This window comes from Pectobacterium wasabiae CFBP 3304 (assembly GCF_001742185.1).
Lineage (GTDB): Bacteria > Pseudomonadota > Gammaproteobacteria > Enterobacterales > Enterobacteriaceae > Pectobacterium > Pectobacterium wasabiae.
The window spans coordinates 1,266,051-1,381,393 of sequence record NZ_CP015750.1; the positions used below are offsets into that span (position 1 = coordinate 1,266,051).

Sequence of the window (115,343 nt, forward strand, 5' to 3'; positions counted from 1 at the left end):
TCCACCACAGGCGCAAAAGCGCCATCACATGATCGATACGCAACGCGCCGCAGTGCGCCATGTTGCTGCGCAGCACGTCGATAAACGGTTGATAACCCCGAAGCTGCATCATGGTGGGGTTCATCGGCGCCAGTTGCCAGTTTTGTCCTTGCGGCCCGAGCGGATCGGGCGGTGCGCCGATAGAAGCATCGAGACAATAGAGCTGTCGTTCGTCCCAGGTTTCAGCACCGCCCCGTGCGACCCCAACGGCCAAATCACGATACAAACCTAACGGTAAACCAAGCTGTTTGCTGTGCGCGTAGCAGTCTGCTAATTGCTCATGCGCCACCCATTGCAACCAACTGTAGAACGTAATCTCATCGCTGTTTTCACGGCGAAAGGCTTTTACAGTCTCACTGTGTACATCATGATAACTGGCAGGCCATTGATGCCAGTCCGCATAATTCTCGCCCTGTTTTTTCAGGTAGGTCTGCAACGCATCAAACGTCGCCTGAAGTTGGAGGCTCTGCCCACCGCTGACGACAAACTGACGAAATGCACTAATGCGCGGGTCCAGCGCGCTACGGGTCGTAAAATAGCGAAACGCCAGCCGCAGAGCCGCTAACTTAAGCTGCGTCACCGGCTCATAATCAACCCAGCGCCCCGCCCGCAGCGCTGCGATCGCGCTTTGTGTCTCCTCACGGTGCCACCACACCTGCGCTTCCCCGCTCTGCTGGAAATCATCAATCCGATTCACATCGATATAAATAATGTTCAGCCAGTGGCGGGACGACGGACTATAAGGGCTCGCCGCCTCTGCCAACGCCGGGTACAGCGAATGCAGTGGGTTCAGCCCCACAAAGGCGCCACCGCGGCGGGCAATCTGTTCTATCAGTTGGCGCAGATCGCCAAAATCCCCGACGCCCCAATTGTTCTGCGAACGCAAGGTGTAAAGCTGTACGGTCACACCCCACCAGCGTTTTCCCTGCTGTAAAGCTTCGGGTTCATAGCAGCGATGCGGGGCAACAATAATCCGGCAGCTCCAGCGCTGGTCGGCTTGCGTCAGCGTCAGGTAATGGTAGCCCAGCGGCAGCACGCCCGGCAGAGCCAGCGTTGAACCACCGGTTATCTGCCCTTGAATTTGACCGCCGTTTTCATACATCAGCGTCCAGAAGAATTCACCGTGACCAGCAAGCTCGATGACCGCATCTCGGCCTTGCAAGAAGACACGAACAGGCGGCAGGGGCGCATTACCGCTATCAGAAACGTCCATCATTGCCTGAATCCGGTTTCTGACTGCGGCCGCAACAATGTGCTTTTTGCCATAGGCATCGGTATAGCTTTCCGCGATGCCGGTCTGCTGGCTTGCCAGTTTATCCACCTTGAACATCCTCTCCTTTTCCTAATGATCCGCTTGCCAAATACGCGTCTGGTAATCATGAATCGCCCTGTCCGAACTAAACATCCCCATTCTGGCGGTATTCAGCACACAGCGACGCGTCCATTCATCCGGCTCACGATAAAGCGCATCAACACGCTGCTGCACCTCACAATACGGTGCAAAATCGGCCATTAACATATAGGGATCGCCCAGCTTCAGCAGGCTATCCAGCAGTGGGGCAAACGCATTTTTATCCCCCCGGCTGAATGCACCACTCGCTAACTCATTCAGTATTTCGCGTAACAAAGGCGTTGTAGCAAGGTAGTCCGACGGCGCATAGCCCTGAGTCTGTAGGGCTTTTACCTGTTCTACGGTATGCCCGAAAATGAACAGATTGTCCTCGCCGACCTGCTGCGCCATTTCTACATTTGCCCCATCTAACGTGCCAACGGTCAACGCGCCATTCAGCGCCAGCTTCATATTGCCAGTGCCAGACGCCTCTTTACCTGCCGTCGAAATCTGCTCAGAAACATCAGCAGCAGGGATCATCCGCTCAGCCAGCGAGACACGGTAGTCCGCCGGAAAGATGACCTTTAGGCGATCGCTAACGCGGCGATCCTGATTAATGACCGTAGCGACCCGGTTAATGGCATAAATGATATTTTTTGCTAAGACATAACCCGGTGCCGCTTTGGCACCGAACAAAAAGACGTGCGGCACTATATCCAGATGCGGATTGTCACGCAATTGACGATATAGCGCGAGAATATGAAGTAGATTCAAATGCTGACGTTTGTATTCATGCAATCGCTTAATTTGCACGTCAAACAGCGCCAGTGGATCGACCACGATGTCGTACTGCTGGCGGAGATAGCTCGCCAGTTGCGTTTTATTATCGGCCTTGATTTGTCGATAACGCTCACGAAAGCCAGCATCGTCAGCGTAGGGCTCCAGCCCTTGCAGCGCGGGTAAATTATTCACCCATGGCGTATTTAGCGTGTCATCAATCAATGCAGACAGCGCCGGGTTACATTGCTTCAGCCAGCGGCGCGGCGTTATGCCGTTGGTGACATTGTGGAATTTGGTCGGCCACAGTTGATGGTATTCGGGGAACAGATCTTTCACCACCAGTTCCGAATGCAGTGCCGCCACGCCATTGACGGCAAAGCAGCTCACGACGCACAGGTTTGCCATACGGATCTGGCGCTGGTGGCGGATGGCAAGCTTCGCCCACATCTGCCGATCGCCAGGCCATTCTTGCTCGACCTGCACCTTAAACTGCGCATCAATTTGCCGGACAATCGACAGATGACGAGGCAGCAAGCGGCCAAACAACCGTTCGTCCCAGCGCTCAAGCGCTTCCGGCATCAGTGTATGATTGGTGTAAGCAAAGGTGCGTCCGGTTATCGACCAGGCGTCGTCCCAGGATAGCTGGTGTTCATCGAGCAGCAGGCGCATCAACTCAGGGATCGCCAGCGTCGGGTGGGTATCATTAAGTTGGATGACTTCATAATCCGGCAGCGCAGACAGCGCGCGCCCCGCGCTAAGATGACGGCGTAAAATGTCAGCCACCGAACAGGCGCAGTGGAAATACTGCTGCATTAGACGCAGGCGCTTGCCCGCCGCATGATTATCGTTCGGGTACAGCACGCTGGTCAGGCTGGCGGCGGAAATACCCGCCTGCGCCGCGCGCAAATAGTGACCCTCATTGAATAAGGTTAAATCAAACGGATCGCGATGCGTCGCACGCCACAAACGTAGCGGCTGCGCGGCCCCGTTTTGATAACCCATCACCGGCAGATCACAGGCTTCGCCTCTGAAAACCGTATCCGGCAGCCAGCGCAGGCTACCATCGGTCTGGGGTTGCAGACGCCCGCCAAACCCAACCTCTACCGCCAGCTCAGTACGTGGTAAAAGCCACGGATAGGTATCACGCTGCCAGTCATCGGCCGTTTCCTGTTGCTGCTCTTGTGCAAAATGCTGACGGAACAGGCCATACTGGTAGTTGAGGCCGTAGCCCGTTGCAGGCTGCCCCACTGTTGCCATCGAATCCAGAAAGCAGGATGCCAGCCGGCCTAATCCACCGTTGCCTAAACCCGGATCGATTTCCTGCTCCAGCACATCGCTCAGGCTAAGCCCTTGATCTGCCAGTACGTCGGCTACGGCGTCATACCATCCCAGATTCAGCAGGTTGTTGCCTGTCAAACGACCGGGCAGAAACTCCATCGACAGGTAGTTCACATGGCGCTGAGGCGTATTAGCCGTGGAAGAGCTTGGCGCTGCGGGATGCATCAGCAGTTGTTCCGCTAGCGCGAGGCTGACGGCACGCCAGCACTGCACCAGTGTCATCGCCTTCAAGGAAGCGACGCCACCGAGCCGCTGTTGGCGAAGCAGCGCGGCGGCAAACTGTGCTGCATCAAAGGCGATAGCAAAATGATTGGAGGAAGCAGGCTGCGTCAAAGTCTCTGACGTTTTCGCAGCCACTGAACGTTTTGAAGAACCTGACTTTTGTGAAGAACCAGACTGATTTGAAGAATCTGACATCGTGCCTCCTCCTTTGTCCATCATGGAAAAGGCACATCGGGCTCAACACAACTCCAACTGTACCTTATGTTGTTCAATAATTTTCAGTACGCTGGGTGGGGGTGACTGATCGGTAAAAAGATAGTCGATCAAATCCATGTTACCCAAATTCACCATCGCATTACGGCCAAACTTGGAATGATCCGTCACCAACATCACGCAGCGAGAATTTTCAATAATCGCCCGTTTTGTGCGCACCTCATGGTAATCAAACTCCAGTAATGACCCATCCATGTCAATACCGCTGATGCCCAAAATGCCAAAATCCAGACGGAACTGAGAGATAAAATCCAGCGTCGCCTCACCCATAATGCCGCCATCGCGGGTGCGAACTTCGCCACCAGCCAAAATCAGGCGAAAATCCTCTTTTGCCGTTAGCAGCGTTGCCACGTTCAGGTTGTTGGTGACCACGCGCAGATCTTTATGCTGCATCAGCGCATAAGCCACCGCCTCAGGCGTGGTGCCGATATCGATAAACAAGGTCGCACCGTCTGGAATCTGGCTCGCCACCCGACGGGCAATACGAGCCTTTTCATCCGACCACATCATTTTACGATCGTGATAAGCCGTGTTCACCGAGCTGGATGGCAATGCCGCGCCACCGTGGTGGCGATGGATTTTATTTTGCTCAGCCAGATCGTTCAAATCGCGACGAATGGTCTGCGGGCTCACCGCAAAATGATCCACCAGTTCTTCAGTACTGACATACCCCTGCCGACGCACCAGTTCAATAATGGCGTCATGCCGTTGTGTCTGCTTCACATTTATCCCCTAAGACGCCCCGATTTACCGGGGGTTTGTTTTATTATACGTGTCCCAAAAGGCCATCAATAGCCCAACAATCAGCCCTGCCACATGCGCCGCATTCGCGATCGACATGCCTAAAATATCGAAATATCCGGCGACCAGCCACAGTAACGCAAAGACCATCAGGCTGCGCGGCATAGCCAAATAACCGTCGGGCTCTCTTTCCCCTCGCAGCCAGACGTAGCCCATCAGGGCATAGACCACGCCAGACAGGCCACCAAAATAGGTGCCGCTAAACCAGGACTGCGCCCAGCCGCTGACCAGCGCGGAGACCAGCGTAATGACCAGCAGCTTGCCGGTCCCCAACACTTTTTCAACCGGTCCACCCAGATACCACCACCACATCAGATTGAACAAAATATGCAGCAGGGAAAAGTGCAACAAAGCATGACTGAACCAGCGCCACAGTTGTGCCTGCTGTCCTTCTGCCGGAAAGGCTAGCCACACCATCACGCTCTCATAGCCTGAAATCTGCATCAGGATGAACACCGCAATCGTCACGACCATCACCGATAACGTCAGCGGTCCTGCCTTTTGCTTCAGCGTTTGCAGGAAAGAATAGCGTTGGTATTGAATGCCGGTGTCCATCGATCCCGTTTGCCAACTGGCCGCCAGATAGCGCGGATTGGTCGGGTCGCGCAGAAAAATTTCCAGCGCTTCCTGAACCTTGCTCAGTTGGGTTTCATCTTCTAGCCACAGCTCAGCTTCATGTCCTTGAGGGCGCATGTCCAGATGAACCTGCTGAGTACGCATGTAATCGACAAATGCCTGAGCCAGACGCGGGTTGGAGAGAGCAATAACGCGGATTGGCATTGTTGTGTATCCGTTAGCGAATAGATTTACCTAAAAATATCATATTGCTTCGCAGGCTGGGGGGGAAAAAGTAAAAACCCCCTTCTTAACCGATAACATTCTGCTAACTTCCGTTTACTTCCGTTTCACCGATCATCCTATGACAGTAGTCACTTTTTAGCCGCAGACTCTCCTTTAGGCTCATAACCAACAACTGAGGTAAGCATGTTTCTAGAAGAAAGACGTAATCAGATTCTGGCCTATCTGGCCAAACATGAACGCGCCAGTGTCGATTATCTGGCAACGGCCTTTGCCGTTAGCAAAGAAACTATCCGCAGTGACTTGAATGAACTGGCACGGTTGCACCTGATTCAGCGCTGCTACGGCGGAGCCATTATCGTGCGACGTCTTCTACAGTCCGAATTAATCGCCCCGTCTGGCGAGAATTTCGAAGTACTGCTGAAGCGGTTAGAAAAACAGAACAGACATCAAACTAGCAAACAGAAAGGAAATTCGATGAACGGCAAGGTGTGTATTTTAGGATCGTTCAATGTTGATATCGTCGCCAAGGTGATGCGTTTTCCCAAGGGCGGTGAATCCATCATGGCTCAGGGCAGCGCGATCGGCCCTGGGGGTAAAGGCGCTAACCAGGCAATGGCTGCCAGTCGGGCAGGTGCACAGGTCTATTTCATCGCTAAAGTGGGTACCGACCAATTTAGCCAATTTGCCTACGATCATTTTACGGCATCAGACATTCACTCGTTCAAGCTGTACCAGTCAGATAGCGAACCCACGGGTAATGCGATCATTTACGTCTCGCAGCAAAACGGCGAAAACATGATCGCCATCCACCCCGGTGCTAACCAAACCATTACCGATGACGAAGTCGCCGCCATCGCGTCAGAACTCACGACCTCAGACGTACTGCTGGTGCAGTTAGAGAATAACTTTTCCGCAACGCTGAACGCGATCAAGCTGGCTCATACGCTGGGCAAGAAGGTGATTCTTAACCCCGCGCCCTACTCCAGCGAGATCCTGCCCTATCTGGATTATCTCGACGTCATCACGCCTAACGAGACGGAAGCCTCGCTTCTATCCGGCATTGATATTCACGATGTTGATGATGCCAAAGAAGCGGCGCTGAAAATCGCTGCTCTGGGGGCCAAACGCGTGATTATCACCATGGGCTCCCGCGGCGCACTGCTGTTGGACGGCAAGCAATTCCAGCATATTCCCGCCTTTCCGGCACTCGGTATCGATACAACCGGTGCAGGAGATGCGTTCAACGGCGCATTTGCCGCCGCGCTCGCTAACGGACAGAACATGGCGCAGGCCGCCACTTATGCCTCGGCCTTTGCTTCCCTTGCCGTTGAGCGTGAAGGGGCCTCTAACATGCCTGAACATCAACAAGTTATTGCACGTTTATCGCAACGCTAACGCGGAAAATCGCCCGCAACCGCTGTTTTTTGGAGAATAAAGAAATGAAAACAATTGATGGTATCGTCCCTGTCATGCTGACCCCGTTCACCGAACAGAACGACGTCGATTATCCCGGTCTGGCGAAGCTCATTGACTGGTACATAGACAAAAACGTCGATGCACTGTTCGCCGTATGTCAGTCTAGCGAAATGCAGTTTCTCTCGTTAGAAGAGCGTGTGGCCGTGGCGCGCTTTGTGGTGGAACACGTGCAAGGCCGTATACCGGTGATTGCTTCCGGCCATATCAGCGACGATCTCAATGCACAGGTTGAAGAGCTTTCTGCAATGGCGGAAACCGGCATCGACGCACTGGTGCTTGTCACTAACCATCTCGATCCACAGAAAGCGGGCAGCGATACCTTCTTTGCCAATCTGAATCATCTGTTGGACGCCCTGCCGAAGACACTGCCACTTGGCCTCTATGAATGCCCAGCGCCTTATCGTCGGCTATTGAGTGATGAAGAGCTGACTTATTGCGCCAATACAGGCCGTTTTGTGGTGCTAAAAGACGTCAGTTGTGACCTGGCTACCGTCACCCGCCGTGTAGGTTTAGTGCAGGGAACACCGCTCAATATCATTAACGCCAATGCCGCTATCGCGTTCCCCGCGATGAAAGCGGGCTCACGCGGCTTTAGCGGTGTATTCACCAATTTCCATCCTGAACTCTATGTCTGGTTATATCACCATCATCAAGAAAACCCCGAGCTGGCAGAAGAACTGGCTGACTTCCTGTCGCTGGCTGCCGTGACCGAAACCTTGGGCTACCCGAAAAATGCCAAGGTTTACCATCAGCGCCTCGGCACCTTTACCAGCATTCAATGTCGCGTCAATAAAGATGACGTACTGGAGAAATATTGGGGATTAACCGTCATCCTCGATCAAATTCGACACGGAACAGAGCACTACCAGAAAAAAATTACACGATAAAAATAAGCGTCTACGGGTAACGGGAATAAATGATTCGTCTCGTTACCCTATATAAAAAATCGCATTCACAGGGGAATATTTCATCATGATTATTTGCGATCAGCGCGATTGGGCGCAGGAAAAGCATGCCCTGCACCCTATTATCCAAAAAGGGATTGATTATATTAATCAAACTGATTTCGCCAGATTAACACCAGGGAAATACGATATTATCCCAGGCAAGATGTTTTGCCTGTTGCAAGAAACTTCTACGGTGCCTGCTGCACAAATGCGTGCAGAATCACACTTCAATTTTGTCGATATTCAATACCTCATTTCCGGGGAGGAGAGCATTGGCGTGGCGCGTGGGGCCAAAGAGCATACGGTTATCGAGAATAAAGCAGCACAAAACGATATCGTATTTTATACCGACACACAAAACGAATCCTTTATTCATCTGTTACCCGGCATGTTTGCCGTATTTTATCCCGAAGATTTACATCGCCCTTGTTGTCAAACGCATGGCGAATCTTTTATCCGCAAAGCGGTAATCAAGATTCACCTCAGCCTGTTTACGGAAAATAAATAAAATGAAACAGACAACTGCCTCATCTACACCTGCCGCTGTAACGCAACCTTCGCAGAAAATATCTCGTCTGCGTTGGAATATTATTTTCATATTACTGATTGCTGCCGTGGTGAATTATCTTGACCGCGCCAATCTCAGTATCGCCAACACCACCATTTCAAAAGAGTTTGGCTTCAGTTCCACACAGATGGGACTCCTGCTCTCCGCATTCTTATGGCCTTATGCCATCGCTAACCTGCCTGCTGGCTGGCTAGTCGACAAATTTGGTCCGAAAAAAATGTTCTCCTGGGCTCTCGGCCTCTGGTCTGGCTTCACTATTCTGGCCGGGTTCGTCAATGGCTACGCCATGTTTTATGGCCTGCGTATGTTACTCGGGGTGTCTGAATCTCCGTTCTTTACCTCCGGGATTAAAATCACCCACCGTTGGTTCCCAAGCAATGAACGCGGCCTACCCACTGCCATCATCAACACTGGTTCGCAAATCGCCAACGCAGTTGCGCCACCGATTTTGACCATTCTGTTGTTAACCATGGGCTGGCGTGGCATGTTTATCGCCATTGGGCTGGCTGGCATTCCGCTCCTGCTGGTCTGGATGAAGCTCTACCGTAACCCGACGCCACAGGAAGAAGTTGAAATCCATGGCCCTGTCGAAGCCACGGAAACGCAAAAACCAGACACGCCAAAAGCAAGCTGGGGCTCTCTGTTCAAGCACAAGACGACCTGGTTCATGATCCTGGGCAATTTCTCCATCATGTTTACCATTTGGGTCTATCTCACCTGGCTGCCAAGTTATCTGGAACGTTCTCTTGGATTCAGCTTGATGAAAACAGGTTGGGTCGCATCTATTCCATTTATGGCCGGTATTTTGGGCGTGCTGTGCGGTGGGATAATTTCTGATCGTCTGATTCGTCGCGGCACCAACACCATTACCGCGCGCAAGATCCCCATTGTATGCGGCGCCGCTCTCGCTGCGTGTTGCGTAGCTCCCGTGCCGTTCGTCACTGATACAACATTGTGTATCGCGCTGCTTTCTCTGGGATATTTCTTTTCTCAGATGCCTTCTGGCGTGATCTGGACGCTCGCGACCGATATCGCCCCGAAAGCACAGGTTGCCTCCCTTGGTGCCATCCAGAACTTCGGCGGTTTCCTCGGCGCGGCCAGTGCCCCCATCGTCACAGGTATCATTCTGGATATGACGGGCGCGTTTACCAACGTGTTTATCTTCGGTGCCAGCTTACTTATGCTAGGTGCTATCAGCTACGGCGTATTTGTCAAAAAACCGTTACCGGCTGAACAATAATGGTTCACCTGCTGCGCCTTCAAACGCAGCAGGTTTCCACTGTCACACTGGCGGTAACACATCCTGCGGGTAACGATGCTGCCAGGCTTCAAAGCCACCATCAATGCTGTACACCGAATCAAATCCCAGGCTAATCAGGTACTGTGCGGCATTGCGGCTGCTAATGCCGTGGTAGCAAATCACCATGACCGGCGCATCGAAGTCAGCATCGCGCACAAAGTCAGACAGGCTCTCGTTCGTCAGGTGCGTTGCGCCAGGAACGTGGGCAACGGCAAAACTCTGTGGATCGCGAATATCAACGACAACGCCCCCTTCCTGCCAGCGGGAATGGGCTTGCTCAATACTAATAGCTTCAAATTGTTCCATCGAAAGTGACAACCTTGTTAATAATTGACAGGATGTTAGTAACAACTGGCGTCATTGTAACCCGCCTTTGGCGGCATAAAACCTATATGATTATAAGGTTATTAAGAAAAACAGGGCTTCGCGTAATACTGGACCGACCGCTGAGAGATAGCTATTACACAATAGAAGCCAGCGAGAACGCGACAGAAGCCTGCCAACGAGAGTTTCTGGTTCAGGACCCCGATAGTTATCTCTTGCGCTTCAGCCAATATATCGAACAGCCGTAGCTCCCTGCTGGGCTATACCGTCAAAGTAGCCTCAAAACCTCCCGAATATCCCTTATTTTAATGTGACAATTATCATCATATTGTTAGCTTCATCACGCATAAATGTTTTTATTTGGTTAACCATTGGCTGATTTGTTTGTTTTCGATTATTATAATGCTCGAAAACGAACATTTTGATTTATTCGAAGGTGGAGGAAGAAACGTGGAAACCAAAGATCTCATCGTTATCGGCGGCGGAATTAACGGTGCAGGCATCGCCGCAGATGCGGCTGGGCGGGGTTTATCAGTCCTGTTGTTGGAAGCACAGGATCTTGCCTGTGCCACGTCCTCCGCCAGCTCCAAGCTGATTCACGGTGGCCTGCGTTACCTTGAGCACTATGAGTTTCGTTTGGTCAGCGAAGCGCTGTCTGAGCGTGAAACGCTGCTGAAAATGGCCCCGCACATTATTTTCCCGATGCGCTTTCGTTTGCCCCATCAGCCGCACCTGCGTCCAGCCTGGATGATTCGCATCGGCCTGTTCATGTATGACAACATTGGCAAACGCGTCAGCCTGCCTGCCAGTAAGGGACTGAAATTCGGTGCAGATTCCGTTCTTAAACCTGAACTGAAGCAAGGCTTTGAATATTCGGACTGCTGGGTGGACGATGCACGTCTGGTGGTGTTAAACGCGCAAGAAGTGACAAAACGCGGCGGAGAAGTCCGTACTCGTACCAAAGTGACCCGCGCTCGCCGTGAGCAAGGCGTGTGGATTGTCGATGCGGTTGATTCACTGACCGGCGAAACCTTCACCTGGCGCGCCAAAGGCCTAGTGAACGCGACCGGCCCGTGGGTGAAAGAGTTCTTTGATGACGGCCTAAAACTGAAATCGCCTTACGGCATCCGTTTGATCAAAGGCAGCCACATCGTGGTGCCAAAAGTCCACAACCAGCCGCAGGCGTATATTCTGCAAAACAAAGATCACCGTATTGTGTTCGTGATCCCGTGGCAGGATGACTACTCGATCATCGGCACCACCGACGTGGAATACAAAGGCAATCCACACGATGTGAAGATCGATGACAACGAAGTCGGTTACCTGCTGGATGTGTATAACGATCATTTCAAACAGCAGCTCACGCGTGACGATATCGTCTGGACGTATTCCGGCGTGCGTCCGCTGTGTGATGACGAATCCGATTCTCCACAGGCGATTACGCGTGATTACACCCTGTCAGTGGATGATGATAACGGTCAGGCTCCACTGCTTTCCGTGTTTGGCGGCAAGCTGACGACGTACCGTAAGCTGGCAGAACACGCGCTGGACAAGTTACACAAGTATTATCCGCAGGCAGGAAAGGCCTGGACGAAAGGTGCGGTACTGCCGGGTGGTGATATTGCTGGTACGCGTGATGACTACGCCGCCGCACTGCGTCGTCGCTTCAATCTGCCTGAATCACTGACGCGCCGTTACAGCCGTACCTACGGTTCAAACAGTGAACTGATCCTGGCAAACGTGAAAAACCTCAGCGATCTGGGTGAAGATTTCGGTCATGACCTGTATGAGGTAGAACTGCGCTATCTGGTTGAGAAAGAGTGGGCTGTCACGCTGGACGACGTCATCTGGCGTCGTACCAAACTGGGCATGCGCTTTGATGACGCGCAGAAACAGCGCATCAGCGACTGGTTAGCCAGCCACCACGAACAGCAGATGGCAAAAGCGGGTTAACTAGCGGTTACCGCAAGCGCTTTTTACTGCAAACACAAAAACGTCGTAGGTTTTTACCTACGGCGTTTTTTATATCATTAACACACAATCACCATAGTATTGGTTTGATAATCCAGATACCTTCAGCACACTCGCCGATAGTACCGTCAGACGAGACATAACCCATGTTGGCAGCAGTCCAACGGCATAACCAACTCCCGCGTAGCTTGACGTTGTATGGATATATCGGGATGATACAGTACAAACATGGGTTTTAATGTTATGAATAATACAATTAAGGATGATGATGAGCAGGAATACATGTTTAAAATCGGATAATAATGGAGTGAGAATAAACAAATCATCTATTATTAAAATTTTTTTATTACCCACCTTTTTTTGGTGTTTTTTATCATTTTTATATGTTTTATTTTTCGGCGAACGATATAGTGAGACGAATTTTTTTAATAGCTGGGATTTTTTAGCTTGGATTATTTTTTCCGGTTACATCATCTTTATTGGGGTTGTATCTATTTGTTTACATTTCATAATTAAAAAATATTTCATCGGCGCGATGGCGATTATTATATTTATCATGGTAACTATAGATTTTGATTACGTGATTTCATCTTTACTGTTTATTATTATGCTCACCATTCCCATTTTTGGCTCGTTGACGTTGAGATATCTGCATAAAAAACACGCGCATCATGCGCAGACTAACAATCAGGGCAATGAACATTAATGCCGATCATTAGAAAACCTTGAAATAGTTATATTACATCGAACTCAACCAATTAGATTTCTCATCTGTAATTTGTAGACATGGAGTCGTTAAAAAATGAAAAAAATATTATTACTTATCGGAATATTACTAGGCATGGGAGGAACATGGCTATACCAGTGGATGAAGCCATCTTCTGACGATCCCTATTTCTTTCTAAATCCCAAACCAAATTACATTGGAGATAAAACTTACCCAATAGAAAAAGATATAGACTTATCTAAAAAAGGAGGGGCTTTCGATTTCATCTTTTGGGATACCCCTCAGCAAAAGCCAAAGATTTTATATTTATTTCCATTATCATCACCATCGCCGCACATATTATTAAAAGTAAAGAATTCAGACGCCACAAATGGAAACAGTAGTATTATTTATACATTTAAAGAAAATAAAGACCCAGTAGTTAATTTTGAATTGTATAAAATAAAAAACGATCTTACTGAAGAATTAATTGAGAAAAAGATAATTAGTAATCTCGAACCTTATACAATTAATAATGAATATTTATTTTTTTATATAACGGATCAAATAAAACAGTATGGGCAGTACCGGATTCACATTGACATACTAAATGACAATAAGAAGTTGAACGGAAATCATTTAACTTCTTCTATTTATATAGAGCAAAGATTTTTAAAATAAAAGGATTTTATATGAAGCCAGAAAATAAAACAGAAGAGCTGCTTGAATATATTTCAAAAAAAGATAATCTAACAGTAGAACAAAAAAAGCAAGATATTAAACAGTTTGCATACCCTGATAAAAGTGTGAATTATAATGCTGGCCAAGCTTGCGCCACATGCCCGCCCCCCCATGCCAGAAAAGAGTTTGTAGATGAGCTTATTAATTCTTTAGAACCCAGATATGCAGTTACTATATATACAGCTTACCCAGGAACACCACTAAACGATGACTATGGAAATCCAGAATTTGATAAAACTACTGAGGAAAGAATAATTTCAGTAGCTGGCCATATGTGGTTTAAACTATCAATAATCTCTGATAATAATCCAAAACCAGACTCTTATGGATTTGCCCCCATAAAATCAGGTATAATAGGAAATGGATTTGTTACTAAAAAAGATAATATTCACTATGAAAATCCTTATTACAGTAGAAAAATAGAGGTAAAAAAAGACCAATACGAAAAATTAAAAGAATTTGGAGACACCGCATTTAACAAATCTAATAAATACTTCAACCTCTACTACAATGGAGCAACAAATAGCTGTATCGATTTCACATGGCAAGCATTACGCCATGCAGGGTTAATTCCAACAAGTACATCGAATGATTTTAGTCGTTATAATCAAAAAAAGAAAAAAACAGGTAAATTTGATGGCGATCTTAAAGTAATTAATAACATTCCACATATAAAGTCTATTCCCGCACCATTTCCTAATAGCGAATTAAATTCTGAGGAATATAACGAAATACCAAATAGAGCAATATTTCAAAAGTTTTTGTCTCGAAATGATGGCGATAAAAACAATGAAAATATAGGAATAGCAAGTAGACAACATAACGATGCAATCAATAGTGTTTGATATCGTTGCGGGTTCATCAACGGTTAAAGCTGATGGTTTGCCGTTGGCTCGTTAGAGCGATCCTCTGATTCCTCACGGTCATAGTAGGAGCATCAGCGATGGCTCATCCAGTGTGTTCATTAATGGCAAACCCGCGGCTCGTTTTGGAGATGAAGTAAGCTGTGGTGGCGTGTTGATTGGTGGGGGAAGCGTGAATATCGGCTGATACACTCTAAATACACAGATCTCCCTCAGCCTTAGTAAACAGGCGTTCATTGAACGCCTGTTTATTTTAAGAATTAGCCATCAATGGCAGAGCCCTTCTCTCATCACAGCCGTATCGGTTTAATATTCCAGATATCTGCTGCATATTCACCGATAGTACGGTCAGACGAGAAATAACCCATGCTGGCAATATTCTGAACGGCACAGCGCGCCCATTCATCCTTGTTCTGATACAACTCGTCAACCCGATCTTGCGTATCCACATAGCTGCGATAGTCTGCCAGGAGCTGGTAGTAATCGCCAAAATTAACCAGCGAATCAAACAGATCGCTGTAACGGCGGCTATCATCAGGGCTAAAAGCCCCTGTGGTGATTTGCGTTAGCACACGGCGTAGCTCTTCGTCCTGATCGTAATATTGCCGTGGGTTATAGCCGTTCTGCCGTAGCGCTTCAACCTGATCGGCCGTGTTGCCGAAGATAAACATATTCTCTTCGCCAATATGCTCCAGCATTTCGACATTTGCCCCATCCAGCGTGCCGATCGTCAGCGCGCCGTTCAGGGCAAACTTCATGTTGCTGGTCCCAGACGCTTCCGTTCCCGCCAGCGAGATCTGCTCAGAGAGATCCGCTGCCGGAATGATCAACTGCGCCAGACTCACGCTGTAGTTCGGAATGAATACGACCTTCAACCGATCGTGCAGTGCCGGATCGTTGTTGATCACCTTCGCGACATCGTTGATCAGGTTAATAATGTGCTTCGCCATGTAATAGGCCGATGCTGCCTTGCCCGCAAAAATGGCAACGCGCGGAACACGCGCGACGCCGGGATCGTCCTTAATGCGGTTATAGAGCGTGATGATGTGCAACACATTCAACAGTTGCCGTTTGTATTCATGAATACGCTTAATCTGCACATCAAACAGTGACTCAGGGTTAACCACAATATTTAGGTTTTCCGCCATGTAGGTCGCTAAACGTACTTTATTCTTGAGCTTCACCTTGCGGATTTTCTGCACAAACGCCGGATAATCGATGTGTTGTTTCAATTCGCTCAACTGGCTCAGATCGGTACGCCAGGTCTGCCCGATGGTGTCATCCAACAGTTTGGAGAGCGACGGGTTAGCCAGCGCCAGCCAGCGTCGTGGCGTTACGCCATTGGTTTTATTACAGAAGCGATTGGGGAAGAGTCGGGCGAAGTCGGCAAACAGGGACTGCACCATCAGATCCGAATGCAGCTCCGATACGCCGTTCACTTTATGGCTGGCGATCACCGCCAGCCACGCCATCCGTATTTTACGTCCGTTGTTTTCATCAATGATGGAAACCCGCGCCAGCAGCTCGTTGTCATCGGGAACTTCTTTCTGCACGTACTCCAGAAAATGTTCGTTAATTTCGAAAATCAGTTGCAGGTGGCGCGGCAGGATTTTACCCAGCATATCAACCGGCCAGGTTTCCAGCGCTTCCTGCATCAGCGTGTGGTTGGTGTAGGAGAAGACCTTCCTCACTACCGTCCACGCCTCGATCCACTTGAATTTATGCTCATCAATCAGCAAACGCATCAGCTCAGGGATCGCCAGTACCGGATGCGTATCATTCAGGTGGATGGCGAATTTTTCCGCCAGATTGGCATAGGTCTTATGCATCATCCAATGGCGGCTGAGGATGTCCTGCACCGTCGCGGAAACCAGAAAGTATTCCTGACGCAGGCGCAGCTCGCGGCCTGAATAGGTCGAATCATCGGGATACAGCACGCGCGACACGTTTTCCGAGTGGTTTTTATCTTCCACCGCCGCAAAATAGTCGCCCTGATTGAATTTACCCAGATTGATTTCGTTACTGGCCTGCGCACCCCACAGACGCAAGGTATTGGTGGCATCGGTATCGAAACCGGGAATGATTTGGTCGTAGGCGCACGCGATAACCTCTTCCGTTTCCAGCCAGCGTAACTTGCTGCCTTCCTGCTGGATACGTCCCCCAAACCGCACTTTGTAACGTGTGCTATGGCGCGGAAATTCCCACGCGTTGCCGTATTCCAACCAGTAGTCCGGCGATTCCGCCTGCTTGCCGTTAACGATATTCTGTTTGAACATGCCGTATTCGTAGCGAATACCGTAGCCACGCCCCGGCAGCGCCATCGTCGCCAGCGAATCCAGGAAACAGGCAGCCAGACGCCCCAGGCCACCGTTCCCTAAACCAGGGTCATTTTCTTCCTGTAGCAGATCGTCCAGTTCCAGCCCCATACCATCCAGCGCCGCTTTCAGATCTTCATACAACCCCATCGCCAGCAGCGCGTTCGACAGCGTTCGCCCCAGCAAAAATTCCATCGACAGGTAATACACCTGCCGCACATCCTGCGAAAGCTGCGCGCGATTCGAGCGCAGCCAGCGTTCTACCATCCGGTCGCGCACAGCCAACAGCGTGGCATTTAGCCAGTCATGTTTATTCGCAATCGAGGGATCTTTCCCTACGGTAAACATGAGCTTATAAGCAATAGAGTGTTTCAGCGCTTCCACACTGATCGTTGGTGAAGTATAGATAAACGGAGAGTTCATAATATTCATTCCCAAGTGAGTGTTACCATACCCTGTCGTTTTCAGATTGCATGCGGATGACGCGCCGCAGGAAAACTAGTGGGTATACAAGCGTTGATATAGCGCACCATAAGCCTGAGCAGAAACCTGCCAACCAAAATCCATCGCCATCGCCTGACGCTGCACATAGCGCCATAGCGTAGGTCGGGACCACAACACAAACACACGACGGATCGCGCGGGATAGCGATCCCACGCTGCAATCGTTAAAGACAAACCCGCTTGCCAGACCATCCGCCAGATTCTCCAACGAACAGTCAGATACCGTATCTGCCAGCCCGCCGGTTCGGCGCACCAGCGGCAACGTGCCATACTTCAAGCCGTAGAGCTGTGTTAACCCGCAAGGCTCAAATCGGCTGGGCACCATGATGACATCCGCGCCACCAATGATGCGGTGCGAGAAGGCTTCGTGATAGCCAATCTGTACGCCAACCTGACCGTGATATTCGGCGGCGGCAGCCAGAAAACCTTCCTGTAAATCAGCATCCCCTGCGCCCAACACCACCAGTTGTCCACCTTGCTCTAGCAGATCCGGTATCGCGCTTAACGCGATGTCGAGTCCTTTCTGGCTGGTCAGCCGGCTAACGATGGCGAAAACCGGCGCCTTGTCGTCGACCTTCAACCCCATCGCCGTTTGCAGATGTCGCTTGTTTTCCGCTTTGTTCGCCAGCGCCTCACGGCTGTAGTGGCTGGTGAGCAAAGGATCATGCGCCGGATTCCAAATCGTTTCGTCTACGCCATTGAGAATGCCGGACAGCCGCCCCTCTTCTTCACGCATCTGCAATAAGCCTTCCATACCGTAGCCATAGGCTGGCAGCGTAATCTCATGCGCGTAGGTTGGGCTTACGGTCGTAATGTGGTCAGCGTAGAACAAACCGGCCTTGAGGTAAGAAATCTGGCCGTAAAACTCCAGCCCGTAGACCTGAAAGAAGTCGCTCGGCAAGTGGAGATTCGCCATATGCCGGGCATCAAACAGACCCTGATAGGCAAGATTGTGAACGGTAAAGACCGATTTCGCCGGACGGTTACGTGCGGCCAGATAGGCGCAGGTCAACCCCGCGTGCCAGTCATGAGCATGCACAATATCGGGCCGCCAATAGTGATCCAGCCCGCACGCCATTTCACACCCCATCCACCCCAGCAGCGCAAACCGCAGATAGTTGTCAGCATACGCATAAAGCGCCGGATCGTGATAAGGGCTGCCCGCGCGTTCATACAGCTCAGGCACATCAATCAGATAAATACCGACGCCGTTAAAATGGCCGAACAGTAAGGTGACATGTCCGGCAAACGTATCCAGCTCACGCACAACCTGTATATCGACGATCCCTTTTTTCAAATCGGGGAAGGCCGGCAGGATAACGCGGGCATCCATCCCCGCCGCAATTTGCGCGCCGGGCAACGCACCTGCCACATCCGCAAGACCGCCGGTTTTCAATAGTGGAAACAGCTCTGAACAAACATGTAAGACCCGCATTATGACTCCCATTTTGTGCCGATGGCGTTTACAGCTTTTCCAACATCGATCGCGTAACCAGAACGATCCCTTCTTCCGACCGATAAAAACGGCGGCTATCCTCTTCCGCATTTTCACCAATCACCATGCCTTCCGGCAGGTGGCAGGCACGGTCAATCACGCAACGGCGTAAACGACAGGAGCGTCCCACGTTGACATCCGGTAGGATCACCGTCGAATCGATACTGCAAAATGAATTGACCCGCACGCGCGGGAACAACACCGAATGCGTGACAACCGAACCGGAAACGATGCAGCCCCCCGATACCAGCGAGTTCATTGTCATGCCATGGCTGCCGGAGCGATCCTGAACAAATTTGGCTGGCGGCAGCGATTCAATAGCGGAACGAATTGGCCAGTGCCGATCGTACACATCCAGCTCTGGCGTCACTGACGCCAGATCGAGATTGGCGCGCCAGTAAGCTTCCAGCGTGCCGACATCCCGCCAATACTGGTGTTCATCTTCACCCGACGTGACGCATGACAAGGTAAAAGGGTGAGCCCAGGCCAGACGCTGCGAGACAATCTTCGGGATCAAATCCTGACCAAAGTCGTGGGCAGAGTCCGACGCGTTGCGATCCGCTTCGAGTAATTGATAAAGATAGTCCGCATTAAAAACATAGATCCCCATGCTCGCGAGCGCCATATCCGGGTTATCCGGCATTGGCGTCGGGTTATCTGGTTTTTCGGCAAAATCGAGGATGCGATGCTGTTTGTCCACGCTCATGACGCCAAAGGCATTGGCTTCTTCCAGCGGCACGGGCAGGCAGGCGACCGTACATTCCGCCCCCTTCTCCACGTGGTCAATCAGCATACGTGAGTAGTCCATCTTGTAGATGTGATCGCCCGCGAGGATCACCACATACTCCGCACGGTAGCGCCGAATAATGTCGAGATTCTGACAGACGGCATCCGCCGTTCCCCGATACCAGTGATCGGTAGAATGGCGTTGCTGTGCGGGGAGTAAATCCACAAACTCGTTCATTTCCGCATTCAAAAACGACCAGCCGCGCTGAATGTGTTGCACCAGCGTATGCGACTGATATTGCGTAATCACGCCAATGCGGCGTATGCCAGAGTTCAGGCAGTTAGAGAGCGCGAAATCAATAATGCGAAATTTACCGCCAAAATGGACGGCAGGCTTGGCACGCAATGCCGTCAGCCCTTTCAGTCGCGTTCCACGACCTCCTGCCAAAATTAATGCCACGGATTTCAGAGGGAGCTGTCTTGCCAACATCAGAGGGTCATGCTTGTCGTTGTTCACCATGGCTATCTCCTGATTATTCTTTTAATGGCTTGCGCTTAGGCGGTCTGTTTTATCAAGACGCATACCGCCTGCGCTTGTCCGTGCCACGTTCCGCCCTCAGGCGGGTTCGTCTCATCAAACGGCGGTGAAACCTGCCAGTGGCCTTCTGGCAAAATGAACGTTCCGGCATGCAGGCTGGCGTTGACCAGCACAAGCCAATGACCGGAAAGCAAAATCTGTAGCTGATGCTCCCCCTGCTCCCACTGCGACGGCGTCAAAGGCTGTCCTTCTCTGTTCAGCCACTGCACCGCGCCGTCCCCTTCTTGCCACCACGTTTCCTGCTGCAATGCCGGGATCGTGCGACGCAGTTGGATCAACCCGGCGACAAATTCACGCAAAGTGCGATCCGAGTTTTCCCAGTACAGCCAGGTCAATTCATTGTCCTGACAGTAGGCGTTGTTGTTGCCCTGCTGGCTGTGCCCCAGTTCATCGCCCGCCAGTAACATTGGTGTGCCCTGCGACAGAATCAGCGTCGTCAGCAGCGCCTTCTGGCTAGCGAGTCGACGTTGACGGATGTCGCCATCGGCTTCTAACCCTTCCGTGCCGTGGTTATTGCTGAAGTTACTGTTTGTGCCGTCACGGTTACCTTCACCGTTAGCATCGTTGTGCTTGTGGTTGAAACTCACCAGATCGCGCAGCGTAAAGCCGTCATGAGCCGTTAGCTTATTGATAGAGGCGTAAGGTAGGCGGTCGCGCTGCTGGAAGATGTCGCTGGAAGCAGCAAAACGGCGGGCAAATGCACCGAGAGAAATGTCACCATGCAGCCAAAAGCGCCGCATATCATCACGATAGCGGTCGCTCCACTCGGCGAACGGCGTCGGGAACTGACCCAACTGATAGCCGCCATGCCCGATATCCCACGGTTCGGCGATCAGCTTGCAGCCCTGTAAGCGGCTATCGTTTTTCATGGCAGACAGCAGCGGCGCGGCAGCAGTAAAATCGGGAGTACGCCCCAGCACCGTTGCCAGATCAAAACGAAAACCGTCAACATGGCAGACCTCGCGCCAGAAACGCAGGCAGTCCATCACCCAGTCGATCACCGTCGGATGATTCAGGCGCAGCACATTGCCGCAGCCGGTCCAGTTATGGTATTCGCCGCTTTCGCTCAACCAGTAATAACTACGGTTGTCGATGCCGCGCTGGCACAGCGTGGGCCCTTCAACGTCCAATTCGGCGCTGTGGTTGAACACCACATCCAGAATGACTTCGATCCCCGCGTGATGCAGCGCTTTCACCGCATCGCGAAATTCATTCAGCGCATCATCGCCAGCAGCCAGACTGTTATCCACCGCAAAGGGCAGTAACACGTTATAGCCCCAGTAGTTACGCAGCCCCAATTGCTGAAGCCGAGGCTCATCGGCATGTTGCTGCACGGGAAGTAATTCCAGCGTTGTGATACCCAATGACGTCAGATAATCAATCATCACTGGATGACCCAACGCCGCATAGCTACCGCGAATATCTTCGGGAATATCGGGGTGCAACTGCGTCAGCCCGCGAACGTGCGCCTCATAAATTACCGTCTGGCTCCAAGGTGTTTGCGGATACTGGTCACCCTGCCAGTCATAATCCTCTGCCGTCACTACGCACTTCGCCATGATCTCCGCACTGTCGCGTTCATCCCGCTGGTCAATTCCGCCTTGCAGGCAAGCGTCGTCCACCACCCAACCGTCAAGCTGGCGGGCGCACGGGTCTAACAACAGCTTATGCGGATTGAAGCGTAACCCCTGTGACGGATCGAATGGCCCATCGATCCGAAAACCGTAGCGTAAGCCCGGCTGTGCAGCGGGAAGATAGCCATGCCAGATATCACCGCTGCGTGCGGTCAGTGCGAGCCGCTGTTCCTGCTGACGTTCGTCGAACACACAGAGCTCAACCCGCTCGGCATCCGCCGAAAACAGCGCGAAATTCACGCCCTGTCCATCAAAACTGGCACCCAGCGGCGTCGGCTTGCCCGTCTGCAATTTCGCCATTTACACCTCCTTCACCAGATACAGCGTGGCAAGCGGCGGAATGGTCAGGACGAGGGAGTGCTGGCGCTGATGACTGCCCCACTCCTCGCTGTAAATCGTCCCAACGTTGCCCTGATCGCTACCGTTATAGTGAACAGAATCGGTGTTGATGACCTCACGCCAGCCGCCGGGCTGGTTGATGCCAATCCGATAGCCGTAACGAGGTACAGGCGTAAAATTGCTAACCACCAGCACTTCATTGCCTTGTTCATCGCGCCGGACAAAGGCAAAGACCGAGTTTTCCCTGTCGTCCACCACCAGCCATTCAAAGCCCTGCGGCTGAAAATCCAGTTGATACAGCGACGGCTGCTGACGATAGTAATGGTTGAGATCGCGCACCAGCGACTGCACGCCGCGATGCCACCCTTCCGGTTCATCCAGCAGATGCCAGTCCAGACTGGCGTCGTGGTTCCACTCACGCCCTTGCGCAAATTCACCGCCCATAAACAGCAGCTTTTTGCCGGGATAGGCCCACATAAAGCCGTAATAGGCGCGTAAATTGGCAAATTTTTGCCAGACATCACCGGGCATACGATCCAGTAGTGAGCGCTTGCCGTGCACCACTTCATCGTGAGACAGCGGCAGCACAAAGTTCTCGCTATAGGCGTACAGCATGCCGAATGTCAGCAAATCGTGATGGTATTGACGGTGAACCGGATCGAGCTGCATATAGGCCAGCGTGTCGTGCATCCAGCCCATATTCCACTTGTAGTGAAACCCTAAGCCGTTACAGTCAGGCGGCAGCGTGACGCCTGGATAATCGGTGGACTCTTCAGCGAGTGTGATGGCTGCAGGCGCGGCATGACCCAGCATGTGGTTGGTGTAACGCAGGAACGCAATCGCTTCGAGGTTCTCTTTACCACCGTAATGGTTAGGCACCCATTCGCCTTCGCTGCGGCTGTAGTCGCGGTAAATCATCGAAGCCACCGCATCCACCCGCAGCCCGTCGATACCATAGCGTTCCATCCAGAACAGCGCATTACCCGCCAGATAATTACGTACCTCATGGCGGCCATAGTTGTAAATTAGCGTGTTCCAATCCTGATGATAGCCTTCGCGCGGATCGGCGTATTCATACAGCGCGGTGCCATCAAACTGTGCCAGACCGTATTCGTCACCGGGAAAGTGCCCCGGCACCCAGTCCAGTAAGACGTTGATGCCCGCACTATGGAGCGCATCAACAAACGCTCTGAACTCCTGCGCGGTGCCGAAACGGCGCGTTGGTGCATACAGTCCTAACGGCTGATAGCCCCAACTGCCATCGAACGGATGTTCGTTAATCGGCATCAATTCGACGTGCGTGAAGCCCATGTACTGCACATAATCAATCAGTTGGTTCGCCAACTCCTGATAGCTCAACCAGAAATTGTTATCCGTATGCCGCCGCCAGGAACCGAGGTGGACTTCATAAATGGAGATAGGAGAGCGCAGGCTATTCGCCTCGCGACGAGCCTCATTGGTCGGGACTTTCTCAGGTAGCGGCGTAATCAGCGATGCGGTATCCGGGCGCATCTGCGCTTCAAACGCGTAAGGATCGGCCTTCAGTCGGACGCTACCGTGGCTGTCGATCATTTCATATTTGTAGAGCTGCCCCGCTTTCACATCGGGCAGAAACAGTTCCCAAATGCCGTTTTCCCTGCGTAGCCGCATCGGGTGGCGGCGACCATCCCAAAAGTTGAATTCTCCCACCACCGAAACGCGCTGCGCATTGGGTGCCCAGACGGCAAAGCGCGTGCCTTCTACCCCATCCAACGTTTCCAGATGTGCGCCTAACCGCTCGTAAGGTCGCAGGTGGGTGCCTTCGGCCAACAGCCAAATGTCCATATCCTGCAACAGCGGGCCAAAACGGTAGGGATCTTCCATTACCCAAGTTTCTTCTCGCCAGGTCACAGCCAATTGATAGTGAAAAGCATGTTTCCGGCGCGGCACCAGACCACAAAAAAAACCGCGCTCATCTATACGTTCCAGCTCGACAATTTTTCGCCCGTTGCTGGCATCCACAACCCACGCTGCCTGCGCATCCGGCAACAATGCGCGAACTTCAAGACCTTCGGAGGAATGATGCATGCCTAACAGCGAAAATGGATCGGCATAATGCCCGGAAATAAGTGAATTAATCGCATCAGAAAACGCTGACATGGTATTCATCCTTTGATTAACCATTTGAATTAAATAAATAAGCGATATAAAACGTTACGTGGCGCTTATATTTTTCCCAAACTTTATTTTCGATAAAACTCAATAAAAATAATGAGTTATTAGCTTGCTAACGAATAACGGCGACATGTAAAAATAATGAATACTATGAAAGGGTTCTCGCGCTACGTCCCCTCATTTAGCGTAGTCAAAGAACGGAGAAATATCTGAGAACTGATGAGATTTTTCCGTTTATATTTATACGAATAAGTTATGACACAGGACTATTAGCATCTTTTGTTTAAAGATCGATTCGCCCGCTAGCAAAAAGCAGTACAATTCGGTGGATTGTGTACGTTGAAGATGTTGTATGACGAGACCCTGCCCATGGTTAGCCAGATTGATCTAATTCTTTCCCTGTTACAGCAGATGTGTGTTTATCTGGTAATCGCTTATTTACTCAGTAAAACACCGCTGTTTATCCCGCTGATGCAGGTCACCATTCGCCTGCCGCACAAGCTGGTCTGCTATCTGGTTTTTTCCGTGTTTTGCATTATGGGAACCTATTTCGGGCTGCATATAGACGATTCCATTGCCAATACTCGCGCGACGGGCGCGGTGCTCGGCGGGATGCTGGGCGGCCCTTCGGTGGGTTTTCTTGTCGGGTTAACTGGCGGATTACACCGCTATTCGATGGGTGGCATGACCGCGCTAGCCTGTATGCTGTCAACCATTGCCGAAGGTCTGCTCGGCGGACTGCTGCATCGCTATCTGGCACGCCGTAATCGTATCGATTTACTCTTTAAGCCACTCGTCGTCGGCCTGACCGCACTGGTTGCGGAGATACTGCAAATGGCGATTATCCTGCTGGTCGCCCGTCCATTTGATAACGCCGCCGAACTGGTGAGGGACATTGCGCTACCGATGATGATCACCAATACCATCGGTTCCGCCATGTTCATGCGTATCCTGCTCGACAGGCGCGCCATTTTTGAAAAATACACCTCCGCGTTTTCTGCCAAGGCGCTGCAAATCGCCGCCCGCGCCGAAGGCGCGTTGCGTCAGGGGTTCAACCCACAAAACAGTATGCGCGTTGCCCGTATTTTATATGAAGAGCTGGGTGTCGGTGCCGTGGCGATTACCGATCGCGACAAACTGCTGGCGTTCATCGGGCTGGGCGATGACCACCACAACGTCGGCGCACCCATTACGTCATCGCATACGCGCCGGGCAATAGACAACAATCAGGTGGTGTATGCCGACGGCAACGAGGTGTCTTATACCTGCTCGATTTCATCGCACTGCAAACTGGGCTCCACGTTGGTGATCCCACTTCGTGGCGAAGATCAGCGCGTTGTCGGCACGATCAAGCTTTATGAACCTAAAAATAAGCTATTTTCCAGCATTAACCGCACATTGGGAGAAGGGATCGCCCACCTGCTTTCCGCACAGATTCTGACAGGCCGCTTTGAACAGCAGAAACAACTGCTGGCACAGTCAGAAATCAAGCTACTGCATGCGCAGGTCAACCCGCATTTTCTGTTCAACGCACTGAATACGCTGTCCGCCGTGATACGACGCAACCCTGACCATGCTCGTCAGTTGGTACTTTCTCTGTCGACGTTTTTCCGTAAAAACCTTAAGCGCAGTAACGATGAAGTGTCGCTCAATGACGAGCTAGAGCACGTTAATGCCTACCTGGAAATCGAAAAAGCACGCTTTGCCGATCACCTGACAGTAGACATTTCGCTGCCGGAAGCGCTGCGTGAAGCGCGATTGCCCGCATTTTCCCTGCAACCGATTGTCGAAAATGCGATTAAGCACGGTATCTCACAGATGATTGAAAGCGGGCACATCCACATCAGCGGACGCCTGCATGCCAATACGCTGGAACTGTCAGTAGAAGATAACGCGGGCACCTATCAGCCCCGCAGCGGTGGCGATGGGCTAGGCATGAATTTGGTCGACCGTCGTATTAAAGCGCGCTACGGCAACCGCTATGGCATCACGGTGGTCAGCGAGGCGGATAAATTCACTCGGGTCGAAGTACGCGTCCCGCTGATCTCACCCCGTCAGGCATTGAGGCAGCTCGATAGCGTGACGTGACGGATTAAGATGATTGGCTCATCGTGCTCTGGAATGAAAGCATACGTTGGTGGATGGTTTTTCATAAGCCATCAATCTCTGCAGTATTTGACTGATGTTTCTACCGCAGCCTCACTTGCCTATGTAGAATGATTGAGCGTCAGGCACTAAATTGCATAAATATCATAATAATAGTTGTAAAAACCATCAGTAAATCTCAAAAGACCCTGATCGGAACAGACTGAATTGATGAGTTCTCTACTGGCAAAAAGGATTCTGTCCGACAGAGCAAAGTGAATTTAATATTACATAAGGAATATGTTATGGCAGATACAGCGCTTTATGCCGCCTTGGAACAAGCAGTGCCCGGATTTTCGGCACAAAACACGGCTATACCAGATCTTGATGAGTCGCATGGCGACTATAAACAAATGCAGTGGCTGGATGATTTTTTAGGGGAAAACTTTATTTGTTATATTGAATGGAAAGAATTTGATCCTCGGGATCTGGGTACTCTCGTACCTATCAAGCAGTCTGGGGTCTCCTTATCTGTGGACAGTTTGTTTGACGATGAGGGTTGCCCGGTCGGGGACATCGATCCCGAAGAGATCTTTTATGACGCACCGGGCTTTTTCCTACCAGTGTTACAGCAGCAGCTACAACAGGTCGAATTGCAATTGCTTGAAGTCGGATTAATTCAGGACGGAGGTGTTTATTTACATGAAAACTCACGCCTTATCTGCACCACGACGAATAAAGAGAAAGTGGAGCAACTGAATCAGTGTCTGCAACAAAGGGGTCTGGTGCTTTGCTGAAAGTGTTAGCGGCAAACCCGTAGTCCAGACATCAATGAAAGCAACCAAGAATAGCCAGCGTTGTCTACGCCATCTCTTCTTCGCTGTTGGTATTCATCCGTTTATGTTCTCGATGTAACCTGAGTATGAAACTGGCGCAACACCAACCGATGTCGCGCCAGAAAAGCAGGAGAATTACAGCAGGATGCGCAGCATACGGCGCAGCGGTTCAGCGGCTCCCCACAGCAACTGATCGCCGACCGTAAAGGCGGACAGATATTCCGGCCCCATGTTCAGCTTACGCAGACGACCCACTGGCGTGGAGAGCGTGCCCGTTACCGCAGCAGGGGTCAACTCACGCATAGTGATGTCACGATCGTTCGGCACCACTTTCACCCAGTCATTATGGGTAGCCAGCAGTTGTTCAATTTCCGGCAGCGCCACGTCTTTCTTCAATTTGATGGTGAACGCCTGGCTGTGGCAGCGCAGTGCGCCGACGCGCACGCAGAGGCCGTCAACTGGAATCACGCTGCTGGTGCTCAGAATCTTGTTAGTTTCCGCCTGACCTTTCCACTCTTCACGACTCTGGCCGTTATCCAGTTGTTTGTCGATCCACGGAATCAAGCTGCCTGCCAACGGCACACCGAAGTTATCAGTCGGCAGCGAGCCGCTACGGGTCAGCGCTGTGACTTTACGTTCGATATCCAGAATCGCAGAAGCCGGATCCTGTAACTCTTTCGCGACTTCACCGTGCAACGCACCCATCTGGGCCAGCAGCTCACGCATGTGACGCGCACCGCCGCCAGAGGCTGCCTGATACGTCGCAGCAGAAACCCACTCCACCAGATTGTTAGCAAACAGACCGCCCAATGACATCAGCATCAGGCTGACGGTACAGTTACCGCCAGCAAAGGTTTTGATGCCTTTATCCAGACCCTGTTGAATCACCCCGTGGTTAACCGGATCCAGAATAATAATCGCGTCATCTTTCATACGCAGTGAAGATGCAGCATCGATCCAATACCCCTGCCAGCCACTTTCACGCAGCTTTGGGTACACTTCATTGGTATAATCGCCGCCCTGACAGGTAATGATGATGTCCAGCGCACGCAATGCTTCGATACTATAAGCATCCTGCAACACGCCTTGATGACCGCCCAGTGCGGGTGCGGGTTCACCGTGCTGAGACGTTGAAAAGAATACCGGGTGAATCACATCAAAGTCGCGTTCTTCCACCATGCGCTGCATGAGAACCGAGCCGACCATACCGCGCCAGCCAATAAAACCAACATTTTTCATGGTAACTGTCCTGCTTTGGGGGTAATAAAAAGAATTCCGGCTAACGTCGATTACGCGTAGTTATTGCTGATTCAGTGATCTGCCGCAGAGGTTGCGCGTGCCGTGCCGTAAACCTGTAAATTATCGTGTCATTCAACCTTACAAAATGTACATAAAGTCGCAAGTGAATTTATTCGATAGTACGGCATTTTTCAGCAGTCATTCTAATATCATCAACCTGACTCACGATAAGAACCGCGGCCAATACATAATATCGCCGCCACGGTCAGGTAATAGGAGCAACAACTAACATGACAGAAATGATCTCCGCAACGGTGCTGCTGTTGCTCATTATGGACCCACTCGGTAACCTGCCGATTTTCATGTCCGTACTCAAGCATCTCGACCCTAAACGCCGACGTGTGGTGCTGATCCGCGAAATGCTGATTGCACTTGGGCTGATGCTGATTTTCCTGTTCGCCGGTGAACACATTCTGGCGTTCCTGAATCTGCGTACCGAAACGGTATCCATTTCCGGCGGTATCGTGCTGTTCCTTATCGCGATTCGGATGATTTTTCCCTCGCAGGAAGGCAACAGTAGCGGTCTGCCAGCCGGAGAAGAACCGTTTCTGGTGCCGATGGCGATTCCACTGGTCGCAGGGCCGTCGATCCTCGCAGCGCTGATGCTGCTTTCCCACCAGTATCCGGATCAGTTACCCCACCTGACGCTGGCATTGTTTATCGCCTGGACGATCTCCTTCGTCATCCTGCTGATGTCAGATTTGTTCTTGCGTTTGCTGGGTGAGAAAGGCGTGAGTGCGCTGGAGAAATTGATGGGGCTGATCCTAGTCATGCTGTCAACGCAGATGTTCCTCGACGGTATACGTGCTTACATGAAGCTATAAAAATGGGGCTCAAATAACTGAAGCCTACGATCTTTTCCTGCAACGCAGTTGGCACCTAAGCGGGATTACGCAAATAGCGGCTTACCGTCATTTTGGTAATCCCAATGCGGCCAGCAACATCCTGAATAACGGGTATTATCTTCTTCATCATCGATTAAAAGCGCTTGAAAAACAGTGTCCTAAATCTAGTAAAAAAAGGGTAAGGAAAGGCGAAGGGGAATAATTTAAGCGTTCCCAAAAGTACGAGATGGCTTTTAATTATCCATGTTGATAATGATGCTTGAGCTTATTTTAACGCTGCCTGTCCATTGCCCCAATGCCTAAATATTCAGCACCTTATTAATTAACATTAATATTTACTCTTTTTTATACTCTATTTAATAGATTGTCAGAATATTGCTGTCTGATATCTGAATATCAAAAAATGACAGGTGATGTTATAGCACTTAACTATTATTTCTCTGTCATTAAACCTTGGCCTGAAGAAGGAAATATTTTATGAATATTAAACAGAAAATAAACGCAATGACGCTGGAAGAGAAAATCGGACAAAAGCTCATGCTGGACTTTCGCTACTGGGATCCAACGGGAAAAAGCAATCAGGACATGACAGTTCCCGATGAAACGGTAGGCAAATTAATCACGGATCACCATATTGGTGGCGTGATCCTGTTTGCCAACAATCTGAAAGATAAGCAGCAAATTAAAAAGCTGACAGCTTGGTATGCCGCGATGGAAGTCGGTGGTGGCGTCCGATTATTCATTAGCACAGATAACGAAGGGGGCAACGTTTTCCGCCTACCGCGCGGCGATTACACATCATTTCCCGGCAACATGGCGTTATCTGCAGCGATTGAAGGGGGTTCCGATATACAGATTGCCAGCGAACAGGGTCGTCTGATGGCACAAGACATGCTTGTTATGCATATCAATACCAACTTTGCACCGGTCGTTGATGTCAACACTAACCCTTTCAACCCAGTCATTAACGTGCGTGCTTTCAGCGACGACGCGGACACCGTTTATCGTGTGGCGGAAAAAATGACGGCAGGCATGAAAGATCAAGGATTGATCACCGCTTACAAGCATTTTCCGGGGCACGGCAGTACCTCCACGGATTCTCATACTGGCCTACCTCGTGTCGACCGCTCACGAAAAAGCGCCTTTGCCATCGATATCATGCCTTATAAGCGGGCTATTGATAACCAGACAGTACCGGATATGGTCATGACGGCCCATATTCAGTATCCGGCACTGGATAACTCTCAGGTCACTACACGTAACGGTGAGAAAATTACGGTGCCTGCGACCATGTCACATGCGATCCAGACTGATATCCTGCGCGGTGAGTTGGGCTATGCTGGAGTGACGATTTCAGATGCACTGGATATGGGCGCGATTGCCGATCATTTCAGTCAGGAAGAAGCCGTCCGACAGGTGTTTACCGCTGGCGTGGATATAGCCCTGATGCCCATCAGCATTTCATCTCCTGATCAGATCAAACGCTTGCCAGACTTGATCCAGCACATTGTGGACACGGTGAAGAAAGGGAACATCAGAGAAACCGAGATTGATGCGTCGGTAGAGCGCATCTTAACCCTCAAAGCACGGTATCACCTTTTATGTGAGAAAAAACAAACTGTCGCTGACGACTCTTCTACACGGGGATGCGCGGTAGAAAAACACATTGCCGATCGTTCCATAACTGTGGTGATCAACCAGCAATCACTGCTGCCATTAAGAGACAAAACTCTGCGCTATTTTATCCTGACCCCTTGGGGAGAGCAGGCCAAAGGCATTGCAACCGTGATGACACAGGAGGGATACCTAAATGTGGTTGCTGCGAAGGAAACGGAACTGACCGATGCCCAAGTCAGAGATCACATTTCCAACTGTGACGTATTTCTTCTCGGGACGCTGTCAACCCGCTTTACGCCAGTTGAGCAGGATGGCACTGCCACCGCAAAAGCAGAAGACGGTGTCGCTAATAACCCATACCCGAACTGGTTACGACATGCTGCCGATCTGGGGAAAAAACGCATTCACCTTTCACTACGTGCACCGTATGACATTATCAACTACGCTGGCGACGTTAACGCTGCTGTGGCGACGTATTCCTATTACGGGTATGACAATGGCAGCTGGCGTGGCCACTCGATGATATCTTTGGCGGAGGTGCTGACAGGTAAGCGCGCGCCACAGGGGAAACTCCCAGTCAATATCTGGAAAAACTACGATGTGGAGACGGATACCGGTACGGTGGCGTTTTCTAGAGGGTTTGGGCTGAGCTGGTAATGTGGCTGAAATAAGCCCGCGTCCTTTCTACGCGGGCTTATTAACGTCCTCGCCATCGTTATACTGGCGGCAAATCAAACAGCAGAATTTCGCTATCTTCGCTGGCGTGTACGGAAATAGCCGCTTCGTCCCAGACCGCAAATGCATCGCTGGTTTCCGCTTTTTGGCCGTTAATCTCTACACTGCCGCGCACCACTTGAACCCAAATGCGACGATCGGCCTGAATCTGATACACCGATTGTTCCTGCGCTTTCAGCGCCCAGCGCCACAGCGTCATGTCCTGAAAGACTTTCAGCGAGCCTTCACGCGCATCCGGGGACAGCACCAGTTGACGCCCCTGAAGCACATCAAAGCGCTTCTGCTCGTAGCGTGGCGTCAGTCCGGTTTTTTCCGGGATAATCCAGATCTGGTACAGATGCAGTTGTTCGTCCTTGCTGGCATTGTATTCAGAATGACGAATGCCCGTTCCTGCGCTCATAATCTGGAATTCACCCGCTGGCACCTGCTCTTTATTTCCCATGCTGTCCTGATGCTCAACCGCGCCGGACAAGACATAGGTCAGAATTTCCATATCTTTATGCGGGTGCGTGCCGAAACCCTGACCGCCTTCAATAAAGTCTTCGTTAATCACGCGCAGTGCTGAGAATCCCATGAAATCAGGATCGTAATAATCGGCAAATGAGAACGTGTGCCAACTGTCGAGCCAGCCGTGATTAGCATGTCCGCGATCTTGCGCTTGACGTAAATAGATCATGTTCTTTCCTCCTGCGTTTCTGATAAGGAAAGTGTAACGGGCGGTGATAAATAAGATAGCGCAAAAAACTCACCGCTCTGTTCGAAAAATCAGAACGGGATGAAGGGCTGGAGGGAAATGGCAAAAAAAAAGCCAGCACCCGAGCTGGCTAAATAATACTGGAAGCAATGTGAGCAATGTCGTGCCTTCACAGGGAAACCGGACCGTCATCAACACCATTAACACAGGCACATGACACCGCTCCCCCGGAACGCACAGCAATAATAATCATTATCATTCGCACTTGTAAAGTGCTTTTTGCGATAAATTCTTATTCTCAATACGGACCACAGAACAGCGCGTTTGGCTTAATACCGATCGTTTAAACACCGAGATACACGGAGCGAGGAATCCTTACGGGAACCTCATCCCCGTGTTCCTCCTAAAATGAGGATTACGTGACCTGCATTATTCGTTTTGATCCGCTTTTGCTTGTTACTCTGGCTGTGCTAATGACCTTGCCAGCAGCGTGATCGGGTGCTCACATAGCTTGCTAGTCGACATCTCAATCTGCCATTTACAGGTTTCGCAGTCCGTCACCACGATATCAACCCCGCTTTCTTCAATCTGCTGGAACAGCGGAGCGCCAATGCCTTGCGAGGTGGCATAATTCTCTTTCTTAAAGCCGTAGGTGCCCGCAATACCGCAGCACTGGGAATCCAGCATCACCAGTTCAAGACCGGGGATGCGTTGCAGCAGCGCTAAGGTATACGCCGTCCAGCCCATCCGTTCCAGGTGGCAGGGCGTATGATAGGCCACCCGCAGCGGCAATTTACGCAGCGGCAGCGTTCGCCCTTCTTCTTCCAACAGACGATAGAGTTGCCGCGTCACCAGTTCGATACCATCGCGCACGTGCCCATTGTCCACACCCAGCAGATGCGGATACTCATCCCGCAGCGTGAACGTACAACTGGATGACGTCGCAACCACTGGAAGAGACTTATGATTGATCGCCTCATCCAGCGACGTAATATTCGCGTGCGCCTGCTTTCTGGCCTTGTCGTGAAAACCATTGGCAATCAGCGGCACACCGCAGCACTTCTCTTTATTCAGCAACTGAACGCCAATACCCATCGCGTTAAAGACCTGAACCAGATCTTTACCTAACTGTGGATGGTTGTAGTTCACATAGCAGCCGTGGAAATACGCGACCTGCTCATCATAGGCCCGTTGCTTTGCAGCCTGCTGGCGATACCAGCGCCGGAAAGTACCGAACGAATATTTCGGCAACTGGCGACGATGGTCGATTTTCAACGCTTTATCCAACAACTGGCGCACCGGTTTCAGGCTGGTAGCCGTATTGACCAATGGCGCAAACGGCGTAGCAATCGATCCCATGAGGTCGGTATGGCTCAGAATGGCATCGCGCAGCGTCGGCTTATGAGTACTGTGTACCGCTTTCGCACGCTGAATGATGTCGCCGATTTTGACATCCGACGGACACGCAACTTCACAGCGTTTGCAGTTGGTGCAGTATTTCAGCGCATCATCATACAAAGCCGGATCTTTGCGCCGCAGGCGCTCGCCATCCGGCCCAGCCTGTTTCGGGCCAGGATAGAGCGGGTTCACGCGCGAAACCGGACAGTACGTGGTACAGACCGTACACTTGATGCAATCTTCAAAACTGTTGTCGCTAAGCAGGCTCATAGATTGCCCTCCTTCAAAATCTGTTCGGCAACATGGAGCGCACTGAGCAAGGAAACCCCTGCGCCACATCCCTGCACAATGGGGTCGAAACCTTCCAGCACCGCGCCAATCGCATACAGATTGTTGACCGTTTTTCCCCCGATACGCGGATGCAGATGTTCATCGACAATCGCACCAAATTGCATATAAGGTTGCGGCGCAAACACGTCCTGCTGGCTCCAATCCTCGCGCTGCTCAGCAAACCGAACATCCAGCCCAAAGACGGGTTCGGTCACCCGATCGAACTGTGTCACCAGCCCGTTACTGAAGAAACTTCCGCTCGCCAATACCGCATGCTTCGCCCGCAGCGGAATATCGCGATGATGGTGGCTATGGACTGCGATCTCCTGCGGCGACAGTGATGCGCGCACCGCGCGATCGCCCGGCATCACCATGCCGCCCAGTTGGCGAAAACGCTGTGACAGCGCCTGATGTAACCGTAGCCCGAGTACCGACGGCGGTAATGTCGGTAACAACAGCACCGGTTTACCTAACGCATCAGCCAGTTCACGCACGATCTCAGGGCGATCTAGCCCCAGACAGGCAGGCATGATGATGGCGTCGTTACCGTGGGCCAGAAGCGATAACTCTTCCACCAGCGCCGCGCGATTTTCCGGTCGATCAAGCACACGGGCGATATTTACCGCACGGAATTCGCTGGGGTTTTGACGTAACCGATCCAGCACGGGCAGCTTGAGTTCATCACTGCGTGCCGCGATCCCCTGCGTCTGAAGCGTACCGGCCACAATACGAGACTGAAAATCCAGAAAGCCTTCAATACCGGCAATGAGTGGGTTGTCGCCAAAACGGGAATCCGGCAGGCCACGTGTGACGCCGTCCACCGGGCTCAGCCAGCATGCGCGAAATTTACCTAACGGCGTCATACGCCAGTGATTGTGCCGATGGTCGCCCAACAGGGTGATATTGCTGCGCTCCAGCAACGCTTCCACCTGTGGTAGCAAGGCCGATACCGCTGCCGCGCCCATACGGGAATAAGGATGATGAGGAGCCTGACGCGCCAGCGCATCCAGCGCCTCAAGCGGCTGGTTAACGGGCTGCCCGTCAGGAAGATGGGAAAGTAAATCCAGTGCACCGGACGAAAAATGCAGTGCATTCTGCCCAGCGCTGACAATCGCGCAGCGTTTTCCCTGCTCCGATAACCGAATACCGCAGGTCAGCCCCGCCAGCCCGCCGCCGATAATCACAACATCATAGCGCATGACGATCCTCCTGACTGTCGCTGGCCGTCAGACCGCACAATCCCTGATAAATCCAACTGGTAAACTCGCTTTCGCGCAGCGCATTGCCCCACGCAATCGGGCGAATCCCTTTCCAGCGTTCGTTCAAAAATTGACTGAGCTGCGTGAGCGACTGTTCCGGCGTCGCGGTGCCCAGACGGCATAGCAGACCTGCCGCACGGCAGGCGCACAATTCACCCTGACAGGTGCCCATACCAACACGAGTACGCCGACGCAAATCAATCAGGTTATTCACCTGCAACGATTCCACTGCGTAGCGCACTTCTCCCGCCGTCACGGCCTCACATTCACACACCAGGCTGCGATCCAGACGTTCACCGGACAGCATTCTTCCAGCGCGTTCACCGTGGCGGTAAATCGCCGAACCGCGCAGCGGCGCAGAGAGCGGTTTTGCCGCAGGATAAGCAGATAAAGCATGAGGGGCGGTTTTCACCTCCTCCAGCGATTCAGAACCGGGCAGCGGCGTCTGTGCCGTCGAGCAAGCGACGTTATGACCCAGCTTTTTGCAGATAGCGTCCGTCACCCATTCCGCCATCAGGCGATAGGTCATCAGCTTGCCGCCGGTGATAGTAATAAACCCCTCCAGCCCGTCACGGCTGGCATGGTCAAGCAGCACAATGCCGCGACTCACGCTACGCCCGCTAGGATCGCTATCGTTGGCAACCAGCGGGCGAACGCCCGCATAGGCACGTAGAATTCGCGTGCTTGCCAGCGACGGCGCCAACATTGAGCCTTCCCGCATCAGCGTTTCCACTTCAGCAGGCGTCACCAGCATATTGTCGATTTGATCGTAGTCGATGTGGGTTGAGGTGGTGCCAATCAGCGAAATGGTATCGCCCGGCACCAGAATGTCGGCATCTGCCGGTTTACGACAGCGGTTGATCACCATGTTGTTAATGCGGTGCCCAAGAATCAGCAGCGCACCTTTTGCCGGGAACATGCGCACGCGCAGATCGGCATATTCCGCAATGTGTTGTCCCCAAATACCACCCGCGTTGACCACCACCTGCGCATATATTTCTGTTTCTACACCTTTTTTATGGTCGAAAACGCGCACGCCGGTAATACGATCGCCCTGACGAATCAGCCCAATGACCTCATGATAGGTTAGAACTTCCGCGCCATGCTCGCAGGCATCGATCATGTTGGCCGCCGTCAGGCGAAAAGGATCGACAGAGCCATCCGGCACGCGAACCGCACCAATCAACGTCGGATTTGCCGCAGGCTCCAGCCGTAGCGCTTCCTGCGGGTCTATTGCCTGCGCGCCAATCCCTGCCTGCTGGCAAGCGGTAATGAACTGCGTCTGCCAGCCGAGATCGTCTTCCGGCAAGGTGATAAACAGACCGTCGGTTGGCTCAATGCAATGGCGGGCGATCCGCCGGAGGATCTGGTTCTCTTCAATACATTCGCGGGCAGACTCACCATCGGTTACCGCATAGCGGGCACCGCTGTGTAATAAGCCGTGATTACGCCCGGTCGCTCCGGTCGCAATATCATAACGTTCAAGCAACAGGCAGCGCAGCCCACGCAGGGCACAATCCCGTGCCGTACCCGCCCCCGTCGCACCACCGCCGATGACAACCACGTCAGTTTCACGCCAGTTCCCAGTATTTTGCTTCATGTTCTCGCTCCAGGCGGAGGATATAGAGGGTATGTATGTTGCTATTGGGACACAAAAAGGAGGGTTAATGTTTGATAAAGAGCAAAAACGAACACTAAACGAAAATAAATGAGAGTTTAAAAACAATAAGTGTGATTTACATCACTAAAACCACACTGTGGAATTTTCCGATTCTGTTAACATGAGCGCAAAAATCGTCACAGTTTCATAAAAGTGTAACATTAGCGTCATGAATCACACTCATTTGCACGCTATCCCCTTACAATAACGTTCGTAATAGAACAAAAAAGCTATCGTTTTTTTTCGCATTGGAGATATCTATGCTGAGTATTTTTAGGCCCGCCGCCCACCAGCCACGCGTGTCGCAGGATCGTGTCGATCCCCTCTATCGTCGCCTACGCTGGCAGATTTTCATGGGGATCTTTTTTGGCTACGCCGCCTACTATCTGGTACGCAAAAACTTCACACTGGCAATGCCTTATCTGATTGAACAGGGCTTCTCGCGCGGTGACCTTGGCTTTGCGCTGTCCGGTATCTCCATCGCCTACGGCTTTTCCAAATTCATCATGGGTTCGGTATCTGACCGTTCGAACCCACGGGTTTTCCTACCTGCCGGTCTGATTCTGGCGGCTGCCGTCATGCTATTCATGGGCTTCGTACCGTGGGCAACCTCCAGCATTGCAGTCATGTTCGTCTTACTGTTCCTGTGCGGCTGGTTCCAGGGAATGGGCTGGCCACCGTGCGGACGCACCATGGTTCACTGGTGGTCACAAAAAGAACGTGGCGGCATCGTGTCCGTATGGAACTGCGCGCATAACGTCGGTGGCGGGCTTCCACCTCTGCTGTTCCTGCTGGGTATGGCCTGGTTTAACGACTGGAAAGCCGCACTCTACATGCCAGCCTTCGCCGCCATTCTGGTTGCACTCATCGCATTTGCCCTAATGCGTGATACCCCGCAATCCTGTGGTCTACCGTCAGTTGAAGAGTACAAAAACGACTATCCGGTTGATTACAATGAAAAAGATGAAGAAGAACTGACAGCTAAGCAGATCTTCATGCAGTACGTTTTCCCGAACAAACTGCTGTGGTACATCGCTATCGCCAACGTCTTCGTTTACCTGCTGCGTTACGGCATCCTCGACTGGTCACCGACTTACCTGAAAGAAGTTAAACACTTCGCACTGGATAAATCGTCCTGGGCTTACTTCCTGTACGAATATGCGGGTATTCCAGGCACGCTGCTGTGCGGCTGGATGTCCGACAAAGTGTTCAAAGGTAACCGTGGGGCAACGGGCGTGTTCTTCATGGTACTTGTCACCATCGCCACCATCGTTTACTGGATGAACCCAGCCGGTAATCCGGGTGTGGATATGGCGTGTATGATCGTCATCGGCTTCCTGATTTACGGCCCAGTGATGCTGATTGGTCTGCACGCACTGGAACTGGCACCGAAGAAAGCAGCCGGTACCGCAGCGGGCTTCACTGGCCTGTTCGGCTACCTCGGTGGCTCCGTTGCCGCCAGCGCCATCGTTGGCTATACCGTTGACTTCTTCGGTTGGGACGGCGGCTTTATGGTGATGATCGGCGGCAGCATTATGGCTGTGCTTCTACTGATTGTTGTTATGCTGAATGAGAAAAAGCATAAAGCAGAGCTAGCCAACCGCGCCTAACATTTGACGTGTGTTTTATGCGCGGCGTACTTGCTACGCCGCGCATCATCCAACCCCACCGCCTCACCCAGCACGTCGAGATCGTCCTTGGCGATGGATTACTTCAGAAACAGGTCTCGCAGGTAATTCGGCACCGCGCTGTCTGCATTAGAACCAATCACTTCGCGATCTGGCAGTAAATCCTTCAGGCGCTGATGCGCATTCTGCATGACGCAACCTTTACCCGCCATCGACAGCATTTCGTAGTCGTTCATGCCATCGCCAAACGCCACGCACTCTTTGAGCGAGAAGCCGATAATCTTCGCGACCTGCTCTAGCGCATGGCCTTTAGACACGCCGCCCGCCATTACTTCCAGACAACTGAGCGTCGAAAAGCTCACGTTGACCCGATCGCCCCAACGCGCGTTGATCGCTTCTTCCAACGGCAACAGTTGTTCGTGAGAATCGCAGGTAAAGAACACTTTGCTGATGCCATCGGTCTCAAGCAGTGTGGGTTCAAACAGCTTGTATTTAAAGATCGACTCTTTGAAGAAACGCTCTTCTTCAGCACGTGGACGGTTCATAAACCAGTCGTCGTCACGGTAAACGTGCGTCAGCATATCGGGGTTCGTGTGTACGACACTGTAGAGGTCGCGGGCAATGTCCTGATCCAGATTGTGGCTGAAAATCAGCTCGCCCTGCGAGTTGTGAACACGCGCGCCATTCGAGGTAATCATAAACGCGCTGATACCGAGATTATCGCGGATCTGCGCGACATCCATGTGGTGCCGTCCGGTAGCGAACACAAAGTGAATCCCTTTCTCCGTCAGCAGCCGGAGGGTTTCTTTCGCATACGGGGACAGCGAATGGTCAGGTGACAGCAGTGTGCCATCTAAATCGGACGCAACAACATGGTACATAACGATGAGATCTCACTTCTGGTGTAGTGGCGGCACGCGCCGCAAAAATTAATGATAACGCGCAAAGTGCGAAAAAATCAGCGCAAATGCCTGAGCGCGGAGGTGATCTGTTTCAAAGAGAATTTCATGCCGCGCACCGCAGATAACCTGTAAAACGCCGTCAACATTGGCGTTACCGTTCTGCGCCAGTGCCTGACAAAACGTATTCTGACTACGGTTATCTACCACGCGATCTTCCTGCGCCTGCAATAGCAGAAGCGGCGTGGTGATGGCGCTAGCCTGTGACAGCAACTGCTTTCCCACCAGTAGCGCCTCGCGCACCCAATGGTAAGTCGGCCCACCTACGCGCAAATCCGGCGAATCCGCATAAAAGCGAATACTGCGCTGGTAGCGCTCACGGCTGTGCGTCAGCACATTCATCCGATAAGGCAAAGGGCGCCACTGTCCGGTGCCGATCGCGTAATAATCACGTATCGCCGGGCGACGCTCCGCCCAATCGACAATCCATCCAGCCACACAGTGCGGAAGCGGTAAATGAATACCAAACATCGGCGCACACAGTGCCACCGCATCAAACGTCGCGGGTTGGCGAGCCAGAAGCTGTGCCAGAATCGCACCGCCCATGGAATGGGCTAACGCAAACCGTCGGGTATATCGCTTAACGTCAATGTGTTGCTGGCACAGCGTTTCGGCATCATCGACATAATCACTGAAGCGCAGCACGTGTCCACGGTGGCGGTCTTGCAACATCCGTCCAGATCGCCCTTGCCCACGGTGATCCATGATGAGCACATCATAGCCGCGATGAAAAAGATCGTAAGCCACTTCGCTGTATTTAACATAGCTTTCGATACGGCCTGAAAAGACAACAACAATCTTGTCATGCTGGGGCGCGGTAAAACGAACAAACCGGATTGGCACAGCATCCACGCCAGAGAATTCGCCCTCTTCGCGCTGACGCCAGAAATCCAGTAATTCTCCGGTAGCAAACGCGGCAAACTGCGCTTCTCGCGTCAGCAGACTGGTCATTAACGATTCAGGCGTTAACCGTTCCGACGCAAACAACGTATTGGGGCGTTGGATCATCACACTTCTCCGGTGACGCAGGGAAAACAAAGCTAGCGGAAGAACATGACAAGCAGTAGAGCACAAGCGTATTGTGACACAAAAAACAGACAGACTCTCGTAATACAGAACGTGGTTCAGGAGCCGTATTTCATGACATTGGATTGGTGGTTAACCTACTTACTCACAACGCTTATTCTCAGTCTTTCACCCGGTTCGGGTGCCATCAATACCATGAGCACCGGCATCAGCCACGGTTATCGCGGCGCAGCAGCCTCCATCTGTGGCTTACAGGTTGGAATATCCATTGATATCGTTCTGGTTGGCATCGGGTTGGGTGCACTGCTTAATCAGTCCGTGCTGGCTTTTGAGCTTCTAAAATGGCTGGGCGCGGCTTATCTGATCTGGTTGGGCATTCAGCAGTGGCGTGCTGCTGGCGCACTCGACCTTCAGGCGCTTGCCAGCACCATGCCGCGTCGTAAGCTCTTTAAACGAGCGATACTGGTGAACCTGACCAACCCGAAAAGTATTGTGTTTCTGGCAGCACTGTTTCCGCAGTTCATCATCCCCCATCAACCGCAGGCCGCACAGTATCTGGTGCTGGGCATCACCACCATTGTGGTCGATATTATCGTGATGATTGGCTACGCTGCACTGGCTACGCGCATCGCAGGATGGCTGAAAGGTCCACGACAAATGAAGACGCTTAACCGAGTATTCGGCTCGCTGTTCATGCTGGTCGGCGCGCTACTCGCCACGGCGAGAAAAGCCTGATTAAAGCAGCGCGCCGTATCGGATCGCAACGCGCTGTTATTACTCTGGGAGAGACATTCTCACCGAGAAAGGTTAGCGAGAGAAAATCAGGTGCAGGCCAAAACCGGTAAACAACACGCCCGCCACGCCATCCACCCATTTAGCCAGACGCTGATAGCCACGACGTATGGTCGGTAGGGCGAAAACCATCGCAACCAGACTGAACCAGATCAGCGTTTCAATCGAGATCAGCGCAAACAGCCCCCAACGCGCCCCACTGCCGACGCTGTCGCCGACAAACAGCGAAAACACGCTGCCGAAATAGATCAGCGCCTTTGGGTTAGCCAGATTCGTCAGCAGCCCACGCATAAAAGTTTTGCCACGCTGCGGCAATACCACCGCCGTTTCCTGCGTGGTTTCCAACTGCGCTTTACGCCGCGCCGAGCGCAGCATCTGCCAGCCCATCCAGCACAGATACAGCCCACCGCCAACGGTAATTGCCGTATGCAGCCAGGCCATTTTTTGCAACAGCAGGTGCAGCCCCAACAGTGCGATAGCCGCCCAGACCACAACGCCCAGAGAAATACCCAGCACGCCCATCATCGCTTCACGGCGGGAACGACTGGCCGCCGTTTGTGAAACGAAAAAGAAATCCGGCCCCGGGCTCATCAGTGCAATGAAATGCACCAGCGCCACCGTCAGAAATAGCATCAGCATGTTGGTTTTCCTGTTTGTTAAATACACTCAGACAAGACGAGCATCACTCGTCATCATTATCGACATGATCGCGGATCATGTTCATGAAAGGTGCACCAAAACGTTCGAGTTTGCGGTGTCCTACCCCGTTGATATTCAACAACTCACCCGCGGTGATCGGCATCAGTTCCGCCATCTCCAGCAGCGTCGCATCGCTGAACACCACGTAAGGTGGAATATTATCTTCATCCGCAATGGATTTACGCAGTTTGCGCAATTTGGCAAACAGCTTGCGGTCGTAATTTCCGCCGTAAGATTTTTGATTCGCTCGGGGTTTCAGGTTAATCACACGCGGCACAGCCAGTTGCAGCGGCATTTCACCCCGCAATACTGGACGCGCAGATTCGGTAAGCTGTACGGCAGAATGCATCGTAATGTTCTGGTTCAACAAACCCAGATGAATCAATTGGCGCAGCACGCTGACCCAATGTTCCTGCGATTTGTCTTTACCAATACCGTAGACCGGTAGTTTGTCATGGCCGAAGTCACGAATACGCTGGTTATTCGCACCGCGCAGCACCTCAACAATATACCCCAGACCAAAACGCTGCCCGACTCGGTATACGCAGGAGAGCGCCTTTTGCGCTTCAACCAACCCGTCGTAACGCTTCGGCGGATCGAGACAAACATCGCAGTTACCGCAGGCCTCTTGGCGTCCCTCACCGAAATAGTTCAGTAACACCAGACGGCGGCAGGTCTGCGCCTCGGCAAACGCGCCCATCGCATTGAGCTTATGACGTTCAATATCCAACTGCGGTCCGGCGGGTTTCTCTTCCAGACAACGGCGCAGCCACGCCATATCCGCCGGATCGTAGAACAGCGCGGCTTCGGCAGCGAGGCCATCACGCCCGGCACGTCCCGTTTCCTGATAGTAGGATTCGATGTTGCGCGGAATATCAAAATGCACCACAAACCGCACGTTAGGCTTGTTGATGCCCATACCAAAGGCGACGGTTGCAACCACGACTTGAAGATCGTCACGCAGGAACGCTTCCTGCACTTGAGCGCGCCGCTCATTGTCCAACCCGGCGTGATATGCCCCTGCGCTCAGCCCACGAGCCTGCAAACGCGCGCTGATGTCTTCCACGCGGGAGCGGCTATTACAGTAAATGATGCCACTTTTTCCGCGCTGCCCCTGCACGAACATCCAGAGCTGGTCGAGCGGTTTGAACTTCTCCACCAGCGTGTAGCGAATATTCGGGCGGTCAAAACTGCTGATCTGAATCAGCGGCGAGTGAAGATCCAACAGGCGAACAATATCGTTCCGCGTGGTCTCATCGGCGGTGGCCGTCAGTGCAATAAAAGGAAGGTGAGGAAAACGCTGTTTAATCTGCCCCAGCGCCCGGTATTCAGGACGGAAATCGTGTCCCCACTGGGAAATGCAGTGCGCTTCATCCACCGCGATCAGTGAAATCTGCCAGTGGGCGAGATGATCAAGGAAACTGTCCGTTGTCAGGCGTTCCGGCGCGATATAAAGCAGTTTGATCTGGCCGGTACGACAGCCCGCCATTACCTCAAGCTGCTGTTCGCGCGTCTGCGTCGAATTGAGACACGCTGCCGAAACACCGTAAGCCTGAAGCTGATCGACCTGATCTTTCATCAACGAAATCAGCGGAGACACCACCAACGTCAACCCGTCCATCACTAGCGCAGGGATTTGGTAGCACAGAGATTTGCCGCCGCCTGTCGGCATAATGACCAGACAGTCCTGCCCACTGAGCGTCGCGCTGATAATTTCCTGCTGACCCGGTCGGAATTGCTGGTAGCCGAACGTGTCCCGTAGAACCTGAACCGCCAGCGCTTCCTTATTCAATACTTCCGCCGTAGACACGCCTTCCCCAATTCAATGAAATCAAACAGGCGCTATTTTCAGCGCCGTCGGATAAAACTGCAATCGCTAAATCACACGATCGTTAGAACATGTCGTTCAGCGTCACCCCAACACCGAAGCGGGTCTGACGATGGTTGTAATCAATCAGGGATTCACCGTAGCCGCTGAAGACCTTGGTGTAGAAGCGGACATGACGCGTCAGCGGATAGCTCCAGCCCAGTTCACCGCCGCCGTAGCCGCTGTTCCAGTTATAACGCCCTTCCGCGCTAAACACGCTGTCGCCCCACACATAGCCGACGCGTAAACGGTAATGGCCCATGTATTTGGTGATATCCGGATTATCGTCCTCACTGTCGGAGAAACGCACCCACGGCTTCACATCAACCTGCCAGTTGCCGTTTTGCGCCATCAGACGCGCATAAGCGCGGTTCCAACTGCGTGAAGTTGGATCAGAACGGCCGTTAGACTGGTGGTTAAAGCCCACTTCCACATCTCGCAGCGTCCAGCCTGCTAATGTGTAGTGGGTTGCCCAGCCCAGGAAGACCTGTGGCTCATAGTTGGTTTCACGGAACGGAGAAGATTCGCTTTTATTAGACAACTGCCACCAAGAACGCTGTGTATAAGACGCGCCCAGCAGCGAATTATCACCCAGAATACCACGCCAGATCGGGAACCCGAGGCTCAACTGATAGTGCACTTCATCTTTACGTGCTTCATCGCCCCAGTTATAACTCTGTATCGCCGTCTTATTGATGTTACTGGTATAGGTATACAGTAAGTAGTTGCTTTCGTAAGGATAAAGAATAAACGGGGTATCGTGCTCTTGTAACAGGCTAGCGATAATACTGCCACGAACCGCCGGTTGATTCGGCGCAGGTGCGTTGGTCGTATCTTCAGCATGAGCCTGTGCCATCAGTAATGTTGCCAGTGCGAGTACTATTTTACGCATTCATTTTCTCCGACATAGTTTTCCTCAGGCATTCTTTTATCCAAATAAATGCTTTTATTTAAATAAATTCTTTTATGTAAATAAGGATAAGCTCTTCCCCACTCAAACCCGCCATTCTACACAGTTCAACGGCGTTTGAATTACCGTTCCCCGGTTTCTCGGCTTTTTCTGGCAAGAAACAAAATCAATGCATAAAATAAACATCCACATAACAAAAAGACATCAAATTAACCGTATTTAACGCGTGTCTCTTATTTGGGCGGGAAACAACTATGGCTGACGTACAGGGAACCACCTTAACCAGAGATACCGTGCGCCAGCTCGTTGGCGAGATTTTCATTTACAAGATGCCATTCAACATCGAGCTAGGCCTTGAACTACAGCAGTTTGAAGCCGACAAAGCCGTCCTGGCGTTCGCTCGGCAAGATAAGCTCATCGGCAATGCGGCACAAAAGATCCTGCATGGTGGCGTGATCGCCGCCGGGTTAGATGTCGCAGCCGGATTAGTCTGCGTCGGCAACACGCTGCTGCGCCATGAGACGATCAGCGAGCAAGAGTTTCATCACCGGCTTGCACGTATGGGAACCATTGATATGCGGGTCGATTACCTACGCCCAGGCTATGGAGAACATTTCACTATTACCAGCACGCTGCTGCGCGGTGGTAATAAAATCGCGGTCGCGCGCGCCGAATTGCATAACGAACAGGGTTCGCATCTGGCCAGCGCCACCGCAACCTATATTGTCGGGTAGCGTTTATCGTTGGCAGACATCCACCATTGGCAAACCATGTCATGAACACTTTACGTGAAAGCGCTCACAGTTTTGGGTAGACTTAGCGTTTTCCCGCCGTCCTTATCGAGTTACCCATGAACGCGCAACAAACCCGTGAGGGGATCTTTTTCGCCCTCGGTGCGTATTTCATTTGGGGAATTGCTCCCGTGTACTTCAAGCTACTTGAGCACGTTCCACCCAATGAAATACTGACGCACCGTATTATCTGGTCATTCTTCTTTATGCTGATCCTGCTGACGGTCGGCCGGAAATGGCGTCAGGTGAGCCATGCCTGCCGCAACGTCAAGCATCTGTTTTTGCTGGCATTAACGGCAGTGCTTATCGGCGGAAACTGGCTGTTGTATATCTGGGCGGTCAACAACCATCACATGCTGGAAGCCAGCTTGGGGTATTTTATCAACCCGCTGGTCAACGTCATGCTGGGCATGATCTTTCTGGGTGAACGCTTTCGCCGCCTGCAATGGCTGGCCGTGCTGCTTGCCGTGACTGGCGTACTGGTTCAACTGTGGACATTCGGCTCGCTGCCGGTTATCGCGCTCGGTCTGGCATTCAGCTTCGCGTTATACGGGCTGCTGCGTAAAAAGATTGGCATCGATGGGCAAACCGGTATGCTGATCGAAACGCTATGGCTGCTTCCAGTCGCCGTTGTGTACCTGTTTTTTATTGCCGATACGCCAAGCAGTCATCTGACGGAAAATCCCTGGTCGCTGAATCTGCTACTGCTTTCTGCCGGTATCGTCACCACCGTGCCGCTGTTGTTCTTTACCGCAGCCGCCATGCGCCTACGCCTGTCAACACTCGGCTTTTTCCAGTATCTCGGCCCCACCATCATGTTCATGCTGGCAGTGGTGTTCTACGGTGAAACATTCAGCAGCGACAAGCTGATTACCTTTGCCTTCATCTGGGGTGCGCTGGTGCTGTTCATTCTGGATGCACTTTATACGCAGCGTAAGCTACGGCGCACGCCAGCTACAGCATCCCAGCCTCAACACGGCGGGAAATAAAACGCGATAAGATCGGGCTGAACAACAACGTCGAAAACAGCCGCAGCGTCTGCATGGCAATAACAAACGCCATATCGACCCGGCTGCCTGCGGCGATAATCGCAATCGAATCCAGCCCGCCGGGGCTGGTCGCCAGGAAGGCGGTCAGCATATCCACCGGTATTATTTTCGTCACCATCCATGCCATTCCACCACATAACAGCATCAATCCGACAATCGACGCCATCATGTGCGGCAAGGTGCGGATCGCCAGCAAAAAAATCGGGCGAGTGAAGCATAAACCCACGCTCCACCCAATCACGGCATAAGCCAATGCCAGCAACCATTCAGGCGTTTGCAGTTGTAATGTTCCGCTGGCATGCAGCATCGAACCGATAATCATCGGCCCCAGTAACGCCCCAGAGGGAATACGTAAGCGTCTAGCCAGCCAAGCGCTACCGAATGCCACCCCGAGCGTCGCGATAAAACGCCAGTCCAATGAAGGGAACCACACGAGCATGGCGCTGTTTTCCGCCGCGTCATCCCCCAAACTCAGGCGTGCAACGAACGCCGCAGAAGCGGTCACCATCAGCACCCGCAAATATTGCATGAAGGCGACCAGTCGCACATCCGCACCGAACTCGCCAGACATGGCGACCATCGCGGATGCGCCGCCCGGTGATGCCCCCCAGGTTCCGGTCGTTCCGGGCAATTCGCTAAATTTGACCAGTAGCCAGCCAGATAATCCGCTGGCAGCCAGCGTCGCCAGCAGAATGAACAGCACCAGTGGCCATTCGTTCAACAACGGCGTCAGGATAGAAAAAGACAGGCTTTGTGCAACCAGACAGCCCAGAACGGCATTACTGCCCGCAAAGCCGACGGGCGGGATGCGGATCGTCGCACCATTTAATCCCATGACGACGCCGACCATCATCGGCCCCAGCAACAGCGCAGCAGGAACGTGGTAAACCTGTAGTCCAAACCCCAGAATTAATGAGACCGACAGTAGGATCCCCCATTGCACCCACGGTGACATCCCTTTCATGTACACGACCTGTATTTAACAATAGAAAGTAATAATGGAAAGTAAGAACAGAAAAGCGGTTCACCATTCTAAACAGAATAGCGGGAGAATAAACAGGAATAGTAAGGTCGCAAACTATCAAGCAGGAAAGGATTTTTGCATCAAAGGGAAGAAATGTTATGCGCCTGATGATTAATCTCCGTCAGGCGCATCGGTAAAAACTTAGAGCCAGTTTTTACGTTTAAAGTAGAGATACGGTGCCAGTCCGGCGAGGATCATCAGCACGATCGCCCCCGGATAGCCAAACGACCACTTCAGCTCCGGCATAAACTCAAAGTTCATTCCGTAGCTGGATGCCACCAACGTCGGCGGCAGGAACACCACGGATACCACCGAGAAGATCTTGATAATCCGGCTCTGTTCGATGTTGATAAAGCCCATCGCCGCCTGCATCAGGAAGTTAACCTTCTGGAACAGTGATTCGTTGTGCGGCAGCAGAGATTCGATATCGCGTAAAATTTCACGCGCCTGCTCCAACTGGCCGGACGGTAAACGGGCTTTACGCACCAGAAAGTTCAACGCACGTTGGGTATCCATCAAACACAGACGAACCTTCCAGCCCACGTCTTCCAGCTCCGCCAGCGTAGACAATGCATCATCGTACTCGTCGCCCTGACGCCCTTCCATAATAATGCGGCTCAGCGATTCCAGATCGCTGTAGATGTTCTCGATTTCATCCGCCAACTGCTCAATTTTAGTCTCAAAGAGATCGAGCAGCAGTTCATAAGCATTGCCGTCTACCAGCGTTTGGTTACGAGCACGCATGCGATACAGGCGGAATGCGGGAAGCTCACGCTCGCGCAAGGTATACAAGCGACCATCGCGAATGGTAAACGCCACGGTAGAGTTGCCCGCATGATCTTCCGCGTCTTCGAAGAAGAAGAAAGAGTGAATATGTAGGCCGTCTTCATCTTCAAAAAAACGTGCCGACGCTTCAATGTCTTCCAGTTCCGGACGGGTTGCCAGACTTTGTCCCAATTCGGTTTGTACTTTCTCACGCTCATCGTCTTCCGGCTCGATCAAATCGACCCAAATTGACGTAGTGAGATCATCGGAGTCATCCAATTCCAGACGAGATAAACGGCAATTATCCAGTTTAAATGCGCTCAGCATGGGCCATAGCTCCCTTTTCAGTAGCAGAGATGGATAACGCGATTGAAACACAGAAACGGAGGTGAGGTGTCACCAGCAGGTTTCAGTCCGTTCGACGGATCTGACTCATAGCGACAAAAACAGCATCGCTGACAACCACGAAGGGTATCAGCAGAGGAAGATAGCCTTAGAAGTTGTACCTAATGAACAGGTTAGTGAGCCAGTATCGACTGGGTGTGTCCAAGGCGTTAGTCCTCCGAGAATAATGATGCGCGCATGTTACGCTGAGATGAAAAAGACTTCAACTTTAAAACCGTGGCTGAAACACGCTGTAAAATATTGTCTAAATGGATAAGGTTTATCCAATAAATCCGTCGCTGAAAAGGGTAAAAAACGCAGTCCTCAGAGTAAAAAAGAACTGCGTTTATCGGTTAAGCGTGGTCTGGTAAATAGGCGATAGCACGGACGGGGAAGCCGGGCGCACCAGCGAAATTAGGGTAGCTGACGTGAATATAAGCACCGGTAGACGGTAACTGGTGCAGGTTATTCAGCACCTCAACCTGCCAGGCATTTTGGTTCAGCACGAAGAACTCGCCAATCAGCCCGTTGTTGCGACGGAAATCCGCAGCGGAATCCGTATCCAGCGTTTCATGCCCAACCGCGCTAATGCCGCGTTCTTCAAACAGGAACGTCAGCGCCTCAAGCGACCACCCAGGCGTATGGCTGTTGCCCTTTTCATCTTTATTGGCGAAGGCATCAAGATCAGGCCAGCGCGTGCTCCAGCCGCTGGCAAACGCGACAAAACTGCCTGACGGGATTTCCCCGTGTTCACGCTCAAACGCCAGAATGTCATCAACCGACAGGCGGTAGTCGGGATCGTTCGCGACGGCGTCTTGCTTGTGGAGCACCACCAGCGGCAGCAATAGCTCTTTATTATCAATACGATCCAGATAGCGCTTACCCGCGACAAAATGCCCCGGCGCATCAATATGCGTTCCCGTCTGCGTCGCAAACGTCACGGCCTGCGCATAGAACCCGTGATCTTCAACGTTGAATAAGGTCTTACGCTGCAACACGCCTTCAAACGCACTAAAAATAGGAATCGACTCCGTCACCGTATGCGTGAGATCGACCCATTTCTTCTTCTGTAACTCGGCAATAATCTGGTCTAGCGTCATGGGCATGCTCCTTTTTTATTGTGATACCACACATCCATGGATACGCGGCAGGCCACCTAGCATTGTCGAAAATGACGATAAAGACTAAGACAGGGTTTTTATAAGTTATATAACCCCGTCATACTTCAAACTGCATCGTGACGATCACACCGTTTCCAGTTTGGCATAAGCGGCGACCAGCCATTTAATACCCTGTCCCTGAAACGCGACCTGAAGACGGGCGTGATCGCCGCTGCCCTCAAGATTCACGATGGTGCCTTCGCCGAATTTCGCATGGCGAACCCGCTGCCCCAGCTTGTAGCCGCTGTCATTTTGCGTTATCGGCGTGCCAAGGCGCTGGTGATTGACCGGGCGGGAGACGCTGGCACGTAATCGCACCTCTTCAACACACTCTTCCGGCAGTTCACCGACAAATCGGGAAGGCCGATGATAGGCTTCTTTACCGTATAACCGACGGGACTCGGCGTAGGTTATCGTCAGCTTTTCCATGGCACGCGTGACGCCAACATAAGCCAGACGACGCTCTTCTTCCAGACGCCCACCTTCATCCAGCGACATCTGGCTAGGGAACATGCCTTCTTCCATGCCGACGATAAATACCTGTGGGAACTCCAGCCCTTTCGCCGAGTGCAGCGTCATAAGCTGCACAGCGTCCTGATTGGCATCAGCCTGACCTTCACCCGCTTCCAGCGCAGCATGCGACAGGAACGCCTGAAGCGGCATCAGATCCTGATCTTCTTCCTGATAGCTGAACTGGCGCGTCGCCGTCACCAGTTCCTCCAGGTTTTCTACCCGCGCCTGCCCTTTCTCGCCTTTCTCCTGTTCGTACATGCTCCACAGACCAGAATCTTTAATCGCCCGGTCGGTCTGCACATGCAGCGGCAGTTCAGAGGTTTCATAGGCCAGCGCATCGATCAATTCGATAAAGCGTTGCAGCGATGCCGCCGCACGCCCGGCCAGCACCTTCTCCTGCAACAGCGCCCGCGTGGCTTGCCACAGCGTCAATTGACGATCGCGCGCCGTCTGACGCACTACGTCCAGCGTGCGATCGCCAATACCGCGCGTCGGCGTATTCACCACGCGTTCGAACGCCGCATCATCGTTACGATTAGCGATCAGGCGCAGATAAGACAGCGAATCTTTGATTTCCTGGCGTTCGAAGAAGCGCATTCCGCCGTAGATGCGGTACGGCATACTCTGCTGTAACAGCGCCTCTTCCAGCACACGTGACTGGGCGTTGCTACGGTAAAGAATAGCGTTATCTTTCAGCGCACCACCGTTTTCCTGCCAGGCTTTAACTCGGTTGACGACGTAACGTGCCTCATCCAGTTCATTGAACGCGCAGTAAAGTGAAATGGGCTCGCCCTCAACACCGTCCGTCCAGAGGTTCTTACCAAGCCGCCCGCCGTTGTGGGCAATCAGGGCATTCGCCGCTTTCAGGATATTGCTGGTCGAACGATAGTTCTGCTCCAGACGGATCGTTTCTGCACCAGAAAAATCCTTCAGGAACAACTGAATATTTTCGACCTGTGCCCCACGCCAGCCGTAAATTGACTGATCGTCATCCCCAACGATCATGACCTTGGCGCTATCGCCCGCCAGCATGTGGATCCAGGCGTATTGAATACGGTTGGTATCCTGAAATTCGTCCACCAGAATATTGGTAAAACGCTCACGATAGTGATTCAGCACATGCGGCTTATTCAGCCACAGTTCATGCGCGCGCAGCAGCAGTTCGGCGAAATCCACAAGTCCGGCACGATCGCACGCCTCCTGATAGGCTTGATAGACACGCTGCCACGTTTGCTCGATAGGGTTGCCGTAGCTTTCAATGTGCTGCGGACGTAAACCTTCGTCTTTTTTACCGTTGATGAACCACATCGCCTGACGCGGCGGCCACTGTTTCTCGTCCAGATTCAGCGCCCGAATCAGCCGCTTCAGCAAACGCAACTGATCGTCACTGTCCAGAATCTGGAAATCCTGCGGCAGGTTGGCATCCATATGGTGTGCGCGCAGCAGACGGTGTGCCAATCCATGGAAGGTGCCAATCCACATGCCACCCTGACTGGTGCCAATCAAGTGATTGATACGATGACGCATCTCTGCCGCGGCTTTATTGGTAAACGTCACCGCCATGATGGAGTACGGCGAACAGTTTTCAACAGACAAGAGCCAGGCAATGCGATGAACCAGTACCCGAGTCTTGCCGCTGCCTGCCCCCGCCAGCACCAATAAATTGCTGCGCGGCGCGGCTACCGCGGCACGCTGTTTGTCGTTGAGGCCATCGAGCAGATCAGAAACGTCCATAGGTACGGGTTATCCGGTGACGGGAAACGCCGCGCATGTCAGCGGCGTTTCCACTGGTGATTTATACAGACTAATGCCGTGATTATAACAACGCCGACAGCGATGCCAACCGCGAAATTTCAATATGCGGCAGCAGCCGGGCGTCGCCAATCTGCGTCAGGCTGCCTTCACGCAGGTTAATCCAGCAAGCCTGCATACCGCAGCGGATCGACCCCGCCACATCGGTCGTGAGATCGTCGCCCACGTGCAGAATCTCATGCAAAGGCAGATTGAGTTTTTCCGCCGCCAGATGGTACATGTCATCAAACGGCTTGGCGCGGCCATCTGGACCGGCACGCAGAGTGAAAGAAAAATAGCCGTCCAGACCAAACCGATGCGGTTCAGCGTTGCCGTTGGTGATCGCCGCCAGCGGCACCTTTTCAGCTAATGCTGCCAACGTCTGGTGCGTCTCTTCCGTAATCGCAATCTGGCTACGCCAGTGGGCAAAGTTTTCCATTGCCGCTTTTGCGCCATCCTTAGATTCTACGGCGCTTAGCCCACGTTCTAACATTGCCAACTCAACCGCACGGCGACGCCATTCGGTAACGTCGTGATAGATATCTGGCTCACGCTCTAGCAAAGTCTGGCGTAAGTTTTGGAAATCATCTGCCTGAAAATCACGAAGCGCAGGATGATACTCTTGCAGGAAGCGGATTGACTCTTGTCCAGTGCGCCTAATGACGTCTGCGTTATCGTACAGCGTGTCATCCAGATCGAACGTGATCGCACGGATCGGACCAAGAGGTCGGTAAAAATGCATCAGGGTTTCCCTCGTTTGGCGCGTGGATGCGCAGCATCGTACACGGAGGCTAAATGTTGAAAATCAAGATGGGTGTAAATCTGCGTTGTAGTCAGGTTAGCGTGGCCAAGCAACTCTTGGACCGCACGTAAATCACCGCTGGATTCCAGCATGTGCGTCGCAAAGGAGTGGCGCAGCTTATGTGGGTGAACATGGCTATTAACGCCTTGCTTAACACCCCACTCGGCAAAACGCTTTTGCACGTTGCGCATCGAAATGCGTCGCCCCTGATTGGAGATAAACACAGCATTGTCCTGTGGGCCGAACAGTTCGCGCAGCGCCAGCCAGCGTTCCAACCAGGTTACTGCCGTTTTTCCTATCGGCAATTTGCGCTCTTTGCTGCCTTTCCCTACCACCCAGACTTCACCGCTTGCCAGATCGATGTGCTGATAGTCCATGCCAACCAGTTCTGCCAGACGCAGCCCCGCGCCGTACATCACTTCCAGCATCGTGCGGTCACGCACCGCAAGGGGATCGTCCAGATCGATCTCCAGCAGGCGATTCATCTCATCCACATCCATATTCTTAGGCAACGGGCGCCCAGCGCGCGGTGCGGATATTCCTTTCGCCGGGTTTGCCGCCAACACACCGCGTGACACCATCCAGTCGAGAAAACTGCGTAATGACGATAGACGTAGCGCAAGACTCGCTGAATGTAGCCCATCGCGTTTACTGCGGGACACCACGGAGCGCACGCCAGAGGCATCCAACTTGCGCCAGTCAACCACACCCGCAGCGGAGAGTATCGTGATAACCGCAGATAATTGGCGCGAATAGCTGGTCAGTGTCAACGGACTTAACTGGCGCTCTGCCTTCAGATAACGCAGGAAGGCATCAACATCCGTTTGTAAAAGAGAAGAGGAAGGTGACTCCGATGGTGCGGGTTGTCGGCTCATACCCGCTCAACCCAGCGTGCCAGCATCGCAGGCAACATCATAGCCATTTGCTGAAGCAGTACGGTTCCCATGCCATCCTGATAATGGTAGCTGTCACGGCTGCTGAAAATCAGCACACCCAAATCGTGATGATTGCCCATCAGCGATAGCGCGACCGACCCGACCTGTCTGGCCTGCGGTAGCAGCAGTAACAGTTCCGATCCATTCAGGCTGCCAAGGTAGTGGTTCTGTTGTCCAAAACGCTGAATGCGCAACGGCTCAAAGGTGGGGCGGTTTAGCCCAAGGTGGGTAAAACCCGAAGGCGCACCGATGCGCCATTTGTCGCTAAACAGGCGAACCGTTGCTCCCGCCAGACCAAGCTGACGCGCCCAGCGCTGCAACCGATCTAACATATCTGTGAGGCTATCCGCCGATGCCAATTCGGTTTGTAACCCAAGCAGGCGATTGAACAGCACTTCATTCGCACCGGCTTGTTCCATCAGCAGCGTGATCTCTTCCTCAAGCTGGGTGATGTGGTTACGCTGGCGCGCCAACTGCCATTCCACCAGCGACACGGTTCCCCGGACGGGATGAGGAATGCGCATCTGTTCGACGGGACGCGCATTGCGGATAAAAAAATCAGGATTTTGTTGCAGGAACTGCAAAACCATCTCGTCACTGAGTGCGATCTCGCGTTCTGCCTGTTCCTCGACATTCTTCATAAATGAATAAATCCATCGTAGACATGCGTTGCAGGCCCGGTCATGAATAACGGATGTCCCGGCCCATCCCACTGGATATCCAACTCCCCGCCCGGCAGCGATACGCGAACTTTCGCGGACAATAACCCCTGCTGGATACCGACCGCCACAGCCGCACACGCACCACTACCACACGCCTGCGTTTCTCCCGCACCGCGCTCGTATACGCGCAGACGGACAGTCTGGCTATCGACGATCTGCATAAAGCCGATGTTGGCGCGTTCAGGAAAGCGCTCGTGGCTTTCCAGCAACGGCCCCAGCGTTTCCACCTTCGCCGTCTCCACGTCGTCAACCTGAATCACGCAGTGCGGGTTGCCCATCGACACCACGCCACAAAGCACCGTATGTTCGTCGGCACGCATGATGTAGGTTTTCTCCGCTTTGACCGCGCGAAAAGGCACCTGTTGCGGCTCGAAATTCGGCTCACCCATATTAACGCGCACCAGTTCATCGTCCGTCACAGACAGTACCATCCGGCCAGTCTGCGTACTCACGGCGATATCACGCTTGTTGGTTAGCCCTTTCAGGCGCACAAAGCGGGCAAAACAGCGCGCGCCATTACCGCACTGTGCCACTTCACTACCATCCGCGTTAAAAATGCGGTAATGAAAATCCAGTTCAGGATCGTAGGGCGGTTCGACCACCAACAGTTGGTCGAAACCCACACCACAGTGCCGATCCGCCAAACGGCGAATCAGTTCGGGTGAAAAATAAACGTTTTGCGTAACGGCATCAACAACCATGAAATCGTTGCCTAATCCGTGCATCTTAGCGAACTGCATTATCCTGACTCCCCCGCTTACTTAACCGGGCGCGATAAACGTATACGTGACCTGTTGTTATTGGTTGTCGTCACACACTAAGGACGCATTGACGGTTTCTTTTGCGGCGGCTGGTTCTCATTTTGCTGAGTCGTTGACGCGCCGGACTTGCTATCGGTTGGCATATAAAGCGGACCTTTCAGGCCGCAACCGAGTAAACTCACCACTGATAACGCCAGAAGAAGTGGGCGAAATGCGTTTTTCATTACGTTAAGACCTGTCATTAATACTCGTATGCTCTCTATAATCGCAGGTGGATCATGAAAATCAATAGGAATCGAAAATGAACGATAGCGAGTTCCACCAATTAGCCGACGAACTCATGCTTCAGTTGGAAGAAACGCTGGATCGGTTTGAGGGCGATGCTGACATCGATTACGAGATCAACGGCGGCGTAATGACGCTGAGTTTTGAGAACGGCAGCAAAATCGTGATTAATCGGCAGGAGCCACTGCACCAAATCTGGTTAGCGACCAAAGCGGGTGGCTACCACTTCACCCTTCAGACGGAACGCTGGATATGCAATCGCAGCGGTGAAGACTTTCTCACATTGCTGTCATCCGCCTGCTCGGCGCAGGCCGGGGAAACCGTTCACTTCGAGTAACTGCCGCATTTCCAATGGCATCACAGTTCAGCGCCGCCCCAGAACGATCGGCACCAGTACCAGCAACAACAGCATGCCAATACCGACCATATTCACCAGCGGCCAGCCGCTGGTTAGCGCCATCAGGCTACCAGCCGACAGAGACGCCAGTGCGTTAGGCAGGTAAATCAGCAGCGAGTTAATGCCCTGCAAGCGAGATTTATGCACGGAATGGGTAAAAGCATTCAGCATAAATGTCCCGCCGTTGAACATAAACGCCCACCCGATGCCAAACAACATCAGCGCAAAAAGAAAGTGCCAGAACGTCAAACCACTCAGCGCGACCGCCACCCCCACCACGTTACAAGCCACGCCGATCGCCACAACCTGAACCGGCGTCAACCGTTTCGCTAGCAGCACTAATAGCAGTGCAGGCGCATACATCGCGACAAAATGCCATTGCAAAACCGTCGCGCTGTGGCCAACGGAAAAGTGGTGCTGGTGCATCGCCAACGGCACCGAGTTCATTAATAGCGTCATCACCACAAATCCTACGGAACAACTTACGGTTCCCAACACAAATGCCCGACTTTTCAGAATCGACGCCAGCGGTTCACTACGCTGAGCGCTGGCCGTAACCATCGACATCGGGGGCAGTTTGAGACCAAACAGCAGCAATGATGTCACAATGGAGATAAACGCGGCGGCGATAAAACTGCCGAGAAACGGGTACGATGCCCAGAGTTGAGAAGATTGGCTAGCGGCAAACGGACCGAGGAAGCCCCCCAAAATACCGCCGCTGATCACCCATGAGATTGCTCGATTTTTCTGCTGATTATCGATGAAAATTTCAGCAGCCGCGAAACGATAATATTGGTTAAATGCGCAGGACATTCCCAGGACAAACGTCGAAAACACGAAGAGGGGGAAGCTATGTAGCACAATCGCTAGCGCCGCCAACAGCGCCCCTGACAACCCGAGCAGCGTGCCGATGATGAACGCATTACGCCTGCCATATTTTGTCATCAATGAGGAAACGGCGTAGATCATCAGCGCCGCGCCACACACCGTCGCGGTAATCGGTAGCGTGGTCAACAGAGGAACAGGCGTCATCGATACGCCAACCAGCGTAGAACACAGCGTCATCAGGGAAATAATACTGCCGGTCAGCCCTTGTCCGAGCGCCAGCAGTATCAGATTTCGGCGTTGCAACGAATCCATCAATACATCCTTTTCTGAATGCGCTGAAAGCCGAGTATCAGGACGTGACTATAAAATCTGTAGCCGCTGCTTCATCGTCATCACCTCATCCCCAACCACGGGCGTGATGCACAGATGAGAAAGCGCACTGCTGCGGAACGGGATGACCTGCGTGCGGCCGTCCAACTGTACAATTTGGTAGAACTGCGGCAGGTTGAAATTGATGAAGCTGGAACCATAAGTAAAGCGATCGTGCGAAGACGAATAGAAGCGGCTGACATCGCGCACCAGCTCTTCTTTGCTGCCTTCACAGTGGTGATACACTTCAACGCGATTTGACTCATCGAGAATATAGATATTAAAACCCTGATTCTCTGTCACATCTTCAAAGAAAAATTGGATGATCCCTTCGCTGGCGACACCATCAACGACTGCCGGTAAATGCACATGGTTGGTTTCAACCTGAACCGGCTGGCCTTGCAGTTTGTTGTTGGAAATCGCGCCATAAAATTCGACCGCGTTTTCCAATTTCTGCACCGAGACACTCAACCGCTCAAAGAACAGGCCCCAGGTTTGTCCCGCCACTTTCACGGCTTTGAAGCGCCCTGGTTCTTGCTGACGCGTACTGGTCAGGCGCAGCTCAATGCATTCGGAGACCAACTGCTGCACGCGGGTACGAATCAACCCACGCAGGTGCTGGCTGTAGCAGAACACTTCCAGTGATTCCGGCAACGCCGCATCCTGATGCATTTTGCCCAGAATGGTTTTTAACGCTTCCAACACCGCCTGCTCGCCGCTGAAATGCAGAGTACGGACTTCATTCCATGAGTTGCGATACAACAGATCGATGCTGCCGACCAGACACTGCTGCTGCTGGCCGAAGCTGAATACATCCAGATGGCGGAAATCGAAATGCACCACCTGATTACGGAAAGCCGCGGTCGGATCGTGTTCCAGATTAACGATAATCGCCAGATGACGAATTTCACACGGGCTATACAGCGCCTTCGGCGTAGGTGCAGGCAAACGCAGTGGGAAATGGCCAGCCACATCGTCCACCAGCGCTTGCAGACGCGTGATGTCACACAGCTCGTTGCCTTTAATATACAGGCGCGTGCTTGGCGTCAGCAGACCATTAAAATAGGCCCATGCCACAAGCTTGTTCAGATAGCGGTTATATTCCAGCGGCTGATGGCTGACGATCGCATCCATCGACGGAGCCTGATTATACAGATACCAGCCCGAACGATTCGCACGACCCGGCGGAACATAAATAAAGGTTAAATTCGGCTCCGATAAATCGGGCGAAATTTGTGGGTTCAGCAGGGTAACTTTACCCGGCAGCGCTTCAAACGCGGCATACAGTTTACGGGTCAATACACCGATATCCTGCGGGCTTGCGCTGACGCTCAGATTATTGCGGCGGGCGAAGCGGATCAGGTTGCGATAGGTCTGCATCATCGCATCCAGCAGCTCATTATGCGCTTCGCGTACCTGTTCAATTTTCCAGTTAGCGCGGTTATCCAGCATCGCCAGATGCTCGTCGCTCCAGCCCCATTCCTGTACTAGTTGGCTCAGAATCTGGCGACGCCAGCCAACGCAGGCTTGTTCTCTGGAGAGCTTCTCACACACTTTTAAATAGAAACATCGACGCGCCAGATCGAGACGCGTGGGATCGTTGATCGCCGTCAGATAGTGCGTCACGCGATCCAACATCATGCAGTAAGGATCAAGGCCGAAAGAGACGATCTCGCCGTCATGCAGACGCTTTTTGATTTCTGTTGAAAGCAGGCTGGTATCCGGGTATTCCCAGGAATAGGCTTCCAGCAGCAGCGTCTTCAGCACGGCTTTATACGGGGAATCGATACTTTTATAGAGCTGCCAAAGGCTCGCACCAAAATACTCTTCCGCCGACAGCGTGCTTAATCCGCCTAAATCCATCCACTCGTTCGGTGCCAGCGCCCCCTGAGAGTACAGCGACAGCACATATTCATCGTAGTGGGATTCTTCTTCGACCGGCACCATATTCCACAGAATACGTTTACCCGCCATACGCACAGCGGTGCGGTAAAATTCGTCGAGCAGCAGGATGTGTTGCATGGTGCCGCAGTCTTCACCGCTCAGGCTACCGCTTTCATTGTGGCGGAAACGGCTTTCATCCATCAGGAAGAAGCTGACCTCAGCGCCCTGCGCCGCAGCCCACTGCTCCAGCAGCGTACATTTTTTCTGTAGGAGTTGACGCTCTTCGCTATCAAGCCAGGATTGGTGGCACACCCAGATATCGAGATCGGAGCTACAGCTCTGCCCGATAGACGAGGTGCTCCCCATTGAATAGATGCCCGTGATCGGCAGCTCGCCCTGCGGATGAGAACTGTCAAACTGACCCCAGCGCAACGCGATGCCATCAAGGTACTGTTGCTGCTTTTCATCAGGCGTGTGAGTGCAGATACCGTGAGGCACCTTGCCTTCAAGGTAGCCGGGCATCAACGGGTGATGATGATGTAATAAAATGGGCAGAAGACTGTAAACCTGCTGAAAAGCGGGCTTCATTGCTCCCAGAGCACGGTCAACACGCAGTTGGTTGATCGCATCCAGTCTTTGCTTCAAAGTCTCGATGTAGAAGTACAAGACGCTTCGCCTGATTTATCCCAGTGCCTAGAAAAACCCCGTGTTCCAAACTCGCCAATGATAAAATTAGAAGAATGTTTGGCGAATTATTGCTGGAAACGTGATCAATTTAACACCTTGCTGATTGGGCGTAAAGAAAGTAAAGAAAGTTAGACTTATCTATCTTGCTTTATTGAGAATTTCTCTACCCGACTGCATCAGCCCGGCTTCCTTACTCGTCATACTTCAAGTTACATGTGCGTTGGCTGCGCTACTCGGTACACTTACGTGCACCTCGCCCCGTTGGGGCCGCTGCCAGCAGCGTTCAAATCTGCCTTTGGCAGATTTGTCACTCACCCGAATCACTTACTTGTGTAAGCTCATCGGGACTCCTTCGCTTGCCGCGTTATTCGGCCTTATGGCCTCACCCCTACGGGGTCAGCGCAAGCGCTGTTCAAAAACGCCTTGCCGTTTTTGTCCTGAAACTCGAATTATTTAGAGTATATCTAGATTTGCGGCACCCGAATTTCAGACCGTTTTAAAGGCGCGCCGCTAATGCCCACAACCTGACACCAACGCACCATCAGTGATACGATGGCGGAAAATGATAAAAACGGTATCAAGCATGTTAGCCAATATTATTAGAATTGCCACCCGACAAAGCCCGCTGGCCTTATGGCAAGCACGATATGTTCAGCAGCGTTTGAACCATCTCTACCCCGATTTATCCGTGGAGCTGGTGCCGATGGTGACCCGCGGTGACATCATTCTGGATACGCCACTGGCAAAGGTTGGCGGTAAGGGATTGTTTGTTAAAGAGCTGGAATTAGCACTGCTCGAAGGACGCGCCGATATCGCCGTTCATTCCATGAAAGATGTGCCTGTCGAGTTTCCCGATGGCCTTGGCCTGACCACCATTTGTGAACGTGACGACCCGCGCGACGCTTTTGTTTCCAATCATTACGACAGCCTCGACCAATTACCGGAGGGCAGTTGTGTCGGTACCTCCAGCCTGCGCCGCCAGTGCCAACTGCGCGCCCGACGTCCCGATCTGGTGATTCGTGATTTGCGCGGCAATGTCGGAACGCGTCTGTCAAAACTGGACAACGGCGAGTATGACGCCATTATTCTTGCCGTCGCGGGTCTGAAACGCCTCGGCCTTGAAGACCGTATCCGCAGTGCGTTAAGCCCAGAAGCGTCTCTGCCTGCCGTCGGACAAGGCGCTATCGGCATCGAATGCCGTTTGGATGACGATCGCATCCGCCAACTTCTTGCTCCACTCAATCATACCGATACTGCCGCCCGCGTACTGGCTGAACGCGCGATGAATGTGCGCCTTGAAGGCGGTTGTCAGGTGCCGATTGGCAGCTACGCCGAGCTGGAAGGCGATACGTTGTGGTTACGTGCGCTGGTTGGCGCACCGGATGGTAGCCAGATGATTGTTGGTGAACGTAAAGGAAACGTCGTTGACGCTGAAAAAATTGGCATTGCACTGGCTGAAGAGCTGTTAGCGAAAGGAGCCAGCACAATCCTTCAGGCCGTTTACCAAGGATCAAGCCCATCATGACGATTCTGGTTACCCGTCCGTCACCTACTGGCGAACAACTGGTGACCCGTTTAAGAAAGCTCGGCTATCACGCCTGGCACAGCCCGCTGATCGAGTTTTCGCCGGGACGAGAACTCGCGGGTCTGCCTGCACAATTACAGGCGCTGCACGCCGACGACCTGGTGTTTGCGCTCTCACAACACGCGATTCATTACGCCGATCCCATACTGACGCGCACGGGCACAAGCTGGCCGGCCCACCTTGCTTATTATGCCATTGGCCGCACGACGGCACTGGCGTTACATAAAATCAGCGCACACCCTGTCACCTATCCGCCTGAACGTGAAACCAGCGAAACGCTATTGCAACTCCCTGAGTTACAAGATGTTGCAGGGAAACGAGCGCTATTACTGCGCGGCAACGGCGGAAGGGAGCTACTGGGAGAAACGTTGACTGAGCGGGGCGCACAGGTAACCTACTGTGAATGCTATCAGCGCCGAGATGTTCACTATGATGGCTCGGAACAAAGCCGCCACTGGCAGCAAATAGGCATCGACAAACTGGTGATTACCAGCGGAGAAATGCTACAACGGATCTATACTTTAGTACCTGATTACTATCGGGCTTCCTGGTTACTTGGCTGCCAGTTGATCGTCGTTAGCGAACGACTGGCAGAACAGGCGCGTCAGCTCGGCTGGCATGATATCCGGATCGCCGATAACGCCGATAACGATGCGCTCGTGCGCGCACTACAATAAACCTGATCATGGGATGTACCATTATGACGGAACACCATACCCCCACAGCTCCATCCGACAAGGTTGCTGAACGGGTTGAACCCGCTCATCAGCAGCAAGATCCCGTACCGCAGCCCAAGCGCAGTGGTGCCGTGCTAGGGACGATCGCCATCGTGATTGCGCTGGCAATAGGCGCTGGCTTGTATTATCACGGCCACCAACAGGCACAACGGGAAACCGCTTCGCTTCAACGTCTGGAATCACAGCTAAACGCCTTGCAACAGCAGCACAAGCAGGAACAACAGCAGTGGCTGGACGCTCAACAGCAGCAAAGCAAAGCACAGGACACCGCCACACAACGCATTGATGCGCTAACGCGTCAATCAGATGCGTTGCGCGATAAGCTGGCGGCGCTTTCCAGCCATGACACCAATTCCTGGCTAATCGCTCAGGCAGATTTTCTGGTAAAACTGGCAGGACGTAAGCTGTGGAGCGATAAAGACGTCACCACCGCAGGCGCATTGCTGAAAAGCGCAGATGCCAGCCTGGCGGAAATGAACGATCCCAGCCTGATAGAGATTCGCCGCGCGTTGACCCACGATATCGGGGCGCTGGCTGGCGTTAGCCAGGTTGATTTTGACGGCATCATCCTGAAAGTAAACCAGCTCACCGACCAGTTGGACAACTTGCAACTCGCGGACAACAACGCCGATGAAGCACCGATGGACGCTAACAGCACCGAGCTATCCGCTTCGTTGAGTGAGTGGCGTCAAAATTTGAGCAAAAGCTGGCACAATTTCATGGCTGATTTCATCACCATTCGCCGCCGTGACAGCGCCGCTGAACCACTGCTGGCACCGAATCAGGATGTGTATCTGCGTGAGAATATCCGTTCACGTCTGTTGGTTGCCGCACAGGCCATTCCTCGTCACCAGAATGAAGTGTACAAACAGTCACTGGAAACGGCAGCAACCTGGGTTCGCGCCTACTTCAATACCACCGACCCCACGACGCAGGCCTTTTTGGATCAGCTCGATGCCTTAAGCCAACAGTCGGTTTCACTCGATGTCCCAGCCGAGTTACAGAGTCAGGCGCTGTTGGAAAAATTGATGCAAACGCGCGTTCGTAACCTACTGGCTCAGGCGCCAGCCACACAGCAGGGAGAGTGAGCATGTTGAAGGTCTTATTGCTGTTCCTGATCCTGGTCGCAGGCGTTGTAATCGGCCCGATCGTCGCAGGTCACCAAGGTTACGTTCTGATTCAGACGGATGACTATGACATTCGGACCAGCGTGACCGCTCTGGTTATTATGCTGGTGCTGTTTTTCCTCGCTTTTCTGGCGGTGGAGTGGCTGCTGCGCCGTATCTTTCGCACCGGCTCCCGCACGCGCGGCTGGTTCCTCGGCCGTAAACGCAGCCGTGCCAGAAAACAAACCAAAGCCGCGCTGCTCAAGCTGGCCGAAGGGGATTATTTACAGGTAGAGAAACTGCTAACTCGCAATGCCGATCATGCCGAGCAGCCCGTGGTTAACTATCTTCTGGCAGCCGAGGCCGCCCAGCAGCGCGGTGACGAATTCCGCACCAAGCAATATCTGGAGCGTGCCGCCGAAGTGGCAGATACCGATCAGCTCCCGGTAGATATTACGCGCGTGCGTATTCAGCTAGCGCGCAATGAAGATCATGCTGCACGTCACGGCGTAGACAAATTGCTGGAAGTCGCACCTCGCCACCCTGAAGTACTGCGTTTAGCGGAACAAGCTTTCCTGCGCACTCACGCCTATAGCGCACTGCTGGATATTCTGCCTGTGATGCGCAAGATCAATCTGTATCCTGAAGCGCGTTTGCTGGATCTACAGCAGCAGGCCTATATCGGCCTGATGAACCAGGCGATGGCGGATGGTGGCAGCGAAGGACTGAAATCATGGTGGAATAATCAGAGCCGCAAAGTGCGTCATGAGATCCCACTTCAGATCGCGATGGCTGAGCATTTGATCGAGTGTGACGATCATGATACTGCCCAGAAGATCATTCTCGATGGTCTCAAACGTCAATATGACGAGCGTTTGATCCTGCTGATGCCACGTCTCAAAGCCGGTAATCCAGAACAACTGGAAAAAATGCTGTATCAGTACATCAAGCAGCAGGGTGCAACACCGCTGTTAAACAGCACGTTAGGCCAGTTGCTGATGAAACATGGCGAATGGCAGCAGGCCAGTGATGCCTTCCGCACTGCATTAGAACAGCGACCAGACGCTTATGATTATGCCTGGCGTGCCGATGCGCTGGAACGGCTACATCTGCCGGATGAAGCGGCGCAAATGCGGCACGAAGGGCTATTGCTCACGCTACAACAATCAGCCCACTAACTACGGCATAATCCCTTCATAAGGCTCCTTCTTTGGGGCCTTATTATTTTTTATGTCTCGATAGCAGGCCGTGGCCAAGCATTTTCATCAGACGAAAAAAAACGCTTACCGATAAACGGTAAGCGTTGAAAATATCAGGTCTGTCAGACAACAGAATGGTGCCTCACTCAACGTTATGTCCGGAAAGCCCGATGGAGATTTGCATCTTCATCTGGAGTTGGACGATAGGCACCTCAAATTGGCTCTGCGTCATTCCCAGGATTATGAAGCCGAAGCAAGCATAGAAGGTGGAATGAGCATCTACCCGCTTATTTAAGCATAAATTATGCCAACATGCATAATTTTATTATTAACGCTTCATAAAATCATGATAACCAGCTAATAATAAATACTATTTTTATTTATTGGCGGGAAGAAAGGTCAAGACACTGTCGGCGACAAAAACGAGATCGGGCTCACAAAAACTGTCGCCATTCAGAGACGAATTTATCAAATAAAATATTAATCATTATTAATCAATAAATTAAATGTCTCTTTTTTGAGACATCAAGTACCCCCAAGTGTCGTGTTTTTCCGACAGTTCTATCAAAGTTGCTGATTCAACATGCTTAACCGAGCGCGGTAGCCATTACGAATATGCTGGCAGGCCGCTTCTTGTGCCGCATCCTTATCACGCCGTACTAATGCTTCCACAATCGCCTGGTGTTCACGCCTCGCCTCTTCGGTACGCTCCGGCGACTCATAGGTAGTTCCGCGCAGTAGCGACAGATGAATACGCAAGTTTTCCAGCATTTCATTTAGATACGGATTATGGGTTGCTCGATAAATCTGCCGGTGAAAAAGACGATTGTGATCGTGCAATTGCCGACTGTCAGTAAGCGTTTTCTCCACGTTAACCATATCCTGCAACAGCTCCAGTTCTTCCGTTGAAGCCGATGCCACGGCCAGTTCCATCGCCAACCGTTCCAACCCTTCACGCACGGCGAAAAGCTGACGCAGTCGCTCATAGCTGATCTGAGCAATCATCAGCCCGCGCTGAGGGCCCGGTTCCACCAATCCCAGCGCTTCAAGCCGGTGCAGCGCCTCACGAATCGGCGTGCGGCTGAGCCCAAATTGCTGTGCCAACCGTGTTTCCTGCAAACGTTCGCCAGGCAACAGTTCACCTTTCTCGATTGCGCGAATCAGTATCTCGAACGGCGACAACGCCAGCTCTTTGTCGTTAAGTGTTAAGTTCATAATCCCTTGATATCTGGTTGACGGTCAGTACGAGGCCATGCGCAGATGGATAAAACACCTCGCCTTTAGGCTGCTCACATGTGCACGCGGTGCCACGGATCGTCATGTATTGAGAAAAATTCAAGTTTGCCCGACGCCCTGCCTTTATCAAGCTGTCGTATCGCATATTTTGTGCTTAGCTTAGCGAAAAAGCGTCTTTGTCACCGAATGAGCGATTGAATATGCTTTCGTCACACACTGTATACAAATGCATTCAACAAGACAAAACGCGCATCCCAAGACCCGCTTGGCGGTACTGGCAATGTCATCGCGTTTTTGCCTAAGGAGTTCCTACGATGCCAGCTACACCGACGCTTCCTCGCGGCAACGCGCTCAGCCAGTTTATTCACACCGCACCTACGATGACAATCCCCGATGCCGTCTGGCATGAGGCTAAGCGAGCGCTCATTGACTATCTGGGCGTCGCTATTGGTGCGGTAGGGGATGATGCCGCCAACGCGGTTCAACGCGTTGCACAACGCTGGCAGGCGCAGGGCCATGCGCAAGTTATCCTCGGAACGAAAACCACTCCGGCACTGGCCGCGCTGATCAACGGCACACTTTCTCATGCAGCAGACTATGACGATACACATCCGGCTGGCGCGGGCCACCCTAGCGGCCCTTGCTGGTCTACTGCTCTGGCAATGGCGCAACACTACGGCGCAGATGAACGCACGACGCTGATCGCTTTTATTACCGGATTTGAAGTGATGGCCAGATTGGGAGGCGGTTGGGTGCCCGGTATAGGCCGCAGCCTGCAACGTCGCGGTTTTCATCCAACGTCGATTGTCGGGCGCGCAGGAGCCGCCGCGGTCGCCGCTTCCATTCTGCACCTTAATCCCCATGCCATCGCCAATGCACTGGGGGCGGCCGCAACCATGATGGGAGGATTACAGAAATCATCTGGCACGCACGGTAAACCGTTCCATGCAGGCAAAGCGGCAATGGATGGCATCACAGCAGCAGAGCTGGCGGATGAAGGCTTTATCGCCGCCCATCATTTTTACGAAGCCGATGGCTGGGTGCAAACCTTTGTGCAGGACGGCAGCGCCGTCATCCCGCCGCTCGATTTTGGCGACAGTTGGGAACTATTAGGTAACGGCTACAAGCTGTATGCCAGTTGCCGGGGAACCCACGCGTCCATCGAAACGGCGTGTAAACTCTACCCACAGTTGAAAGGCCGTGCTATCGCCCGTATTCATGCCAAAGTCCATCCGATGGGAATGGTGAACGCAGGGATCGCCAACCCGCAAAACCCACTGGAGAGCAAATTCAGTATCCCGCACTGCATTGCGCTGGCATTGAGCGGCTATCGTCTCAACGATAGGGACTTCACGCAGAACACCGTTGACGACCCGGCACCGCGCCAGTTGCTGTCGCGCTTACAGATCGACGCAGTAGAGGGGCAATCGGCCAGCTCCGCGTTTATCGACATCGAACTGGAAGACGGTGAAAAACTGCACGCGGAAACCGATGTGTATCGCGGTCATCCGCAAAATCCGCTGACCGACGCCGAGCTACGCGCCAAGTTTGACGCCCTGACCCTCCCCGTATTAGGGGAAGCCCGTAGCGATCGGCTCTATCAGGCAGCCTTCCACTTTGAGCAGCCAGGCTCTCTCGCTACTCTCACCGAGCTATTAGCGGGCTAACGCGCCTCCGTTCGACATAACCCATTCGACATAAAAAATCTCACGATAATAACAGGACGCTTTCATGACCATTGCCCGCCAGCTTGCCCATAATCTGCTGGAATTTTCTCGCCAGACGTTCCCTGCCGACGTCTTGGCACACGCACGAACCGCCATAATTGATACACTGGGCGTCACGCTTGCTGGGGGGGTTCAAGACGGCGCGCAAAAACTCAGAGCGGTGATCGTTCCATCAGCCGCCGTAGGGAAAAGCCGGATTTTCGGTACAGACCTCAAACTCAACGCGCTAGATGCTGCATTATTAAACGGCACATCCGCACATTTACTCGATTTCGACGATTCCAATTCCTGGCTGCACGGGCATATTTCCGTCGCCGTGCTCCCAGCCTTGTTGGCAGTGGCAGACGAGCAGGAAGCCAGCGGTGAAGCAATCCTACACGCCTATCTGTGCGGCTATGAAACTGCGGTACGCATGGGCAAAGCCGTCAGCCCTTTCCAGTATCGCAACGGCTGGCACCCGACAACTTCCGTCGGCATCTTCGCTGGCGTAGCCGCCTGCGCAGTCTTGTTGAAACTTAGCGAAGAGGAAACAGCGACCGCCTTTGCCATTACCGCGTCGCTGGCTTCCGGCATCAAATCCAACTTTGGTAGCCAGACAAAATCACTGGCGGTCGGTCACGCCAATCGTAGCGCCGTCATGGCGGTATTATTGGCGCGTCAGGGATACAGTGCGGGTGATACCGCGTTTGAACATCACCACGGCTATTTCAACGTCTACAACCGTGCCAATGAGAACTATGACACCACGCCGTTAACCGAACCCTGGTCTGCGCCATCCCACATTCTCGATCCTGTAAAAGGGAATAATTTTAAATACTTCCCCTGCTGCTACGCCATTCTGGCCCCGCTGGACGGGCTGCTGGCGCTGCGCGAAGAAACCGGCTTGCCCCCCGAATCGCTGGATCGAATTCAGATTGCCATCCACCCTATTCGCTTCCCGCACATCAACATTCCCGCACCGGATACGCCACTGGCAGGGAAGTTCAGCCTGCACTATTGCATCGCCCGCGCCTGGGTACAGGGGAAGTTGACGTTGGACGACTTTATTGACGAGGCTGCGCTGCACGATCCCACGACACAATCACTGATGGCACGTGTTGAACTGATCTGTCACGACGAGAGCACCACACATACCGCACACGTCACACTGGTGACGCACGACGGACAGACCTATCATCATCGTGTGGCAGGCGCGCTAGGCTCCAGTGCAGAGAATCCGTTGCCGGACAATCTGATTGCGGAGAAGTTTATCGACTGCGCCAGTCAGGTTTTGTCGCACACCGAGGCACTGGCGTTGTATCAACGGCTGCTGCACGACGATTATCGTTAACAGCAGAAAGGATGCTTGATAGGCATTAATCGCATCGGGCATTATCATTTTTTGCATCGTCTGTTTAACCATCCGCGATACAGGGATAGCCTTCACCATGTTGCATCTTGTTCCACCCGACATTTCGCCGATCTTTGCCGGTATCCTGATCTTTTGCAGCTTTTTGACGTCTGCGTTAACGGCAGCGCTGGGGCTGGGCGGCGGCGTCACGCTGCTTGCAATCATGGGATTGGGTATGCCAGTCAGCAGTCTGCTACCGGTTCACGGTATCGTCCAGCTCGGTTCCAACCTGAGCCGCAGCCTGATTCAACGTTTGTATATTGTCTGGCCGCTGGCGCTGTGGTTTTTTATCGGCAGCGTCATTGGCATCGCGCTGGGTGCGCCCGTCGCCGTCTGGCTCCCAGACAGTGTGGCAAAAATCGCGCTGGCCAGTTTCATTCTGTGGTCGGTTTTCCGTAAACGTACTACGCCAAAACCGGTTAACCGATTGTTCTTCATTCTGGGTGGTGCACTCACCAGCCTTGGCACCATGGTCGTCGGTGCAACAGGCCCAATGGTCGCTGGGTTGATCAGTTCGCAAGGGGTAACTAAAAAGCCGCTGATCGCCACGCATGCGCTCTGCATGGTGTTACAACACGGCCTAAAGATATTGGCATTCGGAATGATGGGATTTGCCTATCACGACTGGCTGCCGATGCTGGCTGCAATGATTGTCAGCGGTGTATTGGGCACCTGGTTAGGTACACGACTGCTGGATAATTTGCCCGAAAAACTCTTCCGCACCACCTTTCGCCTCACCATGCTGCTCCTCAGCGCGCAGCTCATGTGGCAAGGCGTACAAGGACTGATCGCTCGTTAACCTCCCCTCTGTGCCTTGCTTATCGCGCAAGGCACCGCTCTCTTTTCTCCTTCGCATCATCCCCAAAATAGCTATATCCATTATTCAGCTTTAGATAGAGAAATATGCTATTTGCCATTTGCAAGCAACATTGAGAACATTTGTATACAAAAGAACGCATCACAATAAAAACAATTAATTACAACAAATTAGCCCTTGGGTAATTCGAGTTGCAGGCAGCTTGAAATCTGACGGGCACAAAACAACACCGACCATTCTGAGGATACTTATGCTGCGAAAACTACTCTCATTGACGACCGCCACTGCGCTAACTTTAGGGGGGCTTCTGCTGCCTGTTGCTCACGCCAATGCCGCTGATGCAGGAAACGGCGAGACGCTCAAAAAGATCAAAGCACGCGGTGAGCTGGTTTGCGGCGTACACCCCGCGCGCCACGGTTTTTCCGCGATTGATAGCAAAGGACAGTGGACCGGACTGGACGTCGATTATTGCCGCGCGTTAGCCGCCGCTATTTTTGGCGATGCCAGCAAAGTACGTTTTGCCGCCCTTTCCACCGCGCAGCGTTTCCCGGCAATTCAGTCGGGTGAAGTGGACGTGCTATCACGCAATATCACCGCCGATTTATCTCGCGACACCTCGCTTGGGTTGAACTTCGCCCCGCCGACGTTCTATACCGGAACCGGCTTCATGGTGCGCACCAGTGCCAATGTGAAAAAGGTAGAAGATCTGGACGGCGCGACCGTCTGCATCACGCCGGGTAGCAGCACCGAACGCAACGTCGCGCAGATTTTTGCGTCACGCAACCTGCATTACACCCCGGTGGTTATTGAGAACAATAAAGAGTACGTCGCGGCCTATCTGTCTGGGCGTTGCGACGTCATCGCTCGCGATAAAGTCGCCCTGCCCGGCGTGCGTACCTTTGATGCGGAAAAACCGTCAGACCACGTGATTCTACCGGGGATTTACTCAAAAGAGCCGCTGGCAATGGCGGTTCGTCAGGGCGATGACCAGTGGTACGACATCGTCAAATGGGTGGTTTACGCCACGTTCAACGCGGAAGAGATGGAAATCGGCCAACAGAACGTAGACAGCAAACTCAAATCGACAGACCCGGATGTACAGGCACTACTTGGGACCACCGGAGACTATGGACAAAAGCTGGGGCTGAATAACCAGTGGGCTTACAACCTGATTAAGCAGGTGGGAAATTACGGCGATATTTATAACCGTCATTTCGGGCCAGACACCCCGGCACCGCTAGAGCGCGATCTGAATAACCTCTGGACGAAAGGCGGTCTGCTCTACGGCCTGCCCATTCGTTAATTCACCACACTGTTGGCATCAGCTCGGAAAGATTCGGGCTGATGCCATACCGCCATATTCAGACACTACCGTCATTGGGTGTGTTGAGAATCGGCAATGACCAGAAGAAAAGACCGCCGGTAATGAAATCACCAGACAAGACGCTACTGCCAGCCTCAGCCACACCGTGGTCGGGAATGCCATCTCACTCGCGCCACCTGTTGAACGCTTTTGACAGTAAATCCCTACGCGCCTGGATTTATCAGTGCCTGCTCGGCCTCCTGATTGTCGCTTTCAGCTACTGGCTGTACGCCAACGTAGTCGAAAATCTACGCTCACAAAATATCGCGACAGGATTTGGCTTCCTCGACCACATCGCACAGTTTGAAATTGGTGAAAAACTCATCGCGTTTACCCCACGCGATAGCTATCTGCGTGCGCTTGGCGTCGGTTTATTGAATACCCTGTACGTCACGCTATGCGGCATCGCGCTTGCGACACTGCTGGGTTTCTCCGTCGGCATCGCCCGCGTCTCCCGCAACTGGTTGCTGGCGCGGCTCGCCGGGGGATACATCGAGATGATGCGCAATATTCCGGTGATCTTGCAGGTGATTTTCTGGTCGGTAGTTATCCGTAACCTTCCCTCACCACGCGATGCTATCGAGCTTGGCAGCCTGGGCTTTCTGACCAATCGCGGGCTGTCTTTTGCCGTCCCCGCCGCGCATCACGGCTGGCTGTTGGCCGGAACCGCCCTACTCGCCGCCGCCCTGATTAGCCTGATCCTGAAGCGCGTGGCACGCTACGTTCGGGAAAGCCGAGGACGCTCTCTGCCGACAGGCCGCCTGACACTCGTCGCGTTTATCGGGCTACCGCTACTGGTCTGGTGGCTTTCCGGCGCACCAGCAGAACTTGATCGTCCAATCCTGCGCAGTTTTAACTTCCGTGGCGGCTTTACCGTCAGCCCTGAATTCACTGCGCTGCTGCTCGGCATTGCGCTCTATTCCTCTGCGTTTATTGCGGAAATCGTGCGGGCGGGGATTCAGTCTATCCCCAAAGGGCAGTTGGAAGCGGCACGTGCGCTGTCCTTTTCCCCCTGGCACATGATGCGCCACATCATCATTCCACAGGCCATGCGCGTCATCGTTCCACCGTTGACCAGCCAGTATGTCAGCCTGTCAAAAAACAGCTCGATCGCGGTCGTGGTCGGTTACCCAGAGCTGGCGAACATCAGTAACACGTTGATGAACCAAACCGGTCAGGCGCTCGAAGTCATTGCCATCATGATGGTGGTTTACCTGACGGTCAGCATCGTGACATCGCTGCTGATGAACCTGTTTAACCGCGCCGTCGCCATCAAAGAACGCTGAGGAACACTGAATGTTATTTCCGGTACTGTCACTCTCCGCCGTTCCCAGCCGCCTACGCACGCCACTGCTGTGGCTGCGCCGCCACCTGTTCAGCAGCGGGCCGCAAACTGTACTCACGCTGCTACTGATGGTGCTGATGTGGAACATCGGTAATAAACTGCTGCACTGGGGCATTCTCGATGCCGTGTGGTACACCACCGACCCAGACGTCTGCCGAGTAGCCGCCGGTGCCTGCTGGGCGGTAATCGTAGAAAAACATCGTCCCATCCTGTTTGGCCTTTATCCTTACGATGAACACTGGCGTCTGGTGCTGGCGATGGGGATCTGGTTTCTGGCTCTCGGTCTGTCGCTGATGCCCCGTTTCTGGTATTCGCGCATCCTCTTACCACTGTGGATTGCCGCGGTAATTGGCATCGCTATCCTGATGTTCGGCGGTTTATTTGGCTTATCTTACGTGCCTTCCAGCGAATGGGGCGGTCTACCGCTGACAATTCTGCTGTTTAGCGGCACCGTCGTCATCGGTATGCCCGTTTCGGTCTTGCTGGCGCTGGGGCGGCGATCGCCACTGCCTTTTCTACGCGGCCTGTCAGTTGTTTTTATCGAAGGCCTGCGCGGCGTGCCGCTCATCACGATCCTGTTCGTTGCCGTTAATGTCTTCCCGCTGTTCCTGCCCGCAGGCATGGAAATCAACAAGCTGCTGCGCATCATCATCGGTATCGCGCTGTTTTTCGCCTGCTATCAGGCTGAGGTGATTCGCGGTGGTTTACAGTCCGTTCCACGCGGGCAATACGAAGCGGCGATGGCGCTCAATCTCAACTATTGGCACACAACGACCAAAATTATCTTGCCGCAGGCGCTGCGCATCTGCCTACCCGCCATGACCAACCATATTATCGCCGCCATGAAGAACACCTCATTCGTCATCATTATCGGGCTGTTCGACATCCTCACTGCCACCAGTTCAGTAATGCAGGACCCGCTATGGCGGCGCTATTACATTGAAACCTATATTTTTATCTCGGCTATCTATCTGCTGTTTGGCTTCCTGCTCTCACGCTACGCGCTGTGGGTGGAAAAACGCATCGATGCCAGCCGTAACCCAGAAACGTATCACGGTTAAGCGATAGCCGTTGATGAAAACACCGACAGGAGCGTGGTTATCATGAGCTTAGCCGCAGACACTTCATTTACAAATCATGTAGTTAAAGACAATATCATCACAGACAACAACGTCATCATTGAGATCGACGCTGTCAGCAAATGGTATGGCGCGTTTCAGGCGCTGAATAACGTGACGCTTAACGTGCAGAAAGGCGAGCGTGTGGTGATTTGCGGCCCTTCCGGCTCAGGTAAATCCACACTTATTCGCTGTATTAACCGACTGGAAGAGCACCACGACGGCCATATCCGCGTGAATGGCATCGAAGTTAACGACAACATCAAGAACATCAACCGCGTGCGCTCCGGTATCGGTATGCTGTTCCAGCAGTTCAACCTGTTTCCCCATCTGAGCGTGCTGGATAACCTGACGATTGGCCCGACGCTGGTCAAACAGCGTAAGAAGCAGGAAGCCATCGATTTAGCGATGCACTATCTGGAGAAGGTGCATATCGCCAATCAGGCACATAAATTCCCGCTCCAGCTCTCTGGCGGCCAACAGCAGCGTGTGGCGATTGCCCGGGCGCTGTGTATGCAGCCGGAAATCATGCTGTTTGACGAACCCACTTCAGCGCTGGATCCAGAGATGATTAAAGAAGTGTTGGATGTGATGCTGGATCTGGCGGAGTCGGGTATGACGATGATCGTCGTCACCCATGAGATGGGCTTTGCCAAGACGGTCGCTGACAAGGTGATTCTGATGGCCGACGGCAGCATCGTTGAGTCCGCCCCGCCGCAGGACTTCTTCAACACGCCCTCACATCCGCGCACGCGCCAGTTCCTGGATCAGATTCTAAGCCATTAATAGGCAAAAATATCCGCGCCGGAGAACCGGCGCGGATAGCATTGAGCAATCGGGAATTAGCGGGAAGAGAGCTGTTCTAAGCTCTGTTTCGCGACCTGATATAAATAGTGCGCAGTTGGGAACAGTGCGCTGTCGTCAACGCGGAATTTCGGGTGGTGTAGTGCATAAGGTCCGCCGGAGCCAACCATCATGAACGTACCCGGCAGTTTCTGCTGATAGAACGCAAAATCTTCACCAATCGGGCTGGCTTCCACACGGCGCGCTTCAAAGCCTTCGTCACTTGCCACGTTCAGTGCAAACTCAACCCACTCTGGCGTATTGATCACCGATGGCGGCCCTGCGTGCCACAGGAACTCAATTTCCGCGCCAAAGGTGCTGGCGATACCCGAAACGATTTGGCGGAAACGCTGCTCAATCAAATCACGCGCGTCCTGATTAAACGTTCTGACCGTGCCTTCGACATAGGCCGTGTCGGGAATAACGTTCCAGGTGCTGCCGCTATGAACCTGAGTAATTGACACCACCGCGTTATTGTCGGACGACACCGTGCGGCTGATGATGGTTTGCACCGCAGAAATCAACTGACCCAGAATGATAATCGGATCGTTGCCTTCATGTGGCTTCGCAGCGTGGCAGCCTTTCGCCGCAATTTTGATCTCAAAACGGTCAACGCCCGCCGTCAATGCGCCGTCTTTCCCACCGATGACGCCAACAGGCAACGTCGGATCGTTGTGAATACCGAAAATCGCTACCGCATTGTCCAACGCCCCGACAGCAATCACTTCCGGTGCGCCCAGGCCTGTCTCTTCAGCCGCCTGGAACAAAATCCGCACCGTGCCTTTCAGCTCCGGTTCGATTTTCTTCAGCAGGATCGCCGCACCCAACGCAGCGGAAGAGTGAAAGTCATGACCGCAGGCGTGCATCACCCCTTTGTTGAGTGATGTGAATTCTACGCCGGATTCTTCCTCAATCGGCAGGGCGTCGATGTCCGAACGCACCACGACCAGTGGACCATCCTGTAGGCCACCGACTTCCGCGACCAGACCCGTTTTCAATGGCAGATCGAGAACGCGAATCCCTTCTTTTTCCAATACCGCACGAATCTTTTTCGTCGTTTCAAACTCCTGATTCGACAGTTCAGGATTGCGGTGTAAATCGTGGCGAAACGCCTGAATAAACTGAGCCAGAGGCTCGTGCTGAGGTGCGGTTTTCATCAATTCTTGCTCCACATTATCGTGCCCCGTCTGACGGGGCGGCCTTGTTCAGGCGTGCAGGTGTGTCTACGTATGCGTTAAATATCGTACTCAAGCGGCTCAGGCAGCTTGGTCAACTGACGCAGGAAACGCTGGGTTTGCGGGTTGTCCGAGAAGCTAATCACCTGCTCTGCCGGACCTTCCTCAACGATATGGCCGTCCGCCATGAAGATCACACGGTCGGCTACTTCTTTCGCAAACTGCATTTCATGGGTAACGATCACCATCGTGGTGTCGTTTTTCGCCAGCTTCTGAATCACCTGAAGCACTTCGTGTACCCTTTCCGGGTCCAGCGCCGAGGTCGGTTCATCAAACAAAATGGCTTTCGGATCGACCGCCAGCGCACGTGCAATACTCACACGCTGCTGCTGCCCGCCGGATAACGTCACCGGATACTGTGCCGCCTGCGGCAGCAGGCCAACCTGTTCCAGCAGCGCAAGACCGATTTCATCCGCCTGCTTCTTCGGCATTTTTTTCACGACAATCAGCGCTTCCGTTACATTCTCCAGCGCCGTCTTGTTCTTAAATAGGTTATAACTCTGAAACACCATCGCCGTCTGACGACGCAGCGCGTAGGCCTCTTTGGAGGAGTAACGATGCGTATCTAGCGTCTGTTCGCCAATTTTTATCGTACCTGACTCCGGCGTTTCCAGCAGATTTAGGCAGCGCAGCAGCGTGGATTTACCTGAACCGGATGGGCCGATGATGGCAACAACTTCGCCTTTCGCGATATCCAGACTAATGTTGTTCAACACCACCTGATCGCCAAAGCGTTTAGAAAGATTCTTTACACTGATCATGTCAGCCCCTTATCGCTGTAGCGAGTGATTCAGTTTCTTCTCCAACTGCTTTTGCAGCCAGGCGTAAACCACAATCACCATCCAGTAAATCAGACCCACGACCAGGAAGGTCTCAAAGAAACGCAGAGATTCAGCGGCAATCATCTTGCCTTCCGCGAACAGTTCGGAGACGCCCAGCGCGAAGGCCACCGAGGTATCTTTAATCAGGGAAATAAAGGTGTTCCCCGTCGCTGGCAACGCATTCAACATCGCCTGAGGCAATACGATGCGGCGATAGACCTGCGCTTTACTCATGCCAATGGACAGGCCCGCTTCCGTCTGGCCGAAATCCACCGAGGCCAGGCCCGCACGGAAAATCTCAGCCATATAGGCGGAGGTTTTCAGGCTAAAGCCGATAATCGCGGCCGTCATCGCATCCAGATTGGATAAGCTTGGAAATAGCTGCGGTAGGCCGAAATAGATAATAAATAACTGAACCAGCGACGGAATGCCGCGAAACAACGAAATATACAGTTCGACAATTTTTACTACCGCGACGATCTTGCTTTCACGGACTAACGCCAGGATAAGGCCGAGAACCATAGCAAAAAACATCGACACCACGGCAAGGAACAGCGTGGTCGGCAAATACATTAATACCTGGGGAAAGACCTTCAGCAGGTAGGCAAGATCGACATTCATGAGTTATACCATTAATGCTTCCACCGGCCATACTGCACCGGTGGAGGAGGCGATAAGTCAACCGACAAGCGGCAATGCAATAACGTTACTTTTTCGGTGAAACAGAAATATCCTCACCAAAGTATTTTTCGGCGAGGGCTTTCAGGCGTCCATCTTCACGCATTTTCGTCAATTCAGCATCGAATTGTTTACGTAACGCATCACCATTTTCGTCTTTGTGGAACGGGAAGCTGACTTCTTCAATCACCAGCGGTTCGCCAACCAGTTTGAACGGCAGATTACGCTTATTGATTTCAGCCAACAGGATCGGACGTGAATTCACGTAGCCTTCAACACGTTTAGACAGCGCATCGTTCATTGCGCCATCGCGTGTTTCGTAGGTGCGAATAGTGACGCTGCCGTCGGCAAACGCTTTTTTCAGGTTGTTGACGTGGTTAGAACCCAGAACCCCGGCAACCGTCTTCCCTTTCAGGTCAGCCAATGTATTAATGTCCGCGTTGTCTTTGTGCGTGACAATCTGGCTGCCATAATAACTGTACGGTTGGGCGAAGTTATACTTTTCCTGACGCGCAGGGGTAATTGCCACCACGTTCGCCACGGTATCCAGCTTTTTCGCTTCCAATTGCCCCATCAGGCCACTGAAATCAGCGGTAACCCACTCAACTTTGTAGTTCAAATCCTTCGCGATGGTTTCCGTGACTTCAACGTCAAACCCGACCAGCTTGTTATCCTGCTTAAAACCACTTGGATAACTCTGGCCTGTTGAACCCACTTTCAGTACTTTTTCCTGTTCGGTGCCGCTTTTCCCAGAATCACAGCCGGCAACAAGAAAGGCGGTCGTCAGCGCCAGAACAGACAACGTTACTTTTTTCATCATTTTACTGCCTCTCTTTTTGAATTTTTATCTTTCCACTGGTCATACAATTGGTTATCAAGGATTTTTTCCATCCAAATTGTCAGGTGTCCTTTTCCCAGATTCGTCTGCCCGACTTCCTTGAAACCATAATTTCTGTACATCTCAATCAGCCACGGGTGGTTTTGCGCGGTGCCGAGCGACACGGCAGGCGCTTTGAGCTGGTTAATCAGAATTTCTTCTTCCAACCAGCTCATCATTTGCTTACCCAATCCCTGCTTTTTATAGCCAGGGTGCGTCGCAAACCAGCCCAGATGCGGTAGACCGAACGGGCCCGGCTCAGGCCCCCACGGATAGCGGATGGTAAATGACGACACCATCTCCCCACCTTTTTCCATCACATAAACGCCGTGTGAGGCGATGTGCGTGCGCACCATGTCGATATCCGCATGGGCAGCAGAAAAATTGATACCTAACTGACGAATCGGCTCAAACGCCGCCAGCGCCAGCGCCAAAAAAGTTTCATCATCCGCAAGCGTAGCCTGACGAAATACGATACTCATGGTTTCACCTTATGCTGGCAACAGGCCGGAGTTATCCGCATAGCGAATCACATCATCGACCTTCTGCGGCGCGCTGCCGACGTAGTTAGCCGGATTCAGCCAGTCGTCCAGATCGGCGGCCGTCACCTGTTCGGAAAGTACCGGGTGTGCCAGCAGTACCGATTTAAAGGACTGATTCTGCTCGAATGCCTGCATAGAGCATTCGTAAACCAAATGGTGAGCAGTCTGCTTACCGAGACGTTTGCCAATCTCGAACATCACTTTCTCGGACAGCAGCAGGCCATTTTGCAGATCGAGATTCGCCAGCATCTGCTTCTCGTTGACGGACATGCCACGCAGGATGCCAAGCGCATTCTGAAGCTGAGCAGACAGATAGATATTGATTTCCGGCAGCGCGATCCACTCCGCACGCCAGCTCATCGCATCACGCTCATGTTCAACTTTCATGGATTCGTGGATCAGCGCGGCGCTCTTAAACAGCGGTGCCGTCAGGCTAGCCAGCCCTTCCAGCGCGGCAGGGTTACGTTTATGCGGCATCGTGGTAGAACCGATTTTCCCTTCGGAGAACGGCTCTTCGATTTCATTAATCTCGGTGCGCATCAGGTTGTACAGCTCGTTGCCGATTTTGCCCAGCGTACCGCTGATCAGAACCGTCACGGAGGCATATTCGGAGAAGCGATCGCGGGCAGACTGCCAGCCGATATTCGGCGTATTCAGCCCCAGTTTATCCAGCGTCAGACGCTCGATTTCCGGCCCTTGTTCGCCAAAAGAAGCATAAGTGCAAATAGCACCGTTGATGTTGCCGACCAAAACACGCTCTCTAATTTCACCCAGACGTTCAAGGTGACGAATAAATTCATCCAGCCAGACAGCCAGTTTGAAGCCAAACGTGGTAGGCAGCGCCTGCATGCCGTGGGTACGGCCAGCCATCAGCGTGTGTTGATATTTCTTCGCCAAGCGTTTCAGTTCAACGGCCAGCAATTGTGTATCTCTGACGACAATATCGAAAGATTGTTTCAGTTGTAACACTGTCGCGGTATCAACGATGTCCTGCGTGGTTACGCCGTAGTGAATAAATTCACCCGCAGCACCACACTGTCTCTGAATCGCGGCAATCGTCGGCATCAGAGAATGCTTCATGCGTGCCGCATCTTTTGCAATCTCTTCAACGTTAAGCGCGCTTGCGTCAGCGTTTTCTGCAATGGTTTTTGCCGCATCCAGCGGAATGACACCGAGTTCGCCCTCGGCAAGCGCCAGAGCAACTTCTACCTCGACCTGTTTAGTCAGGCGGTTATGCTCGGACCAGACGCCGCGCATTTCAGGCGTGCCAAAATTATTCCCTATAAGAAGAAAATCAATAAGATGTGATGCCATAATTAACTCGTTAGTGTTGGATTTATCAGGCGGGGTTTTATGTCGTCTTTTTAATTTTTAAAAATATAACATGCGGAAATTATGCGCTTTATATCTTTCGGATCTATCTTAGATCTAAAAGTTTGATTGCAAAGTATGCATCTAGACATGTTCGCTAACACTCTCTCTTGGGCTGAGAAACCCGCTTGTCACTTTCCCCTCTCTACAATGAAATTCCTTGCCCGTATCACTGCTGACGAAGGATTATCATGCTTTCCCAAAACACATCGCGAACAATCCGTATTTTATTGATTATAATACCTATTATTTCAACGTTCTCTGCTCAAGCTCAGGATCGCTATCTGCTGGAAAAAGTGGTTGAAGTCAGCCGCCATGGCGTTCGCCCCCCGACCGAATCCAATACAACCGCGTTAGAATCCGGCACGGCGCGACAATGGCCGCAGTGGGTCACGCGGGAAGGCGAATTAACCGGACATGGCTATGCCGCCACGGTGCTAAAAGGCCGCTATGAGGGCGAATATTATCGACAACAGCATCTGTTCGCTTCGGGTTGCCCAACAGAACAGCAGATTTATGTACTTGCCAGCCCATTGCAACGCACTCGCGCAACCGCACAGGCTTATATGGATGGCATGTTTCCCGGTTGCGGTGTTGCCACACACGCCGTTGAGGATGAAAAGCACGATCCGTTGTTCCACGGGGATAAAATGGGGATTGGCACGCTTGACCCTGAACGGGCAAAGGCCGAGGTGTTGAAAGCGATGGGTGGCGATCTAGATACCGCCTATCAGCGTCTTAAGCCCAGTATCACGTTGTTGAAGCAGGTCGTATGCACAGCAGACCAGCCCTGTCCGGTGTTTGATAAACCGTGGGCGCTCAAACAGGATAAGGACGGTTCGACTTCTATCAGTGGCCTGAATACGCTGGCGAATATGAGCGAGGTTTTCCTGCTGGAATATAGCGAAAACCTGCCGCTAGCACAGGTTGCCTTCGGTCATGTCCGCAGCGCGCAGGATCTCACCCCATTGATGGCACCAATGACGGCTAAATACGATTTCACCAATGATGTTCCCTATATCGCACAGCGCGGTGGTTCGCTATTGATGCAGCAAATCACACAGGCACTGGCGCAAGGGACATCAGCAGAACAGGACACCGCACTAGGCGAGCCGCCGACAGCCCCTTACTTGCTGTATGTCGCCCACGACACCAACATCGCCTATCTACGCACGCTGTTGCAGTTTCATTGGCAGCTCCCCAGCGATACCGCCGATAACATCCCGCCCGCAGGCAGTCTGGTCTTTGAACGCTGGCGTGATACCACTACTCAGCAGCGTTTTTTACGCGTCTACTTCCAGACACAATCGCTGGATCAGATCCGTTCGCTGACACAGTTGGGTAAGCAGCAGCCGTTATTGAAAGAAGAGTTGGCGTTGCAGGGTTGCCAGCAGACAGAGCAAGGCACGCTGTGTCCTTTTGCTACCACGCTGGAATCAATGCGAAAAAGCATCGATAGCAGTGCGTTAGCAACGGTGCATTACGCGCCATAACGCACTACCACGCAGGGAAACAACGTCCTGTCGGGTTGATGAATCCGACAGGACAGCATGGCTATCTGCGCACATTTTCCACCGCCAGAATAGCGCGGTTCAGTGCGTCAGGAGAGAGAGAGAACGGCAATAACGCCGCGCTATCAGTTGGGAATTTAAAGTGTGTCACGATATGCTTCACCGCTTCCTCATATTGTTCTCCTGCTATCGGAAGCGATAAGGGCATATCATAGCGATATAACTGCTCCAATAAACCCTCATCAACACACTCGCTGTCATGTGCCAGAAGAGATTGTACTAGCAATCCGAATCCGACTTTTTCACCATGTAGCCAATCGTGCAATTCAGGGATATAGGTCAAACGGTTATGAATAGCATGAGCAACACCCGGAGCAGGGTTTTCATCCCTCATACTATTAGCCAGTCCCGCGCCAGCAATCGCCGCATCAATAACCTTCTGCAACGCAGGCGTCACCTGCTGATTTTCATTATCGCGTATCGCCTGTTCCCCCCATTGTTCAAAGATATCACGGGCAAAAGTGGCGGCCTGTATCTTGAGACTCAATGCCAGGCTGTCGCTACACGAGCTCAAGTACGGCTGAAATTCATACCATTTCGCCAACGCGTCAACGATCCCGGCTTTCAAGTAACGCGCGTCGCTACGTGCAATGACGGAACTATCAACCATGACAAGGACAGGCATCCGTTTGAGCACAACAGTCCCCTGATGCCCGCCTTGATCATTATAAAGAATGCTAATTGGCGACCAGGCCGCACAGGTAGCCGCTATCGTTGGTAGTGTGGCAACCTGCCCATTTTCCAGTCCATCCGCGATGGCCTTAGCACAATCCAGCACACGCCCGCCGCCAATCCCTACGACAAACTGAATGTTATTCCGTGCAATTTTTTCACGGTGGTATTCCACACTTTCACGCGTACATTCTCCGGTTAAGAAATGCACATCAAAAGCAATTCCGTTGCTCTTAAGGCTGCCAGTCACTTCATTCTCAACCGCTTGCCAGGCACTTGGGCTGGTTAAAATCGCAATGTTCTGACTAAACGAGTGAATCAGTCCACCGATATGACGGCACAAATCAGCCTGATGATGATAAGCAAGGGGAGATTTTATAGATAACACAAGAATTCCTTTTTAACTGGCAGTTGCCATTCTTTCATAACCACGAGGAAGGCCCACAGATTGGTTTATCAGTTTAAGAATCCCAATGAAATTTGTAACTGGAGTAAAGAGAATAAATTATAGCGTTACGATATAAGCCACTCATTTTTCGCAGTGATATAGTTCAGTTTAGGTTCTTAAATCTATATCTATCAAATAATTATATTAAAACCCAAACTGATATAACCATTACACTAGGGAATAGGAATTCCACCATGCAAACACGCTTCTTTATTAAACCTAAAACACTCTTGCTCGCAGCAGGGATCGCCGTCGCCGTAGTTGGGTGTGATAACACGACCACTACGGACCAGCCACAGGTTTTACGCATTGGTACTACCGGACAGAGTTTTCCTGGTTCTTATAAAGAAAACGGTAAACTCGTTGGCTATGATGTAGAAGTCGCTGAAAAAATAGCGCATGAACTGGGATATAAGGTCGAGTGGACAACATCAGACTTTAGCGGCTTACTGGGGCAGTTAGAGGCAGGAAAACTTGATACTATCGCGAATAATTTCGTCCAAACCGAGGCTCGTCAGAAAAAATATAATTTTTCTAAAGACTACCTCACTTATGCTTCACAGATCGTCACAAGTATAAAAAATGACGATATCCAGTCTTTATCCGACCTGGACGGAAAAACGGTTGCAGGGGTTCTAGGCTCTACACACGTCACGAACCTGCGTAACGCTTTTCCCAAAAACAATATTACCATTAGAACCTACGAGACCCGAGACGGCGCAGTCAATGATGTCATCAGCAACCGCGTACAGGGCTATGTCAATTCACGCCCGATTCTGCTAGCCGAAATCAACAAACATAAACTGCCACTCAAGTTGGTTGGGGAACCGTTATCCCATGAGATCGTTAGTTTTCCGTTTGCGAAAAATCCAAAAGGCGACACCCTACTCGCCGCTTTTAACGAAAAGCTCGACACATTAAGAAGCAACCGTCAGTTGAATGAGCTAGCCGAAAAGTATTTTGGTAACGATGATGTGCTGGGGCATGGATCCAAAGCTCAATAAAACAGCCTATCGGTAACAATCCAGTCTATCTGTAAAAATCAAAGTGCGGACTCGCAGCCTTTCATATCCGCACTCTACCTCAATTAAAATCAAATAAAAAATCAGGGTTTATCGTCGTTACATGATTTTAAGTCGAAAAAAAAGCACATCTTTCGATGTGCTTTTTCTTGTAATTGGTCGGCGAGAGAGGATTCGAACCTCCGACCCACTGGTCCCAAACCAGTTGCGCTACCAAGCTGCGCTACTCGCCGAATGTACTGCTTTTTGTGAACATCACTGATGTTCTCGTTTGTGTGGTGCGAAGAGAGGGACTTGAACCCTCACGTCCGTAAGAACACTAACACCTGAAGCTAGCGCGTCTACCAATTCCGCCACCTTCGCATAACTCACAAACTTTTTCATTAACGAAAAATCGCTAATTTACTGCTAAATCTGGGGTGGCTAATGGGACTCGAACCCACGACAACTGGAATCACAATCCAGGGCTCTACCAACTGAGCTATAGCCACCATCACCACATTTACATCTTATTACGCGGCACTTCCTTTTTACGGGATACTTTCTTTACGAAGGTAAGTGTACCACCGCAGCTCTTGCACACAACATACTCGTTTACACAATATAATGGTGCGCCCGACAGGATTCGAACCTGAGACCTCTGCCTCCGGAGGGCAGCGCTCTATCCAGCTGAGCTACGGGCGCTTAGCGCCGTTGCGGGACGGGATATTACGGACTTAGCGACTGACTGTCTAGTGCTTTTTTATCGAAATGATGCGTTTGCTTATGCTTTGCTCATTTCAAGCTAAATTACGTACAAATCCGCGCTTCCCGCCCCCAAAAACGACTATTTACCCCCTGCCAGCGACGTTTTTTTACCCAATCCCAGCGCGAAATAGCACAGGCTGACCACGGCTAAAAAGGCAATACCGACCAATAAAGACATCCGTGTGTCGATATTTATATACATTCCCACCAGCACGCACAGCAAAAATGCCATCGTCAGGTAGTTTACCCACGGGAACAGTATCGATTTAAACGGATGGGTGGCCAGCGCAGCACGATGCTGCTCACGAAAACGCAGTTGGCTGATCAACACGACAAACCACGGCACCATGCCCGGCAGCACGCTGGCGCTATAGACATAAACAAACACTTTTTCCGGGTTAGGGATGACGTAATTCAAGAGTGACCCAGCCACCAGACAAAGAATAGAAACCATGACACCTGCCGCCGGTACACCACTGGCCGTCACTTTACCTAGCCAGGCAGGAAGTTGACGATTGTTAGCCAGCGAATACAGCATACGACCACAGCTATACATGCCGCTGTTACAGCCGGACAGCGCGGCCGTCAGTACTACAAAGTTGATGATGCCTGCCGCTGCCACAATACCGATTTTCGCAAACGTCAGCACAAACGGACTGCCGGACGTACCGATTTCATTCCAAGGGAAAATCGTGACGATAACGAAGATCGCGCCGACATAGAAAATCAGGATGCGCCACAGAATGTTATTGATCGCGCGCTTCAGCGTCACCTGCGGATTTTTCGCCTCGCCTGCCGTAATGCCTACCAGCTCAACACCCTGATAGGACGCCACCACCAGACAGAGTGCAAACAGCAGACCTTTCCAGCCTCCAGCGAGGAAGCCGCCGTGCTCGGTCAGGTTACTGAATCCGGTCGCCTGACCGTGGTTACCGAAGCCGAAGAAGATAATACCGACGCCGACTAATATCATCACAACGATGGTGGTGATTTTAATCATCGCGAACCAGAATTCGATTTCGCCATACAACCTTACCGCAGCAAGGTTTGCACCCGCGACCAGCGCCACCGCGGCGATGGCCGGTATCCATTGTGGCAAATCGGGGAACCAATACTGTACATACACGCCAATGGCGGTAATTTCCGAAATCCCGACCGCCATCCACATGAACCAATAGCCCCACGCGGTGAGATAACCGAAGAAGGGATGCATATATTTATGTGCGTAGACGGCAAACGATCCTGCAACCGGCTCCAGATAGAGCATCTCGCCCATTGAGCGCATGATGAAGAAAACGAAAATCCCGGCAACAATATAGGCCAACAAGACTGATGGCCCCGCCCACTTCAGCGCGCTGGCCGCGCCCATAAATAGCCCGACACCAATTGTGCCACCCAGCGCAATCAGCTCAATATGTCGGGCTTCCAACCCTCGATGGAGTTTTTCCTGCTTTACATCTTCTGCCATATATCCTCTGTCTTTATGTCGTGTTTATCCCGGCTATTGCCGGTTATTGTTCTTATTTCAGAAATACGATCTATCTATTAGAAAAAATGTTCCTCGCCTCAAATCGGCGGCCATGAAAATACCGTAATGTGGACGTGAATAACACATCAGGGACGATGAATACGTCAAAGATAGAATTCTGTCTTTCCGATTGTTTGACAAACAGACAATTGAAGTCGAATAGGAATGAAAAGTTAGGGTTATCTACTGTAGAGAAAGGCGGCGAGGGAAAGACGATGAAGCAGGTTGGCGCGTTCAACGCGCCAACGCAATAAAGCTACAGACGACCGCTGTAGTGATAGGCAACGTACTTCAAAAGCTTAAACTGCCGAAAAATCCGGCTCGGCTGGGATAGCAAACGATAGAGCCATTCCAGCCCTAGGTTTTGCCACACGAGCGGGGCGCGCTTCACATGCCCGGTAAAGACGTCATAGGTTCCACCGACGCCCATATACAGCGCATCAGGATAGTGGTGGCGACAATCACGCATCAGGATTTCCTGCCGTGGCGACCCCATCGCGACGGTGACAATTTGTGCGCCGCTGGCACGAATGCGCTCAAACAGCGCATCGCGCTGCTCTGGTGCAAAATAGCCATCCTGACTGCCGACAATATTGACGTTCCACTGCGCGTGCAGTTTCGCTGCTGTTTGTGCCAGCACATCAGGTTTGCCCCCCACCAGAAACACGGGCGTTCCCTGCTTGCCCGCCCGCTCCATCAGCGCTTCCCACAGGTCTGCGCCCGCAATCCGTGTGACGTCAGTCTGTGGGTATTTGCGCCGTATGGAACGCACAATGCTAATACCGTCCGCATACTTATATTCTGCGCGATCGAGCAGTGTTCGCAGCGCTACATCTTTTTCCGCCGTTAGTACTTTCTCGGCGTTAATCGCGACAAGCGTCCCCGTTTCAACCCGCTCCCCTGCGAACAGGTAATCAACAAACTGCGCTCTATTGCGAAAACCGTGAATGGACAAACCACGGATAGAGTAAAGAGGAACGGTCTCTGGGGTTTTCAACGCGGTCATATCTGCTCCTTTATCACAGGATCCTTTACGGTACTGGGTGTGGGTGCTAATGGCATGGCACGCATGCGCACCAGACGCTGCCGGATGAGCCCGGCGCTTTCCAGCAGCCAGTAAAGCAACTTCGCGACGAGCAAGCACAGGCCAAATACAAGACAGAAAAACACCACACGTGAAACGAAGGCATCGACGCCTTCACGCGCCAGCACAATGATATTGAATACGGCACCGAAGCAGAACGCCTGCAAAATAGCGGCCTTATAGCGATTGCTATCGTTCTTCCCTAGCTCGTACACCCAGTCAAACCACTTGATAACCAGTCCGACTGCAATAGCCCCCAGTGGGATAAACAGCACGCCGCCCATCACCACCAGCGAGCCCAGCAGCGTAGGCGATATCGCCAGCCCAGAATGGTTATTCAGCACTTCCCAGGTGAAATAGTTCGCACTGTTTAACACCAAATTCGGACGGTCCGGCCATAGCCAAGAGGGAATAAAGACGTAGAAATCGCGGGCAATCGGTGCCAACCCCTGAAATTCAATCTTGTCATAGTTCTGCCACAACAGCGCCAGATTTTCCCAGGGCGAGAAGGTGTCACGGGTTAAATAGAGGAAAGTATAAAAGGCGTAATCGCCGCTGACATCCAGCCCATAGCGCTTCAGCGCCAGCCAGAACATCCCGACAATCCCAAACACGCCAGCCGCGACTAACATCCAGAGCGTAATCCAGCCGCGCACGATACCAATAAACAGAAATAGAGCGAAGGCGATGATTACATTCGCGCGCGTACCGCCGACAATCACATACGTCAGCATCCCGAAGGCAACCGTTCCAACGAGGAACAGCAGCCACGCACGCTGCGTCTGGCGCAGGAAATACACCACCAGCATTGCCGGAATGAAAAAGTAGAAAAAGCGTTTCAACGCTACGCCGGACACATCGCTGGAAAATATCTGGCTGTAAGTACGCAACTTAAACAGTAGGAAACCGTTGTTGAGAAAGAAAATACCGACGGTCACTACCGCGATCAACGCCAGTAGCAGCCAGGTCAAGTTGGCTTCAACCCGATTCACCGTCAGGAGTGGCGCACGCGGCACGGAGGTTTTCTGGCGTAGTCGCGTCTTATAGCTAACGTAATAGATCGCATAAAACGCCGTCGCGGACAGCATCGCCTGAAGCAGATACTGCACGGGGACGACGTCAACGCCAAACCGGAATGCCAGTACACAGGTAAACGGAAAACCAAAATAGAACGTCAATAAATAGAGCAGCGAAAACAGTACGTTAAAATTAAAACGCACGCGCCGAAACTCCATCCAGGTCAGGCTCAGGATAAAGATGACTGAAATCAGGTAAACGACAAACAGCCCGCCAAATTGCCCCAATGTCATCTCGGTTCTCCCGTCGCCAACGCCAGCGCATCCCGCCAGCCTTGCAAATAATTGGGGTTGAAGAACGCGATCTGGTGTTTATCTACCGATGCCAGTTGGCGCTGCGCCTCACGCACCAACGCTTCATTCATCTGGTCACCGTAAAACAGCACAGGTAGACCTTGTTCCGTCAGATCCTGCCAGAACGGATTTTGCCGACTAATCACGAACGGTACACCAAACTGAATCAGCAGACATAACGTCCCGATCCCCTGCTGGCGATCGAAAATAAAATAGCCCAAATCACAGGTGCGCAGCATGTTGAGATAATCATCAAACGCCAGTTGGTCTTTCAGCAATTGGAAATTTTTCACGCCGAACAGCGCCAAACCGTCTTTTTCCACCTGCGCGATGTAGGACTCATTATTCGCGGGGTAGCCCATTGGCACAATCACCCGTACATTTTTTCCGAACTGCTTGTGAATCGCCTGTAGCGCTTCCTGATGACGATTCGTGCGATCGCCAGAGTTGCCGACCAGAATCGTCATCGGCCCAGCCAGCGGTTTATCCACCTGTATGCCCGTTAGCGCCGGATCCATCCGCGTCGGAAAATACAGCAATGACGCCGGCACACGAGGAGCACGCGGCTGATACCACGCCAGATCGCCACGCGTGGCAAACACGTGTCCAACACGCTTTTGCGCCATACGCCGCAGCAGATAAAACAGGCGATATTTCAGGCTACTTGCCTCTTCATACAAATCCGCCCCCCAAACGTGCCAGTAAACCTGCTCAGGTTTGATTTTCCTGCTCAGCAACACCAGCCACAGCGTAGGGTTAAACTGCCCATGTAGGAAAAAGCGCATCTTACGGTTTGATTTCGCTCTGGCGATAACCGCCTCAGCCAGCGTTTTTTTATCCACGCAGGTTTCGATACGCAGTGCAGGAAAATCAGCCGATGAAATGCCATCGCGGGACGCCACGATGAAATGCCGAATCTGCTGTCCAGGGAGTTCCGTCGCCAGTACGTCATTAAAAAAACGTAAAACGGTCTGGTTATGATGCGGGATGTCAGATCCCAATACATGAATCAGTGTCGTCATGCTCGCCTACGGTAAATAATGAATACGCAACAACAAAGCAAAAAATAGACCAGATAAGTTGCCATATAGGCCTGTGCTGCGCCTTGTGCGCCATAAAGCGGAATTAGCCAGTGAGAAAAACCGGTTAACAGGAGGAACTGGCTGACTTCCGTGAGCAGATAAAAGCGCAACGCCGCTTTCGCAATGATCAAGTAGCCAAAGACGTAAGCACCCACTTTCATTACATCCCCGACCAACTGCCAAACAAAGAGATCCCTCATTGCGGTAAACTGGCTGGAGAATAGCAGCCAAATGGCAACATCTCGCAGCAGCCACACGCAAAAGCTGACGCCCGCGACAACGGGCAACACAAATTTCAGCGAGCGAACAATCTCCTGCGCCAACGCGGTCTTATCCGTCAGACGCGAGAGCGTCGGCAACAGATAGACGGTAAAGGAGGCGGTAATAAATTGCAGGTAAGCATCGGAAATACTGCTAACGCCCTGCCAAATGCCCACTTCATCCCAACTGTAATGCGCCGCCAGCAGGTTACGCATCATGATGTATGCAACGGGCAGCGTCACCGCCGTCATCAACGCCATCAGCGTAAATTTTCCCAATTGCCCGGCGATGGCGCGATCCCACGCTGGTTTTAACGACGCCAGCGACAGCGGTGTACGCCGCAATAGCATTATTCCCGCAGGAATAACCAGCAGCGCAGGCACCAGTGCCAGTCCTGCCAATGCGCCAACATAGCCGCCCAGCCGCAGGCAGAGCCCAAAAGCCGCCAATCCGATCAGACTGCCGCCGATAACAGCCAGCGCATTGCCTATCGCATCCCGATAGCCTTTAAGGATCGCCAAAAACAAGTTGGCGTAGGCGATACCCATCTGGATAAACGCCAGCGCACGCACCACATCACGATAATCGTCATGCCCAAACAGCAGCTTGGCGATAGGCGTTGCGGCCGCCAGGAAGAGTATTGCCAGAAAGGTGGAGAAGCCCAGCACCAGCGTGATAGACGTGCCTAGCAGCGGCCTCAGTCGGTCCGGCTGTTGCTGATACTCCGCGACATATTTAGTGATGCCGTTGAAAATCCCCGCCCCGGCTAACACACCTAACACCGTAACCAACTGGCGGAAATTTCCTGCCATCCCCACGCCGCTGGGGCCAAACGTGACCGCCAGCAGTTTGACGACAACCAGCCCCGCGCCGATTTTTATCAGCGTGGAGCCTGCCGTCCATATCGATGCTTTCGCCAACGACATATCAGGAGAAGAAGCTCAGAATGGTATTGATAACGGTGCGCTGATTGACGTCCGACAGGTTGTAGAACAGTGGTAAACGTACCAGCCGCTCGCTTTCCTGCGTGGTGTAGCGATCGTCACCGGAGAAACGACCGAAGTTCAGGCCCGCCGGGCAGCTATGTAGCGGGATATAATGAAAGACCGTCATGATCTCGGCTTCTTTCATATAATTGATAAACGCACTGCGGTCGTCCTGATCGCGCAGTTTGATATAAAACATGTGCGCGTTATGAATCCCATTGGCAGGCACGGTCGGCAAGGTAAGTCGCCCGGCATCGGCCAGCGATTTGAATGCCGCGTAGTAGTTCTGCCACAGTTTCAGGCGACGCTCGTTGATCGGTCGCGCTGCTTCCAACTGTGCCCAGAGATAGGCGGCCTGAATATCCGCCATCAGGTAGCTTGAGCCGATGTCGCGCCAGGTGTATTTGTCCACCTGCCCACGGAAGAACTGGCTACGGTTGGTGCCTTTTTCACGGACGATTTCCGCCCGTTCCACCAACCTCGCGTCATTAATCAGCGTGGCTCCGCCCTCTCCGCCCGAGGTGTAGTTCTTGGTTTCGTGAAAGCTGAAGCAGCCGATGTGGCCGATGGAGCCCAGAACGCGGCCTTTGTAGCTGGACATCACGCCCTGTGCCGCATCTTCCACGACATATAAATCGTATTTCTTCGCCAACGCCATAATCGCGTCCATCTCACAGGCCACGCCCGCGTAATGAACTGGCACAATAATGCGCGTTTTTTCTGTAATTGCCGCTTCGATCTTCGTTTCATCAATGTTCATGGTATCCGGACGGATATCGACAAACACGATCTTCGCCCCGCGCAATACAAAAGCATTGGCAGTAGAAACGAAGGTATAGCTCGGCATAATCACTTCATCGCCGGGCTTAACGTCCAGCAAAATAGCAGCCATCTCCAGCGACGCGGTGCAAGAAGGCGTGAGCAGGACTTTTTTACTACCGGAATAATGTTCCAGCCACTGCTGACAACGGCGGGTGAACCCGCCATCGCCGCACAATTTGCCGCTGCTCATGGCAGCCTGCATATAATCCAGTTCCGTACCGACAACCGGTGGCGCATTAAATGGAATCATGTGATCACCTGTATAACCAATATGCCGTGCTCTCAATCGTGGCACCACGGCGAAGATAAAGACGAAGCGCCGCCACGTTACCAACCTGCGTTGCGACCCGAAGGCGTGTCAACTCTTGCTGTCGGCACCACGTTTCCGCCAGCGCCATCAGTTGTGAACCTATGCCCCTTACCGTAACACCGGGCCAAACGCCGAGTAGCCCGATACGGGCATCCGTGTCATTCACACTGCGCAGCGTGACCCATCCTTGCGGATGACCTGCGGCATCTTCCACCAGCAAACAGCAGTGGTCGAACGTCCCGCGCACGGCATTTTCAATCCACTGCGCATAGAAGCGCCCGCTATCTTCCGGTTGATACCACGGGGAACGAAAGCGGCTCAGCGCAAAAACACGCGATGCGGCGTCCCTCAGCGCTGGGATATCGTCAAGCGTAGCTTCACGCCAGCGCGGTAGCGGCGTAACGGCTGCCGTCGAATGCAGAAGCAGACTGAGGTCGGCCTCACCTTCCACCAAGCGAAAACCGAGATAGGCCAACGCATCCGCCAACGCCAGGTTGTCTGCCGCGATTTTGGCCTGCGTCAGCGTAAATGCACTCAGCGCATCACTCGTTAACGCGGGCGCAGCAGGCGAGAAATTCAGCTTACCGCTGTCAATCTGGAAGAATTCGCTTTCCCAGATCAGCGGTTCAACCGTGGCGCAAATCTCTCCCTTTCCTGCTGATATCGGACAGGTCATCGTTTCGCCCCTTTCTTTTCTGCCATATAGCACGCAGTTTAGTCGTTCAGTCCTAAACGCTCGCCGGTATAAGAACCGTCCTGCACACTGCGCCACCATTTTTCGTTATTCAGATACCAACTGACGGTTTTTTTCATGCCCGTCTCAAACGTTTCTTCTGGACGCCAGCCCAGTTCACGTTCAATTTTCCCGGCATCGATCGCATAACGCATATCGTGGCCGGGACGGTCTTTCACGTAGGTGATGAGATCGCGATAATGCGCCACGCCAGCAGGCTTATTCGGTGCCAGCTCTTCCAGCAGTTCGCAAATCGTCTGCACCACTTCAATATTTTTACGTTCGTTGTGACCGCCGATGTTGTACGTTTCGCCGATTTCACCTTCCGTCACCACTTTGTACAGTGCTCGAGCGTGGTCTTCGACAAACAGCCAGTCACGAATCTGCGCGCCGTCACCGTAAACCGGTAACGGTTTGCCCGCGACTGCATTCAGGATAACCAGCGGAATCAACTTCTCTGGAAAATGGTAAGGGCCGTAGTTATTCGAGCAGTTGGTAATAACCGTCGGGAACCCGTAGGTACGCAGCCAGGCGCGAACAAGGTGGTCGCTGGACGCTTTCGATGCCGAATAGGGGCTGCTCGGCGCATAAGACGTGGTTTCGGTAAACAGATCGTCCGTCCCATGCAGATCGCCAAACACTTCATCGGTAGAAATATGGTGAAAACGGAACGCACTCTTGTCCGCATCAGCCAGGTTCTGCCAGTAGTGGCGTGCCGCTTCCAGCATGGTATAGGTGCCGACAATATTGGTTTCGATAAACGCCGCCGGGCCATCGATAGAGCGGTCAACGTGGCTTTCCGCCGCCAAATGCATCACCAGTGCAGGTTGGTAAGCCGCAAAGACACGATCCAGTTCAGCGCGATCGCAGATATCCACCCGCTCGAACGCAAAACGTTCACTCTCAGCAACCGGCGCCAGCGAAGACAGGTTCCCCGCATAAGTCAGTTTATCGACAACCACGACGCTGTCCTGCGTTTCAGTCAGAATGTATCTGACCAACGCTGAACCAATAAACCCTGCTCCACCAGTAATTAAAATACGTTTCAACGCCATACTCCTTTAGTATCAATGACCCACTGCTGTTTCACATCTTCTGGGCTGATCGCTTTAAACTGACGATGATCGACCAGCATCACTAGCACATCGGCTTCTTTTAATGCGCTGAGGGTATCGACCAGTTTTACCTGCCCAGCCAGCGTGGACGGCAGGTGTTTGACATTCGGTTCGACGACTAACGTCACGCCAGTATTCCATTGTGCAATCATCGACGTAATCCCCACCGCAGGGCTTTCGCGCAAATCGTCAATATCGGGCTTAAACGCTAATCCAAAACAGGCCACCGTGACCTCGCTAGCGCGCTTATCCGTTTGCACCAGATAATCCGCCACGGCCGCTTTCACGCGATCGACCACCCAAAGCGGCTTACCATCGTTAACCAGCCTGGCAGTGTGAATCAGCCGCGCCTGCTGCGGATTTTGCGCCACGATAAACCAAGGATCGACTGCAATGCAGTGCCCGCCAACGCCAGGACCGGGTTGCAGGATATTGACGCGAGGATGGCGGTTTGCCAATCGGATAAGTTCCCATACGTTAATGTTTTGTTCGGCACAAATCAGCGAGAGCTCATTGGCGAAAGCGATGTTAACGTCGCGGAAGCTGTTTTCAGTCAGCTTACACATTTCAGCGGTGCGGGAGTTAGTAACCACACACTCACCTTCCAGGAAGATGTTGTACAGTTCGCTGGCGCGGGCAGAGCACACGGGAGTCATACCGCCAATAACGCGATCGTTTTTAATCAACTCGACCACAACCTGACCGGGTAGCACGCGTTCAGGGCAATAGGCAATATTGATATCCGCCGTTTCTCCAACCTGCTGCGGAAACGTCAAATCCGTGCGCGTCTCAGCGAGCCACTCGGCCATTTGCTCCGTCGCCCCCACAGGGGAAGTCGATTCCAGGATCACCAGATCGCCTTTCTTCAGAACAGGGGCGATGGACGCTGCCGCGGCCTGAACGTAGGTCAAATCGGGTTCGTGATCGCCTTTGAAAGGCGTAGGAACAGCGATCAGGAAAGCATCGGCTGGAACAGGTTTTGTCATCGCCTGAAGGTAGCCATTTTCCACCGCGACCTTGACCAAGGTATCCAAATCGGGCTCGACAATATGAATTTCACCGCGGTTAATAGTCTCAACCGCCAGTTTGTTCACATCGACACCGATAACTTTTTTCTGACGCGACGCAAAGGCCGCGGCGGTGGGTAAGCCGATGTAGCCTAGACCGATTACGGAAATGGTAGTAAAGCTCATAGTGTCACCATAATTTTTATGTCTGCCGCCGCATGGCGACGTTTAAAATCGCTCCTGGCGATTTTTTATGTCGAGCTATCCCTGCCCGACACCCTTCGGGTTGCCGTAAAGCGGCGCTAAAAATCATTTCCTATGATTTTTTAACGCATCAACAATACGTTGACAGGCTTGGCCATCACCAAAAGGATTATGGGCGCGGCTCATTGCCTGATACGCCTCTTCATCTGTCAACAGCATAGATGTCGCATCGACAATGCTCGCCACTTCCGTGCCGACCAGTTTGACCGTCCCCGCTTCCACCGCTTCCGGCCGCTCCGTCGTATCACGCATCACCAAAACAGGAACGCCTAACGACGGCGCTTCTTCCTGAATGCCACCCGAGTCGGTCAAAATCATGTAGGAACGGTTCATCAAATACACGAAGGGCAGATAGTCCTGCGGTGCAATCAGTATCACATTATTAATGCCGCTCAGGATACGATTCACCGGCTCACTAACGTTAGGGTTCAGGTGGACGGGGTACACAATCTGCACTTCAGGGTGTCGCCGGGCGATATCCGCCAGAGCACTACAAATGCGCTCAAAACCGCTGCCAAAGCTCTCACGTCGATGCCCGGTAACCAGAATCAGTTTCTTACTGTCGTCCAAAAAGGCATATTTTTCATCGAGGCTGCGGCGTAGCGTAGCGTCTCCAATAATGCGGTCACGCACCCAAAACAGCGCATCAATCACCGTATTGCCAGTGACAAAAATATGTCGTTCGGACAAGTGTTCACGCAGCAGATTTTGTCGGGAATTCTCCGTCGGGGCAAAATGGTACATCGCCAGGTGCCCCGTCAGCTTACGGTTGGCTTCTTCCGGCCAGGGAGAATACAGATTACCAGTACGCAAACCCGCTTCTACGTGGCCGACCGGAATACGCTGGTAAAAAGCCGCCAGACTGGTTGCCAATGTCGTGGTGGTATCACCATGAACCAACACCAAATCCGGTTTGAACTCTGCCATAACGGGTTCAAGCCCCGATAAGATCCGGCAGGATATCTCGCTGAGTCCCTGTCCCGGTCGCATAATATCCAGATCGTAATCCGGTGTAATATCGAACAAACGCAGCACCTGATCCAGCATCTCCCGATGCTGGGCTGTTACGCAAATTCTCGATTCAAAGGCTCCATCCTGAGCCAAGGCATGAACCAGCGGTGCCATTTTAATGGCCTCCGGCCGGGTGCCGAAAACAGTCAACACTTTCACATTGAATCTCTTTAATCAGGTTAGATGCAGATGCTTGCCGAGCATCAAACGCAAATCAGCAAGCCAGTTAGCGCGGACGGCGGGCCAAGGCAATACCCGCCCCGATGAGCGCGCCAATCGCACCCCACATCACCATCAGAAATGCCCGACGCGGGCTGTCACGCTTCACCGGCTCTTCCGGCGTTCGCAAATAACGATACGTCTGGAAATTGGGCTCGAGCGTTGGCCCAACGTTCAGCGTTGCCAACATCGCACGATTTTGATCGTAATCCAGTTCGTAGTGAGGGCCGCTGGTCTGTAACGTCTCCAGTCGGGCTTGGAGCATCGGCCTGCCAAGCAGGAACATTTCCGATGCGGGGATTTCGTCTACCGGTGTATCCGTTTGACTACGGCTAATACCTTGTTGTTGTGCGATTTTCAGCGCCAGTTCGACGCTGCGAACTTCACGATCGTAAATCGCTTTCGCTACCGCTTCCTGACGTTTGATCTGCGACTTCATGAAAATAGTTCTGGCGGCCCAAGCCCCTTTAATCTCTTCATTCAGATGGTTGGCAGCACGCTGGCTGGCAAAAGCCACATACTGACGGAGTAACGTATTTGCATCCGCAGAGGTTTCCGCCACTAACTTAACGGAATCATTGGTTTTTTTCCCATCATCACGCGGCGTAAACTGAATATTGTTGACCAGTTCATCCAGCAAGGCCGCGTCAGCCTTTTCATCACCTTCCAGGCGTTGCTTGTAGTAGTTGGTCTGCAACCAGAAATCGCGGCGGGTATCATAAGCCGCTAATTGCATGATGAGTTCACCATAAGCATCAGCCGAGATGGGCGGTTGTTCAGGCTGAAGAGTGGAAAAAGATCGGGCATCAAGGTTACGCAGGAATTGCTGCTGCGAGTAATACCCTCCCAGCATATTGACCGTTGGTTTGTCAGTAATCGCTGTCGCACTCCACTCCTGTTTAACGAGATAGGAGTAACCTAATGCTACGATGGCAAAAAGCAGGCCAATCGCTACCGGCCACACTTTCCCACGCCACAGGTGGCGAAATAAACCACGAATATCCAGTTCGTTATCAATCAACGCATTACCAGTAGACAAGTTCTCTGATTTCATTACTTCCCCAAAGTTATTTGGTCAGGATGACTGCTTTTGCTCATCAGAATGCCGCATACGGCGTTTGACTCGCTTGATAAAACGGGCGACCCGCCATGCTCGTTTCAGGCAGTAGCCATATAGTAGAAATACAAGCAAGAATAATGCCAACATGACCCATTCAGGTATAAAAAAGAAATATTCTCCCAACACACCGATCGCAGCCAACAAGACGGCAGCCAGCGTAATCAGTACAAATGCCTGATGGGAAGAAAAACCAGCTCGCATCATTAAATGATGAATATGCTGTCGGTCAGGCGAGAACGGACTCATTCCCTTACGCAAACGTCGATACATAATGGCGATCATATCGATCAGCGGAATAGCGATAATCCACAATGCAGTAACCGGATTAATCGGATGCTGCGGGCCTTGCGTCGTCTGAATCAGGAGCCAGATAGCCGTAAAGCCAATCATCGTGCTACCCGCATCACCCATGAAGACTTTGTAGCGTCGCCCAAACATGCCGAGATTAAGCAGAATATAGGGCAACGTCGCCGCGATCATGGCGAAACACCACAATGCCAGATTCGTATGGCCGCTCAGATACAACAAGATCCCCATCGCCCCGAATGAGACGCTGGACAATCCACCGAGCAACCCATCAATCCCGTCCACCATGTTGAACGCATTGATCGCAGCCCAAACGGCAAACAGCGTAACCAAATAGCCAAACGGCCCCAACCCCATCAGCCATGGGCCGAAAATGTGCCCCAGATTGTGTATCGTCAAGCCAGCAAAGGCCATCATCACCACTGCAACAAACGCCTGCACAACAGCACGAATTTTCACGCTGATATCAAAACGATCGTCAAGCATGCCGACAAACACCAGCACACCCGCGCACGGCAGGTAAAGATGGAAGTTGGGGATATATTGATCGGTAATAAAGTAGGTAAAGCAGATACCCGCATACACGGAAATGCCGCCAACCAGAGGTACAAGACCCCGATGACGTTTACGGTAGTTGGGACGATCGACAAGTCCTATTTTACCCGCGATGCTGCGAGCAAAAAAAAGAAAGCCCAGAGAAAACAAGAAAATAAATAGTAATTCGGTACTCATAGTGAATAAGTTCACCGTTAACAGCCGTGCTGTAGCTGTTCAGTATAGACTCGGTTTACGCCTTATATCCTATCGCCCACGTTGATCGCCAGTACAAATTGAAGTGGTAACCGCGCTTTATCTGCGGAAAGCACATTCACATCCGATCACTTAGGGGATAAAAAAACGCCACGACCCAGCGTGGCGTTCCCCGAGTTATCCGTAATGTACCCGTCATACTTCAAGCTGCATGTGCGTTGGCTTCTCTTACTCACCCCAGTCGCTTACTGATGTAAGCTCCAAGGGGTTCGTGCGCTTGCCGCGTTACGCTGCTCATCTCTGAGCCTCGCCCGAAGGGGCCAACGCTTCACGTTGTTCAAAACGTTAACGTTTTGTCCTGCAACTCGAATTATTTAGGGTATATATAGATGAACGCCCGGATTTATGAACGTTTCATCATATCGAAGAATTCATCGTTGGTTTTCGTCATCGCCAACTTATTGATGAGGAATTCCATCGCATCGATCTCGCCCATTGGGTGAATGATTTTGCGTAGAATCCACATTTTCTGCAATTCTTCAGAGGTAGTAAGCAACTCTTCTTTACGCGTACCAGAACGGTTGTAATCAATCGCTGGGAACACGCGTTTTTCTGCGATTTTACGCGCCAGGTGCAGTTCCATATTACCTGTACCTTTAAATTCTTCGTAAATCACTTCGTCCATCTTGGAACCAGTATCAACCAGCGCGGTGGCGATGATTGTCAGGCTACCGCCTTCCTCAACGTTACGTGCAGCACCGAAGAAACGCTTCGGACGATGCAGGGCGTTGGCATCCACACCACCGGTCAACACTTTGCCCGAGGCCGGAACAACGGTGTTGTAAGCACGCGCCAGACGAGTAATGGAGTCCAGTAGGATGATAACGTCTTTCTTATGTTCAACCAGACGCTTCGCTTTTTCGATCACCATTTCAGCGACCTGAACGTGACGGGAAGCCGGTTCGTCAAACGTTGACGCAACCACTTCACCTTTCACCAAACGCTGCATCTCGGTCACTTCTTCCGGACGTTCGTCAATCAGCAACACCATCAGCACACAGTCAGGATGGTTGTAAGCAATGCTCTGCGCAATATTCTGCAGCAGCATGGTTTTACCTGCTTTCGGCGGCGCAACGATCAGGCCACGCTGACCACGGCCAATTGGTGAAGCCAGATCCAGCACACGCGCCGTCAGATCTTCTGTCGAACCGTTACCACGTTCCATACGCAGACGAGAGTTTGCATGCAGTGGCGTTAAGTTTTCGAACAGGATCTTGTTGCGGGCGTTTTCAGGTCTGTCGTAGTTAACTTCATTAACTTTCAACAGTGCAAAATAGCGCTCGCCCTCTTTCGGCGGACGAATCTTGCCAGAAATGGTGTCACCAGTGCGGAGATTGAAACGGCGGATTTGGCTGGGAGAAACGTAGATATCATCGGGGCCTGCGAGGTAGGAGCTGTCTGCGGAGCGGAGAAAGCCGAAGCCATCCTGCAGAATCTCCAGCACACCATCGCCGAAAATATCCTCGCCACTTTTGGCATGCTGTTTCAGAATCGCGAAGATAATATCCTGTTTACGCATGCGGGCCTGGTTTTCCAGTCCCATATTTTCGCCAAGAGTAATTAACTCAGAAACTGGCGTATTCTTTAATTCGGTAAGATTCATAGTGGTGGGTTCTTTAACTCGGGGTAAATCTCGAACTATTAACGTGAATGGTATGGCAGGATCATCCGTGCCTCTATAACAGCCTTCAACCACCGGATTCCTGTCTGGTTTCACACCTGAAGCGCATTAAATCCGCGCCAAACGACATCCGCATAAACGATATCTGCATAAATCAACGGCAGGAGATCGAAGACACATAAAACCAATTATTGTAAAACTAGTAGACTGCCCAAATCGGATCATAAACGTGTTGTAAAACAACTATTTTGCAAAAAATACTTTGTAAAACAACGTTCTTTCGATTTCGACACAGAATAATGCTTTAGAGTCTAACTTTCAGGCTTAAGCCTAAGGGGCTTAAACATAGGCAAGTACGATATGCAGTGTTGAAGAATCTAACACGCTTCCCGACGAGCAGCAAGCAGTCAATATGAGAATTGCATATTGCCCAATTGCGCCCGTCGGCAATCCCCTTTCACAGGGTATCAAGCTAATTACAGATTTGCCGTCAGGAACTCTTTCAGTTGCCCTTTGGACAGCGCGCCAACTTTTGTCGCCGCCACTTCGCCGTTTTTAAACAACAGCAGCGTAGGGATACCGCGGATACCATATTTCGGTGCAGTGGCAGGGTTTTCGTCAATGTTCAGCTTGGTCACCGTCAGTTTGCCTTCAAACTCTTCGGCAATTTCATCCAGAATAGGAGCGATCATTTTACAAGGACCACACCACTCAGCCCAAAAATCAACCAAGGTAGCGCCCTCAGCCTGCAATACTTTCGTATCAAAGCTGTCATCAGTCAGGTGAATTATTTTATCGCTCATATTTTACTCCACAGAATTATTTATATACCCAATAAATTTCAAGGTGCAGGACAAAACGTGCAAGAGCAAGGCCCGGTGAAGCGCCAAGTCATTCAATACCACCGACACACCTACAACTTGAAAAATGAAGGGCATATCTTGTTGGTCTAGCATTAACCAACAACAGGTTGACTTTATTTCACCGGATACGCTTTCGTAAAGCAATAGTTAGCTGATATTCTACCACACTATGAGCAAAACACACTTAACTGAACAGAAGTTTTCCGACTTCGCCCTGCACCCGCAGGTTATCGAAGCCCTTGAAAGCAAAGGGTTTCATAACTGTACGCCTATTCAGGCGTTAGCTCTGCCATTAGCTTTGTCAGGGCGTGATGTTGCGGGTCAGGCGCAAACCGGTACCGGCAAGACGCTGGCTTTTCTCGCGTCTACTTTCCATTATTTGCTTTCACACCCTGCAAACGCAGAGCGTCAAACCAATCAACCGCGTGCCTTAATTATGGCACCCACCCGTGAACTGGCGGTCCAGATTCACTCTGACGCGGAAGCGCTGTCTCACCTGACTGGGCTAAAATTGGGTTTGGCCTACGGTGGCGACGGCTACGACAAACAGCTTAAAGTGCTGGAAAGCGGCGTTGATATTTTGGTTGGCACCACCGGTCGCCTGATCGACTATGCCAAACAAAACCATATTAATCTGGGCGCGATCCAGGTCGTCGTGCTGGATGAAGCGGATCGCATGTACGATCTCGGCTTCATCAAAGATATCCGCTGGTTGTTCCGTCGCATGCCAGCCGCGGCACAGCGCCTGAATATGCTCTTTTCCGCTACGCTCTCCTACCGGGTGCGTGAACTCGCGTTTGAACAGATGAATAACGCTGAGTACGTGGAAGTCGAACCAGAACAGAAAACCGGCCACCGCATTAAAGAAGAACTGTTTTATCCATCCAACGAAGAGAAAATGCGCCTGCTCCAGACGCTGTTGGAAGAAGAGTGGCCTGATCGCTGCATTATTTTCGCCAATACCAAGCATCGCTGCGAAGACGTCTGGGGCCACTTGGCTGCCGACGGCCACCGCGTTGGGTTGCTGACAGGCGACGTGGCGCAGAAAAAACGTCTACGTATTCTGGAAGAATTTACTCAAGGTAATCTGGATATTCTGGTGGCAACGGACGTTGCAGCGCGCGGTTTGCACATTCCTTCTGTAACCCACGTTTTCAACTACGACCTGCCGGATGACTGCGAAGACTACGTTCACCGTATTGGCCGTACTGGTCGTGCAGGGCAAAGTGGGTTTTCTATCAGCCTGGCCTGCGAAGAGTACGCACTGAATCTCCCGGCTATCGAAACCTATATCGGTCACGGTATCCCGGTCAGCAAATACAACAGTGACGCGTTAATGAGCGATTTACCTGCGCCGAAGCGTTTAACGCGCCCACCGCGCTCTAATAATGGCCCGCGCCGACATAGTAATACGCCACGCCGCAGTGGAGCGCCCCGTAATAACCGTAAACGAGCGGACTAACCGTTGATGCTGAGCTCTTCTTCACTTTACGCAGCCATCGATCTCGGTTCGAACAGCTTCCATATGCTGGTCACCCGGGAAACCGCAGGCAGCATTCAGACGCTGGCGAAAATAAAGCGTAAGGTCCGCCTTGCGGCAGGGCTGGATAAGCAGAGTCGGCTCTCGCAGGAAGCGATGCAGCGTGGTTGGCAGTGTCTACAACTGTTCTCCGAACGGTTGCAGGATATTCCGCAAGATCAGGTGCGTGTCGTCGCGACCGCAACCCTGCGGCTGGCAACGAATGCTGACGAATTCCTGCAACGGGCTCAGGAAATTCTGGGCTTGCCGATTCAAGTTATCAGCGGTGAAGAAGAAGCACGCTTGATTTATCAAGGCGTAGCACATACGACAGGTGGGCCAGATGCGCGTCTGGTTGTGGATATCGGCGGTGGCAGTACCGAACTGGCGACAGGTGTCGGTGCCAAAACGACTCAGTTGATCAGCCTCCCGATGGGATGCGTCACCTGGCTGGATCGCTATTTCAGCGATCGCAACCTTGAAGCCGGTAACTTTGAACGTGCTGAACATGCAGCACGTGAAATGTTGCGCCCTGTCGCGGCTTCCCTGCGCGAACAGGGTTGGCAAATCTGCGTCGGCGCTTCCGGTACAGTACAAGCACTACAGGAAATTATGGTCGCGCAGGGCATGGATGAATACATTACCCTGCCGAAGCTCAGGCAGCTTAAAGAGCATGCGATTCAGTGTGATAAGCTGGAAGAGTTAGAAATTGAAGGCCTGACGCTGGAACGCGCACTGGTTTTCCCCAGCGGGTTAGCCATCCTATTGGCTATCTTCCAGGAACTCGACATCAAAACGATGACGCTGGCTGGAGGCGCACTGCGTGAAGGGTTGGTCTATGGCATGTTGAATTTGCCTGTCGATCAGGATATCCGCCACCGCACGCTGGAGACGCTACAACGTCGTTATCTGCTGGATACCGAACAGGCTAAACGCGTCAGTACGCTGGCAGACAACTTTCTGCAACAGGTTGCCCGTGACTGGCAGTTGGATAGCCGATGTCGCGAGTTACTGCGCAGCGCCTGTCTGGTGCACGAAATCGGTTTGAGTATTGATTTTCGTCAGTCGCCCCAGCATGCAGCCTATTTGATTCGCCATAGCGATCTCCCCGGCTTTACACCAGCCCAGAAGAAACTGTTAGCCACACTCCTGCAAAACCAGATTAACCCCGTCGATTTGATGCCGCTCAGTCAGCAGAATGCGCTACCGATCAATCAAGCGCAGCGCCTGTGTCGCCTGTTACGTCTGGCTATTATTTTTGCCAGCCGCCGCCGCGATGACACGCTGCCGGCAGTACGATTACGCGTAGAAGGTGAAGCGCTGCGTTTGATTCTGCCTGCTGGCTGGCTGGCTCAACACCCGCTACGGGCAGAAATGCTGGAACAAGAAAGTCGTTGGCAAAGCTACGTACACTGGCCGCTGATACTGGAAGAAACCCCAGCTTAACGGATATATATACCCTAAATAATTCGAGTTGCAGGACAAAACGTGTTCGTTTTGAATAACGCGAAGCGTTAGCCCTTTAGGGCGATGCTCAGTGATGAGCAGCGTAACGCGGCAAGCGCACGACAAATCGGCTCCAGACCGATTTGAACAGCGTGAACGCTGGCCCGAAGGGTGAGTCTCATTTATGAGACTCATTAATCCCCAGGAGCTTACACCAGTAAGTGACTGGGGTGAGTAAGCGAAGCCAACGCACATGCAGCTTGAAGTATGACGGGTATATCTACTCCCCTTTTGCTTTCGCCAACATCGCCCGAATATTAGCGACGTTCGTTTGACCTTTCTGCATACGCTCTTGTGCGCTAACGACTTTTCTTTCCGTTTCCCACACCACATCATCTTGCGGCAGTTCAAGCAGGAAACGACTCGGTTCTGGGCGCATGAGTTCGCCATACTGGCGACGTTCTTTACACAGCGTGAAGAACAGCTCACGTTGGGCGCGCGTAATCCCCACGTATGCCAAACGCCGCTCTTCGTCAACGTTGTCTTCATCAATACTGCTCTGGTGCGGCAATAGGCCCTCTTCCATCCCAACCAAAAAGACGTATGGAAACTCCAGTCCTTTGGATGCATGTAGCGTCATTAGCTGTACCTGATCTAATTCCTCCTCACTTTCACCACGCTCCATCATGTCCCGTAGCGTAAAGCGCGTCACCACCTGCGTCAACGTCATGGGTTCGTCCAGATCGGAGCCTTCGAGCATTTCAGTCATCCAACTGAATAGCTGATTGACGTTCTTCATCCGCATTTCTGCTGCTTTTGGACTCGGTGAGGTTTCATACAGCCAACTTTCGTAGTCTAACCCATGAATCAAGTCACGCACGGCGGCAACAGGCTCACGCTCCGCAAGCCGGGAAATGCCCTCCATCCACTGTGTAAACCGTTGCAGGGATTCTAGCCCACGACCCGTCAGCGACTGGCCCAACCCGAAATCAAAACTCGCGCTGAACAAGCCTTTATTACGTTGCCCTGCCCACTCGCCCAGCTTCTTCATCGTCGCTGGACCAATCTCACGTTTGGGCGTGTTCACAATGCGTAAAAACGCGCTGTCATCGTCCGGGTTAGTCAATACACGCAGGTAAGCCAGCAAATCCTTGATTTCAGGTCGAGAGAAAAAGGACGTGCCGCCGGAGATACGATACGGAATACGGTTCTGCATCAGCATCTTTTCAAATAGACGCGACTGGTGGTTACCACGATACAAAATGGCATAGTCGCCGTACTGGGTCTTTTTAATAAAGTGATGGGCAATCAGTTCACCAACGACACGCTCGGCTTCGTGATCCTCATTGTTGGCGGTAATCACTTTGAGCTCATCACCGTAACCCAGCTCCGAGAACAGCCGCTTTTCAAAGACGTGTGGGTTATTAGCGATGAGAATATTGGCGGCTTTCAGAATACGCCCGGATGAGCGGTAGTTTTGTTCCAGTTTGATCACGTCAAGCGCAGGGAAATCCTGCTGTAATAACACCAGATTTTGTGGCCGTGCGCCGCGCCAGGAGTAAATAGACTGATCGTCATCGCCGACGACGGTAAAACGTGCGCGGGTGCCAACCAGCAGCTTAACCAGCTCGTACTGACTGGTGTTGGTGTCCTGATATTCATCCACCAGCAGGTAGCGTAAGCGGTTCTGCCAGCGTTCACGCACTTCGGCATTCTGCTTTAGCAACAGCGTGGGCAGCAGAATGAGATCGTCGAAATCCAGCACGTTACAGGCACGCAGGTGTTCGTGATAAAGCGAGTAGCAATGCACAAACAGCTTATCGCGTTCGGATCGTGCCATCGCAGCCGCACCAGCAGGGTCGATCAGATCGTTTTTCCAGTTTGAGATCGTTGAGATCAACTGTTGCAGCAGAGCCTTATCATTTTCTAGCCACTGCTCCGTAAGCTCTTTCAGCAGCGCCATTTGATCCTGATCGTCAAACAGAGAAAAATTAGATTTCATACCCAGCGCGGCATATTCACGCTTGATGATCTCTAACCCCAGCGTATGGAATGTCGCAATCATTAGCCCGCGCGTCTCTTTACGCCCCAGCGTTTGCGCCACACGCTCCTTCATTTCACGCGCCGCTTTGTTGGTAAACGTCACAGCAGCAATGTGCCGAGCCTGATAGCCACACTGACGGATAAGGTGCGCAATTTTATTGGTGATAACGCGGGTCTTGCCGGAGCCTGCGCCCGCCAGTACCAGACAAGGTCCGGTGACGAATTCGACGGCATGTTGTTGGCTGGGGTTTAAGCGCATAACGATCTTGCTCACTCATAAAATGGAAGGCGATTGTAGCAGAAAGCCGTATCGATCTTGACCGGGGATTTGTTATTAAGGAAAGCACGTCGCAGTCCACATCCTGCGTTGCAAATGTTACATTGCGCGCCGGAATCTCTTTTGCAAAAAAGGTAATAACATGGCAAATACCGCAGCAGCCCTACACATTCTGGTCGATACCGAGCAACTGGCTAGTGACATTTTGGCTCAACTGGAAAAAGGTGCCGATTTTCAGAAATTGGCGCAAAAACACTCAACCTGCCCATCAAAACGTAACGGTGGAGATTTAGGTGAGTTTCGTAAAGGTGACATGGTTCCCGCTTTCGATAAAGCCGTGTTTTCCTGCGAATTACTGAAACCGTTCGGGCCAGTGAAAACGCAGTTTGGTTACCATGTAATCAAGGTACTGTACCGTAACTAAGCCGTCACGCCGACGCCCAAACATAAAAAGCGCGCCCACCTTCCGGTTCGGCGCGCTTTTTCTATTGAACACCTTAGCCTATCGTCATCAGGCTCGCATTACCGCCCGCAGCAGCAGTGTTGATGCTCAGAGAACGTTCAGTCAGCAGACGCTCCAGTTGAACATGGGTATCACCCTGCGCATAGCCCAGCAGCGGAATAATCGGCCCATCACGTTCTGCAAGCACCTCACTCAACTGCCGTAACCGATCGGCATCGCCATGATAAATTACGCCATGAAAAGACACCTCATCATGCCGTTGCCAGTCATGTACAAGCTGAATATGCAACTGCACCTTTTGCGGCAAACGATCATAGAGCATTTTCTCCTGCTCACCTTCAGGCCACAGGAGTTTACCGCCCGCTGCCAGCACCGCCGCAGCTTGAATCAGGCGGTCTTCCTCATGATCCGCCAGACATAGAATCCGCTCACGTGGTAACAACGTATACGTATTACTTTCCCCTGTCGGGCCAGACAACTGCAGCGTTGTTCCGCTAACACTATGCTCTTTATAACGCTGACACAGCGCCGCCAGATCGTGACGTTCACCGCTAATCGCCCAGTCCTCCAGCGCCTGTAGTCCCGCCAGTAGCGATGTTCGGGCGGAGGTATCCAGTGCCTGCTCACGATTCTGCTTGGCGAATTCTGCTGCGAACGCGTTGTCCGGTCGATGTGCCAGTAAGCGGTATAGATAAAGTGGTCCACCTGCCTTTGGCCCGGTTCCCGATAAGCCTTCTCCGCCAAACGGTTGAACGCCGACAACAGCTCCTACCATATTGCGGTTCACGTACTGGTTACCCACCTTCGCCCTGTTCGTCACGCGCTGGATAGTTTCATCAATGCGCGTATGCACACCCAGTGTCAGGCCGTATCCCGCCGCGTTAATCTGATCAATCACGGTATCCAACTGCTGGCTTTGATAGCGAATGACGTGTAAAACTGGACCAAAAACTTCTTTTTTCAGCTCGCTAATATCGCTCAGCTCAATCAGCGTAGGCTTCACAAATGTCCCCTGCTGCCACGTCGCTTCATCCTGCGAGTATGCCGCCTGAAATACGGTATACCCTTTCGCCCGCATCGCCTGGATGTGCAGTTCCACATTTTCTTTCGCCTCGGCATCAATCATCGGGCCGATATCGGTCGAGAGCCGTTCAGGATCCCCCATTCGGCACTCCGCCATCGCACCACGCAGCATAGTCAGCGTGCGATCCGCAATGTCCTCTTGCAGGCACAGCAGGCGCAGTGCCGAACAACGCTGTCCGGCGCTGTCGAACGCAGAGGCGATCACATCATTCACCACCTGTTCCGTCAGTGCGGACGAATCGACAACCATCGCATTCAGCCCCCCGTCTCGGCAATCAGCGGCGTCAAATGCCCCTGTGGGTCAAGCCGACTAGCGATGCTGCGTTGCAAGATTTTTGCCACGGCAGTCGAACCGGTAAACACCACGCCGCGTACCCGTTCGTCGTTCACCAACGCAGCGCCGATCGTTTCCCCCTGCCCCGGCAGCAGTTGCAACACACCAGTGGGAACCCCCGCTTCATGCAAAATACGCACGGCCTGTGCCGCAATCAACGGTGTCTGTTCAGCCGGTTTTGCCAGCACGCTGTTCCCGGTCGCCAATGCGGCAGCTATCTGTCCAGTAAAGATCGCCAGCGGGAAATTCCACGGACTAATGCAGACAACGGGTCCCAGAGGACGATGGGTATCATTGGTGAAGGTGTCTCGCACTTGACTCGCGTAATAGCGCAAGAAGTCCACCGCTTCGCGCACTTCCGCAATCGCGTTACCGAAGGATTTACCCGCTTCCCGTACCAGCAACCCCAGCAGGCGTTGTAACTGCCCTTCCATCGATGAGGCGGCTCGATTCAATATTGCGGCACGTTCAGCAGGCGGCGTCGCAAACCAGATGGCGCCGGCATGCACCGCAGCATCTACTGCCCGTTCCACATCCGCCACGGAGGCATCACGGACATAGCCCACCACATCGTGCATGTTGGCAGGATTCACCACGGGCTTTTGTTCGCTCGACTCGCACTCCCCTTCAATCATCGGTTCGGCATACCACGGCTGCGCCGCATGACTTAGCAGCGCGCTGGAGAGCGAAGCTAGCCGATGCTCATTCGAGAGATCCAGCCCACTCGAATTTTTCCGTGCCTGTCCATATAGCTGATGCGGCAGAGGAATGCGAGGATGCGGTGCACCCATGCTCCATTCCATTTTTGCCAGTGTCTCTACGCCGCTAACCGGATCGGCAATCAGCGTTTCCAGCGCCATAGACGTATCCGCAATACGGTTAACAAACGAGGTATTCGCGCCGTTTTCCAGCAGGCGTCGCACCAGATAAGCCAGCAACGTTTCATGGGTTCCGACCGGGGCATAGATACGACATGGACGGTTTAACTTACCATCCGCAACAGCGCCAACCACCTGATCGTAGAGCGGTTCCCCCATGCCGTGCAGGCACTGGAATTCATACTGCCCAGGATAATAATTGTTGCCCGCCATGTGGTAGATCGCACTTACCGTCTGCGCGTTGTGCGTGGCAAACTGCGGGTAAATCAGATTCGGTACGGCCAGCAGCTTCCGAGCGCACGCCAGATACGACACATCGGTGTAGACCTTGCGCGTGTAGACCGGGTAGCCTTCCAGCCCGTCGATCTGCGCCCGTTTGATTTCACTGTCCCAGTACGCCCCTTTCACCAGACGAATCATCAGCCGCCGATGGCTGCGCTGTGCCAACTCAATCAGCACATCAATCACATACGGACAGCGTTTCTGGTAAGCCTGAATGACAAACCCAACGCCGTTCCACCCCGCCAACTGCGGTTCCATGCAGAGTTTTTCCAGCAGATCGAGCGAGATCTCCAGTCGATCGGCTTCCTCCGCGTCAATATTGATCCCGATGTCGTACTGGCGCGCCAGCAGCGTCAGCGATAACAGCCGTGGGTACAATTCATCAAACACACGATCATACTGCGACCGGCTATAGCGGGGATGCAGCGCCGACAGCTTGATGGAGATGCCCGGCCCTTCGTAAATCCCGCGCCCGTTCGAGGCTTTGCCGATAGCGTGAATCGCCTGCTGATAGGCCGCCAGATACGCGGCAGCATCGTGCGCCGTCAGCGCCGCTTCACCCAACATATCGTAAGAGTAACGGAAGCCTTTATCCTCCCGTTCACGGGCGTTAGCCAGCGCTTCACCGATGGTTTCCCCCGTGACGAACTGTTCTCCCATCAGCCGCATGGCCATATCGACGCCTTTACGGATAAGCGGCTCACCGCGTTTACCGATGATGCGATTCAGTGAATTCGACAGGTGTGCTTCATTGTGTGTCGCCACCAGCTTTCCGGTAAACAGTAGCCCCCAGGTTGCGGCATTCACGAAAAGCGATGGGCTGTGGCCAAGATGAGCCTGCCAGTTCCCTCGGCTGATTTTGTTGCGGATCAGTGCATCGCGCGTGGATTTATCAGGAATACGCAGCAACGCTTCGGCTAAACACATCAGCGCCACGCCTTCCTGAGAAGAAAGTGAAAATTCTTGTAGCAGCCCTTGCACAATGCCCGCACGACCATTTCCGGCTTTCTGACTGCGTAATTTCTCTGCCAATCGATAAGCCAGTTTCTGGGTTAACTGCGACATTTCGTCGGTAAGTCTTGCCTGTTCAAGCAAGATAGGCACCAGTTCACTTTCAGGACGGCGATAAGCAGAAGTCATCGCGGCGCGGGTAACTGACTGGGGAAGGACCTGTTCGGCGAAACCAAGAAAGGGTTGGTGGGTTTCTTCTTCCCGAGATTGCGGCATAATCTCTTCTGCTTCAATGCGGCTGATGTTCGCCGATTGCGGTGTTTCAGGAGTGTCGAGGCCACTTTCGAGGCGTTCGAGGTAATGGAAAATAGCCTGTTTGATCAACCAGTGCGGTGTGCGATCAATACGCTGTGCTGCGACCTTGATACGCTCGCGCGTTTCCTCATCGAGTTTTACACCCATCGTGGTAGAGCCCATAGAGTCCACTCCTGTCATTCGAAGATGCACATCGGGATACCGTCAATATCAATCATGTTGCAACTTTGTGCAACCTTGTTAACAAATGGAACAGTTGCTACCCATCATCATCTTCAGACCTCGTTCCGGCCTGAGTGATTATTATAAAACACAACGTCGCCGCGACGGCGGCGCGAAAAAAATGTGGAGAGTTAAATGACAATAAGCACACCCATGTTGGTGACGTTTTTGGTGTACATTTTCGGGATGGTTCTCATCGGCCTGTTTGCCTACCGCGCTACCAATAACTTTGGCGATTACATTCTGGGCGGACGTCGGATGGGTAGCGTGGTGACCGCCCTGTCGGCTGGTGCTTCTGATATGAGCGGCTGGCTGCTGATGGGGCTACCGGGTGCCATTTTCATTTCCGGTATTTCTGAAAGCTGGATCGCGATTGGTCTAACGTTAGGTGCCTACCTGAACTGGAAATGGGTCGCTGGACGCCTGCGCGTACACACAGAAATAAACCACAACGCACTTACCCTGCCTGACTATTTCACCCACCGTTTTGAAGATAACAGCAAATTGCTGCGCGTGATCTCCGCGTTAGTCATTCTGGTTTTCTTCACCATCTATTGCGCATCCGGCGTCGTCGCGGGGGCTCGTCTGTTTGAAAGCACCTTTGGTATGAGCTACGGCACCGCATTATGGGCAGGGGCCGCAGCGACCATCGCCTATACCTTTATCGGCGGCTTTTTGGCTGTAAGCTGGACGGACACGGTTCAGGCCAGCCTGATGATTTTCGCTCTGATCCTGACGCCAGTGATGGTCATTTTATCGCTGGGTGGAATAGACACCTCACTCATGGTGATTGAAGCGAAAAATCCAGCCAATCTGGATATGTTTAAAGGACTGAATTTTGTCGCCATCATCTCGCTGATGGGCTGGGGCCTGGGCTATTTCGGCCAACCGCATATTCTGGCTCGCTTTATGGCTGCTGACTCACACCACACCATTCACAGCGCACGCCGCATCAGTATGACCTGGATGATTCTTTGTCTGGCCGGTGCGGTGACAGTGGGCTTCTTCGGTATCGCCTACTTCAACACGAACCCGGACCAAGCGGGTAACGTGACGCAAAATAGCGAGCGCGTCTTTATCGAACTGTCTATGCTGCTGTTCAATCCGTGGATTGCCGGCATTCTGCTGTCTGCGATTTTAGCTGCTGTCATGAGTACGCTGAGCTGCCAGTTGCTGGTGTGCTCCAGTGCTATCACCGAAGATTTATACAAACCATTCCTGCGCAAAAACGCCAGTCAGAAAGAGTTGGTATGGGTAGGGCGCGCGATGGTGCTATTAGTTGCGATCATTGCTATCGCACTGTCGCTGAACCCTGAAAACCGTGTACTGGGTCTGGTGAGCTATGCCTGGGCAGGTTTCGGTGCCGCCTTCGGACCGGTGATCTTGATTTCTCTGCTATGGCCGCGTATGACGCGTAACGGCGCGCTACTCGGTATGATCGTGGGTGCAGCAACGGTGTTGATCTGGAAACAGTATGCCTGGCTGGGTCTGTATGAAATCATCCCCGGATTTATCTTCAACAGCCTGACTATTTTCATCATCAGCCTGCTGGGTAAAGCGCCGTCAAAAGCGATTACCGACCGCTTCAAGCAGGCAGAAGCGGAATACCAGTCCGTTTAGTCATAATGCCCGTGGCATAGTCGCTATGCCACGGGCTCATTTCTATCCGAAATTGGCTCTGACTGCATCGACAAAAGTTTTAATTTTAACCGCCGATCGCCGCCCCATCGGCACCATGACATGAACCGGACGGGCAGGCCCATTATAGTCAGACAACACCTGTACCAGACGCCCGCGGTCAATCTCCTTACGTAACACAACCTCTGGCCCAAGCGTTATACCATAGCCCGCTATCGCAGCATGTAGCAGCGCATTCCAGTCATTAGCAAAAAGCCTACCTTCCGGCCTAACTTCTTCAGGTTTTCCGTCCTTATGGAATACCCATCGGCAAGATGTGGCGACGGCGCGAGCACCATAAATAAGGCACGCGTGGCGTGCGAGACTCGATGGCGTATCCGGCAATCCTTCACGCGCCAGATAGTCAGGCGATGCGCAAGCGATCAATGAGTAAGGCTGAAGCGGCCAGGCCACCATTGAGCTATCCGCCAGTTCACCGATACGAATGATGACTTCGAACCCCTCTTCAATGGGATCGACGATACGATCATTTAACGTCAGCGCAATTTGCGTGTCGGGATAACGCGCGAGATAGCGCGTGATAAACGGTGCGAGCAGATGCGATCCCCAGGTAACCGGTGCATTCACCTGAATGATACCGGAAGGCGTCACCTGCATTTCACGGGCAATCGCATCGGCGTCCTCCGCTTCGGCAAGCACAACCTTGCAGCGCTCATAATAGCGCAGACCAATATCCGTTAGGCTCTGCCTACGCGTGGTACGGTTCAGCAATCGAACCCCAAGCCTCGCTTCGAGCCATGCCACCTGCTTGGCCACCATCTGTGGTGAGATGCCCAGCACCTCTGCGGCAGCGGCAAAAGACCCCAATTCCGATGCTTTGACAAAGATGTTCATGCTGGTCAGCCGATCCATGATTCGCTCATATTTGTTGTTTGTTTTCGTTTAAAAACACAATTTATCTTCAAATTGTAGGCAATTAAGCTTCTCTTCTCAAAAGCATTAAGGAGAAAAAGATGAAAATTGGCATTATTGGTGCGGGCTTTGTTGCCCGGGCGATCGCTAAACTAGCGCTTCAGAACGGTCATCAGGTCATGCTCAGCAACTCACGCGATCCCCAGTCGCTTTTCAGCCTCCGTCCCATGATCGGCTGCGATATCGGCACCGCGACTCAGGCAGCGCTGTTTGGCGACATTATCGTTATTGCCGTTCCCTTTACCGCCATCGATAAACTCCCTGAGCAGGCTTTACAGGGCAAATCAGTTATCGATGCCGTCAACTACTATACCGAGCGAGATGGCAAAGTAGCCGCACTGGATACGCGTAGCACCACCACCAGCGAACTGCTGGCTGGTTATTTACCCGGTACAAAGATTACCAAAGCGTTCAATGCTATCACCATGACACAGCTTGAAAGCGATGGGCTCCCTGCGGGTTCAGTCAATCGCCGAGCGCTACCGCTCGCGGGTGATGATAAGCAGGAAAAGGCCATTGTGGCCGAACTTTATGATGCCTTTGGGTTTGATGTCGTCGATGCGGGAAAATTGTCTGAAGGATGGCGTTTTGAAAGGAACATGCCGTCTTACTGTGTACGTATGACAAAGGCTGAATTAACCACTGCATTGGCACTTTCCTCACGTGAAAGCACCGCCGATACACAGCATAGATAACGCAGGCTGACGGGTAATCGCAGATAAAAAAATGCTGCTCCCGAGGGAGCAGCATAGCAATCATCGTGTTTCGCTAAACGTAAAAGCGAACATTAACCCGCGACAGCGATACGCTTCATGTCTTTCATGTAACCGCGCAGCGTGTGGCCTACGGTTTCGATCGGGTGGTTACGGATCGCTTCGTTAACATCACGCAGTTGCGCGTTGTCTACTTCAGTGCCCGCTACCGCTTTACCCAGATCGCCGGGCTGCAGAGATGCCATGAACGCACCTTTCAGCAACGGAACGGCGGCGTTAGCAAACAGGTAGTTACCGTATTCTGCGGTATCAGAGATAACCACGTTCATTTCATACAGACGCTTACGCGCGATGGTGTTGGCGATCAGCGGCAGCTCATGCAGTGATTCGTAGTAAGCTGACTCTTCGATGATGCCGGAGCTCACCATGGTTTCAAACGCCAGTTCAACGCCCGCTTTTACCATCGCAACCATCAGCACGCCGTTATCAAAATATTCCTGCTCAGCGATTTTACCGTCGAACTGCGGTGCATTTTCGAACGCGGTTTTACCGGTCTCTTCACGCCAGGTCAGCAGTTTCACGTCATCGTTCGCCCAGTCAGCCATCATGCCGCCGGAGAATTCGCCGGAGATGATGTCGTCCATGTGTTTCTGGAACAGCGGAGCCATAATGCCCTTCAGTTGCTCAGACAGTGCATAAGCGCGCAGCTTCGCCGGGTTAGACAGGCGATCCATCATCAGCGTAATCCCACCCTGCTTCAGCGCTTCGGTGATGGTTTCCCAGCCGAACTGAATCAGTTTTTCTGCGTAAGCAGGATCGGTGCCTTCAGCAACCAGCTTATCGAAGCCCAGCAGAGAACCAGCCTGCAACATGCCACACAGAATGGTCTGCTCACCCATCAGGTCAGATTTCACTTCTGCAACGAAAGAGGATTGCAGAACGCCAGCACGGTGGCCGCCAGTTGCCGCCGCCCAGGCTTTGGCGATTGCCATGCCTTCGCCTTTTGGATCGTTTTCTGGGTGAACCGCGATCAGCGTCGGTACGCCGAAACCACGTTTGTATTCTTCACGCACTTCCGTACCTGGGCACTTCGGCGCCACCATCACTACAGTGATGTCTTTACGGATTTGCTCGCCCACTTCAACGATGTTGAAACCGTGAGAGTAGCCCAGCGCTGCGCCCTGCTTCATCAGCGGTTGTACTGCCTGAACCACG

Annotated in this window: 91 protein-coding genes, 4 tRNA genes and 4 pseudogenes (2 of these 99 cut by a window edge); 36 read left to right on the forward strand and 63 right to left on the reverse strand. The window is 52.4% G+C overall.

Annotation, left to right across the window (positions count from 1 at the left end; all coding sequences use genetic code 11):
• The 4 genes in view from malQ to glpG are tightly spaced (at most 42 nt apart) and all read right to left on the reverse strand, a layout consistent with a single transcriptional unit that may run on beyond the window.
• Positions 1–1,369: the 5' portion of a 4-alpha-glucanotransferase gene (gene malQ / locus A7983_RS05735; RefSeq protein WP_005969333.1), read on the reverse strand. Its footprint begins 707 nt before the window's first position; only the first 1,369 of its 2,076 coding nucleotides appear in the window; the start codon lies at positions 1,367–1,369; its stop codon lies off the left edge, out of view.
• A gap of 12 nt (positions 1,370–1,381) precedes the next feature.
• Complete coding sequence (gene malP, locus A7983_RS05740; protein ID WP_005969332.1) at positions 1,382–3,904, reverse strand: maltodextrin phosphorylase; 2,523 nt, start codon at positions 3,902–3,904, stop codon at positions 1,382–1,384.
• Positions 3,905–3,946: 42 nt separating this feature from the next.
• Positions 3,947–4,705: a DeoR/GlpR family transcriptional regulator gene (locus A7983_RS05745; RefSeq protein WP_005969330.1), complete on the reverse strand. Its 759-nt coding sequence runs from the start codon at positions 4,703–4,705 to the stop codon at positions 3,947–3,949.
• A 24-nt stretch (positions 4,706–4,729) separates the two neighbouring features.
• Positions 4,730–5,563: a rhomboid family intramembrane serine protease GlpG gene (gene glpG, locus A7983_RS05750; protein ID WP_005969325.1), complete on the reverse strand. Its 834-nt coding sequence runs from the start codon at positions 5,561–5,563 to the stop codon at positions 4,730–4,732.
• 204 nt (positions 5,564–5,767) lie between these two features.
• Between glpG and rbsK the strand changes: the two genes are divergently transcribed.
• The 4 genes from rbsK to A7983_RS05770 all read left to right on the forward strand — a co-directional run bounded on the left by rbsK (position 5,768) and on the right by A7983_RS05770 (position 9,815).
• Complete coding sequence (gene rbsK, locus A7983_RS05755) at positions 5,768–6,979, forward strand: ribokinase (protein ID WP_005969319.1); 1,212 nt, start codon at positions 5,768–5,770, stop codon at positions 6,977–6,979.
• A gap of 44 nt (positions 6,980–7,023) precedes the next feature.
• Positions 7,024–7,947, forward strand: coding sequence for a dihydrodipicolinate synthase family protein (locus tag A7983_RS05760; RefSeq protein ID WP_005969316.1), 924 nt, complete (start codon positions 7,024–7,026; stop codon positions 7,945–7,947).
• 85 nt (positions 7,948–8,032) lie between these two features.
• On the forward strand, positions 8,033–8,515 hold the full coding sequence (locus tag A7983_RS05765) for a YhcH/YjgK/YiaL family protein (RefSeq protein WP_005969313.1): 483 nt from the start codon (positions 8,033–8,035) through the stop codon (positions 8,513–8,515).
• Between the two features lies 1 nt (position 8,516).
• Entirely contained in the window at positions 8,517–9,815 is a 1,299-nt protein-coding gene (locus tag A7983_RS05770) for an MFS transporter (protein ID WP_005969312.1), read from the forward strand.
• A 42-nt stretch (positions 9,816–9,857) separates the two neighbouring features.
• On the opposite strand, the gene glpE is transcribed toward A7983_RS05770, so the two are convergent.
• Positions 9,858–10,181: a thiosulfate sulfurtransferase GlpE gene (gene glpE / locus A7983_RS05775; RefSeq protein WP_005969310.1), complete on the reverse strand. Its 324-nt coding sequence runs from the start codon at positions 10,179–10,181 to the stop codon at positions 9,858–9,860.
• A 122-nt stretch (positions 10,182–10,303) separates the two neighbouring features.
• On the opposite strand from glpE, the pseudogene A7983_RS24805 reads away from it, so the two are divergent.
• The 5 genes and pseudogenes from A7983_RS24805 to A7983_RS23105 all read left to right on the forward strand — a co-directional run.
• A pseudogene (locus A7983_RS24805) lies at positions 10,304–10,447 on the forward strand (VOC family protein); the annotation flags it as partial.
• A gap of 202 nt (positions 10,448–10,649) precedes the next feature.
• Positions 10,650–12,152 carry a glycerol-3-phosphate dehydrogenase gene (gene glpD, locus A7983_RS05780; protein ID WP_005969309.1) on the forward strand — a complete coding sequence of 501 codons (1,503 nt, stop codon included), beginning with the start codon at positions 10,650–10,652 and terminating at the stop codon, positions 12,150–12,152.
• A gap of 820 nt (positions 12,153–12,972) precedes the next feature.
• Positions 12,973–13,557 (forward strand): hypothetical protein, encoded by a 585-nt coding sequence (locus A7983_RS05790; RefSeq protein WP_005969304.1) that lies wholly within the window; start codon positions 12,973–12,975, stop codon positions 13,555–13,557.
• Between the two features lie 11 nt (positions 13,558–13,568).
• Positions 13,569–14,462: a hypothetical protein gene (locus A7983_RS05795; RefSeq protein ID WP_005969290.1), complete on the forward strand. Its 894-nt coding sequence runs from the start codon at positions 13,569–13,571 to the stop codon at positions 14,460–14,462.
• A 1-nt stretch (position 14,463) separates the two neighbouring features.
• Positions 14,464–14,667: pseudogene (locus A7983_RS23105) on the forward strand (PAAR domain-containing protein); the annotation flags it as partial.
• A 103-nt stretch (positions 14,668–14,770) separates the two neighbouring features.
• Here the strand turns inward: A7983_RS23105 and glgP are convergent.
• The 5 genes from glgP to glgB form a co-directional block, all read right to left on the reverse strand.
• Positions 14,771–17,218 carry a glycogen phosphorylase gene (gene glgP, locus A7983_RS05800; protein ID WP_005969288.1) on the reverse strand — a complete coding sequence of 816 codons (2,448 nt, stop codon included), beginning with the start codon at positions 17,216–17,218 and terminating at the stop codon, positions 14,771–14,773.
• 75 nt (positions 17,219–17,293) lie between these two features.
• Positions 17,294–18,733: a glycogen synthase GlgA gene (glgA, locus tag A7983_RS05805; RefSeq protein ID WP_005969286.1), complete on the reverse strand. Its 1,440-nt coding sequence runs from the start codon at positions 18,731–18,733 to the stop codon at positions 17,294–17,296.
• Between the two features lie 28 nt (positions 18,734–18,761).
• Positions 18,762–20,039, reverse strand: a complete 1,278-nt coding sequence (glgC, locus tag A7983_RS05810) for a glucose-1-phosphate adenylyltransferase (RefSeq protein WP_005969284.1) — start codon at positions 20,037–20,039, stop codon at positions 18,762–18,764.
• A 35-nt stretch (positions 20,040–20,074) separates the two neighbouring features.
• Positions 20,075–22,051: a glycogen debranching protein GlgX gene (glgX, locus tag A7983_RS05815; protein WP_005969282.1), complete on the reverse strand. Its 1,977-nt coding sequence runs from the start codon at positions 22,049–22,051 to the stop codon at positions 20,075–20,077.
• The gene (gene glgB / locus A7983_RS05820; protein ID WP_005969280.1) at positions 22,052–24,229 is read right to left on the reverse strand and encodes a 1,4-alpha-glucan branching enzyme; all 2,178 of its coding nucleotides are present in this window, start codon (positions 24,227–24,229) and stop codon (positions 22,052–22,054) included.
• Positions 24,230–24,613: 384 nt separating this feature from the next.
• Here glgB and A7983_RS05825 point away from each other — a divergent pair, with 384 nt between their 5' ends.
• Together A7983_RS05825 and A7983_RS05830 are read left to right on the forward strand one after the other, a co-directional pair.
• Entirely contained in the window at positions 24,614–26,332 is a 1,719-nt protein-coding gene (locus tag A7983_RS05825; RefSeq protein ID WP_005969278.1) for a sensor histidine kinase, read from the forward strand.
• A 302-nt stretch (positions 26,333–26,634) separates the two neighbouring features.
• Complete coding sequence (locus tag A7983_RS05830; protein WP_005969276.1) at positions 26,635–27,126, forward strand: hypothetical protein; 492 nt, start codon at positions 26,635–26,637, stop codon at positions 27,124–27,126.
• Positions 27,127–27,300: 174 nt separating this feature from the next.
• Here A7983_RS05830 and asd read toward each other — a convergent pair whose 3' ends face one another.
• Positions 27,301–28,404, reverse strand: coding sequence for an aspartate-semialdehyde dehydrogenase (gene asd, locus A7983_RS05835; RefSeq protein WP_005969274.1), 1,104 nt, complete (start codon positions 28,402–28,404; stop codon positions 27,301–27,303).
• A 290-nt stretch (positions 28,405–28,694) separates the two neighbouring features.
• Here asd and A7983_RS05840 point away from each other — a divergent pair, with 290 nt between their 5' ends.
• Positions 28,695–29,288 (forward strand): YhgN family NAAT transporter, encoded by a 594-nt coding sequence (locus A7983_RS05840; RefSeq protein ID WP_005969271.1) that lies wholly within the window; start codon positions 28,695–28,697, stop codon positions 29,286–29,288.
• A 61-nt stretch (positions 29,289–29,349) separates the two neighbouring features.
• Here A7983_RS05840 and A7983_RS23115 read toward each other — a convergent pair.
• A pseudogene (locus A7983_RS23115) lies at positions 29,350–29,436 on the reverse strand (LacI family DNA-binding transcriptional regulator); the annotation flags it as partial.
• 350 nt (positions 29,437–29,786) lie between these two features.
• On the opposite strand from A7983_RS23115, the gene A7983_RS05845 reads away from it, so the two are divergent.
• Positions 29,787–31,583 carry a glycoside hydrolase family 3 N-terminal domain-containing protein gene (locus A7983_RS05845; RefSeq protein ID WP_005969268.1) on the forward strand — a complete coding sequence of 599 codons (1,797 nt, stop codon included), beginning with the start codon at positions 29,787–29,789 and terminating at the stop codon, positions 31,581–31,583.
• A gap of 58 nt (positions 31,584–31,641) precedes the next feature.
• Here A7983_RS05845 and A7983_RS05850 read toward each other — a convergent pair whose 3' ends face one another.
• The 4 genes from A7983_RS05850 to glpA form a co-directional block, all read right to left on the reverse strand.
• A complete protein-coding gene (locus A7983_RS05850) occupies positions 31,642–32,337 on the reverse strand; it encodes a pirin family protein (protein ID WP_005969267.1) in 696 nt (231 codons plus the stop codon).
• 474 nt (positions 32,338–32,811) lie between these two features.
• The gene (glpC, locus tag A7983_RS05855) at positions 32,812–34,023 is read right to left on the reverse strand and encodes an anaerobic glycerol-3-phosphate dehydrogenase subunit GlpC (RefSeq protein ID WP_005969264.1); all 1,212 of its coding nucleotides are present in this window, start codon (positions 34,021–34,023) and stop codon (positions 32,812–32,814) included.
• Positions 34,020–35,282, reverse strand: coding sequence for a glycerol-3-phosphate dehydrogenase subunit GlpB (gene glpB, locus A7983_RS05860; RefSeq protein ID WP_005969262.1), 1,263 nt, complete (start codon positions 35,280–35,282; stop codon positions 34,020–34,022). Before glpB ends, glpC begins: the two co-directional genes overlap by 4 nt.
• Positions 35,272–36,942 carry an anaerobic glycerol-3-phosphate dehydrogenase subunit A gene (glpA, locus tag A7983_RS05865; protein WP_005969260.1) on the reverse strand — a complete coding sequence of 557 codons (1,671 nt, stop codon included), beginning with the start codon at positions 36,940–36,942 and terminating at the stop codon, positions 35,272–35,274. The genes glpB and glpA overlap by 11 nt, the downstream gene beginning before the upstream one ends.
• A 320-nt stretch (positions 36,943–37,262) precedes the next feature.
• Between glpA and glpT the strand changes: the two genes are divergently transcribed.
• Positions 37,263–38,612, forward strand: a complete 1,350-nt coding sequence (gene glpT, locus A7983_RS05870) for a glycerol-3-phosphate transporter (RefSeq protein WP_005969258.1) — start codon at positions 37,263–37,265, stop codon at positions 38,610–38,612.
• Between the two features lie 98 nt (positions 38,613–38,710).
• Here the strand turns inward: glpT and yigL are convergent, their stop codons facing one another.
• Positions 38,711–39,511: a sugar/pyridoxal phosphate phosphatase YigL gene (gene yigL / locus A7983_RS05875; RefSeq protein WP_005969256.1), complete on the reverse strand. Its 801-nt coding sequence runs from the start codon at positions 39,509–39,511 to the stop codon at positions 38,711–38,713.
• A 48-nt stretch (positions 39,512–39,559) separates the two neighbouring features.
• On the reverse strand, positions 39,560–40,597 hold the full coding sequence (pldB, locus tag A7983_RS05880; RefSeq protein ID WP_005969253.1) for a lysophospholipase L2: 1,038 nt from the start codon (positions 40,595–40,597) through the stop codon (positions 39,560–39,562).
• Between the two features lie 132 nt (positions 40,598–40,729).
• Between pldB and rhtB the strand changes: the two genes are divergently transcribed.
• Entirely contained in the window at positions 40,730–41,350 is a 621-nt protein-coding gene (rhtB, locus tag A7983_RS05885; protein ID WP_005969251.1) for a homoserine/homoserine lactone efflux protein, read from the forward strand.
• A gap of 72 nt (positions 41,351–41,422) precedes the next feature.
• Here the strand turns inward: rhtB and rhtC are convergent, their stop codons facing one another.
• From rhtC to pldA, 3 genes are all read right to left on the reverse strand, one after another.
• Positions 41,423–42,046 (reverse strand): threonine export protein RhtC, encoded by a 624-nt coding sequence (gene rhtC / locus A7983_RS05890; RefSeq protein ID WP_005969249.1) that lies wholly within the window; start codon positions 42,044–42,046, stop codon positions 41,423–41,425.
• A gap of 43 nt (positions 42,047–42,089) precedes the next feature.
• Entirely contained in the window at positions 42,090–43,916 is a 1,827-nt protein-coding gene (gene recQ / locus A7983_RS05895) for an ATP-dependent DNA helicase RecQ (protein ID WP_005969247.1), read from the reverse strand.
• A gap of 82 nt (positions 43,917–43,998) precedes the next feature.
• Entirely contained in the window at positions 43,999–44,865 is an 867-nt protein-coding gene (gene pldA, locus A7983_RS05900; protein WP_005969245.1) for a phospholipase A, read from the reverse strand.
• A 272-nt stretch (positions 44,866–45,137) separates the two neighbouring features.
• Here pldA and A7983_RS05905 point away from each other — a divergent pair, with 272 nt between their 5' ends.
• Entirely contained in the window at positions 45,138–45,617 is a 480-nt protein-coding gene (locus A7983_RS05905) for a thioesterase family protein (protein WP_005969243.1), read from the forward strand.
• Positions 45,618–45,733: 116 nt separating this feature from the next.
• Positions 45,734–46,663, forward strand: coding sequence for an EamA family transporter RarD (gene rarD / locus A7983_RS05910; RefSeq protein ID WP_005969235.1), 930 nt, complete (start codon positions 45,734–45,736; stop codon positions 46,661–46,663).
• Here the strand turns inward: rarD and A7983_RS05915 are convergent.
• The 10 genes from A7983_RS05915 to lptM form a co-directional block, all read right to left on the reverse strand.
• The gene (locus A7983_RS05915) at positions 46,629–47,687 is read right to left on the reverse strand and encodes an AbrB family transcriptional regulator (protein WP_005969233.1); all 1,059 of its coding nucleotides are present in this window, start codon (positions 47,685–47,687) and stop codon (positions 46,629–46,631) included. The two genes, rarD and A7983_RS05915, sit on opposite strands and share 35 nt — an antisense overlap.
• Before the next feature lie 201 nt (positions 47,688–47,888).
• Positions 47,889–48,839, reverse strand: coding sequence for a magnesium/cobalt transporter CorA (gene corA, locus A7983_RS05920; protein ID WP_005969225.1), 951 nt, complete (start codon positions 48,837–48,839; stop codon positions 47,889–47,891).
• Between the two features lie 166 nt (positions 48,840–49,005).
• The gene (gene ysgD / locus A7983_RS24810) at positions 49,006–49,062 is read right to left on the reverse strand and encodes a YsgD/CorL family protein (protein WP_349814568.1); all 57 of its coding nucleotides are present in this window, start codon (positions 49,060–49,062) and stop codon (positions 49,006–49,008) included.
• 187 nt (positions 49,063–49,249) lie between these two features.
• Positions 49,250–49,996, reverse strand: coding sequence for a cyclase family protein (locus A7983_RS05925; protein ID WP_005969223.1), 747 nt, complete (start codon positions 49,994–49,996; stop codon positions 49,250–49,252).
• A 144-nt stretch (positions 49,997–50,140) separates the two neighbouring features.
• Positions 50,141–52,303, reverse strand: coding sequence for a DNA helicase II (gene uvrD, locus A7983_RS05930; RefSeq protein ID WP_005969221.1), 2,163 nt, complete (start codon positions 52,301–52,303; stop codon positions 50,141–50,143).
• 82 nt (positions 52,304–52,385) lie between these two features.
• Positions 52,386–53,102 (reverse strand): 5-amino-6-(5-phospho-D-ribitylamino)uracil phosphatase YigB, encoded by a 717-nt coding sequence (gene yigB, locus A7983_RS05935; protein WP_005969219.1) that lies wholly within the window; start codon positions 53,100–53,102, stop codon positions 52,386–52,388.
• Positions 53,102–54,037 carry a tyrosine recombinase XerC gene (gene xerC, locus A7983_RS05940; protein WP_005969217.1) on the reverse strand — a complete coding sequence of 312 codons (936 nt, stop codon included), beginning with the start codon at positions 54,035–54,037 and terminating at the stop codon, positions 53,102–53,104. Before xerC ends, yigB begins: the two co-directional genes overlap by 1 nt.
• The gene (locus tag A7983_RS05945) at positions 54,034–54,738 is read right to left on the reverse strand and encodes a DUF484 domain-containing protein (protein WP_005969215.1); all 705 of its coding nucleotides are present in this window, start codon (positions 54,736–54,738) and stop codon (positions 54,034–54,036) included. Before A7983_RS05945 ends, xerC begins: the two co-directional genes overlap by 4 nt.
• On the reverse strand, positions 54,735–55,559 hold the full coding sequence (gene dapF / locus A7983_RS05950; protein ID WP_005969213.1) for a diaminopimelate epimerase: 825 nt from the start codon (positions 55,557–55,559) through the stop codon (positions 54,735–54,737). The genes A7983_RS05945 and dapF overlap by 4 nt, the downstream gene beginning before the upstream one ends.
• A gap of 77 nt (positions 55,560–55,636) precedes the next feature.
• A complete protein-coding gene (gene lptM, locus A7983_RS05955) occupies positions 55,637–55,804 on the reverse strand; it encodes an LPS translocon maturation chaperone LptM (RefSeq protein WP_407670476.1) in 168 nt (55 codons plus the stop codon).
• A gap of 77 nt (positions 55,805–55,881) precedes the next feature.
• On the opposite strand from lptM, the gene cyaY reads away from it, so the two are divergent.
• Entirely contained in the window at positions 55,882–56,202 is a 321-nt protein-coding gene (gene cyaY, locus A7983_RS05960; protein WP_005969209.1) for an iron donor protein CyaY, read from the forward strand.
• A gap of 27 nt (positions 56,203–56,229) precedes the next feature.
• Here cyaY and A7983_RS05965 read toward each other — a convergent pair whose 3' ends face one another.
• Complete coding sequence (locus tag A7983_RS05965; RefSeq protein WP_005969207.1) at positions 56,230–57,402, reverse strand: MFS transporter; 1,173 nt, start codon at positions 57,400–57,402, stop codon at positions 56,230–56,232.
• Positions 57,403–57,450: 48 nt separating this feature from the next.
• Positions 57,451–60,009: a class I adenylate cyclase gene (locus A7983_RS05970; RefSeq protein ID WP_005969198.1), complete on the reverse strand. Its 2,559-nt coding sequence runs from the start codon at positions 60,007–60,009 to the stop codon at positions 57,451–57,453.
• A gap of 604 nt (positions 60,010–60,613) precedes the next feature.
• Here A7983_RS05970 and hemC point away from each other — a divergent pair.
• From hemC to hemY, 4 genes are read left to right on the forward strand one after another with little or no spacing between them, the layout of a single operon-like run.
• Entirely contained in the window at positions 60,614–61,555 is a 942-nt protein-coding gene (gene hemC / locus A7983_RS05975) for a hydroxymethylbilane synthase (protein WP_005969197.1), read from the forward strand.
• Positions 61,552–62,292, forward strand: a complete 741-nt coding sequence (gene hemD / locus A7983_RS05980) for a uroporphyrinogen-III synthase (protein ID WP_005969195.1) — start codon at positions 61,552–61,554, stop codon at positions 62,290–62,292. Before hemC ends, hemD begins: the two co-directional genes overlap by 4 nt.
• Positions 62,293–62,315: 23 nt before the next feature.
• Positions 62,316–63,440 carry a uroporphyrinogen-III C-methyltransferase gene (gene hemX / locus A7983_RS05985; protein WP_005969193.1) on the forward strand — a complete coding sequence of 375 codons (1,125 nt, stop codon included), beginning with the start codon at positions 62,316–62,318 and terminating at the stop codon, positions 63,438–63,440.
• A 2-nt stretch (positions 63,441–63,442) separates the two neighbouring features.
• Positions 63,443–64,636, forward strand: a complete 1,194-nt coding sequence (hemY, locus tag A7983_RS05990; RefSeq protein ID WP_005969190.1) for a protoheme IX biogenesis protein HemY — start codon at positions 63,443–63,445, stop codon at positions 64,634–64,636.
• Positions 64,637–65,221: 585 nt separating this feature from the next.
• Here hemY and A7983_RS05995 read toward each other — a convergent pair.
• A complete protein-coding gene (locus A7983_RS05995) occupies positions 65,222–65,872 on the reverse strand; it encodes a GntR family transcriptional regulator (protein ID WP_005969186.1) in 651 nt (216 codons plus the stop codon).
• A 335-nt stretch (positions 65,873–66,207) separates the two neighbouring features.
• Here A7983_RS05995 and A7983_RS06000 point away from each other — a divergent pair, with 335 nt between their 5' ends.
• The 7 genes from A7983_RS06000 (at position 66,208) to A7983_RS06030 (ending at position 74,439) form a co-directional block, all read left to right on the forward strand.
• Entirely contained in the window at positions 66,208–67,560 is a 1,353-nt protein-coding gene (locus A7983_RS06000; protein ID WP_005969184.1) for an MmgE/PrpD family protein, read from the forward strand.
• Between the two features lie 64 nt (positions 67,561–67,624).
• Complete coding sequence (locus A7983_RS06005; RefSeq protein WP_005969182.1) at positions 67,625–68,950, forward strand: MmgE/PrpD family protein; 1,326 nt, start codon at positions 67,625–67,627, stop codon at positions 68,948–68,950.
• A gap of 97 nt (positions 68,951–69,047) precedes the next feature.
• Positions 69,048–69,809, forward strand: coding sequence for a sulfite exporter TauE/SafE family protein (locus tag A7983_RS06010; RefSeq protein ID WP_005969179.1), 762 nt, complete (start codon positions 69,048–69,050; stop codon positions 69,807–69,809).
• Between the two features lie 268 nt (positions 69,810–70,077).
• Positions 70,078–71,130, forward strand: a complete 1,053-nt coding sequence (locus A7983_RS06015; RefSeq protein WP_005969175.1) for an amino acid ABC transporter substrate-binding protein — start codon at positions 70,078–70,080, stop codon at positions 71,128–71,130.
• Between the two features lie 122 nt (positions 71,131–71,252).
• Positions 71,253–72,476: an amino acid ABC transporter permease gene (locus tag A7983_RS06020; RefSeq protein ID WP_005969173.1), complete on the forward strand. Its 1,224-nt coding sequence runs from the start codon at positions 71,253–71,255 to the stop codon at positions 72,474–72,476.
• 10 nt (positions 72,477–72,486) lie between these two features.
• Positions 72,487–73,596, forward strand: a complete 1,110-nt coding sequence (locus A7983_RS06025) for an amino acid ABC transporter permease (RefSeq protein ID WP_005969172.1) — start codon at positions 72,487–72,489, stop codon at positions 73,594–73,596.
• A gap of 42 nt (positions 73,597–73,638) precedes the next feature.
• Positions 73,639–74,439 carry an amino acid ABC transporter ATP-binding protein gene (locus tag A7983_RS06030; RefSeq protein WP_005969170.1) on the forward strand — a complete coding sequence of 267 codons (801 nt, stop codon included), beginning with the start codon at positions 73,639–73,641 and terminating at the stop codon, positions 74,437–74,439.
• Between the two features lie 56 nt (positions 74,440–74,495).
• Here A7983_RS06030 and A7983_RS06035 read toward each other — a convergent pair whose 3' ends face one another.
• The 6 genes from A7983_RS06035 to purB form a co-directional block, all read right to left on the reverse strand.
• The gene (locus tag A7983_RS06035) at positions 74,496–75,653 is read right to left on the reverse strand and encodes a M20 peptidase aminoacylase family protein (RefSeq protein ID WP_005969168.1); all 1,158 of its coding nucleotides are present in this window, start codon (positions 75,651–75,653) and stop codon (positions 74,496–74,498) included.
• A 77-nt stretch (positions 75,654–75,730) separates the two neighbouring features.
• A complete protein-coding gene (locus tag A7983_RS06040; protein WP_005969167.1) occupies positions 75,731–76,492 on the reverse strand; it encodes an amino acid ABC transporter ATP-binding protein in 762 nt (253 codons plus the stop codon).
• Between the two features lie 9 nt (positions 76,493–76,501).
• Positions 76,502–77,173, reverse strand: a complete 672-nt coding sequence (locus A7983_RS06045) for an amino acid ABC transporter permease (RefSeq protein ID WP_005969164.1) — start codon at positions 77,171–77,173, stop codon at positions 76,502–76,504.
• A gap of 85 nt (positions 77,174–77,258) precedes the next feature.
• The gene (locus A7983_RS06050) at positions 77,259–78,050 is read right to left on the reverse strand and encodes an amino acid ABC transporter substrate-binding protein (protein WP_005969162.1); all 792 of its coding nucleotides are present in this window, start codon (positions 78,048–78,050) and stop codon (positions 77,259–77,261) included.
• Positions 78,047–78,589 carry a GNAT family N-acetyltransferase gene (locus tag A7983_RS06055; RefSeq protein ID WP_005969160.1) on the reverse strand — a complete coding sequence of 181 codons (543 nt, stop codon included), beginning with the start codon at positions 78,587–78,589 and terminating at the stop codon, positions 78,047–78,049. The genes A7983_RS06050 and A7983_RS06055 overlap by 4 nt, the downstream gene beginning before the upstream one ends.
• Positions 78,590–78,598: 9 nt before the next feature.
• On the reverse strand, positions 78,599–79,963 hold the full coding sequence (purB, locus tag A7983_RS06060; protein ID WP_005969159.1) for an adenylosuccinate lyase: 1,365 nt from the start codon (positions 79,961–79,963) through the stop codon (positions 78,599–78,601).
• A 248-nt stretch (positions 79,964–80,211) separates the two neighbouring features.
• On the opposite strand from purB, the gene A7983_RS06065 reads away from it, so the two are divergent.
• Positions 80,212–81,513, forward strand: coding sequence for a histidine-type phosphatase (locus A7983_RS06065; protein WP_005969158.1), 1,302 nt, complete (start codon positions 80,212–80,214; stop codon positions 81,511–81,513).
• 61 nt (positions 81,514–81,574) lie between these two features.
• Here A7983_RS06065 and A7983_RS06070 read toward each other — a convergent pair whose 3' ends face one another.
• Positions 81,575–82,651 (reverse strand): iron-containing alcohol dehydrogenase family protein, encoded by a 1,077-nt coding sequence (locus A7983_RS06070; RefSeq protein ID WP_005969157.1) that lies wholly within the window; start codon positions 82,649–82,651, stop codon positions 81,575–81,577.
• A gap of 254 nt (positions 82,652–82,905) precedes the next feature.
• Here A7983_RS06070 and A7983_RS06075 point away from each other — a divergent pair, with 254 nt between their 5' ends.
• Positions 82,906–83,715, forward strand: a complete 810-nt coding sequence (locus A7983_RS06075; protein WP_005969155.1) for a transporter substrate-binding domain-containing protein — start codon at positions 82,906–82,908, stop codon at positions 83,713–83,715.
• 174 nt (positions 83,716–83,889) lie between these two features.
• On the opposite strand, the gene A7983_RS06080 is transcribed toward A7983_RS06075, so the two are convergent.
• From A7983_RS06080 to trxA, 18 genes are all read right to left on the reverse strand, one after another.
• A tRNA-Pro gene (locus tag A7983_RS06080) sits at positions 83,890–83,966 on the reverse strand.
• A 43-nt stretch (positions 83,967–84,009) separates the two neighbouring features.
• Positions 84,010–84,096, reverse strand: a tRNA-Leu gene (locus A7983_RS06085).
• Between the two features lie 52 nt (positions 84,097–84,148).
• Positions 84,149–84,224, reverse strand: a tRNA-His gene (locus A7983_RS06090).
• A 116-nt stretch (positions 84,225–84,340) separates the two neighbouring features.
• Positions 84,341–84,417 (reverse strand) — tRNA-Arg (locus A7983_RS06095).
• A 142-nt stretch (positions 84,418–84,559) separates the two neighbouring features.
• The gene (gene thrP / locus A7983_RS06100) at positions 84,560–85,948 is read right to left on the reverse strand and encodes a bifunctional threonine/serine APC transporter ThrP (RefSeq protein WP_005969154.1); all 1,389 of its coding nucleotides are present in this window, start codon (positions 85,946–85,948) and stop codon (positions 84,560–84,562) included.
• 316 nt (positions 85,949–86,264) lie between these two features.
• Positions 86,265–87,014: a lipopolysaccharide N-acetylmannosaminouronosyltransferase gene (wecG, locus tag A7983_RS06105; RefSeq protein WP_005969153.1), complete on the reverse strand. Its 750-nt coding sequence runs from the start codon at positions 87,012–87,014 to the stop codon at positions 86,265–86,267.
• Positions 87,011–88,402, reverse strand: coding sequence for an ECA oligosaccharide polymerase (gene wzyE, locus A7983_RS06110; protein WP_005969152.1), 1,392 nt, complete (start codon positions 88,400–88,402; stop codon positions 87,011–87,013). The genes wecG and wzyE overlap by 4 nt, the downstream gene beginning before the upstream one ends.
• On the reverse strand, positions 88,399–89,484 hold the full coding sequence (locus A7983_RS06115; protein WP_005969150.1) for a TDP-N-acetylfucosamine:lipid II N-acetylfucosaminyltransferase: 1,086 nt from the start codon (positions 89,482–89,484) through the stop codon (positions 88,399–88,401). The genes wzyE and A7983_RS06115 overlap by 4 nt, the downstream gene beginning before the upstream one ends.
• On the reverse strand, positions 89,481–90,731 hold the full coding sequence (wzxE, locus tag A7983_RS06120) for a lipid III flippase WzxE (RefSeq protein ID WP_005969148.1): 1,251 nt from the start codon (positions 90,729–90,731) through the stop codon (positions 89,481–89,483). Before wzxE ends, A7983_RS06115 begins: the two co-directional genes overlap by 4 nt.
• Before the next feature lies 1 nt (position 90,732).
• Positions 90,733–91,863: a dTDP-4-amino-4,6-dideoxygalactose transaminase gene (gene rffA / locus A7983_RS06125; RefSeq protein ID WP_005969147.1), complete on the reverse strand. Its 1,131-nt coding sequence runs from the start codon at positions 91,861–91,863 to the stop codon at positions 90,733–90,735.
• 4 nt (positions 91,864–91,867) lie between these two features.
• Positions 91,868–92,599, reverse strand: a complete 732-nt coding sequence (gene wecD / locus A7983_RS06130; protein WP_005969144.1) for a dTDP-4-amino-4,6-dideoxy-D-galactose acyltransferase — start codon at positions 92,597–92,599, stop codon at positions 91,868–91,870.
• Positions 92,600–92,637: 38 nt separating this feature from the next.
• The gene (gene rffG, locus A7983_RS06135; RefSeq protein WP_172645142.1) at positions 92,638–93,711 is read right to left on the reverse strand and encodes a dTDP-glucose 4,6-dehydratase; all 1,074 of its coding nucleotides are present in this window, start codon (positions 93,709–93,711) and stop codon (positions 92,638–92,640) included.
• Positions 93,702–94,964, reverse strand: a complete 1,263-nt coding sequence (gene wecC / locus A7983_RS06140; protein WP_005969139.1) for a UDP-N-acetyl-D-mannosamine dehydrogenase — start codon at positions 94,962–94,964, stop codon at positions 93,702–93,704. The genes rffG and wecC overlap by 10 nt, the downstream gene beginning before the upstream one ends.
• Before the next feature lie 123 nt (positions 94,965–95,087).
• Positions 95,088–96,212 carry a non-hydrolyzing UDP-N-acetylglucosamine 2-epimerase gene (gene wecB / locus A7983_RS06145; RefSeq protein WP_039478795.1) on the reverse strand — a complete coding sequence of 375 codons (1,125 nt, stop codon included), beginning with the start codon at positions 96,210–96,212 and terminating at the stop codon, positions 95,088–95,090.
• Between the two features lie 67 nt (positions 96,213–96,279).
• Positions 96,280–97,326 carry an ECA polysaccharide chain length modulation protein gene (gene wzzE, locus A7983_RS06150; RefSeq protein ID WP_005969135.1) on the reverse strand — a complete coding sequence of 349 codons (1,047 nt, stop codon included), beginning with the start codon at positions 97,324–97,326 and terminating at the stop codon, positions 96,280–96,282.
• A gap of 21 nt (positions 97,327–97,347) precedes the next feature.
• Positions 97,348–98,445, reverse strand: coding sequence for a UDP-N-acetylglucosamine--undecaprenyl-phosphate N-acetylglucosaminephosphotransferase (wecA, locus tag A7983_RS06155; RefSeq protein ID WP_086002457.1), 1,098 nt, complete (start codon positions 98,443–98,445; stop codon positions 97,348–97,350).
• Positions 98,446–98,851: 406 nt separating this feature from the next.
• Positions 98,852–100,111, reverse strand: a complete 1,260-nt coding sequence (gene rho / locus A7983_RS06160) for a transcription termination factor Rho (RefSeq protein ID WP_025919665.1) — start codon at positions 100,109–100,111, stop codon at positions 98,852–98,854.
• 494 nt (positions 100,112–100,605) lie between these two features.
• Positions 100,606–100,932: a thioredoxin TrxA gene (gene trxA, locus A7983_RS06165; protein WP_005969129.1), complete on the reverse strand. Its 327-nt coding sequence runs from the start codon at positions 100,930–100,932 to the stop codon at positions 100,606–100,608.
• A gap of 229 nt (positions 100,933–101,161) precedes the next feature.
• Here trxA and rhlB point away from each other — a divergent pair, with 229 nt between their 5' ends.
• Both rhlB and ppx read left to right on the forward strand, forming a co-directional pair.
• Complete coding sequence (gene rhlB / locus A7983_RS06170; RefSeq protein ID WP_005969127.1) at positions 101,162–102,454, forward strand: ATP-dependent RNA helicase RhlB; 1,293 nt, start codon at positions 101,162–101,164, stop codon at positions 102,452–102,454.
• A 6-nt stretch (positions 102,455–102,460) separates the two neighbouring features.
• Complete coding sequence (gene ppx / locus A7983_RS06175; RefSeq protein ID WP_005969125.1) at positions 102,461–103,957, forward strand: exopolyphosphatase; 1,497 nt, start codon at positions 102,461–102,463, stop codon at positions 103,955–103,957.
• A 280-nt stretch (positions 103,958–104,237) separates the two neighbouring features.
• Here ppx and rep read toward each other — a convergent pair whose 3' ends face one another.
• A complete protein-coding gene (rep, locus tag A7983_RS06180; protein WP_005969123.1) occupies positions 104,238–106,259 on the reverse strand; it encodes a DNA helicase Rep in 2,022 nt (673 codons plus the stop codon).
• 160 nt (positions 106,260–106,419) lie between these two features.
• Between rep and ppiC the strand changes: the two genes are divergently transcribed.
• Positions 106,420–106,701 (forward strand): peptidylprolyl isomerase PpiC, encoded by a 282-nt coding sequence (ppiC, locus tag A7983_RS06185; protein ID WP_005969121.1) that lies wholly within the window; start codon positions 106,420–106,422, stop codon positions 106,699–106,701.
• A gap of 687 nt (positions 106,702–107,388) precedes the next feature.
• On the opposite strand, the pseudogene putA reads toward ppiC, so the two are convergent.
• Positions 107,389–110,745, reverse strand: a pseudogene (gene putA / locus A7983_RS06190) (trifunctional transcriptional regulator/proline dehydrogenase/L-glutamate gamma-semialdehyde dehydrogenase); the annotation flags it as partial.
• Between the two features lie 195 nt (positions 110,746–110,940).
• On the opposite strand from putA, the gene putP reads away from it, so the two are divergent.
• Positions 110,941–112,425: a sodium/proline symporter PutP gene (gene putP, locus A7983_RS06195; protein ID WP_005969117.1), complete on the forward strand. Its 1,485-nt coding sequence runs from the start codon at positions 110,941–110,943 to the stop codon at positions 112,423–112,425.
• A 42-nt stretch (positions 112,426–112,467) separates the two neighbouring features.
• Here the strand turns inward: putP and A7983_RS06200 are convergent, their stop codons facing one another.
• Positions 112,468–113,355 (reverse strand): LysR family transcriptional regulator, encoded by an 888-nt coding sequence (locus tag A7983_RS06200; RefSeq protein WP_005969114.1) that lies wholly within the window; start codon positions 113,353–113,355, stop codon positions 112,468–112,470.
• A 101-nt stretch (positions 113,356–113,456) separates the two neighbouring features.
• On the opposite strand from A7983_RS06200, the gene A7983_RS06205 reads away from it, so the two are divergent.
• Positions 113,457–114,110, forward strand: a complete 654-nt coding sequence (locus tag A7983_RS06205; RefSeq protein WP_005969113.1) for an NADPH-dependent F420 reductase — start codon at positions 113,457–113,459, stop codon at positions 114,108–114,110.
• 92 nt (positions 114,111–114,202) lie between these two features.
• Here the strand turns inward: A7983_RS06205 and ilvC are convergent, their stop codons facing one another.
• A protein-coding gene (gene ilvC, locus A7983_RS06210; RefSeq protein WP_005969112.1) for a ketol-acid reductoisomerase crosses the window boundary here: on the reverse strand, positions 114,203–115,343 show its 3' portion. It continues 338 nt past the right edge of the window; only the last 1,141 of its 1,479 coding nucleotides appear in the window; its start codon lies off the right edge, out of view; the stop codon is at positions 114,203–114,205.

Excerpts from the sequence above, each read along its gene's own strand:
- malP (WP_005969332.1), bottom strand. The coding sequence starts at position 3,904 with ATGTCAGATTCTTCAAATCAGTCTGGTTCTTCACAAAAGTCAGGTTCT.
- glpG (WP_005969325.1), bottom strand. The coding sequence starts at position 5,563 with ATGCCAATCCGCGTTATTGCTCTCTCCAACCCGCGTCTGGCTCAGGCA.
- rbsK (WP_005969319.1), top strand. The coding sequence starts at position 5,768 with ATGTTTCTAGAAGAAAGACGTAATCAGATTCTGGCCTATCTGGCCAAA.
- A7983_RS05760 (WP_005969316.1), top strand. The coding sequence starts at position 7,024 with ATGAAAACAATTGATGGTATCGTCCCTGTCATGCTGACCCCGTTCACC.
- A7983_RS05765 (WP_005969313.1), top strand. The coding sequence starts at position 8,033 with ATGATTATTTGCGATCAGCGCGATTGGGCGCAGGAAAAGCATGCCCTG.
- A7983_RS05770 (WP_005969312.1), top strand. The coding sequence starts at position 8,517 with ATGAAACAGACAACTGCCTCATCTACACCTGCCGCTGTAACGCAACCT.
- glpE (WP_005969310.1), bottom strand. The coding sequence starts at position 10,181 with ATGGAACAATTTGAAGCTATTAGTATTGAGCAAGCCCATTCCCGCTGG.
- A7983_RS05790 (WP_005969304.1), top strand. The coding sequence starts at position 12,973 with ATGAAAAAAATATTATTACTTATCGGAATATTACTAGGCATGGGAGGA.
- A7983_RS05795 (WP_005969290.1), top strand. The coding sequence starts at position 13,569 with ATGAAGCCAGAAAATAAAACAGAAGAGCTGCTTGAATATATTTCAAAA.
- glgP (WP_005969288.1), bottom strand. The coding sequence starts at position 17,218 with ATGAACTCTCCGTTTATCTATACTTCACCAACGATCAGTGTGGAAGCG.
- glgA (WP_005969286.1), bottom strand. The coding sequence starts at position 18,733 with ATGCGGGTCTTACATGTTTGTTCAGAGCTGTTTCCACTATTGAAAACC.
- glgC (WP_005969284.1), bottom strand. The coding sequence starts at position 20,039 with ATGGTGAACAACGACAAGCATGACCCTCTGATGTTGGCAAGACAGCTC.
- glgX (WP_005969282.1), bottom strand. The coding sequence starts at position 22,051 with ATGGCGAAATTGCAGACGGGCAAGCCGACGCCGCTGGGTGCCAGTTTT.
- glgB (WP_005969280.1), bottom strand. The coding sequence starts at position 24,229 with ATGTCAGCGTTTTCTGATGCGATTAATTCACTTATTTCCGGGCATTAT.
- A7983_RS05825 (WP_005969278.1), top strand. The coding sequence starts at position 24,614 with ATGGTTAGCCAGATTGATCTAATTCTTTCCCTGTTACAGCAGATGTGT.
- A7983_RS05830 (WP_005969276.1), top strand. The coding sequence starts at position 26,635 with ATGGCAGATACAGCGCTTTATGCCGCCTTGGAACAAGCAGTGCCCGGA.
- asd (WP_005969274.1), bottom strand. The coding sequence starts at position 28,404 with ATGAAAAATGTTGGTTTTATTGGCTGGCGCGGTATGGTCGGCTCGGTT.
- A7983_RS05840 (WP_005969271.1), top strand. The coding sequence starts at position 28,695 with ATGACAGAAATGATCTCCGCAACGGTGCTGCTGTTGCTCATTATGGAC.
- A7983_RS05845 (WP_005969268.1), top strand. The coding sequence starts at position 29,787 with ATGAATATTAAACAGAAAATAAACGCAATGACGCTGGAAGAGAAAATC.
- A7983_RS05850 (WP_005969267.1), bottom strand. The coding sequence starts at position 32,337 with ATGATCTATTTACGTCAAGCGCAAGATCGCGGACATGCTAATCACGGC.
- glpC (WP_005969264.1), bottom strand. The coding sequence starts at position 34,023 with ATGAGCCTGCTTAGCGACAACAGTTTTGAAGATTGCATCAAGTGTACG.
- glpB (WP_005969262.1), bottom strand. The coding sequence starts at position 35,282 with ATGCGCTATGATGTTGTGATTATCGGCGGCGGGCTGGCGGGGCTGACC.
- glpA (WP_005969260.1), bottom strand. The coding sequence starts at position 36,942 with ATGAAGCAAAATACTGGGAACTGGCGTGAAACTGACGTGGTTGTCATC.
- glpT (WP_005969258.1), top strand. The coding sequence starts at position 37,263 with ATGCTGAGTATTTTTAGGCCCGCCGCCCACCAGCCACGCGTGTCGCAG.
- yigL (WP_005969256.1), bottom strand. The coding sequence starts at position 39,511 with ATGTACCATGTTGTTGCGTCCGATTTAGATGGCACACTGCTGTCACCT.
- pldB (WP_005969253.1), bottom strand. The coding sequence starts at position 40,597 with ATGATCCAACGCCCCAATACGTTGTTTGCGTCGGAACGGTTAACGCCT.
- rhtB (WP_005969251.1), top strand. The coding sequence starts at position 40,730 with ATGACATTGGATTGGTGGTTAACCTACTTACTCACAACGCTTATTCTC.
- rhtC (WP_005969249.1), bottom strand. The coding sequence starts at position 42,046 with ATGCTGATGCTATTTCTGACGGTGGCGCTGGTGCATTTCATTGCACTG.
- pldA (WP_005969245.1), bottom strand. The coding sequence starts at position 44,865 with ATGCGTAAAATAGTACTCGCACTGGCAACATTACTGATGGCACAGGCT.
- A7983_RS05905 (WP_005969243.1), top strand. The coding sequence starts at position 45,138 with ATGGCTGACGTACAGGGAACCACCTTAACCAGAGATACCGTGCGCCAG.
- rarD (WP_005969235.1), top strand. The coding sequence starts at position 45,734 with ATGAACGCGCAACAAACCCGTGAGGGGATCTTTTTCGCCCTCGGTGCG.
- A7983_RS05915 (WP_005969233.1), bottom strand. The coding sequence starts at position 47,687 with ATGAAAGGGATGTCACCGTGGGTGCAATGGGGGATCCTACTGTCGGTC.
- corA (WP_005969225.1), bottom strand. The coding sequence starts at position 48,839 with ATGCTGAGCGCATTTAAACTGGATAATTGCCGTTTATCTCGTCTGGAA.
- A7983_RS05925 (WP_005969223.1), bottom strand. The coding sequence starts at position 49,996 with ATGACGCTAGACCAGATTATTGCCGAGTTACAGAAGAAGAAATGGGTC.
- uvrD (WP_005969221.1), bottom strand. The coding sequence starts at position 52,303 with ATGGACGTTTCTGATCTGCTCGATGGCCTCAACGACAAACAGCGTGCC.
- yigB (WP_005969219.1), bottom strand. The coding sequence starts at position 53,102 with ATGCATTTTTACCGACCTCTTGGTCCGATCCGTGCGATCACGTTCGAT.
- xerC (WP_005969217.1), bottom strand. The coding sequence starts at position 54,037 with ATGAGCCGACAACCCGCACCATCGGAGTCACCTTCCTCTTCTCTTTTA.
- A7983_RS05945 (WP_005969215.1), bottom strand. The coding sequence starts at position 54,738 with ATGAAGAATGTCGAGGAACAGGCAGAACGCGAGATCGCACTCAGTGAC.
- dapF (WP_005969213.1), bottom strand. The coding sequence starts at position 55,559 with ATGCAGTTCGCTAAGATGCACGGATTAGGCAACGATTTCATGGTTGTT.
- lptM (WP_407670476.1), bottom strand. The coding sequence starts at position 55,804 with ATGAAAAACGCATTTCGCCCACTTCTTCTGGCGTTATCAGTGGTGAGT.
- cyaY (WP_005969209.1), top strand. The coding sequence starts at position 55,882 with ATGAACGATAGCGAGTTCCACCAATTAGCCGACGAACTCATGCTTCAG.
- A7983_RS05965 (WP_005969207.1), bottom strand. The coding sequence starts at position 57,402 with ATGGATTCGTTGCAACGCCGAAATCTGATACTGCTGGCGCTCGGACAA.
- hemC (WP_005969197.1), top strand. The coding sequence starts at position 60,614 with ATGTTAGCCAATATTATTAGAATTGCCACCCGACAAAGCCCGCTGGCC.
- hemD (WP_005969195.1), top strand. The coding sequence starts at position 61,552 with ATGACGATTCTGGTTACCCGTCCGTCACCTACTGGCGAACAACTGGTG.
- hemX (WP_005969193.1), top strand. The coding sequence starts at position 62,316 with ATGACGGAACACCATACCCCCACAGCTCCATCCGACAAGGTTGCTGAA.
- hemY (WP_005969190.1), top strand. The coding sequence starts at position 63,443 with ATGTTGAAGGTCTTATTGCTGTTCCTGATCCTGGTCGCAGGCGTTGTA.
- A7983_RS05995 (WP_005969186.1), bottom strand. The coding sequence starts at position 65,872 with ATGAACTTAACACTTAACGACAAAGAGCTGGCGTTGTCGCCGTTCGAG.
- A7983_RS06000 (WP_005969184.1), top strand. The coding sequence starts at position 66,208 with ATGCCAGCTACACCGACGCTTCCTCGCGGCAACGCGCTCAGCCAGTTT.
- A7983_RS06005 (WP_005969182.1), top strand. The coding sequence starts at position 67,625 with ATGACCATTGCCCGCCAGCTTGCCCATAATCTGCTGGAATTTTCTCGC.
- A7983_RS06010 (WP_005969179.1), top strand. The coding sequence starts at position 69,048 with ATGTTGCATCTTGTTCCACCCGACATTTCGCCGATCTTTGCCGGTATC.
- A7983_RS06015 (WP_005969175.1), top strand. The coding sequence starts at position 70,078 with ATGCTGCGAAAACTACTCTCATTGACGACCGCCACTGCGCTAACTTTA.
- A7983_RS06020 (WP_005969173.1), top strand. The coding sequence starts at position 71,253 with ATGAAATCACCAGACAAGACGCTACTGCCAGCCTCAGCCACACCGTGG.
- A7983_RS06025 (WP_005969172.1), top strand. The coding sequence starts at position 72,487 with ATGTTATTTCCGGTACTGTCACTCTCCGCCGTTCCCAGCCGCCTACGC.
- A7983_RS06030 (WP_005969170.1), top strand. The coding sequence starts at position 73,639 with ATGAGCTTAGCCGCAGACACTTCATTTACAAATCATGTAGTTAAAGAC.
- A7983_RS06035 (WP_005969168.1), bottom strand. The coding sequence starts at position 75,653 with ATGAAAACCGCACCTCAGCACGAGCCTCTGGCTCAGTTTATTCAGGCG.
- A7983_RS06040 (WP_005969167.1), bottom strand. The coding sequence starts at position 76,492 with ATGATCAGTGTAAAGAATCTTTCTAAACGCTTTGGCGATCAGGTGGTG.
- A7983_RS06045 (WP_005969164.1), bottom strand. The coding sequence starts at position 77,173 with ATGAATGTCGATCTTGCCTACCTGCTGAAGGTCTTTCCCCAGGTATTA.
- A7983_RS06050 (WP_005969162.1), bottom strand. The coding sequence starts at position 78,050 with ATGATGAAAAAAGTAACGTTGTCTGTTCTGGCGCTGACGACCGCCTTT.
- A7983_RS06055 (WP_005969160.1), bottom strand. The coding sequence starts at position 78,589 with ATGAGTATCGTATTTCGTCAGGCTACGCTTGCGGATGATGAAACTTTT.
- purB (WP_005969159.1), bottom strand. The coding sequence starts at position 79,963 with ATGGCATCACATCTTATTGATTTTCTTCTTATAGGGAATAATTTTGGC.
- A7983_RS06065 (WP_005969158.1), top strand. The coding sequence starts at position 80,212 with ATGCTTTCCCAAAACACATCGCGAACAATCCGTATTTTATTGATTATA.
- A7983_RS06075 (WP_005969155.1), top strand. The coding sequence starts at position 82,906 with ATGCAAACACGCTTCTTTATTAAACCTAAAACACTCTTGCTCGCAGCA.
- thrP (WP_005969154.1), bottom strand. The coding sequence starts at position 85,948 with ATGGCAGAAGATGTAAAGCAGGAAAAACTCCATCGAGGGTTGGAAGCC.
- wecG (WP_005969153.1), bottom strand. The coding sequence starts at position 87,014 with ATGACCGCGTTGAAAACCCCAGAGACCGTTCCTCTTTACTCTATCCGT.
- wzyE (WP_005969152.1), bottom strand. The coding sequence starts at position 88,402 with ATGACATTGGGGCAATTTGGCGGGCTGTTTGTCGTTTACCTGATTTCA.
- A7983_RS06115 (WP_005969150.1), bottom strand. The coding sequence starts at position 89,484 with ATGACGACACTGATTCATGTATTGGGATCTGACATCCCGCATCATAAC.
- wzxE (WP_005969148.1), bottom strand. The coding sequence starts at position 90,731 with ATGTCGTTGGCGAAAGCATCGATATGGACGGCAGGCTCCACGCTGATA.
- rffA (WP_005969147.1), bottom strand. The coding sequence starts at position 91,863 with ATGATTCCATTTAATGCGCCACCGGTTGTCGGTACGGAACTGGATTAT.
- wecD (WP_005969144.1), bottom strand. The coding sequence starts at position 92,599 with ATGACCTGTCCGATATCAGCAGGAAAGGGAGAGATTTGCGCCACGGTT.
- rffG (WP_172645142.1), bottom strand. The coding sequence starts at position 93,711 with ATGGCGTTGAAACGTATTTTAATTACTGGTGGAGCAGGGTTTATTGGT.
- wecC (WP_005969139.1), bottom strand. The coding sequence starts at position 94,964 with ATGAGCTTTACTACCATTTCCGTAATCGGTCTAGGCTACATCGGCTTA.
- wzzE (WP_005969135.1), bottom strand. The coding sequence starts at position 97,326 with ATGAAATCAGAGAACTTGTCTACTGGTAATGCGTTGATTGATAACGAA.
- rho (WP_025919665.1), bottom strand. The coding sequence starts at position 100,111 with ATGAATCTTACCGAATTAAAGAATACGCCAGTTTCTGAGTTAATTACT.
- trxA (WP_005969129.1), bottom strand. The coding sequence starts at position 100,932 with ATGAGCGATAAAATAATTCACCTGACTGATGACAGCTTTGATACGAAA.
- rhlB (WP_005969127.1), top strand. The coding sequence starts at position 101,162 with ATGAGCAAAACACACTTAACTGAACAGAAGTTTTCCGACTTCGCCCTG.
- ppx (WP_005969125.1), top strand. The coding sequence starts at position 102,461 with ATGCTGAGCTCTTCTTCACTTTACGCAGCCATCGATCTCGGTTCGAAC.
- rep (WP_005969123.1), bottom strand. The coding sequence starts at position 106,259 with ATGCGCTTAAACCCCAGCCAACAACATGCCGTCGAATTCGTCACCGGA.
- ppiC (WP_005969121.1), top strand. The coding sequence starts at position 106,420 with ATGGCAAATACCGCAGCAGCCCTACACATTCTGGTCGATACCGAGCAA.
- putP (WP_005969117.1), top strand. The coding sequence starts at position 110,941 with ATGACAATAAGCACACCCATGTTGGTGACGTTTTTGGTGTACATTTTC.
- A7983_RS06200 (WP_005969114.1), bottom strand. The coding sequence starts at position 113,355 with ATGGATCGGCTGACCAGCATGAACATCTTTGTCAAAGCATCGGAATTG.
- A7983_RS06205 (WP_005969113.1), top strand. The coding sequence starts at position 113,457 with ATGAAAATTGGCATTATTGGTGCGGGCTTTGTTGCCCGGGCGATCGCT.